The following is a 115057-nucleotide window of genomic DNA, read 5'->3' on the forward strand; positions in this document are numbered from 1 at the left end:
ACAACCCCGGCCGCGGTGCCCCCGGCACGGGCTCGCTCCCGCTGGAGGAGCTGCTCGACCAGCTCCGCAAGGCCGGTTACGACGGGTGGGTCGGCCTGGAGTACAAGCCCGGCGACCGCCCGAGCGCCGAGGCCTTCGACTGGCTGCCCGCCGAGGCCCGCGCGGCCCGCTGATCATCCTGTACTGAGAAAGGCACCCCCGATGAGTCTTCCCAAGATCGCCTGGATCGGCCTCGGCATCATGGGCTCCCCCATGTCCGAGAACCTGATCAAGGCGGGTTACCAGGTCACCGGTTTCACGCTGGAGCAGGAGAAGCTGGACCGGCTGGCCGCCGCCGGCGGTACGGCCGCCGCCTCGATCGCCGAGGCCGTGCGGGACGCCGACGTGGTGATCACCATGGTCCCCGCCTCCCCGCAGGTCGAGGCCATCGCCTACGGCCCGGACGGCATCCTGGAGAACGCGAAGCAGGGCGCCCTGCTGATCGACATGTCCTCGATCACCCCGCAGACCTCCGTCGACCTGGCCGAGGCCGCCCGGGACAAGGGCGTCCGCGTGCTGGACGCCCCGGTGTCCGGCGGCGAGGCCGGTGCCGTCGAGGCCGTACTGTCGATCATGGTCGGCGGTGAGCAGGCCGACTTCGACCAGGCCAAGCCGATCTTCGAGGCGCTCGGCAAGACGATCGTGCTGTGCGGTCCGCACGGCTCCGGTCAGACCGTGAAGGCCGCCAACCAGCTGATCGTCGCCGTGAACATCCAGGCGTGCGCCGAGGCCGTGGTCTTCCTGGAGAAGTCGGGCGTGGACCTGGCGGCCGCGCTGGACGTCCTGGGCGGCGGCCTCGCGGGCTCCACCGTGCTGACGCGCAAGAAGGACAACTTCCTGAACCGCGACTTCAAGCCGGGCTTCCGCATCGACCTGCACCACAAGGACATGGGCATCGTCACCGACGCCGCCCGCAACGTCGGCGCCGCCCTCCCGGTCGGTGCCGTGGTCGCCCAGCTGGTCGCCTCGCTGCGCGCCCAGGGCGACGGCGGCCTGGACCACTCGGCGCTGCTGCGGGCGGTGGAGCGCCTCTCCGGCGCCCAGGTCTGACCGCCCTCCCCCAGACTTCCGGGCCGCGGCGCCGCTGACACCTGTCCTGTCGCGCCCAGGCGGCGCCGCGGCCCGGAATCGCCTTCAACACATCGTTGATTTCTCTTCAACAAACTGTTGACGCCCAGTTGCCCCACTTCTAGGCTCCACGAAGCGGAAACAGGTTTCCGCTGACACCCGCACGGAAGGTCCACGATGTCGCAGCGCGTGCTCACCACAGAGTCCGGCGCCCCGGTCGCCGACAACCAGAATTCCGCCTCCGCCGGCGTCGGCGGCCCGCTCCTGATCCAGGACCAGCACCTCCTGGAGAAGCTCGCGCGCTTCAACCGCGAGCGGATCCCGGAGCGTGTGGTGCACGCCCGTGGCTCCGGCGCGTACGGCCACTTCGAGGTGACGGACGACGTCACCGGCTACACCCACGCCGCCTTCCTCGGCGAGATCGGCAAGCGCACCGAGGTCTTCCTGCGCTTCTCCACGGTCGCCGACTCCCTCGGCGGCGCCGACGCGGTCCGTGACCCCCGCGGCTTCGCGGTGAAGTTCTACACCGAGGAGGGCAACTACGACCTCGTCGGCAACAACACCCCGGTGTTCTTCATCAAGGACCCGATCAAGTTCCCCGACTTCATCCACTCGCAGAAGCGGGACCCGTTCACCGGCAAGCAGGAGCCGGACAACGTCTGGGACTTCTGGGCGCACTCCCCCGAGGCCACGCACCAGATCACCTGGCTGATGGGCGACCGCGGCATCCCGGCGTCGTACCGGCACATGAACGGCTTCGGCTCGCACACCTACCAGTGGACGAACGACCAGGGCGAGGCCTTCTACGTCAAGTACCACTTCAAGACGAACCAGGGCATCCGCTGCCTGTCCACCGAGCAGGCGCAGGAGCTGGCGGGCAAGGACCCCAACTCCCACCAGACGGACCTCCTGCAGGCCATCGAGCGGGGCGTCCACCCGTCCTGGACCCTCTACGTCCAGATCATGCCGGCGGCCGAGGCGGCCGAGTACCGCTTCAACCCGTTCGACCTGACCAAGGTCTGGCCGCACCGGGACTACCCGCTGCAGCGCGTGGGCCGCCTGGTCCTGGACCGCAACCCGGACAACGTGTTCGCCGAGGTCGAGCAGGCCGCGTTCTCCCCGAACAACTTCGTGCCCGGCATCGGCCCGTCCCCGGACAAGATGCTCCAGGGCCGCCTGTTCGCCTACGCCGACGCCCACCGCTACCGCCTCGGCGTCAACCACACCCAGTTGCCGGTCAACGCCCCGAAGGCGACGACCGTGCAGAACTACGGCCGCGACGGATTCATGGCCACCAACGCCCAGGGCCGCCACGCCAAGAACTACGAGCCGAACTCCTACGACGGCCCGGCCGAGACCGGCCGCCCGCTGTCGGCCCCGCTCGCGGTGAACGGCCACACGGGCACCCACGAGGCCCCGCTCCACACCAAGGACGACGACTTCTTCCAGGCCGGCGAGCTGTACCGGCTGATGTCGGAGGAGGAGAAGTCCCGCCTGATCGCGAACATCGCCGGCGGCCTCTCGCAGGTCTCCCGCGACGACGTGATCGAGAAGAACCTGGCCCACTTCCACGCCGCCGACCCCGAGTACGGCAAGCGCGTGGAGGAGGCGGTCCGCGCCCTGCGCGAGGACTGAGCACCAGGAACACGAGCAGCGTACGGGACCTGACGGGAGGTCTTGGTCCCGCACGCGGCCCGCGCAGTACGCCCGGCGGCCCGGATGAGGGGTGGCCGCGGGCGGAGGGCGCGGGCAGGGCGAGGACCGCGGCGGCCTGCGAGCCAGTGCGGTGGTGAAGGACCGGGTCCCCTTCTCGACCAGAGGGAAGGGCTCCCGGCTCCGTCGCAGCCACCGCGGTCCCACCCAGCCCCCTTTCCGGGGCCCGCCCACCCCGTCCGGCGGCGCGAACGACCTGTCGCGCCCGGCCTCGCGCCGTCGGACGGCAACCACACGGTGCCGAGAGCGCCCCCTGCTCCAGGGGGCGCTCTCGTGCGTTCGGCGCGGCACGGGACCGGCCCGGCGTGCGTCCGCACCGCTCGCGCCGCAGGCTGAAGGCATGGCGAATCCGACTCACTTTCCGCACATCGTGGTGCATGCCCCGGCTCTGGACGGTTCCCGGCGGGTGACCGAGGGGGACGTGATGCTGGGGATCGCCTCGCACCTGGACGACGTCGTGGAGATCCTGCGGCTGGCCGACCTGGACCGGATCGAGGTGGAGGAGAGCGACCTGATCGAATGGCAGGGCGGCGGCCCGGACGACTGGCCGGGGCTGTCGGAGCACGAGCTGTGACGGCGGCGCGTACGGCAAGGGCCGTAGGCCAGGTGCGCAACCCTCAAATGAACCTCTGAAGACCGCGGCGGAGGTTCCAACCACCCCCGCGACAGGGCACATTCAGGCACAGGGGCCCGTCGGCACGGGGGCGGCGGGCCCCGCTCGGGGGGGGTGTCCCGTGGGCCGTCCTCGCTCCGTGCCCGCGCGGCGCGGTCGAGGCCGGCCGGCCGGGCACGCTGCGCAGGACCGGGGCGGGCGGCGCAGGCGCCTTCCGGCATCCGCCGTAGTAGCCGGTCTGCACCGGCCCGCCGGAGCGCGGGAGCTGCCCGGCCGCGCGGCGGTGCGGCCGGCCCTGGCCCGGATGCGGGGCGCACTCGCGGCGGACGCACTGCTGTGGTGCCGCCGCCGTGCCGCCCGCCGTCTGCGGCGGAGCTGCGCGAGCGCCGTCCGCTGCCGGAGGCCCGACGGGCTGCCGGAGGCGGAGGTGCTGCTCGCGGTGACGCGGTGGCGCCGTACGGCGAGCGGCCCCCGACTGTGCTCGTGCCGCGGTTCGCCCGCGAGGCCGGGCTGACAGGCCGGGTTCGCCCGGGGCACCGGCCTGCGCCGCGTCGCCGGTGACGAGGAGCCGTACGGCGACCGGGCGACCGGGACGGCGACGACCCGGGGGGCGGCACGCGCGGTGGCCACGACCACGGCGGTCCGGGCACGGCGGTCACGACCACGGGGGCGGCAGCTACGGGAGCGGCGGCGTCGACCGAGCTTCCCGCCGACGCCCCGCCAGGCGTCGGCGGGCGGGTACGGCGAAGGGGCGGCCCGTCTCCCCTGGACGGGCCGCCCCTCGTGTGTGCCGGACGTGTCAGACCTTCAGCGGCTTGATCGACGTCGGCGCGTGGCCGGGCTCGGTGGCCAGGTCCTCGAATTCGCTGATGTCGCTAATGTCCATCGTGCGGCTCATCGAGATGTTGGTGATGCGCTCCAGGATCGCCTCCACGACGACCGGCACCCGGTACTCGGCGGCCAGCTTCTTCGCCTGCTCGAACGCGGCGCCCAGCTGGTCCGGCTCGGTGACCCGGATCGCCTTGCAGCCGAGGCCCTCGGCGACCTTGACGTGGTCCACGCCGTAGACGCCCAGCTCGGGGCTGTTGATGTTCTCGAACTCCAGGTTGACCTGGAAGTTGATGTCCAGACCGATCTGCGCCTGGCGGATGAGTCCCAGGTAGGCGTTGTTCACCAGCACGTGGACGTAGGGGATCCGGTGCTGGGCGGCGACCGCGAGCTCCTCGATCAGGAACTGGAAGTCGTAGTCGCCGGAGAGCGCGACGACCGGGGCGTCCGGGTCGGCCTTGGCGACGCCGATCGCGGCCGGGATGGTCCAGCCGAGCGGGCCGGCCTGACCGCAGTTGATCCAGTGGCGGGGCTTGTAGACGTGCAGCATCTGCGCGCCGGCGATCTGGGAGAGGCCGATCGTGGTGACGTACCGGGTGTCCGGACCGAAGGCCTTGTTCATCTCCTCGTACACGCGCTGCGGCTTCATGGGCACGTTGTCGAAGTGCGTACGGCGCAGCAGGGTCGCCTTGCGCTCCTGCGTCGAGGCGACCCAGCCGGAGCGGTCGGGGAGCTTGCCGGCGGCCTTCAGTTCCTTCGCGACCTCGACGAACAGCTCCAGCGCGGCCTTGGCGTCGGAGACGACCCCGTAGTCCGGCGGGAAGATCTTGCCGATCTGGGTGGGCTCGATGTCGACGTGGACGAACTTGCGCTCGCCCCGGTAGACGTCGAGCTTGTAGCCGGTGTGGCGGTTGGCCCAGCGGTTGCCGATGCCGAGGACGACGTCCGACTCCAGGAAGTTGGCGTTGCCGTACCGGTGCGAGGTCTGGACGCCGACCATGCCGGCGTTCAGCTCGTGGTCGTCGGGGAGCGCGCCCCAGCCCATCAGGGTCGGGACGACCGGGGTCTGGGTCAGCTCAGCGAACTCCACCAGCAGGTCGGAGGCGTCGGCGCCGATGACGCCGCCGCCGGCGACGATGACCGGGCGTTCGGCGGCGAGCAGGAAGGAGAGCGCCTTCTCGATCTGCGCGCGGGTCGCGGCCGGCTTGTAGACCGGGAGCGGCTCGTAGGTCTCCGGGTCGAACTCGATCTCGGTGAGCTGCACGTCGATCGGCAGGTCGATCAGGACCGGGCCGGGCCGGCCGGAGCGCATCAGGTGGAACGCCTGCTGGAACACGCCGGGCACCTGCGCGGCCTCCAGGACGGTGACCGCCATCTTCGTGACCGGCCCGGCGATCGAGGCGATGTCGACGGCCTGGAAGTCCTCCTTGTGGATGACGCTCGTGGGGGCCTGACCGGTGATGCACAGGATCGGGACGGAGTCGCCGATGGCGGAGTACAGGCCGGTGATCATGTCGGTGCCGGCCGGACCGGAGGTGCCGATGCAGACACCGATGTTGCCCGGCTTGGTCCGGGTGTAGCCCTCGGCCATGTGCGAGGCACCCTCGACGTGGCGGGCGAGGGTGTGGTTGACGCCGCCACCCTCCTTGAGTGCCTTGTAGAACGGGTTGATCGCCGCGCCCGGCACACCGAAGGCGTCGGTGACGCCCTCGCGCTTGAGGATCTCAACTGCCGCGCGGGCAGCGGTCATACGAGCCATCGAGTACTCCTGCTTCGGCTGTCGGATGCGTACTCCCGTCGCGCCCCGCGGTGAGCACCAACATCTTCCGCAATCTTTTCCGCAACGTTTTCACATTGCGGAAATTGATTTCTGCTATCTGGAAGCAATGTAAGTGGGAGGGGCAAGGTCGTCAAGAGTGGTCCGGACAGCGGAAAGCGCCGGACAGGAGCGGCCGGAGAGGAGGACCATGGGCGCGACGCCTACGCGACGCCTGGGGGTGGGCCATGCCCGAGAGCGTTCCGGTGCGCTGTCCGGTCTGCCGGCGCACGCACCTCTACACCGCGCCGGCCTATCCGTGCGCGTGCGGAGCGCCGACCGCGCCACGACTGGATCCGGCGGCCGAGCCGGCCGTGGCGCCGCACCGCGCCTGGGACGACGAGTGGCTCACCGTGCCGTGCGCCGCCTGCGGACGCGGCAACCACTGGCCCCGCCCGGAACTGGGCTGCCCGTGCGGCACGGTCCTGCGCGTTCCGGTGGCCGAGGGCCCGGCGGCACCGGAGCCGGGCGCGGCCGACGCCGACGGCACCCGGGAAACCGAGCGGCGGCGGCCGCCCTTCCGGCCCCGCCCCGTCCGCACCGCCCGCGACGCCGTCACGACCGCCGCGCTCTACCTGGGCTGGCTCGGCTACGGGGACGTCCGCCGTGCCGACCAGCGGCCCCCGAACGGCATCGGGCTCGCCGCCCGCGGGCTGCTCGCCCAGGTGGACCCCACCGTGCGGCCGGCCGGGCCGAGGGACGTGGAGTGCCTGTGGCTGACGGCGATGACCGAGTCCGCGCGGTGCGTGTACTTCTCCCTCGCCGGCTACACCGGCGCCGCCCGCACCGGCGCGGACGCGCTCGGCGTCCCGCTGTTCGTGCTCGACCTCGCGGGCGTCCCGCAGCCGGTGAACGGCCCCGCCGAGACCCTGCACACCACGGGCGCCCCGGACCCGGCTTCCAGGGCCCGGGACGGGCACGCCTGACGGGAGCCCGCAACCGGCACGCCCGGCTCCGGGCGCGGAGGCGGCCGCCCCGGCCCGCGCGCCCGGCAGACGAGTCCCGGGCCGGGTACGCCGCCGACAGCGCGCTCGGTCCGGGACCGCCTACTCCCTTCAGCGGATGTTCGGCCGCCGCCGTTTCACACCCCGTACTTCTCCCGCAGTTCCACCTTGCGGACCTTTCCGGACACCGTCATCGGGAAGGAGTCGAGAACGCGGAGCCGGCTGGGGATCTTGTAGTGCGCGAGCCGGCCCGCGCAGAACTCCCGCACCTCCTCCAGGGTCGGCGGGTCCGCCGGGTCGCCCGGGATGACACAGGCCAGGACCTCCTCGCCGTACCGCTCGTGCGGCACCCCGACGACCTGGACGTCCCGGATCCCCGGGTGGGCGTGGAGGAACTCCTCGATCTCGCGCGGGTAGATGTTCTCGCCGCCCCGGATGATCATGTCCTTGATCCGGCCGACGATCTCGACGTACCCGTCCTCGCGCATCACCGCCAGGTCCCCGGTGTGCATCCAGCGGCCCGCGTCGATCGCCTCGGCCGTCCTGTCCGGCTCGTTCCAGTAGCCGAGCATCACGCTGTAGCCGCGGGTGCACAACTCGCCCGCCGTGCCCCGCGGCACGGTGGCCCCGGTGGCCGGGTCGACGACCTTGACCTCCAGGTGGGGCAGGACCCGGCCGACCGTGGCGGTGCGGTGCTCCAGGTCGTCCTCGATCCGTGTCTGCAGGGACACCGGGGACGTCTCCGTCATGCCGTAGCAGATGGAGACCTGCTCCATGTGCATCTCGGCCACCACCCGTTTCATCACCTCCACCGGACACGGCGAGCCCGCCATGATGCCGGTGCGCAGGGAGGACAGGTCGTGGTCGGCGAAGTCCGGGAGGTTCAGCTCCGCGATGAACATGGTCGGGACGCCGTACAGGGACGTGCACCGCTCCCGCTGCACCGCCTCCAGCGTGGCCTTCGGGTCGAAGGAGGGCGCCGGGATGACCACGCAGGCGCCGTGGGAGGTGGCCGCCAGATTGCCCATCACCATGCCGAAGCAGTGGTAGAAGGGCACCGGGACGCAGATCCGGTCCTGCTCGCTGTAACCGAGCAGCTCCCCCACGAAGTACCCGTTGTTCAGGATGTTGTGGTGGGAGAGCGTGGCGCCCTTCGGGAAGCCGGTCGTGCCGGAGGTGTACTGGATGTTGACGGGGTCGTCGCAGGACAGGTCCTCGAACGACACGTCGGGCCGCGCGCGGCGGAGCAGTGCCTCCCAGCCCGGGTCGCCGATGTACACGATCTCGCGCAGCTCGGGGCAGTTGCCGCGCACCTGCTCGGCCATCGCCCGGTAGTCGCTCGTCCTGTGCCTGAGAGAGGCCACCAGCAGGGAGACCCCCGACTGCTTGAGGACGTACTCGACCTCGTGGGTGCGGTAGGCCGGATTGATGTTGACCATGATCGCGCCGATGCGGGCGGTGGCGTACTGGACCAGGACCCACTCCGGGCAGTTGACCGCCCAGATGCCCACCCGGTCGCCCTTGGCGATCCCGCTCACGGCCAGCGCCCGCGCCAGCTCCTCGACGGCGGCGCCGAACTCCGCGTACGTCCAGCGCCGCCCCGACGGTACGTCGACCAGGGCCTCCCGCTCCGGCCAGGCCGCCACCGCCCGGTCCAGGTCGGCGCCGATGGTGTCGCCGAGCAGGACGGTCGGGCTCGTCCCGTGCGTGTACGACAGCGGTGCGGTCACCGGAAGTCCTCCTCGCGGTACTCGTCCTGCGAGCCGGCCGCCGTGGCCTCGCGCAGCTCGATCCGGCGGATCTTGCCGGAGACGGTCTTGGGCAGCGCGCCGAACTCCAGCCGGCGGATGCGCTTGTACGGGGCGAGCACCTCGCGCGAGTGCTCGAAGACGGCCTTCGCGGTGTCGGGGCCGGGCTGCCAGCCCTCGGCGAGGACGACGTACGCCTTGGGCACGGAGAGCCGCAGCTCGTCCGGGGCGGGCACGACGGCCGCCTCGGCCACCGCCTCGTGCTCCAGCAGCGCGCTCTCCAGCTCGAACGGACTCACCTTGTAGTCCGAGGACTTGAACACATCGTCGCTGCGCCCGATGTAGGTGAGGTATCCCTCCTCGTCCCGGGTGGCGATGTCCCCGGTGCGGTAGTAGCCGCCCGCCATGGCCTCCGCGGTGCGGTCGGGGTCCCCGTGGTAGCCGGTCATCAGGCCGACCGGGCGCTCGGCGAGGTCGAGCGCGATCTCGCCCTCGGTGGCGCCGGGCGCGCCGGAGACCGGGTCGAGGAGTTCCACCCGGAAACCGGGGCTGGGGCGGCCCATCGAGCCGGTCTTCAGCGGCTGGCCGGGGCTGTTGGAGACCTGCACGGCGGTCTCGGTCTGCCCGAACCCGTCCCGGACGGTCACCCCCCAGGCCCGCCGGACCTGCTCGATGACCTCCGGGTTGAGCGGCTCGCCGGCGGCCACGATCTCGCGGGGCGGGGTGCGCAGCTGCCCGAGGTCGGCCTGGATGAGCATCCGCCACACGGTCGGCGGCGCGCAGAACGTGGTCACGCCCGCCCGGTCCATCTCGGTCATCAGCCGGGCCGCGTCGAAGCGAGTGTAGTTGAGGACGAAGACGGTCGCCTCCGCGTTCCACGGCGCGAACAGGTTCGACCAGGCGTGCTTGGCCCAGCCGGGCGAGGAGATGTTCAGGTGGACGTCGCCGGGCTTGAGGCCGATCCAGTACATGGTGGCCAGGTGCCCGACCGGGTACGAGGTGTGGGTGTGCTCGACCAGCTTGGGGCGGGCGGTCGTACCGGAGGTGAAGTAGAGCATCAGGGGGTCGTCGGCCAGGGTCGGGCCGTCGGGGAGGAACTCGGCGGGGGCCGTGTACGCGTCCTCGTACGGCTCCCAGCCCTCCTCCGGCAGACCGCCGACCGAGATCCGGGTGTAGGCGCCGGGCACGTCGGCGAACTTCGCCGTGTCCTCGGCGCGCGCGATCACGTGCTTGACCCGGCCGCGCTCCACGCGGTCGCGCAGGTCGGCCGCGCCGAGCAGCACCGTGGCCGGGATGACCACCGCGCGCAGCTTCATCGCGGCCAGCGCGGTCTCCCACAGCTCGGCCTGGTTGCCGAGCATGACGAGGACGCGGTCCTCGGCGGCGACTCCGCGCTCCCGCAGCCACCGGGCGAGACGGTTGGACCGTTCGGCCAGCTCGGCGAAGGACAGCCGGGTCTCGGTGCCGTCCTCCTCGACGATGTGCAGCGCGGTGCGGTCGTTGCCGTCGGCGATCACGTCGAACCAGTCCAGCGCCCAGTTGAAGTGGCCGGGCCGGGGCCAGCGGAAGCCCTCGTAGGCCGTGGCGTAGTCCTCGCGGTGCTCCAGCAGGAAGTCCCGGGCCCTGCGGAACGACTCGGTCGCCGTGGTCATCGCACACTCCTTGCTGACGGTTCACTCCGGCTCTTCCGGACCATTGCCGGGCGGCTCTCTGGCATCGTCTAATCCGTGATGCAGGTCTCACTACCCCCGAACGGGGGTGTGGGCGGCCGAAGGGGCGTGTTCGTGACGGCAGACGCGGTGGGGGCGGTGGAGATCGGGGGCGCGCTGGCCCGGCTGCGGCGGGCGACGGGGCTTCCCGTCGCCTTCGGCGGCCTGGTGGAGTCCGGCCGGCCGCAGATCCGGATCAGCGAGCTGAGCGGCACGACCACGGCCGCGCTGCGCTCGCTCGCGGTGACCTCCGGCAGCGGGCTCGGCGGCAAGGCGGTGGCACTGGCCCGGCCGTGCGCGGTGACCGACTACTCCAGCTCCCGGCAGATCAGCCACGAGTACGACGTGCCGGTGGCCGCCGAGGGCATCCGCGCGGTGCTCGCGGTGCCGGTGGTGGTGCGGCGCCGGGTGCGGGGGGTGCTGTACGGTGCGCTGCGCTCGGCCCAGCCGCTCGGCGACCGCACGCTGGGCGCCGCGGTGGCGGCGGCGCGGGACGTGGAGCAGGCCCTGGTGGTACGGGACGAGGCCGGGGGGCTGCTGGCCGCGGCCCGGCCGGAGCGGACCGGCGCCGAGCAGGGGGGAGCGTGGGAACAGGTGCGCGAAGCGCACGCGGCGCTGCGGGCGCTCGCGCCGCGGATCGCGGACCCGGGGCTGCGGGCCGAACTGCTGGCCGCGTGCGGTCTGCTGACCGCGCCGCCACGAGCCGGGGGCGTGACCCTGGCGCCACGGGAGCTGGACGTGTTGTCCTGGGTGGCGGCGGGGGCCACCAACGCGGCGGTGGCCGAGCGGCTGGGGCTGCGCCCGGAGACGGTGAAGGGTTACCTGCGTTCGGCGATGCGGAAGCTGGGCGCGCACACACGAGGGGAGGCGGTGACCGCGGCCCGCAGGGCGGGGCTGCTGCCGTAGCGCGAAGGCGGTAAGGAAACCTGCCCATTCATCCGGCGTCGCTTTGAATTTCCCTCTGCTTGACCGTTTGTTATTTCCCTCACCACGGCTTCCGTCCGAATTTCAAGGATCGTTGCCTAGAATTTGGCCCGGACACGACACACGAGGGGAGCGGTGACCGTGCGACGGGACTTCCAGGAGCCTGCCAGGTGCCGCCCCGACCTGGTCATCGGCCGCGAGGAGCTGTTCGCCGGCGCTCGCGAGCAACTCGCCTCGGGCGGCAGCGTGCTGCTCCACGGCCCCGCCGGAATAGGGAAATCCACGGTCCTGCGGGCATTGGCCGAGGAATACGGCGCCACCGCGCGCACGGTCCTGCGCTGCTCGGCCACCGAGTCCGAATCCCACCTTCCGTTCCTCGCCCTCGCCGACCTCCTCGGTCTGGTCCTCGACCACGTCTCCCCCCGGCTGCCCGCCGCCCAGCGCACCGCCCTGGAGTCGGCGCTCACCGGGCGCGGCGAGTCCAGCCTGCAGCGCGACGGCCTCGCCCTGCGCCTCGCGGTGCTCTCCGCGCTGCGTGCCCTCGCCGCCGACGGCCCGGTCCTGGTCGTCGCCGACGACCTGCAGTGGCTGGACCCGGCCAGCGCCGAACTCCTCGGCTTCGCCGCCCGCCGCCTGGAGGGCACCCCGGTGCAACTGCTGTGCGCGGTCCGCACCGAGGGGCAGGAGAGCCAGGAGTACGACCGTCAGCTGCGCGCCTGCCCGCCGGGCACCCTCGCGGTCCGGCTGGGCCCGCTCTCCCGCACCCAGGTCGCCCAGCTGCTCGGCCACCGCGGCCACGGCGGCCTGTCCCGCTCCACGCTCCGCGAGATCCACCGCACCAGCGGCGGCAACCCGCTGTTCGCGCTGGAGCTGGGCCGCGCCCTCGCCGACAGCCCCACCCCGCCCCGGCCCGGCGAGCCGCTGCCCGTGCCGACCTCGTTGCGCGCCCTCGTCCTCAGCCGCCTCGACATGCTGTCGGTGGAGGCCCGCCGCACCCTGCTGGTGGCCAGCGCCGGCGCCCGCCCCACCCTCGCGCTGCTGCACGCGGCCGGCCGGGGCAACGCCGAGGCCGAGTGCGCCCAGGCCGCCGAACTCGGGCTGCTGGCCACCGAGCCCGACGCGCCCGCCGTACGGTTCGCGCACCCGCTGATCTCCGCCGCACTGTACGCGGAGGCCCCCGCGCACGAACGGCGGGCCGCGCACGCGGCGCTGTCCACCGCCGCCTCCGACCCGATAGAGCGGGCCCGGCACCTGGCCCTCGCCACCACCGGCACCGACCCGGAGGTCGCCGCCCGGCTCGCCGGGGCCGCCGCCCTCGCCCGGGACCGCGGGGCACCCTCGGTCGCCGCCCAGCTGGGCCTGCTCGCCGCCCGGCACACGCCCGCCGACGGCACCCCGAGTCCGGAGGAGCGCCGGCTGGCGGCCGCCGAGGACGCCATCACCGCCGGCGAGGTCGACCTGGCCCGGGACATCGCCCGGGAGGTGCTGGCCCGGGCGACCGTACCGGCCGACCGGGTGCGGGCCTGGATCGTCGTCATCGACACCGCCGGCCACACCATGGCCGAGGTCGACGCCGTCTTCCCGCAGGCCCTCGCCGACGCCGGCGACGACCCCCGGCTGCTCGCCCTCGTCCACTACCAGCTGGGCTGGCGGGCGCTGATCGTGGAGGGCGACTTCACCGAGGCCCGGGAGGCCGCCGCGCACGCCGCCGAACTGGCCGCGCGGGGCCAGGACCGGCGCACCGAGCTGCTCGCCCTCGCCTTCCAGGCGCAGACCGAGACCCTGATGGGTCATCCGGAGGCGCCCCGCACCATCAAACGGGCTCTGCGGGAACCCCAGGACCCCCGGGTGGCCTGGCATCACAACGGCGCGGGCAGCGCCCGGTTCCGCTGGCTGGTCATGGGCGACCAGCTGGCCGAGGCCCGCACCACCGTCACCGCGCTGCTGAGCGAGGTCCGGCGGCGCGGCTCGGTGGAGAGCGAGGTGCACTTCCTGCGGGGCCTCGCCGAGACCGAACTGCGCGCCGGGCACTGCGGGCGCGCCCTCGACCTGGCCCGCGACAGCCTGCGGCTGGCCCGGGACTCGGGGATAGGCGAGACGGCCTCGGCGATGCTCACCTCCCTCGCCGAGGCCTCCGGCGGCGATGTCGGCCGGGCGCTGGTGCTCGCCCGGGAGGCGGTGGACCACGCCGAGGAGGACGGCGACCAGATGTACCTGTCCCGGGCGCTGGGCGCCCTGGGGTACGCCCAGCTGGTGGCCGGGGACCCGGCGGGCACCGTGCGCTCGCTGCGCCGGGTGCGCAGCCTGGAGCTGGGGCTCGGCATCACCGACCCGGCCCGGGGCCGCTGGCAGGGCGACCTCGCCGAGGCACTCGTCCGCACCGGTGAACCGGCCGAGGCGCAGGACGTCATCGACGTCAGCCGGGACCACGCCCTGCGGCTGGGCCGGGAGAGCGTCCTCGCCGTGCTGGACCGGTCCGAGGCGCTGGTGCGGGCCGCCCACGGCGACCTGGAGGCCGCACTCGCCCAGCTGACGTCCGCTCAGGACCGGCTCGGTAAGCTGGGCTACGGCCTGGAGGAGGCGCGGGCCGCGTTCGCGCTGGCCCGTCTGCGCGGCGGTGTCCCCGCCTCCGCGGCCTACGACGAGGCCGCCCGGATGTTCCGGCGCTGCCGGGCGGTGCCCTGGCTGCGCCAGGTGGAGGAGTCCCGCACCGCACCCGAGCCGTCGCCGGCACCGGCCGCACCCGACGCGCCGGCCGCCCTGGGCGTGCTGGCCGCGATGGAGCGTCAGGTCGCCGCACTCGTCATGGAGGGCGCCACCAATCGGGAGATCGCGGCCCGGCTGTTCATCAGCGTGAAGACGGTGGAGGCGACCCTGACCCGGGTCTACCGCAAGCTGGGGATCCGATCGCGGGTCGACATCGTCCGATTGGCGGCAGGTCGCCGCGCGCCGTGAAGAGCGCTCTTGTTAACTGAACCGGACCGAGGGTTTTCCCTCACCCAACCCCCTAGGGGGTTCCCTCATTGGGAGCCGAGGGTTCCGGGTCCTAGCGTAAAGGGCGTGCCGCTCGCCCGGGCATACGGGGGTCGGTCCCGCGACCCCCATACACACCCACACCCGCGCGACCCCCCACCGGTGCAACCCCCACTGAGGAGACTCATGTTCGGGCTCACACGTGCAAGACAGACCGCCGCGACCCTGGTGGCCACCGCCGCCGCGGCGGCGACCGCGCTGCTCGCCTCCCCCACGGCGAGTGCCGCACCCCAGCCCGTCGTCGGCGGTACGACCACCACGACGACCGCGTACCCGTTCATGATGCAGATCACGGACGCGTCCGGAAACCAGTTCTGCGGCGGCACCCTGGTGTCCGCCAGGAAGGTGGTGACGGCCGCGCACTGCATGGTCGGCGAGACCACCGGCAGCGTCCGGGTGGTGGGCGGCCGGACGTACCTGAACGGCACCAACGGCACGGTGAGCCGGGTCAGCGACATCTGGGTCAACCCGACGTACACGGACGCCACCAACGGCGACGACGTGGCCGTACTGACCCTCTCGACGTCGATGCCGTACACCGCGACGAAGTACGTCACCTCCTCCCAGACGAGCGTGTACGCGGCCGGCACCACGGCCCGCATCCTCGGCTGGGGCACCACCTCGGAGAACGGCAGCTCCTCCAACCAGCTGCGGACCGCGACCGTACCGATCGTGTCCGACTCCAGCTGCCGTTCCTCCTACGGGTCGGACTTCGTCCAGTCCGACATGGTGTGCGCCGGATACTCCTCCGGCGGCGTAGACACCTGCCAGGGCGACAGCGGCGGTCCCCTGCTCATCGGGGGCGTCCTGGCAGGGATCACTTCCTGGGGCGAGGGGTGCGCGGAGGCCGGTTACCCGGGTGTGTACACCCGGCTGACCACCTTCTCGGACCTGGTGACCGCGCAGGTCACCTCGTGACCCGGAGGATTTCCCGAGCATCCCTCGGGTAACCGCCAGGGGGCGGTTGCGAGCCACCACGAGCGGCCCGCAACCGCCCCCTATCCAATGGCCGGTTCCCACGGCCGAGGTCGGGTCACGCCGTCCGGCGGCCGGTCGCGGAGGCGAAGCCCAGCCAGGTGTGCCGGTTGCCGGCCCAGCACCAGCCGACCTTGGGGGCGTTGCGGCGCTCGCGGCCGTCGCGCCCGGTGCCGTTGCTGATCCAGAGCGCCGGGGTACGGGCGTCCAGGCGCCCGTCGGCCTTGCGCAGCCGGGAGCCGATCGTCATGAAGCAGTGGTTGCGCTCCAGGACGGCCGGCTGCTGGAGCACCCAGTGGATGCCCTCGGAGAGCAGCAGCGGGGTGCGGGCCTCGGCGGTGAGGGCGGGCAGCGCCTCGTCCGGGCTCCAGCCGGCCATCCGGTCGCCCCGGTCGACCCCCGTGAGCAGGTAGAGCGGGGCGTCGGGCAGCGCGACCGTGTCCAGCGGGGTGAAGAGGTCGACGTCGGCCATGTCGGTGACCACGAAGCCGGCCTTGTCCTCGCGGCGGAGCAGCGGCGCGAGGGCGGAGGCCGGGACCCGGTCCGGGTGGACGGCGAGCAGGGCCCCTCCGTCCTCGGGCACCCCGGCGCTCCGGGCGAAGGCGCGCAGCTCGGCGGCGGCCAGCCCGGCGAGCCGGTGCACCCCCAGCTCGATCAGCCGCTCGGCCTGGGCGCTCGGGGCCGGGAGGGCCGGGGGGACGGGGAGGGCGGGGAGGACGGTGGCGGGTGCGGGCGTCGTCTCGGGCACGATGCTCCCAGGGTCGCTGACAGGACGGACCCAGGGGGAACGGCACGGCCCCGCCGGAACGTTCCCGTCCGCATACGCCCGCGCCACCGGTGCCCTTCCGCCGTACGGCGCCCCCGCGCCCCGGGTGCGCTCACGACCCCACGACCGCCCCGAACCGGATGTCGTGCGCGGTACCCGGGTGCATCACCGCGAGCATGCGCTCCCCTTCCGCGGTGACCTCCTCCCGCTGCGCCCCGGTCAGCTGTTCGAAGGTCTCGATGACGAGGGTGTCGCCGTCGAGCTTCCACACTCCGGCCAGGAAGCCGTCCACGAGCAGGGTGCGGTAGGCCTGGTTGCCCCGCCAGTGACGGCCGCGGTGGGCGGGCGGTACGACGCGGGTGCGGTCGGCGTGGGAGAGCAGGAGGTTGTCGAACTCGGGCAGGAAGCGGGGCGGCGCGGGGGTGGCCGGGTCGGGGCGCGGGGCGTCGGGAAGGTCGAAGAGCTCGACCCCGTTCGGGTCACGGAAGGTCAGCAGCCCGGGGCGCAGGCGTTCGAAGGCCGGTCCGAGGCGGGTGAGCCCGGACCAGGTCTGCATGTCCCGCACGGAGGCGGGACCGAAGGCGGCGAGGTAGCGCGGGACCACGGCGTCCGGCGCGGGGGCGGGTTCGGCGGGCCGGCCCAGCCAGTGCTCGACGGTGGTGAGGGCGACCTGGCCGCTCTCCTCCCACAGCCCGCGCGGGGTGACCTGGACGAGCGGGAGCCGGCACCGGGCGGCGACGGCGAGGGCCCGCGGGTCGGCGTCCGGCCACACGGCGCCGAGCGCCTCGCGCAGCTGGGCCATGGTCCGCGGCCCGGCCTCCACCAGGTCCCGCGCGACGGCGCCGAGCCGGTCCAGGTCGACACCGGCCAGCCCCGCGCGGAAGTGCCGCAGCTCCCGGTCGCGGGCCGGCTGGACGAACGGCCGCAGCGCGAGGCAGTCGTCGGCGGTGTGGGTGTGGATCGTGGACCGCAGGCTGACGATCCGGGCCACCTCCCGGCCGGCCATGAGCGCGGACAACCGCTGCGGCGCGAACCCGTCCAGCCGCGCGGCGAGGGCGTAGTACGGGGGCCTGGTGTTCTGCGACTGGAGGCCGAGGAGATGACGCACCGCGTCCGGCACCGACCGCGGGGAACGGTCCAGCAGGAGCTGCCGGGCGAGGGTGGCGCGGTTGAGGGCACGTCCGTCCATCACCGGGGCACCGTCCGCACCGCTCCGGCCGCTCCGCTTCCCGCTGCTCTTGGTCATGACGGCACGGTAGCGTCCCTGGAGGACACCGGTCGGCGGAAGGAGCGGGCGTGCGTGAGGCGTTGGTGCTCGGTGGCGGCGGAGTGGGCGGGATCGCCTGGCTCACCGGGGTGTTGGCGGGGCTCGCCGATGCCGGACGGGACGTGACGGGGGCCGGTCTGCTCGTCGGGACCTCCGCGGGGTCCACCGTGGCGGCCCAGTTGGGCAGCGGGCTGGACCTGGAGGAGTTGTACGCGCGGCAGGCGGATCCCGCGGCGCAGACCGCCGAGCTCGCGGCCGGGACGGACCGGGAGAAGTTCGCCGCGGAGCTCGGCGCCGTCACCGGACCGGCCGCCTCGGCCGAGGAGTTGCGGCGCGCGGTCGGGCGGATGGCGCTCGCGGCGCGGACGGTCTCCGAGGCGGAGCGGCGCGCGGTGATCGCGTCGCGGCTGCCGGTCCACACGTGGCCCGAGCGGGCGCTGAAGGTCGTCGCGGTGGACGCGGAGAGCGGTGAACCGCGGGTGTTCGACCGGACCTCGGGCGTCCTTCTGGTGGACGCCGTCGCGGCGAGCTGCGCGGTGCCGGGGGTGTGGCCGCCGGTGACCATCGGCGGGCGCCGGTACATGGACGGCGGGGTGCGGTCCGTCGCCAACGCCGACCTCGCCGCCGGTGCCGAGCGGGTGCTGGTGCTGGTGCCGCTGGGCGTCACCGAGCCGTTCCCCAGCGAGCAGCCGCTGGAGCGCACCGTGGCCGAGCTGCGGGAGCGGGGGGCCGAGGTCGTGGTGGTCGGGCCCGACGAGGCGTCGGCCGCGGCGATCGGCGACAACCCGCTGGACCCCGCCACCCGCGGCCCGGCCGCCGGGGCGGGCCGGGCACAGGGGCGGGGGCTCACGCTGCCCTGGGGGCGGGGCTGACCCGGGCGGTCAGCCCGGCGGGCGGTCGCAGACCGACGGCAGCCAGGTCAGGCCGTCGCTGTTGCTGAGGGTCTCCAGGGAGCGCAGCAGGGTCTCCAGGTGGTCGCGGTGGGCGAGGAACTCGATGGTCGCCTCGGCGAACGCGTCGCGCACCGCGGGCGGCATCGCGTCGGAGGCGTCGAAGCAGTGCGCCTCCTGCCGGTCGCGGAGGGTGCGGGCCAGCGGGAGGCGCCAGTCGGAGTCGGGGTCGCCGGGGCCGGGCTCGACGTCGGTGTGCACCGAGAACCCCGACTCCTTCGCCGCCCAGGCGCGTTGGGCGTCGGCGGAGGCCAGGTAGCGGATCAGTGTCCTGGCCTCCGGGGTGGTGTGCAGCAGGGCGACCAGGTCGCCGGAGACCTCCCAGGCGCGGTTGGCGGCCGTCCCGACGAGCAGCGGGGCGGAGGGCGACCAGCGGCCGTGGGCCAGCTGCCAGGCGTGCCGGCCGCGGATGAAGGAGGCCTGGTGCTCCAGGGTGCAGCCCCGGGGCTCCGTGGTGACCAGCTTCGACACGTCGCCGAACGGGGTCTTCAGCGACCGCCGGACGAGGTCCCGGTCCCCGCCGGCGTCGACCAGGTCGCGCCAGGTGGTCCAGGCGTACTTCACCTGCTTCGACCGCCAGGACAGATCACCACGCGCCCACTGCTCGTAGACCTCCGGGCCGTACCGCTGGAGCAGGATGTCCTCGATCCAGTCGGTGCCGGGCCAGCCGCTGGTGGCGCCGGAGCCCATGCCGACGCACCACTGGGCCGGTTCGTGCGCCGCCTGGCCGCGCTGTTGCTCACCGACGTCGCCCGGATACCAGACGATGCTCTTCAGGTCGGCCTTGAGCGGGAACCAGTACACGTGTCCGTCCGCCAGCGGCTTGGCCCAGGACTTCCCGAAGTCCTCGGTGTCCACGAGGTCTTCGAGGGGCAGGAGGTGCTTCTGCCGCGCGTACTCGGCGAGTTCGCCGGGGCCGGTGAGCACCACCACGTCGGGCGGGGTGCCGGCTTCGACGTCGGCGCCGAGCACCTGGCTCTCGGCGTTGCTGCCCTGGTAGTCGACGTGGATGCGGTACTTCCGCTCGAACGGCTCGATGACCGCCTTCCGGAAGTCCGTCTCGTCGTCGCTGGTCCAGTTGGCCAGCAGGGTGACGGTCGGTTCCCGTCCGAGGACGCGCGTCCCCACCACCACGGCCGCGGCCAGGAGGACCAGGCAGCCCGCCACCACCGTGACCGTGCGGACCAGGCGGCGCGAGGGGCGGGGCCGGATGCCGGGGGCGGCCGTCGCCGGGCCGCCGGGGCGCGCGCTCACCGGGGCCTGAACCGGTAGTCGTCGATGTGCCTCCGCAGGCCCGTCTCGACCAGTGCCATCAGCAGGACGCCTCCGATCAGGATCCACACCGCGGCCGCGGCGCGGAAGCCGGTGTGCGCGAGGTACGAGGCGGTGTGCCGCCCCGCGTCGGGGATGTGCGGCCCGGGCAGCGGGCTGTCGAGCAGGTGCCGGGTGTCCGTCATGCCCGCCTGGGTCCACACGGTGAACAGCACCGCGGTGACGACGCCGGCCGCCGACAGGGCGACCGACGCGAGGAGCTGGCGGTTGTAGCGGCGGCGGAACCGGTGCCGCAGGAAGAGCTGGGTCTCCAGCAGGGCGGCGCCGAGGGCCAGGGTCAGCAGCAGGGTGACGCTCCAGCCGAGCCACAGCAGCGGGCCGAACGAGGTCTGCCGGTGCACGGCGGCGCGCTGCTGCCGTTGCAGGCGCTTCAGCCGGTCCTGTATCCCCGAGCGCTTCTCCGTCAGGATGCTCGTGGCGTAGCTGAGGTACGCCTCGCGCAACACGCTGCCGTCGGGCTGGAGTTGGGACTGCTGGACCTTGACGGCGTAGACGGTGATGAGTCCGGCGACGGTCTGCAGGGCCTGGCGGCCCGACGGTCCGCCCACGTCGTCGTCCGCGGCGGCGGCCGCCAGGCTCTGCGCGGCGACCGAGATCTGCTTCTGGAAGTCGCTGGTCGGGGTCGGCGAGCCGGCGTCCTGCTGGGCCTGGTGGAGCGCGTACAGGGCGGTGTCGAGGGACAGCACGGCCGGGGCGCTGGAGGTGCGCAGCGGGTTCGCGTCGCCGTGCACGCCCTGGTACGACGCGAACAGGGACAGCGTGAGCAGCGCCGACAGCACCAGCAGCAGCCGGTGGCGGACCGCGAGGTCGCGGGCGGTCGTGCTGCCGCCGTCCGGCGGGCGCCGGCGGGTGCCGGGGAGCCTGGCGAGGAGACGGGCGGGCAGGCGGGGCACTCCCGGTACCCGGCGATCGGCCGGGCGCATCCGCGGGTGCGGCACGGAGAAGGCGGACGAGGGGGACGAGGGGGGTGAGGAGGGTGAGGAGGGCACGGCGGGCGTGCCGGCGCCCGGACGGTGCTCCGCTCCGGGGTGCGTCCCCCTGCCGGTGCTCATGAGGGCACCCCCCTCAGCAGCCGGCCGCACTTCCCGCCGCAGTAGACGGATTCGGCGGGGCCGAGCCAGTGGCAGTCCGGGCACTCCACGAGTCCGTCGGGGCGGACGGGGAGGGCGGGGCTGGGCGGGGCGGCGGGGGGCTCGGGGGGCGGGGCGCCGTCCGGCCGCGCGGCGGCGCGGGCCGCGGCCGGGCCCGCCGTCCGCGACGAGGCCTCGTCCGATGCGACCGGGGACGAGGCCGCCGAGGGGTCCGGCGGGGTGGCGAGGGCGCTGGAGAGGATCAGGTGCTGCCAGTCGACGTCCTTCAGGCCGGTCCGGACCCGGCCGGTGCCCGGTGCCGCCTCGATCAGCCGGAGGGCACCGAGCAGTTGGGTGTCGCCGAGGTCGCCGGCCAGCGCGAGGGCCCGGGCCAGTTCCCGGTCCGCGGCGTCCCGGCCGTCGGCCCCGCGCAGCCAGGCCCGGTAGGCGCCGACGACGGCGGCGCTCGCCTGCTGGTACAGCTCGTGCCGGCGCACCCCGGGATGCAGCACGGAGGAGGCGTCGCGCGGGTTGTCGGTCCAGCGCACCAGGACGGGCTTCGGCTCGGGCAGCCGTACCGGCCGGACGAAGTCGGGTACGACGACCTCCACGGCGGCCAGCTGGAGGTCCTCGCCGGTCTCCCGGCCGCTCGGGTCGGCGGTCAGGACGACCTGGTAGTGGCGCACCTCGTCGCCCCAGGCACGGGTGATGTACTCCACGCCGCGCCCGCCGCGGCCGGCCGGGACGGGAGGCAGCTCCTGTTCGCTCGGCACCACCTGCTTCACCTGGCGGATCACCGTGCCGGCCGTGGGGGTGATCCGGATCCGCAGTTCGGGCACCGCCGTGCCCAGCAGTCCCGCCACCACCCCCTCGTAGGCGGCGGTCAGTTCGGACTCGGCACGGACGGCGCGGGCGCGGCCGTGCAGCCGCCGGGTGATGCGCAGCAGCAGTTCGGCGTCCCAGTCGTCGCCGATGCCCCAGGCGTCGCAGACGAACCGGCCCTCGCAGGCGTCGAGGGCGGTGTCCAGGGCCATGGCGGCCCGGTGGTCGTGCTCGTTGCGTCCGTCGGTGAGCAGCAGGACGTGTTTGACCGGGGCGGGGTGATCCTTGAGCAGCCGCCGGGCGAGGTCGAGCCAGGTGCCGATGGCGGTGCCCCCGTCCGCGTCCAGGATGCGTACGGCGCGTTCGGCGGCCTCGCGTTCGGCGGGATCGGCGACGGCGAGCACCTCGCTGCCGGGGCCGGGGTGGACCAGGGTGGCGTGGAACTGGCCGGCGAGCACGGCGAACGCGGTGCCGTCGGGCAGCATCCGGACCGCGGCGGCGGTGGCGTCCTTGGCGGCGTGCAGCTTGGCGGCGGGGTGCAGCATGGAGCGGGAGGTGTCGACGATCAGCACCTCGGCGAGCGCCGGCCCGGTGCCGGACACGGGCGCGCCGGCGTGTGCCGGGCGGTCCCCGCCCCTGACCCCGATCTCCAGGATGGCGTGCATCTCCCGGTCCCGGTGGCGTCCCCCGGGGGCGGGCGCGACGGACAGTTCCTTCTCCTGGCTGACCTCGAGCGTCACCTCGGACTCCTCGGACACGGTCATCGGTGCCTCTCCCCTGGGCGGTCAGGACGTCTGGAAGGTGGTCGGTGCGGGCGGCCGGAGCGTTCCGCGTGGCGGTCCGGGTGTTCCGGGCGGTGGCCAGGGGTTCTAGAAGGTGGTCATCGGCCTCACGGCGTGGGCCAGGTCGAGGAGCCGGCCGTGTTCCCCCGCGGTGCGGGCCTGGGCGGCCAGCTGACGGAAGGACTGTTCCAGCCGGGTGCGCAGGCCGTCCTCGTCCCCGGGGCCGAAGAGGTCCCCGGGCGGGAGGCCGGGTTCCCGGCCCTGGACGGGCCGGCTGTGCAGGGCGTTCTCGCGGACCTCGGCGATCAGCCGGGCCCGGGACTCGCCGCTCGCCGCGCCGCCGTCCAGGCGCAGTCCGGGCAGCCGCCGGGCGGCGTCCCGGAGGCCGGCCGGGGTGGGCGGGCCGCCGTGCAGGAGGCCGGCGCGGACGCGTACGGCGGCGATGCGGGCGGCGTCGTGGTGCCGGGAGGTGGCGGGGACCTCGTCGAGGACGCGCACGGCGGCGTCCCGGTCACCGCCGGCCAGGTGGCCGCGGGCCAGGCCGAACGCGGCCGCGGTGTGCGCGGAGTCCCGTTTCCAGACGGCCTCGTAGTACCGCATGGCCCGGACCGGGCGCCCCGCTCCGGGACGGTCGGCGCGGGCGTGCTCGGCGCAGTAGCCGAGGGCGAGCTTGGGCACGTACTCGCCGGGCAGGGCCGCGTAGACGGCGTCGAAGCGGGCACCGGCCAGGTCCACCTCGCCCTTGCTGAGGTGCAGGACGCCGTGGTGCCAGGCGATGCGCCAGTCGTGGGCGGCGCGTTCGCCGAGCTGGGTCTCGGCCTCGGCGAGCCAGCTCTCCGCCGCCTGCTGTTCCCCCTTCCTGAGGTAGGCCCGGCACAGCCACAGCGCGGTCTCGGGGGTGCCGAGGCGGGATTCGCGGGGCCACTGCCGGGCGACGCGGTCGGGGGCGTCGGGCGGGAAGGTGTCCAGCAGCAGGGCGGCGCCGTCCTCCGGGTCGGGCACCGGGTCGGGCAGGGCGCCGGCCACCTCGGCGGCGAGGGGCGGCGAGACGTCCAGTGCGGCGGGCCGCTCGCCGGGCCGGCCGGTCCAGTGGGCGAGGGCGGGGATGGCGCCGAGCCCGGCGTCGAGGCTGGCACCGGAGGCACGGAACCGGGTGGAGCTCTCCGGCAGTTGTTCGCCGAACTGGAGGGAGCGGAACTCGCGGAGCACTTCCCACAGTTGCCGGGACATCTCGGCCGCGGAGCGGAACCGGGCGCCGGGTGCCCTGTGGGTGGCGCGGTCGACGAGGCGGCGGAAGGAGTCGGGCGCGAGGCCGCGGGCGGGCTCGGTGCCGCGGGCCAGGGCCTGGAGGGTCATGCCGACGGTGTAGAGGTCGCTGTCGACGTGCCAGCCGCGCCGGTCGATCTCCTCCTTGGGCGGGGCGAAGCCGTCCGTGTAGACGTAGGCGGAGGCGCGGTCGCCGATGGCGCGGGCGGCGCCGAGGTCGACGACCTTGATCGCCCGGCCGAAGTGGATGACGTTGGCCGGCTTCATGTCGCAGTGGAGCAGGCCCCGTTCGTGCATGTACTCCAGCGCGCCGAGGATCTTGCAGCCGTAGGTGAGGACGTGGTCGAGCCGGGGGCGGCCGTGGAAGATCCGTTCGGCCTCGTCGTCGTCGAAGAGCTGCTGGAGCGAGCGCCCGCCGATGTAGTCCATGACCAGGTACCCGGTGAGCGAGCCGTCGAGGGCCGGGTGTTCGGCGTAGGTGACGAAGCGGACGATGTCGGGGTGGTGCAGGTGGGTGAGGGAGCGGCGCTCCTCGACGGCGGAGCGGCGGGCGAGGGCGTCGTGCACGTTCATCTGGCCCTTGAGGACGACCCGGTAGCCGTCGGCGCGGGTGTCCTCGGCGAGGTAGACCCAGCCGAGGCCGCCGTGGGCGAGACAGCCGAGCACCTTGTAGTGGCGGTCGACGATGTCGCCCTCCTTGAGCTGCGGACGCAGGTCGTAGCGCGTGCCGCAGCGGGGGCAGCGGCCGGTCGGGAGGCCGGGCTGGCCGCCGTAGCCGACGCCGATGGTCATGGTGCAGCCGTTCGCGTTGCAGCGGCGGCCCCCGGTGGGCGGGCGGGGGTCGTCGACGAGCACCTTGCCGGGTTCGGGGATCTCGGGCAGCACGACCAGTCCGTGCTGGTCGAGTTCGCCGAGCCCGGCGACGGCGTGCACGGCGGCCGGGCCGGCGGCTTCCTCGGCGGTGCCTGCCGTGCCGGTGGCCCCGGCGGTGCCGGACCGGGGCCGGACCGGCGGCGCGGTACGGGGCTCGGCGTGCCGGTGGCCGCAGGTGTCGCAGTAGCCGGTGCCCATGATGCGGCCCGCGCAGCCGGGCCGGACGCACGAGGTCACAGGGCACGCTCCTTGCCGGGCCGGGTCGCGAGAGGTTCTCCGGGCCGCGCGCGCGACGTCATGAGGCGCCCTCCTCTTCGGGTGCGGTGGTGGAGCAGAAACGTACGAAGCGCTCGACGGCGGCCTCGGCGCGCTCGATGTCGCACGGGGTCTGCCGCAGGACCGACATGGCGCGTTCGTAGAGCCGGTAGGCGGCCATGACCCGGTCGCCGTGCGCGGCGGCCCGCTGCCGGCACAGCGGCCACTCCGCGCCGACGCGGCCGAGGAGTTCGTCGCGGCGGCGCAGCCGGACGTCGAGCAGCCCGATCGCCTTCTCCAGGCGCCGGCGGCGGCGGTCGGCGGCCAGCTCGTAGGTGCGCAGCAGGTCCGCGCTCCCGGGGTCGCGTTCCTGCTCGGGGCTGCGGGCGATCCAGGTGCGCAGCATCCGGCTGCGCCGCACCCCGGCCTCGGCCCGGTCGAGCAGCGGCCGGGTGCCGGGCGCGGGCAGCACACGGCTCCGGCTGACGTCGAGGGCCGGCCCCAGCTCGTCGGTGATCCGGGCGAGTTCGCTCTCCAGGCGGGCCCAGCGGTCGCGCAGCGGGCGGTGTACGAGGGTCTCGGCGGCCCGGGTGGCGCGCTCGCCCGGGCGGCGGAACGCCAGCAGCAGCCGGGCGCCGTGCCGGGCGAGCCGGTCCAGCAGGACGAGCAGGGCGTCGGGTTCGGCGGCCTCGTCGACGGCGACCAGGACGGCGGCGAGCGGGACGCGCAGGGAGCCGAGCCGTTCGGGCCGGGGGTCGTCGCGGATGCCGAGGCGTTCGGCGATCCGGTCCATGACCTCCGCGGCCGTCATGCCGCCCACGTCCAGGGCGAGGTCGTGGGCACCGGCCGGCGGCACGGTCTCGGGCGGGTCGTGGCTGACGGCACTGGTGTTGCGGTGGGTGCGCAGTTCGCGGTCGGCCAGGGTGACGGCGCGTTGCAGGGTCCAGGCGCGGTCGCCGCGGGCGGGGACGACGGTGACGAGCACCGGGCAGCCCTCGCCGCGGAACCAGGAGGCGAGTTCGGTGGCGAACCCTACGTCGAGCCGGCCGGCGGCGGCGACGCCGGTGCGCAGCCGCGGGTCGACGGCCTCGGCGCCGTCGGTCCACTCGGCGGCCTGCGGCAGGTGCCGGAGGATGGTCTCGGTGGGGCTCATGTAGCTGAACACGGAGCCCGGCCCGTCGTCCACGCTGAGGACGATGCCGATGACCTGGTCGGTGGTGTGGTCGACGACGCCTCCGCCGCTGAAGCCGGGGGCGGCGAGTTCGCCGGGGGTGAGCGGGCGCAGCTGCACCTGGCTGTCCCGGCCGCGGGCGGCGACCAGGGTGGCGCCGTGCCAGCGCCCTCCGTCGTCGCCGTCCGGGAAGCCGTACATGCTGACGGGGCCGTGCGGGGCCGCGAGCCGGTAGAGCCGGGTGGCGTGTTCGGCGGGCAGCGGAGCGGACAGGCGCAGCAGGGCGAGGTCGCCGCTGCGGTCGCCGAAGGCGTCCTCGCGCTGGGGCACGTGTTCGTCGGGGCGGACGGTGGCGGTCACGGCGTCCAGTCCGGGGACGCCGACCAGGCGGACGGTGTAGTGGTGGCCGGGGCTGACGACATGGCCGGCGGTGAGGACCCGCTCGGGGGCGAGCAGCACGCCCGCGCCGAGGACGCGCCCGTCCGGTGTCTCGATGCGGGCGATCCAGGACGGTGTCCGTAAGCGTGATGCCACGACTCGCTCCCCCGTGCGCGTCATGGTCCCGAGGTTACTCCGCGTACCCGCCCGGTACTACTGGTGTGCACGAGGTCGCCGCGGTGGGCCGGAGACAGGGACTCCAGAGAGAGAAGCAGATTCGAACATGTGAGCTATACACTCGGTGTATAGTCCCGGCATGCCTCTTTCGACCGACACGATCCCGACGCCGACCGACGCGCCCCGCCCCAGCCGCCCGGGCGGGACGACCAGGAAGATGCGCGCAACGGGCCGCGGGTTGCGTGGCTGGGCGCTCGCGTCCGCCGCGGCCTGCCTGGCGCTCACGCTGACCGGCTGCGCCGAGGTCGACACGACGGCACCGAGCACCGCCCGCGCCGAGGCGGCGAAGGGGGCGCACGGGGCGCCGGCCCGGTTCGGCACCGTCGACTGCCGCGAGGCCAAGTGCATCGCGCTCACCTTCGACGCGGGGCCCAGCGAGAACTCGGCGCGGCTGCTCGACATCCTGAAGGAGAAGAAGGTCCCGGCCACCTTCTTCCTGCTCGGCAAGCGGCACATCGAGAAGTACCCGGAGCTCGTGCAGCGGATGGCGGCGGAGGGCCACGAGGTCGCGAGCCACACCTGGGACCACAAGATCCTCACTCGCATATCCGACGCGCAGATACGCGAGGAACTGAAGCGGCCCAACGACGCGATCGAACGGCTCACCGGGCACAAGCCCACGCTGATGCGCCCGCCGCAGGGCCGTACGGACGCCGACGTGCACGAGATCTGCAAGGAGCTGGGGCTGGCGGAGGTGCTGTGGAGCGTCACCGCCAAGGACTACACGACCGACGACTCGGCGCTCATCACCAAGCGCGTCCTCGACCAGTCGTCCCGGGACGGGATCATCCTGCTGCACGACATCTATCCCGGAACCGTGCCCGCCGTGCCCGGCATCATCGACGCGCTGAAGGCGCGCGGCTACGTCTTCGTGACGGTCCCGCAGCTCCTGGCGCCCGGGAAGGCGGAGCCCGGAAAGGTGTACCGGCCGTAGCCACGGCGTCCCCGCCGCCCTTCGACCGGGCGGTGAACGGGTGCCGGACGTGCCTACGATCGTGCCGTGCCCACCTTCTCCCTCGAACGTACGACCCCGCTCCCGGCCGACGTCGCCTGGCACCGGCTCACGGACTGGCCCCGCCACGCCGGCGCGGTACCGCTGACCCGGATCAGCGTGCTCACACCCGCCCCGACCCGCGAGGGCACCCGTTTCGTGGCCCGCACGGGTCTCGGCCCGCTCGTCTTCGACGACGTCATGGAGGTGACGGTCTGGCGTCCCCCGGCCGCCGGCGAGAGCGGCCTGTGCCGGCTGGAGAAACGCGGCCGGGTGGTCCTCGGCTGGGCGGAGATCGAGGTCCGCCCGGGCGCCGGCGGCCGCACCCGCGTCCTGTGGCGCGAGCACCTGCGCGTCCGCCTGCTGCCCGCCGCCTTCGACGGCCCCCTGAAAGCCGCGTCCCTCCGTCTGTTCGGCCGCACCGTGAACCGACTGCTGAGGCAGGGGTGAGCGGTCCCCGGTCACCCGTCCGGTCCCGCGAGCGGGGTCTCAGTCCTTGCGGCCCGTCAGCGCGACCGTGACACCCAGGCCGATCATCGTCAGACCACCCGTGCCGCCGACCGCGGACAGGCGGCGGGGCGAGCGGGCGAACCAGTCGCGGGCGGCGGAGGCGGCGAGGCCCCAGACGCCGTCGGAGACCACCGCGATGGCGTTGAAGACGAGACCGAGCAGCAGCATCTGGGCCGGGACGCTTCCGTACTCGCGGTCCACGAACTGCGGCAGTACGGCGGCGAAGAACACCATCGTCTTGGGGTTGGCCACACCGACCGCGAACCCCTCCCCCAGCGTGCGCAGGCCGCCGCGGGCCGGCCCGGACTCCGCGACCGCGGCCCGCAGCGAGCCGCGCTGCCGCCACGCCTTCACGCCCAGGTACACCAGGTACGCGGCGCCCGCGAGCTTCAGGGCGGTGAAGACGAGGACCGAGCGCTCGACGACCGGGCCGACACCGAGCGCCACGGCGACGACGAGCACGTACGCGCCGAGCGTGTTGCCGACCACGGTGGTCAGCGCGGCCCGGCGGCCGTGGGCCAGGGCGCGCCCGACCACGAACAGCACGCTGGGGCCGGGCACCACGATGAGCAGGAAGGACAGGGCGGCGAAGGCCGCCAGCCGGTCGGGGGACAGCACCATGCCGCCATGCAACACAGGGCCGGCGGGGCCGCGCAACCGCATTCCGGCCGCCGCGGGACCGGCGGAGCGACCGGGCCGGACCGACGAAGCCGGCGGGGCCGCGCAACCGCATTCCGGCCGCCGCGGGACCGGCGGGGCGACCGGGCCGGACCGACGAAGCCGGCACGGTGGACGATGCCGACCAACCGGCACGGCCGACGAGGCCGAGGAGGCCGGCGGACGAGGCGTGTGCCGTGTCCGCGGTCCGGCCGCCGCGGGACCGGCGGGGCCACCGGGCCGGACCGACGAGGCCGGCACGGCGGACGAGGCGTGTGCCGTGTCCGCATTCCGGCCGCCGCGGAACCGGCGGGGCCACCGGGCCGGACCGACGAAGCCGCGGCACGGCGGACGATGCCGACCAACCGGCACGGCCGACGGCGCCGGCGGACGAGGCGTGTGCCGTGTCCGCGGTCCGGTCAGGGCGGGGCGGCGCCGCCGTTCCCTAGGCCGGGTCCCGCCGCGAACCGGTTCCACCGGGCTCCCGGACCCGTCACCACCCGCCGTCCCGGTCCCGAGGCCGCCGCCCCGGCCACGGATCCGCCGTCCCGGCCGCGAGGCACGCGCAGACCACCGACCCGCCCACGCGGGCGCCGCCCCGGCCCCGGGCCCGACGCCCCGACCACCGCAGGCACCGCAGCACCGCAGCACCGGCCGCGAACGCGCCGCCCGGCCACGGGCCCGGCGCCCCGGCCACGGGAGGGCCGTCCCACTCGTGGGAGCGCCGCCCAGGGCACGGGAGGGCCGCCCCACTCGTGGGAGCGCCGCCCCGGCCACGGGCCCGACGCCCCGACCACCGAGGCACCGCATGCACCACACGCACCGCAGCACCGCAGCACCGCAGCACCGCAGCACCGGCCGTGAACGCGCCGCCCGGCCACGGGCCCGATGCCCCGGCCACGGGAGGGGCCGCCCCACTCGTGGGAGCGCCGCCCCGGCCACGCGCGCGGGCCCGGCCACCGGACAGCCGGGCCGGTCGCGAACGCGCCGCCTCCCCGCCCCGCGTTCTCAGGCCACCGACCCGATCCGCCGCGTCGCCGGTGTCGTCGTGTCGTGGTGGATGGGGGTGTGCGCGCCGGTCAGTGAGGTTCCGCTGCCGCCGCGGCGGGCCGCGACGATCTCCGCCGCGATGGACAGGGCCGTCTCCTCCGGGGTGCGGGCGCCGAGGTCGAGGCCGATCGGGGAGCGCAGGCGGGCCAGCTCCAGTTCGGTGACGCCGACCGCGCGGAGCCGCTCGTTGCGGTCCAGGTGGGTGCGGCGGGAGCCCATCGCGCCGACGTAGGCGACCGGTAGCCGCAGCGCCAGCTTCAGCAGCGGTACGTCGAACTTGGCGTCGTGGGTGAGGACGCACAGGACGGTCCGGCCGTCGACCTCGGTGCGCTCCAGGTACTCGTGGGGCCACTCGACGACGATCTCGTCGGCCTCCGGGAAACGGGCCCGGGTGGCGAAGACCGGGCGGGCGTCGCACACGGTCACGCGGTAGCCGAGGAACGCGCCGACGCGGACCAGCGCCGACGCGAAGTCGATCGCGCCGAAGACGATCATCCGGGGTGCGGGGACGGAGGACTCCACCAGGACGGTGAGCGGGGCGCCGCAGCGCGAGCCCTGCTCACCGATCTCCAGCGTGCCGGTGCGGCCCGCGTCCAGGAAGGCGCCGGCCTCGGCCGCGACCGTGCGGTCCAGCTCGGGGTGGGCGCCGAAGCCGCCTTCGTACGAGCCGCCGGGACGGACCAGCAGGGCCCGGCCGCGCAGCTCGGCGGGGCCCTCGGCGATCCGCGCGACCGCCGCCGGCTCCCCGTGGGCGGCGGCGGCCAGCGCGGTCGCGAACACCGGCCGGGCGGGACCGTCCGCCCGGACCGGGGTGACGAGGATGTCGATGACGCCGCCACAGGTCAGGCCGACGGCGAAGGCATCCTCGTCGCTGTAGCCGAAGCGCTCAAGCACGGTCTCGCCGTCCTCCAGCGCCTGCCGGCACAGCTCGTACACGGCACCCTCCACGCACCCGCCGGAGACCGAGCCGATCGCCGTGCCGTCGGCGTCCACCGCGAGGGCGGCGCCGGGCTGGCGCGGAGCGCTGCCGCCGACGGCCACGACGGTGGCGACGGCGAAGTCACGGCCCTGCTCGACCCACCGGTTCAGCTCCTCGGCGATGTCCAGCATCTGTCGGTCTCCTTTGACGGGTTGGAGGGATCGGGGGGCGGGCGGCTAGTGGACGCCCAGCCAGGTCTCGATCGGATGGAGGGCGAAGTAGACCAGGAAGACGACCGTCAGGCCCCACATGAAGGCGCCGATCTCGCGGGCCTTGCCCTGGGCCGCCTTGATGGCGACGTAGGAGATGACGCCCGCGGCGACACCGGTGGTGATGGTGTAGGTGAACGGCATCAGGACGACGGTCAGGAAGACCGGGATGGCGGTCGCGCGGTCGGCCCAGTCCACGTGCCGGGCGTTCATCAGCATCATCGCGCCGATGACGACCAGGGCGGCGGAGGCGACCTCCTGCGGGACGATCGCGGTGACCGGGGTGAAGAACAGGCAGGCCGCGAAGAACAGTCCGGTGACGACGGAGGCGAGGCCGGTGCGGGCGCCTTCGCCGACGCCGGTCGCCGACTCGATGAACACGGTCTGGCCGGAGCCGCCCGCCACGCCGCCGATCGCGCCGCCGGCGCCGTCGATGAACAGCGCCTTGGACAGGCCCGGCATGCGGCCCTTGTCGTCGGCGAGTTCGGCCTCGGTGCCGACGCCGATGATGGTGGCCATCGCGTCGAAGAACCCGGCGAGCACGAGGGTGAAGACGATCATGCCGATCGTCATCGCGCCGACCTTGCCCCAGCCGCCGAACTCGACGTGGCCGAAGAGCGAGAAGTCGGGCATCGAGACCGCGCCGCCGTGCAGCTCGGGTGCGCCGTTGGCCCATTGACCGGTGTCGATGACGCCGAGCCCGTTGAGGACGGCGGCGGCGACGGTTCCGGAGACGATGCCGATGAGGATGGCGCCGGGGACGTTCCGGGCCTGCAGCATGAAGATCAGCAGCAGGGTGCCGGCGAAGAGCAGCACCGGCCAGCCGGCGAGTTCACCGGCCGGGCCGAGACTGAGCGGGGTGGCCTTGCCCTGGTGCACGAAGCCGGACTTGTAGAAGCCGATCAGGGCGATGAACAGGCCGATGCCCATGGTGATCCCGTGCTTGAGCGCGAGCGGGATCGCGTTCATGATCATCTCACGCAGGCCGGTGACGACCAGCAGCATGATGACCACGCCGTACATCACGCACATGCCCATGGCCTGCGGCCAGGTCATGTGGGGGGCGACCTGCGAGGACAGGACGCCGGAGACGGAGAGGCCGGCGGCGAGGGCGAGCGGCACCTTGCCGACGAAACCCATCAGCAGCGTGGTGAAGGCCGCCGCGAACGCGGTCGCGGTGATCAGCGCCTTCTGGCCGAGCGTGTCCCCCGCCGCGTCCTTGCCGGACAGGATGAGGGGGTTGAGCAGGAGGATGTACGCCATCGCCATGAAGGTGGTGATGCCGCCGCGCACCTCACGCGCGACCGTGGATCCTCTTCTGGATATGTGGAAGTACCGGTCGAGCCAGGACCGTCCCGCCGGGACGCGGCTGCCTTCGCCGGCGTCCTCCGCTGCGGTCCTGGGCTCCACTGACTGCTGGGTCATGGTGCCATCTCCCAAGGTTCAAAGGGGCACCCGTACGACTTCCCTGTGGGGTACGGGATTTGGGGAATGGACGACCCGGGGGACGGCCCGAGACGAACGTTTTCTGGTACTTCAAGGACCGCGAGCGGAGCGGAACTCAAAGAGGGGTTCCCCCGGGCGGCGCGTGGAGTGTGTGACGTTCCCTGCGCCGCCCGGGGAGCTGTGGGGGTGCTACGCGGTGCCGGTGAGGTGCTCGGGCCGTACGGGGGTGCGGTTGAGCTCCAGCCCGGTCGCGTTCCGGATCGCCGCGAGGACGGCCGGGGTGGACGACAGGGTCGGCGCCTCGCCGATGCCGCGCAGCCCGTAGGGGGCGTGCTCGTCGGCGAGTTCGAGCACGTCGACCGGGATGGTCGGCGTGTCGAGGATGGTGGGGATCAGGTAGTCCGTGAAGGAGGGGTTCCTGACCTTCGCCGTCTTGGGGTCGACGATGATCTCCTCCATCACGGCGACGCCCAGGCCCTGGGTGGTACCGCCCTGGATCTGGCCGATGACGGACAGCGGGTTGAGCGCCTTGCCGACGTCCTGGGCGCAGGCCAGTTCGACGACCTTCACCAGGCCGAGCTCGGTGTCGACCTCGACCACCGCGCGGTGGGCGGCGAAGGAGTACTGGACGTGTCCGTTGCCCTGGCCGGTGCGCAGGTCGAAGGCCTCGGTCGGCCGGTGCCGCCATTCCTCCTCGACCTCCACGGCCTCGCCCTCCAGGACGTCGGCCAGGTCGGCGAGGACCTCGCCGCCGTCGGTGACGACCTTGCCGCCCTCCAGCAGGAGCTCGGCGGTCGCCCAGGCCGGGTGGTAGGAGCCGAACTTGCGCCGGCCGATCTCCAGGACCTTCTCCCGGACGATCTCGCAGGCGTTCTTCACGGCGCCGCCGGTGACGTAGGTCTGCCGGGAGGCCGAGGTGGAGCCCGCGGAACCGACCTGGGTGTCGGCCGGGTGGATGGTGACCTGGGTGACGCCCAGCTCCGTGCGGGCGATCTGGGCGTGGACGGTGACACCGCCCTGGCCGACCTCCGCCATGGCGGTGTGCACGGTGGCGACGGGCTCGCCGCCCACGACCTCCATGCGCACCTTCGCGGTGGAGTAGTCGTCGAAGCCCTCGGAGAAGCCGACGTTCTTGATGCCGACCGCGTAGCCGACACCGCGTACGACGCCCTCGCCGTGCGTGGTGTTGGACAGACCGCCGGGCAGCTGCCGTACGTCGGCGCCCTCGCTGGACTCCCACTGGCGCTCGGGCGGCAGCGGCATCGCCTTGACGCGGCGCAGCAGGTCGGCGACGGGGGCGGGCGAGTCGACGGGCTGGCCCGTCGGCATGATCGTGCCCTGCTCCATCGCGTTCAGCTGCCGGAACTCCACCGGGTCCATGCCCAGCTTCTTCGCCAGCTTGTCCATCTGTGCCTCGTAGGCGAAGCACGCCTGGACCGCGCCGAAGCCGCGCATGGCGCCGCAGGGCGGGTTGTTGGTGTAGAGGGCGATGGCCTCGATGTCGACGTCGTCGATCACGTACGGGCCGACGCTCAGCGAGGAGGCGTTGCCGACGACCGCCGGGGAGGCGGAGGCGTAGGCGCCGCCGTCCAGGACGATCCGGCACTTCATGTGCGTGAGCTTGCCGTCCTTGGTGGCGCCGTGCTCGTAGTACAGCTTGGCCGGGTGCCGGTGGACGTGTCCGAAGAAGGACTCGAACCGGTTGTAGACGATCTTCACCGGCTTGCCGGTGCGCAGCGCCAGCAGACAGGCGTGGATCTGCATCGACAGGTCCTCGCGGCCGCCGAAGGCGCCGCCGACGCCGGCCAGCGTCATGCGTACCTTCTCCTCGGGCAGTCCGAGGACGGGCGCGATCTGGCGCAGGTCGGAGTGGAGCCACTGGGTGGCGATGTAGAGGTGGACGCCGCCGTCCTCCTCGGGGACGGCGAGGCCGGACTCGGGGCCGAGGAAGGCCTGGTCCTGCATGCCGAAGGTGTACTCGCCCTCGACGATCACGTCGGCCCGCCTGCGCGCCTCTTCCACGTTGCCGCGGATGATCGGCTGGCGGTGCACGATGTTCGGGTGCGGGACGTGTCCGCTGTGGTGGTCGTCGCGGTCCTCGTGGACGAGGATCGCGTCCGGCGCGGTCGCGGAGGCCTCGTCGGTGACGACCGGGAGTTCGCGGTAGTCGACCTTGATCTTGGCGGCGGCGCGGCGGGCCGTCTCCGGGTGGTCGGCGGCGACGATCGCCACGGGCTCGCCGTGGTGGCGCACCTTGCCGTGCGCGAGGACCGGGGTGTCCTGGATCTCCAGGCCGTAGTTCTTCACCTCGGTGGGCAGGTCGTCGTACGTCATGACGGCGTACACGCCCGGCGTGGCGAGGGCCTCGGAGGTGTCGATCGACACGATCTCGGCGTGGGCGACGGTGGAGCGCAGGATCTGCCCCCACAGCATGTCCTCGTGCCACATGTCGGACGAGTACGCGAACTCGCCGGTGACCTTGAGGGTGCCGTCCGGGCGGAGCGTGGACTCTCCGATGCCGCCCTTGGTGCGGTAGCCCTGCGTGATCTTCGTAGGAGCGCCGTTGGCCGGCATGGTCAGACCCCCTCGGACTGGCGGGCGGCCGCCAGGCGGACCGCGTCCATGATCTTCTCGTAGCCCGTGCAGCGGCACAGGTTGCCCGACAGCGCCTCGCGGATGTCGGCGTCGGTCGGGTTCGGGTTGCGCTCCAGCAGCTCGTCGGAGGCGACGAGCAGGCCCGGGGTGCAGAAGCCGCACTGGACGGCGCCGGCGTCGATGAACGCCTGCTGGACGGGGCTCAGTTCGGTGCCCTCGCCGGTCTGCGAGTCGGTGCCCTTGGCCTTCCAGCCCTTGGCCTCGTCCAGGCTCGTGCCACCGCAGGCGCCGGTGGCGCACCCGCCCTCGGCGCGCTGCTTGGCGAAGTCCGCCAGCCCCTCGACGGTCACGACGTCCCGGCCCTCGACCTGGCCGGCCGCGACCAGGCAGGAGCAGACGGGCACGCCGTCCAGGCGCACGGTGCAGGAGCCGCACTCGCCCTGCTCGCAGGCGTTCTTGGAGCCCGGCAGGCCGAGGCGCTCGCGCAGGACGTACAGCAGGGACTCGCCCTCCCAGACGTCGTCGGCCTCCTGCGGGCGTCCGTTGACGGTGAAGTTGACGCGCATCACGCAGCTCCCTCGGTGGTACGGCGGGCGCCGCGGTACGACTCCCAGGTCCAGGTCAGCGTCCGGCGGGCCATGACGCCCACCGCGTGCCGGCGGTAGCCGGCGGTGCCCCGCACGTCGTCGATCGGGTTGCAGGCGGCCGCGCACAGATCCGCGAACTGCTTGGCGACCGACGGGGTGACGATCTTCCCGCTGTCCCAGAAGCCGCCCTCTTCCAGGGCCGCGTTCAGGAACTCCTCGGCGGCCTTGGCCCGTACGGGGGTGGGGGCCGCCGAGCCGATGCCGGTCCGGACGGTACGGGTCTCGGGGTGCAGGGCGAGCCCGAAGGCGCACACGGCGATGACCATGGCGTTGCGGGTGCCGACCTTCGAGTACTGCTGCGGGCCGTCGGCCTTCCTGACGTGCACGGCGCGGATCAGTTCGTCGGGCTGGAGGGCGTTGCGCTTGACGCCCGTGTAGAACGCGTCGATCGGGATGAGGCGGGTGCCGCGGGCCGCCGACTCCACCTCGACCTCGGCGCCGGCCGCGAGGAGGGCGGGGTGGGCGTCACCGGCGGGCGAGGCCGTGCCGAGGTTGCCGCCGACGCCGCCGCGGTTGCGGATCTGCGGGGAGGCGACCGTGTGCGAGGCGAGCGCGAGGCCCGGCAGCTCGGCCCGCAGGTTCTCCATGATCTTGGTGTACGGGACGGAGGCACCCAGCCGTACGGTGTCCTCGCCGACCTCCCACTCGGAGAGGTCGCCGACGCGGTTGAGGTCGAGGAGGTACTCGGGCCGGCGGTGGTCGAAGTTGATCTCGACCATCACATCGGTGCCACCCGCAATCGGCACAGCGGTGGGGTGCTCGGCCTTCGCGGCGAGCGCCTCCTCCCAGCTGGCGGGGCGAAGGAAGTCCATGACCGGCTCTCTTCTTCGTCTCGTGAGTCGTACAGATTGAGCCAATCCGTGTGCGGCGGGCCCGGCTCGTTCATGTGCTGTTAACGCGGAGTGGACTCAGTACACCGCTCTGTGCTCCGGCGGGGTCAGTCACCGAAACCATGAAGGAGTTCGCTGGCCAGGCGGAGCATCTTGTAGATTCGTATGAACGGAGGTCATCGGCAACCTCTCCGTTTTCCTGGGGAAACGCAGGTAACGGCACGACGGGCCCGGTTTCCGGCCGGTGCGGCCCCTCACCGGGCCCCCTGCCGGCCCCTCTCCAAGATCCATCGTAGATTTCGAGACAAAGAACGGCGGCGACGAGATGCGGCTGCGCGCACTGCTGGACACCGACGCGCTGGGCCTGCGGCTGCTCGGCGGCGAGGACGAGCTGGACCGCTCGGTACGCGGGGTCATGACCACCGACCTGCGCGACCCGAGCCGCTACCTGTCCGGTGGCGAGCTGGTGCTGACCGGCCTGGCCTGGCGCCGGGACTCCGCCGACTCCGAGCCGTTCGTCCGCATCCTGGCGCAGGCCGGGGTGGCGGCCCTCGCGGCCGGCGAGGCCGAGCTGGGCGATGTGCCGGAAGACCTGGTGCTGGCCTGCGCCCGGCACCGGCTGCCGCTGTTCGCGGTGCACGAGTCGGTGGCGTTCGCGACGATCACCGAGCACGTCGTCCGGCAGGTCTCCGGGGAGCGCGCCGGCGATCTGGCGGCCGTGGTGGACCGGCACCGGCGGATGATGACCTCCGGCCCCGCGGGCGGCGGCCCGGACGTGGTCCTGGACCTGCTCGGCTCCGACCTGGACCTGCGCGCCTGGGTGCTCTCCCCCACCGGCCGGCTGATCGCCGGTTCCAAGGAGGCGGGGCCGGCGCTGCCCGCGGAGACCTGCGCGAGGCTCGCCGCCGAGCACCTGGCGGCCACCCGCACCGGCCGCCGCGGCCCCCACCGGGTCCAGCTGCACGGCAGCACGTACTCCCTGTTCCCGATCCGCTCCTCCGGCCGCTCCCCGCAGGCCTCCCGCGATGTGCGCGAGACCGTCCTGTCGGACTGGCTGATGGCCGTGGAGGCGGACGCGGGCGACTGGCCCGGGGAGCGCCTGGACCTGCTGCAGGGCGTCACCCAGCTGATCGCCGTCGAGCGGGACCGCCGGGACGCGGCCCGCACGGTCCGGCGCCGGCTGGCCCAGGAGGTGCTGGAGCTGGTGCAGACGGGCGCCGCGCCCGCCGAGATCGCCGCCCGGCTGCGGGTGGCGGCGCCGGTGCTGCTGCCCGGGCTCGGGGCGGCCCCGCACTGGCAGGTCGTGGTGGCCCGCGTGGAGTGGGACGGGGACGAGGTCGACGGCGGTCCGGTCGCCCAGTCCCTGCTGGAGGAGATGCTGGTCGACCCGCAGGCGACCGGCCCCGAGCCCTCCGACCGGATCGCCGTCGCGCACTCCGGCGGCGAGGCGATCGCCCTGGTGCCGCTGCCCGCGGTCGCCGCCGAGCACGACGGCTCGGACACCGGGCTGCTCGCCGACGCCCTGCTGCGGTCGGTCCGGGAGCCGCTGTCGGCGGGTCTGGACGATGACGGCCGGCTCACCCTCGGGGTCAGCGCGGCCGTGCACTCGGCGGAGGGCCTGCGCGGCGCCCTGGAGGAGGCCCGGCACGCCCGCCGGGTCGCCGCCGCCCGCTCCGGCCGGGTCTGCGCGGCCGGCCACCAGGAGCTGGCCAGCCATGTCCTGCTGCTGCCCTTCGTCCCGGACGACGTGCGCCGCGCGTTCACGGCCCGGCTGCTGGACCCCCTGAAGGACTACGACCGCCGGCACCGGGCCGAGCTGATACCGACCCTGGAGGCGTTCCTCGACTCCGACGGCTCCTGGACCCGCTGCGCGACCCGGCTGCACCTGCACGTCAACACGCTGCGCTACCGGGTGGGCCGGATCGAGCAGTTGACGGGACGGGACCTGTCCCGCCTGGAGGACAAGCTGGACTTCTTCCTGGCCCTGCGCATGAGCTGAGGTCAGCGGGGGCGTGCGGCGGCCGAACCCGGTCACGCCCGCGTCCCACGACTTTGTGAATTCTTTCACCCGCCCTCTTGGCCGGGCCCCGCGATTGGTGCTGGAATGCCGCCACCACTCAACAGCTCGATGGCGCGCTCGGGGAGGGCAACGTGGCGTATACCGCCATGTCTGGTAACGGAACCACCGGTGACGATCCGCTCCAGACCGCGGTATGGCGGTTGCGCAGCCGGGCCTGCTGGGCCGACGCGGCGGCCCTGCTGCCCGCCGACCGGCCCGATCCGGCGTTGCAGCGGGCCGCCCTGCTGGCCGAGCGGTGTCTGTACACCGAGCGGGGCTGGGAGGAGGCGGAGGACGCGCTGCGGACGGCGGAGGCGCTGGCGCACAGCGACGAGGAGCGGGGCGCCGCCGCGTGCGAGCGGGGCTATCTGGCGTACGCGGCCACGCTGCTCCAGGTCCGCGACCGGGCCGACGAGGCGCGGGCCGCGCTGGGCCGGGCGGCGGCGCTGATCCCTCCGGGGGCGGCGGGGCGGGCCCTGCTGGACTTCCGGCGCGGGTTGGTGGCCCAGAACCTGGCGGGCGCCCCGCAGGCGGCCCGCGCCGCGTTCCGCCGTGCCCACGCCGGCGCCGCCGCGCACGGCGACGAGCTGCTGCTGTCCTTCACCTGGCGGCACCTGGCGGGCCTTGCCCTCCGGGACGGCGAGCTGACCGAGGCGCGGCACGGCTTCGCCGAATCCCTGCGGATCCGGGAGGAGTTGGGCTATCTGGTCGGCACGGCGCCGGCACTGGCCTCGCTGGCGGACACGGAGGAGGAGCCGGAGGCGTCCCGGCTGCGCGAGGAGGCCCGCCGGCTCTTCCGGTTGCTGGGCGGGGTGCCCACCTGGCTGGCGAGACAGCTGGCACCGCCCGCACCGGGGGCGGCGACGGCGTAGGGGGACGGGCCGCCGCTTTCGTCGCCGAGTCCGGGTGCGGGGGGCACGCGGTTCCCCGCGTGCCTCCGGGGCGCCTTCCGGCGCCGGGGCCGCGGCCGGCCGTCAGTTCGCGCCGGCGAAGTGCTCCCCGACCAGGGCCCGCACCACGTCCGCGTCCCCGGCCGCCAACGCGTCCAGCAGAGCCAGGTGTTCCGCCGCGTCGGCGAGCAGCTCGGCCCGGCCCCGCCGTACCGGCGGCCACTGGGACCGGCGGTGCAGGTCCTCGGCGATGCGGACCAGCTGCTCGTTGCCCGCGAGGGCGAGCAGTGCGCGGTGGAAGGCGCGGTCGGACTCGGCGTACGCCGCCGGGCAGCCGGAGGCGGCGGCGCGGACCGTCTCCTGCGCGAACGGCCGCAGCTCGGACCACCGCTCGGCCGGCACCGTGCGGGCGAGCCGCAGCATCACCGGCACCTCGATGAGCGCGCGCACCTCGGCCAGCTCGGCCAGCTCCCGCGCCCCGCGCTCGACCACCCGGAAGCCCCGGTTGGGCACGACCTCGACGGCGCCCTCCTGGGCCAGCTGCTGCATGGCCTCCCGCACGGGCGTGGCCGAGACGCCGAAGCGCTCGCCCAGCACCGGTGCCGAGTAGACCTCCCCGGGCTTCAGTTCGCCGGTGACGAGCGCCGTGCGCAGCGCGTCGAGGATCTGCCCGCGCACCGAGGAGCGCTGTACCACGGCCCGCGGCCCGGGGACCGGCCGCTCGCCGTGGGTGTGCTCACCGCGTGCCGCGTCCGGCGGCCCGGCGTCCCGCTCCCGGCCGCACTCCGCGCCGCCCGCGGGCCGCTGCCGCTCCGGCGCCCGGGTGGCGACCGGAGTGCCCGGGGGGCCCTGCGCGCCCTGCTTCACGGGTCCTCCTGGCGGCTTGTCGGTACTTGGGGTCATTAACGACGGGTTGTCGCTCGTCCGTCAAGCACCTTAGGCGCACCGGGCGACAGTTCAAATTCCCACGATCGTGGGTAAGGTGAGGCTTACCTGTGTAGTCCAGTCCGTGATCGCGGACGCGTCCGAGGACCGGTGATCCCGTCATGCCCGCTGCGGCCTCGCCGCTCTCCGCCGCGTACGACCGCCTCGGCGCGGCCTTCCCGGGCCTGACCGTGACCGAGCGGGGCCCGGACGAGCCGATGCCCGCGGGCGGGGGCTGGGTGGGCGCCGACGGGCTCGCCGCGGGCGGCGCGGAGCTGGACGCCTTCCTGGCCTGGGACGCCGCCCAGGTGGTGCGCGACCACGGGCGGCCCGCCCGCCCGGACGTCGTCGCGAGCCTGGGCCTGCACCGCTACGCCTGGCCGGCCTGCCTGCTGTTCACGGTCCCGTGGTTCCTGCACCGCCGGGTCCCCCGGCTGCCCGTGACCCACGTCCGTTACGACCGCACGGCCGGCCGGATGGCCGTGCGCCGCCCCGTCTCCCTCGCCTGCCTGCCGGGCGACCCCGCCGCCGCGCTGCCCGGCACCGTCGTCGTACCGGACGAGGAGGCGCTGCGGGCCGAGGTGCGGGCGGCCGTGGCCGAGCACCTGGAGCCGGTGCTCGCCGCGTTCGGGCCGCGGATGCGGCGGCGCGGACGCGCGCTGTGGGGCATGGCGACCGACGAGGTCGTCGAGGGGCTGTGGTACGTGGCCGGGCTGTTCGGCGAGCGGGAGGCGGAGCGGGCCGTGCGGGAACTGGAACTGCTGCTGCCCGGGCCGACCCGCCCCTACGCCGGTGCCGCCGGGTTCCGCACCCTGACCGGGCCGGACGGCACGCCGCTCGCCACCCGGGACCGGGCGAGCTGCTGCATGTTCTACACCGTCCGCCCGGAGGACACCTGCGCCACCTGCCCGCGCACCCGTGACGGCGACCGGATCGCCCGACTCACCGCCACGGCTGCCGCCTGAGTGTCACACTCTCCCCGGGTGCCGCACGAAGTTCCCACGGAACCACCCGTCCGGGTAGTCTTATTCGAACTCAACTCCCGCCGGTCACGCGGCAGTTCGAGCAGAACGCCGTCCCGGGCATCCCCTTGCACCTCTATGGCGGCCTCTTGCCCCGAAACCGCCTGAGGCCCCTCGGGAGTGGGCCACTATGGCGGGCGTTACGCCCTATCCCAATGCAAGGGACCCCTGATGAGACTGACCGACATATCGCTGAACTGGCTGCTTCCGGGCGCCGTACTGCTCCTGGGGATGCTGGCGGCGGTGGCGGTGCTCGCGCGCGGCAAGCGCTCCTCCGGGGAGACCGCGAGCGCGGACGACTCGTGGGAGCGCAGCGAGGAGCGCCGCAGGCGCAAGGAGGCCGTCTACGGCACGGCCTCCTACGTGCTCCTGTTCTGCTGTGCGGCGGTCGCGGCAGCCCTGTCCTTCCACGGCCTCGTCGGCTTCGGCGAACAGAATCTCGGGCTGACCGACGGCTGGCAGTACCTGGTGCCGTTCGGCCTGGACGGCGCGGCGATGTTCTGTTCCGTCCTCGCGGTGCGCGAGGCCAGTCACGGCGACGCCGCCCTCGGCTCGCGGCTGCTGGTCTGGCTGTTCGCGGCCGCCGCGGCCTGGTTCAACTGGGTGCACGCGCCGCGCGGCGCGGGTCACGCCGGCGCTCCGCAGTTCTTCTCCGGCATGTCGCTGTCGGCGGCGGTGCTGTTCGACCGGGCGCTGAAGCAGACCCGCCGGGCCGCGCTGCGCGAGCAGGGCCTGGTGCCGCGTCCGCTGCCGCAGATCCGGATCGTGCGCTGGGTGCGGGCGCCGCGCGAGACCTACAGGGCCTGGTCGCTGATGCTTCTGGAGGGCGTGCGCAGCCTCGACGAGGCGGTCGAGGAGGTCCGCGACGACAGGCGGCAGAAGGAGGAGGCCCGGCAGCGCCGGCGGGACCAGCAGCGTGTGGAGCGCGCCCAGCTCAAGGCGATCAGCCGGGGGCACCGCGGCTTCGTCGGCCGGGGGTCCGGCCGCGAGGTCGAGGTGCAGGTGGAACGTGGCCCGGCGCCGGCGACCGCGGAGCCTGCCATATCCGGCGCGGAGCAGCTGCCCGTCCGCGCCCGTCCCTCCCTTCAGCCGGTCCGCGGCGGGGCTGAACCGGTGACCGTCGACCTCACCGCCGAGGACGACACGATGGCCCTGCCGCGCCTGGACTCCCTGGAGCGCAAGCTCAAGGACCTGGAGCAGCAGTTCGGCTGAGGGTCCGACCCGCGGCGGGACCGCGGCACGGGGACGGGGGCGTGACCGCGCGGGTCACGCCCCCGTCCCGTCGTCGCCCTGCCTCCGTCGCGCCGGTGCCGGCCTCACGCCGCCTCGGCGCCGAGTTCGAACCACACCGCCTTGCCCACCCCGTGCGACCGTACGCCCCAGGCGTCGGCGAGGGACTGCACCAGCATCAGGCCGCGGCCGTGGGTGTCGTCGCCCGTGCCCGGGACGCGCAGCTCGGGCCTGCGGGCCACGAAGTCCCGTACCTCCACGCGCAGTCCGCCGTCCTCCACGACCGCCGTGAGGACGGCGTCGTCGTCGGTGTGGACGAGGGCGTTGGTGACGAGTTCGCTGGTGAGCAGTTCGGCGATCTCCGAGCGGCCCGGTTTGCCCCAGTGCCGCAGCAGTTCGCGCAGCGCCCGGCGGGCCTCCGGCACCGCCCTGAGGTCGGCCCGGCCGAGCCTGCGCCTTAGGCGCCGCGCGTGATCGGTGATGGTGTCGGTCTCTTCCCCCGCTGTCACCGAGAAGGCCCCTACCGTCATGGGACCGCCTCCTCGTGCCTGCCTCTTCATGACCCCCGCCCGCACGCCGCCGGTCCCTGTCCCTCCTGGTCGAACACGTTCACGGGGGATGCTTGCCCAGCGGGCTCCGGGGCAGTCCTGGCGTATGCCCGATCACCGGTGGTTCGGCCATGTCCGTACAAGGTCCCGCCGGGTCGCCCGGCCGCTCCCGGCCCCCGTCCCGGGGTCCACGGACGCCGCTGTACGCCACCGACGTCCCGCGACACCGGTCGGGACACCTCCGGTACCGGCTGCCGTCACATCGTCACGCGACGTGAAACTGGCCGAAATCATTCCTCTACGGCCGGGGTACGTTGCGCAGGTTGGAGCGGGCCATCTGGAGCATCCGGCCCACCCCGCCGTCCAGCACGATCTTGGAGGCGGACAGCGCGAACCCGGTGACCATCTCGGCGCTGATCCTCGGCGGGATGGACAGCGCGTTGGGGTCGGTGACGATGTCCACCAGGGCCGGCCCCTTGTGCCGGAAGGCGTCCCTGAGTGCCCCGGCGAGCTGCTTCGGCTTCTCCACCCGCACCCCGTGGGCGCCGCAGGCCCGGGCGACGGCGGCGAAGTCGGGGTTGGTGTTGGCGGTGCCGTACGAGGGCAGGCCGGCGACGAGCATCTCCAACTCGACCATGCCGAGGGAGGAGTTGTTGAAGAGGACCACCTTGACCGGCAGGTCGTACTGCACCAGCGTGAGGAACTCCCCCATCAGCATGGAGAATCCCCCGTCACCGCTCATGGAGACCACCTGCCGGCGCCGGTCGGTGAACTGCGCGCCGATCGCCATCGGGAGCGCGTTCGCCATCGACCCGTGCGAGAACGAACCGATGATCCTGCGGCGGCCGTTGGGCGAGATGTACCGGGCGGCCCACACGTTGCACATCCCGGTGTCGACGGTGAACACGGCGTCGTCGTCGGCGACCTCGTCCAGTACGGCGGCCACGTACTCGGGGTGGATCGGGATGTGCTTGTCGACCTTCCGGGTGTACGCCTTGACCACGCCCTCCAGCGCGTCCGCGTGTTTCCTCAGCATCCGGTCGAGGAACCGCCGGTTCGTCTTCTCCTTCACCCGCGGGATCAGGCAGCGCAGCGTCTCGCGCACGTCGCCCCACACGGCCAGGTCGAGCCGGGAGCGGCGGCCGAGCACCTCGGGCCGCACGTCGACCTGCGCGATCCGCACGTCGTCGGGCAGGAAGGCGTTGTACGGGAAGTCGGTGCCGAGCAGGAGCAGCAGATCGCACTCGTGGGTGGCCTCGTAGGCGGCGCCGTAGCCGAGCAGCCCGCTCATGCCGACGTCGAACCTGTTGTCGTACTGGATGAACTCCTTGCCGCGCAGGGCGTGTCCCACCGGTGACTTGATCTTCTCCGCGAACTCCATCACCTCGGCGTGCGCGCCGGCCGTGCCCGCGCCGCAGAACAGGGTGACCTTCCCGGCCGCGTCGATCATCTCCACGAGCCGGTCGATCTCGGTGTCACCGGGCCGGACGGTGGGCCGGGAGGTGACGAGCGCGCTCTGCGCGGCCTTCTCCGGGGCCGGTTCGCCGGCGATGTCCCCGGGCAGCGACACCACGCTCACCCCCCTCCGCCCGACCGCGTGCTGGATGGCGGTCTGCAGCAGCCGGGGCATCTGCTTCGGGCTGGAGATCAGCTCGCTGTAGTGACTGCACTCCTGGAACAGCCGGTCCGGGTGGGTCTCCTGGAAGTAGCCGAGGCCGATCTCGCTCGACGGGATGTGGGAGGCGAGCGCGAGCACCGGGGCCATCGAACGGTGGGCGTCGTAGAGGCCGTTGATCAGGTGCAGGTTGCCCGGGCCGCAGGAGCCGGCGCAGGCGGCCAGCCTCCCGGTGACCTGGGCCTCCGCACCGGCCGCGAAGGCGGCGGACTCCTCGTGCCGCACGTGGATCCAGTCGATGGCGGCGTTGCGGCGCACGGCGTCCACGACCGGGTTGAGGCTGTCGCCGACGACACCGTAGAGCCGGCGCACCCCGGCGCGGACGAGGATGTCGACGAACTGCTCGGCTACGTTCTGTCTGGCCATACCCCCCATACAGGCACAGGGACCGGGATCACGCCTCCCACACGGCCGCGACCGTACGGTCGTCGGCGTAGCCCTTCACCCGTACCTGGGCGTCGGCGAGGAAGGCGGCGAGACCCGGCGGAGTGCGGCAGGACCAGCGGCGGGCCAGGTAGGCGCAGAGGGCGGGCTCGCCGCGCAGCGGCTCGGCGAGGCCCGCCGTGCACATCACCAGGACGTCACCCGGGCGGGCTATCGAGGCCCGGAACCGGAACGGCTCGCGCGGTGGCTCCGGGGCCGCTCCGGCGGGCTCGAACGGGCTGGGCGGACTCGGAATGCCGAGGTCCATCGTCAGCCGGTCGCCCTCGGGGGTCCGCTCGGGCGGCGAGCCGAAGCCGACGACGGGGGCGCCGGTGCCGCCGTCGGACGGCACGCTCGGCTCGATGTCCTGCCAGGTGCCGTCCCGCAGCCGGAACAGCCCGCCGTCGCCGACGCCGAAGAACACGCGGGTACGGCAGTCCGGGCCGGCCGGCAGCAGCAGGCAGCGCAGGCTCGCCGTGTACTCCTCCGGGTCCAGGCCCTGGTCGGCGGCGCTCGCGCGGAGCCTGCCGAGGGCGCGGTCGGTGAGCCGGTGCAGGCCGGACTTGAGGTCGCCGCGCCGGGCCGCGTGGAGGTCCTCCACGAGCCGCTGGTGGCTGCGGCCCACGGCCCGTCCGATCCACCGGCACGCCTCGGCCGCCGCCAGGTGCGCGCCGGGCGTGGCCCGCGCGCCGGTCGCCATCGCGACCAGGACCAGCGCCTGCTCCCCCGCTCCGAAGCGCGCGGTGAGCAGCGCGTCCCGGCGTGGCTCGCCCCGGTAGCGGGGCGAGTCCCCGCGCAGGGAGACGGCCCGCAGGGTGCAGGACCCGTACCGGGCGCCGTCCAGCACGGTGTCCGCGACCAGGTCACCGAGCGCGTCCGGGTCGGCGGGCGGCAGCGCGGTGGGTTCGGGGTCGTAGGTGGGAGGGCCGGAGCCGACGTAACCGACGGAGTCGATGGGATCGGCGGAGTCGATGGAATCGTCGATGCGGCCGGGGGCTGCCGGGGGCACCGGGGGTGCCGGGGACGGCGGTGGGTCGGGGGCGGTGCGCTGCGGGGGCACCTCGGCTCTCGCGGGCTCCGGTCCGGGAGGCGCCGGCGGCTCGGGCGGGGCCGGTCGTGCCGGGGCCCGTTCCGCGGCCGGGCCCCGTTCCGGGGTGTCCGGGGGCCGCCCCGCCACCGTGCTCCGCGCCGAGGCGAACCGGTCGTCCAGGGAATCGGGCGCTGCCGTGCCGCCCGTGTCCTCGGTGGAGTCGTCGTACAACTGCCCCCACCAGTCGTCCTCGCGACGGGCGGGTCTTCCCCCCTGCTGGCTCATGCCTCTGATTGTCCACCGCACGGGCCGTGTGAAAACGGGACATCAGGAAAATCCGGGCCCATCGGCCGCGCCGAAGGGCGTGTCGAGTGAGGGGGCGAACTCCCGTACGGGAAAGGGAGGGTGACCGCCGGGTGGCCTCACTCCCCGCGGGGGGCCGTCCGGTGACGTCGCCCGGCTGGGCCGGCACGCCCGGGAGCGGGACCGGGTGGGACGGGAGGCCCGCCGCCGGTCGCGGTCCGCTTGGGCCGCGACCGCGTCTCACGGCCGGGAGCCGTCCGGCGTTGTCGTCGCGGCGATGCGGGCGCGGCGGGGGGCGGGGCGCGGCGCGGTCGGGGGTGCGGACGGGCCGCTCCAGGGGCCGGCGGAGCCGTTCGCGGTCAGGGCGCGGTGGACCGTGTCGGCCACGGCGGCCATGCCGGCGTCGTTGAAGTGCAGATGGTCGCCGGGGTCGTAGGCGGGCAGGATGCGCCCGGGATCGGCCGGGTCTCTCAGCACGGCGTCCGCGTCGGCGACCGCGTCGAAGGCGCCGCCGGTGCGGATGAAGGCGTTCACCCGCTGCCGTACCTCCTCGCCGGCGTCGGTCCAGGCGGGGTAGCCGCGGTACGGGGTGAGGGTGACGCCGACGACCCGGATGCCGCGGGCGTGGGCCCGGGCCACCAGGGTGCGGTAGGCGGCCGCGAAGGCGGCGGGGTCGTCGGCCGCGGGGACGCCCTTGATGTCGTTGATGCCCTCCAGGACGACGAGGAACCGTACCCCGGCGCGGTCGAGGGCGTCGGCGTCCAGGCGGGCGAGGGCGCTGGGTCCGGTGCCGTCGCGCAGCAGCCGGTTGCCGGCGACGCCCGCGTTGAGGACGCCGGTCCGCCGGCCGGACAGCCGCTGGGCGAGCCGGTCGGGCCAGCGGCGGTTGGTGTCGGGGGTGGAGCCGTTGCCGTCGGTGAGCGAGTCCCCGAACGCGACGACGCTGCCCGTGGCGGGCCCCCGGACGTCGACACCGGTGACGTAGTACCAGCGGCTGGTGGTGTCCGTGTACGCGGCGCCGGTCTCGTCGGCGGCCCGGCCGGCGCCGGGCCGGGCCAGGTAGCTGGTTTGGAGGGCGGTGCGGTGGTAGGTGGCGGGCCCGGAGTCCTCCGGCGTGTACACGGTGACGAGCAGGTCGGCCGCGTCCGGGGCGGACAGCGGCACCGGATCGGTGACCGTGTCGGTGCCCGGCGGGACGGTCGTCTCCGGTCCGCCGTGGAAGGTGGCGGTGCGCAGGCTGCCGGGGACGGCGTCGGGGCCGGCGGCGCGGCGCAGGGCGACGGTGACGGCGCCGAGGCGCAGCGGCCGGGTGCCGAGCCGGTTGCTGAGCCGGACGCGGACGGCGGTGCCGCCGGCGCTGAGGTGGACGACGTTGCGGACGGCGGCGCCCGGCAGCGCGGCGGCGGTGCCGGAGGGCGCGGTCTCCCAACTGCCGGTCCAGGGCGGCGGGGACGGCTCGGCGACGGCCGGTGCCGTGAGTCCCGGCAGCAGTGCCGGGAGGAGGACCGCGAGGACCCGAACGAACCTGGCCATGTCTGCCCGCCCTTCCCCGAGGCCGGCCCGGGGACTTCCCCGTGGCCCTCGGAGGCGACCGTGCCACATGGCCGGGCCGTGCCGGCGGAGGACCGGGAGCGGTCCACCCGCTCGGCGCAATGCCGTGAACGGCCGCGCGGCGGCCCGGAGAAGGGGCGGGCGGTCAGCGGACCGGTTCGCCCGCCACGCGCAGGTGCTGGACGGCGTACGACCGCCAGGGCCGCCAGCCGTCGGGGAGGCCGGCGCCGGGCGGGGCGACGTCGGGGTCGCCGAGGGCGCGGACGCGGAGGGTGGCGACGGTGGCCGGGTCCATGCCGGGCAGGGCGAGCAGGGCCTCCTCGGCGTCGTGCCGGTCGGCGCCCGGGTCCAGACGTACGGTGCCGTCGGCGAGGGCGGCGGCGAGCGCGCCCAGCGGGCCGTGGGGCTCGGCCTCGGCGAGGACGGCGGGCTCGGGGAAGAGGTGGGTGAGGCCGCCGTGGGGCGCGTCGAGCAGCTTGCCGTACCTGCGCACCAGTTCCTCCGCGCCGTGATCGCCGGCCAGGGCGCGTACGGCGGGTTCCAGCGGGTCCACGGCGCCGGGCGAGCGCAGCCCGGGCCGGGCGGCGACCAGCGGGGCGAGCCGGGGGTCGGCGCCGAGCCGCTCGTCGACCGCGTACGGGTCGGCGTCCAGGTCGAACAGCCGGCGCAGCCGCTGCACGGCGGTGGTGAGGTCCCGGGGGTCGGTGAGGTGCAGCCGGGCGTCGAGCCAGCCGCCCGGGTGGGTGCCGCTGCCGGTCCGGGGGGCGCGGGTGCGTTCGTGGACGGCGGCGAGGGCGGTGCCGTAGGGCAGGCGCAGGGTGCGCCGGTAGGTGCGGGCGCCCAGGGCTCCGGTCACTTCTTCGACGCCGGGTACGGCCTCGCGCGCGAGCTGGTCGAAGACGGCGGCGGCCTGGTAGGGGCCGCGGTGGGCGAGCCGGAGCGGGATGGCGGTGCCGGGGGCGGCCCGGCGGGCGGAGCGGCCTCCGGGGGCGGCGGCCCGCAGCTCGGTCGGCGTCGCGGCGTACACCTCCTTGATGGTGTCGTTGAACTGCCGCACGCTGGCGAACCCGGAGGCGAACGCGATCTCGGTGACCGGCAGTTCGGTGGTCTGCAGCAGGACGCGGGCGGTGTGGGCCCGCTGGGCCCGGGCGAGCGCGACGGGCCCGGCGCCCAGTTCGGCGGTGAGCTGCCGCTGGACCTGCCGGGCGCTGTAGCCGAGCCGTGTGGCGAGCCCGGCGACGCCCTCGCGGTCCACGACGCCGTCGGCGATCAGCCGCATGGCCCGGCCGACGACGTCCGCGCGGACGTTCCACTCCGCGGAGCCCGGCACGGCGTCCGGCCGGCACCGCCGGCAGGCCCGGAAACCGGAGCCCTGCGCGGCGGCGGCCGTCGCGAAGAAGCGCACGTTGCGCCGTTTCGGCGTGACCGCCGGGCAGCTGGGCCGGCAGTAGATGCCGGTGGTCCGGACGGCGAAGAAGAACACGCCGTCGAACCGCCCGTCCCGGCTCCGCACCGCTTCGTACCTGCTGTCCTCGTCCTTCACAGGTCCCAGTGTGGGGCGGGTGCCGGGGGGCGGGCCAGCGGAAATCGGACACGGAGGTGACGGGCGGCGGCCGGAGGGGCCGGCCGTCCGGCCCGTGACGGCGAGGAGCGGGCGGCCGGAGCGGGCGGCCCCGGCCGCCCGTCCCGGCACGGGGCGCCTACGGCCGGCGTCCCCGCTTCGCCTCCATCATCGCCTTGCCCAGTGCCCCCATCCGCTTCCAGTCCTTCTTGATCTCGGCGCGCACCCGCGCGTCGGTCTTGGCCACGATCCACCGGTTCTCGCGCACCAGCTTCCGGTAGCTCTCCAGCCGCCGCCGTGGAAGCTCCCCGCTCTCCACGGCGGCCCGCACCGCGCATCCCGGTTCCGTCTCGTGCGCGCAGTCGTGGAACCGGCATCCCTCGGCCAGTTCCTCGATCTCGGAGAACACCTGCCCGACACCGGCCTCGGCGTCGAAGAGGCCGACGCCCCGCAGCCCGGGGGTGTCGATGAGGACCCCTCCGGAGGGCAGGGCGAGCAGGTTGCGGGTGGTCGTGGTGTGCCGCCCCTTGCCGTCGACGTCGCGGATCGCCTGCACGTCCATGACGTCGGCGCCGGCGAGCGCGTTGGCGAGGGTGGACTTGCCCGCGCCGGACTGGCCGAGCAGCACGCTCGTACCGGAGCCGACGAGGGCCACGAGCACGTCGAGCCCCTCGCCGTGCAGGGCGCTGACGGTGAGCACGGGCACGCCGGGCGCGCTGGTCTCCACGTCCTGCACGAGGTGGGCGAGGGTGACCGGGTCCGGCACGAGGTCCGCCTTGGTGAGGACGACGACGGGCTGGGCGCCGGACTCCCAGGCGAGGGCCAGGAAGCGTTCGATGCGGCCGAGGTCGAGTTCCAGGGCGAGGGACACGGCGACCACGGCGTGGTCGACGTTGGCGGCGAGGATCTGCCCCTCGGACCGCTTGGAGGAGGTGGAGCGGACGAAGGCGGTGCGGCGCGGCAGGTAGGCGCGGACGTACCGCGGGTCGCCGTCGGGGTCGACGGCGACCCAGTCCCCCGTGCACACGACCTTCATGGGATCGCGGGGCACGACGAACTCGGTGTCGGCGCGGACGGTTCCGCCCGCGGTGACGACGTCGCACTGGCCGCGGTCGACCCGGACGACCCGGCCGGGCAGCAGGCCGTCGGCCGCGTAGGGGGCGAACGCGTCGGCCCATGCCTCGTCCCAGCCGTAGGGAGCGAGTGCGGAGAACACAGCGGAGGTGGAAGTCAAGGGAGACCCTTCACAAGGGTGGCCCCGGTCGGGCGCGTGGGTGCGCCGGCGCGTTCGGTGCGCGCGGTGGGTTCAGCCGGTGGCCACGGAGGTGGACTTGGGGAGTTCCTGGATGCGGGCAGCGCCCGGCACAGTGACAGCCATCGGTCGACACCTCCTCGTCCTCGCTCGCTCCTGCGCACACCGCCTCGGTGTGCCCGGCAACTGTAGCCCGCGGACGGGCCGGTGCGTCAAAGGGTTTTTCCGGCGGGGGCTCAGCCGGCCGTGCAGGGCTCCCCGTTGAGGGCGAAGGCGCGCGGGGTGCGGTTGGTCTCCGCCCAGCTGCCGAGGAAGCCGAAGGACAGGGTGCCGTGCGCGGCGACCGTCTTGTTGTAGTCGGCGGCGGTGGCGGTGACGCGGGAGCCGTTCTGCCGGACGGTGGCGTCCCACATCTGGCCGACCTGCTGGCCGTCGCGGAAGGTCCAGGACAGCTGCCAGCCGCTGAGGGCCCTGTCGGTGGTGACGGAGACGGTGGCCTGGAAGCCGTCGGGCCACTGGCTGTCCAGCTCGTAGGCGACCCGGCAGCCGGCCGGCGGGGTGGCGGCGGGCGCGCCGGCGGGGCCGGAGCGGTGGGTGGCGGAGGAGGTGCCCTGGGGCTCGGGGTCGGGCTTCTTCCGGCGGGGGGTGTCCTGCGGCGCGCTCGGGGACCGGGGGGCGGAGGACGGGCGGGTGGGGCGGGGTGCCGGGCCGGACGGGTCCGGGTCGGCGACCGGCTGCCGGTCGTCCTGGGCGGCGGCGGTGTCGTCGCCGGAGCCGCCGAACGGCATCATCGACACGCCGAGCGCCAGCGCCGACAGCAGGACCGCGGCGGCGACGAGCCCGCCGCGCAGCACCCGGCTGCGGCCCGTTCCCTCGTCGGGGCCGCCGGGGTCGGCGGTGCCCGGGCGGCCCGCACCGAGGCGGACCTCGGTGGCGCGGCAGCGCCGCTCCAGGTAGGCGAGGCCGCCCCAGCCGATCACTCCGCCGGCCAGCGCGGCGGGCAGTCCGCCGCCGTGCAGGCGCAGGCATGCGGCGGCCTCGGCGCACCGCACGCAGGTGGCGAGGTGCCGGGAGAGGTCGCCCGGGGTGTCGGCGACGGCCGAACGGGTGACCGCGTCCAGCAGGCGGGCGTAGCTGCGGCACTGCGCGTCCATCGGGGAGTCGAGGTGGGCGCGGTGGCAGCGGTCCCGGAACAGGGTGCGGACCTGGTCGAGTTCGTCGGCGACGGTGGCCGGTTCCAGGCCGAGCCGGCGGGCCACGGTGGGCAGCGGAAGCGCCTCGACCTCGGCCAGCCAGAGCAGCGCGGCGTCCGCCTCCTGCATGTCCCGCAGTCCGCGCAGGGCCACGGGACGTCCGAGCGGCGGCCCCGAGAAGCGCGCGGCGGCCTCGGAGTTGAGCCAGAGCCGCAGGTCGGGGTCGAGCCGGTGGCCCTGTCCGCCGGCCTCCCAGGCGGCGGCGGTGGTGCGTACGGCGGTGAGGAGCGCCGGGATCGTCGGCAGCCGTGCGGCACGCCGGCCTGCGCCGCGCACGGGGGTGTGCGCGGCGGCGCGGACCTCGCGCATGCCGAGCGTGAACGCCTCGGTCGCCAGTTGCTGGGCCGTCAGGGACCCGGAGGTGCACAGGTCCGCGTACGAGAGCACCGCGTCCCAGCACTCCGAGAACAGCGCGGCCTCGGTGTCGTCCTGGGGGGTCGGCAGGTCGGGCATGGGACTCCTGCATCCAAGCGAGGTCAACTCACCAAAGGGAAAGGGGAGTTGAGGGGAACCTCGCGGCAGCGCACAGAGCCTTTCACGTCCTCGACACAACTGACAAGCGGCCTGTTCACATCCGGCTACCGACCGTGGCGGCCGGTGTGCGCGCCGCCACGGCCCCCGGAACTCCGGCCTCTGGTACGGATGCGGAGGCGGTTCGTCTCACACGGGTACGGACGCGTCGGCGGGCAGGCTGTCCATGAAGGAGCTGACGGAGAACACCGCGCGGCCGGGGCCGGGCGGGCCGTAGCCGGGCGGGGAGGACAGGCCGAAGTCGTCCATGGTCTGCCGGTAGGCCTGCAGCAGCCGGATGTGGTACTCCAGCGGGGCGCCCTGCGGGTTGGCCTTGCCGAGCGGGGTGGTGGGCTCCGGGCACCAGGTGGTGAAGCGGGGCGTGATGCCGTGCGACATGAAGAAGCGCAGGCCCTCGGTGGTGGAGTCGATGGCCTCGTCGACGGTGGTGAAGCCGAACGGCTCGGCCATCTCCACGCCGGCGACGAAGTTCGGGATCACGTTGCGCGCGCCGAACACCTCGGCGGAGTCCAGGATCCGGCGGTGCCACTCGTCCCGGCCGACGTAGCGCTCCTTGCCGGGGCAGTACAGCTCGAACAGCCGGCGGTCCCACACCTCGAAGTTGGGGTGGTAGATCTGTACGCCGTAGTCCTTGAACCGCTGCACGTCCGCCTTGGGCAGGGCCTGCGCGACGACCTTGCCGATCCAGCGGCCCGGGAAGCGTTCCTCGATGGCCTTGGCGTAGTGGCCGTAGAAGTCGGCCTCGTCCCGGCCCGCCACCTTCGACGTGATCGCGCCGCCGGTGAGGGTGTAGGCGGTGGACGCCTTCGCGGTGTCGTAGCGGTCGATGATCTCCAGCGCCTCCAGGACCTCCTCCACGTCCTTGACGCCGGTGTACGGCCGGCCGGCCGCCTTGTGCTGGCGCCAGTTGTGGTTGATGTCGCAGTACTGGCACTCCTCCTTGGCGCCGAAGTACTGGCAGACCCGGAAGACGGTGAGGTAGATCAGGTAGCCCCACTGGATGGTCGGCGCGACCTCCATCACGGACTTCCCGTTGGACAGGGTGTGCCGGTAGTACTCGGGCATCGGCGGCACGCCGACGTCGGCGATGCGCCGGCCGTCGAGGTAGAGCCCGAGCAGTCCCTCCTCGTCGGCGGCGACCCGGTACGGCGAGGCCGGGTTCACCCGTACGGAGACGACCGTGCGCCGCAGGTCGTACGGGCCGCCGGTCAGGATGATCTCCTCCGGGGGCCGGCGCAGCGCGGCCTCGCCCAGTTCGGGCAGGGTGCCGTGGTCGAAGGAGAAGATGAAGTACGACTTCGGCTTGACGTCCCCGGCCGCCTCGTTGGCGGTGTCGCTCAGGGCGGATTCGTCGAAGGCGACACCGCCCCGGAGCAGGTCCTCCTTGAAGACGGCCTCCCGCGGCACCTGCGGGAACCGCTCCATCAGATCCTCGACCAGCGCGGTACGACTGCCCATCCGTCTGTCTCCTCCCGGCTCAGGCGTACGGATCTCACCGTATGCCCCCTTCACCGGCTCCTCCCTGCCGGGTCCCCGCCCGGCGCGCGATGTGTTCCGGTACGGCCGTCCCGGGCGGCAGGGCCGGGTCGGGCACGGGATCTCCCCAGGTCCGGGTCAGCGGGAGCACGCCGGCCCACAGGCCGAGGGCCGCGTCGGGGCCGTCGCCGTCGTCGGGGGCGCCGGTGCGGATCTTGACCGAGGCCTCCTCCAGGGAGAGGGCGAGGAGGGTGGTGGCGGCGAGTTCCCTGCGGTTCGGGCGGCGGGCGTACGACCACTGTCCGGGCGTCGCGTGCTCGGTGAGCCGGCGCAGCCCCTCCAGCTTCTCTTCGGGGTCGGTGACCTTGCGCGCGTCGCCGTGGATCACGGCGCTCCGGTAGTTGACCCCGTGCTCGAACACGGACCGGGCGAGCACGAGCCCGTCGACGTGCGTGACGGTCACGCAGACCGGGAGGCCGCCGGCGAGGCTGCGGCTGGCCACGGACCCGTGGACGTACAGCCGCCGCTCGTCCCGCCCGTACACGGTCGGCACGACCAGCGGCCGGCCGTCGACCACCACGCCCAGGTGGCAGACGAACCCGGCGTCCAGGATCGCGTCGAGGTCGGCCCGCTCCAGGCTGCCCTGCTCCCGCAGCCGGCGGTGACGGGTGCGGTCGGTCTCGGGGAGGCGGGCGGGGAGGGGGTCGGCGGGGGCATCGGTGAGGGGGGTGTGCAGGGGGTCGGAGGACATGGGCGTGAAGCTATCGAGGAAGACAGCGGGCGGCCGTGTTTTTTGCGGATTCCAGGCGTCTGAGGCGTTGTCTCGACGAAATCCGTTGCCGTGTCCCTCCGGCGTCGGCCAGGGCGTGTCGCGGCGGATGAGAGGGTCGGGGGACACGCAACTCTCCTGGAGGGACGCACGGATGACCGAGACGGCCGACACGGGGACCCGGGACGGCGCGGGCGCGCCCACGAACTGGGCGGGCACCGTCACGTACGCGGCGCGGGAGTTCCACCGTCCGCGTACACCGGAGGAGCTGGCGGCGCTGGTGCGGGACAGCATGCGGGTGCGGGTGCTGGGCAGCGGGCACTCCTTCAACCGGATCGCCGATCCGGGCCCGGACGGCGTCCTGATCTCCACCGCCGGGCTGCCCCGGACCATCGACGTGGACACGGCGGCGCGTACGGTCCGGGTGGCGGGCGGGGTCCGCTACGCCGAGCTGGCCGGCGCGGTCCACGCGCACGGGCTCGCCCTGGCCAACATGGCCTCGCTGCCGCACATCTCGGTGGCCGGTTCGGTGGCGACGGGCACGCACGGCTCGGGCGTGCGCAACGGCCCGCTGGCCTCGGCGGTCCGGGAGCTGGAGATGGTCGTCGCGGCCGGCGACCGCGGGACGATAGGCCGGGACGACCCGCGGTTCGACGGCTTCGTGACCTCCCTCGGCGCGCTGGGCGTCGTCACCGCGCTCACGCTCGACCTGGAGCCGGCGTACGAGGTGGAGCAGCGGGTCTACACCGAACTTCCCCTGGAAGGGCTGGACTTCGAGGCCGTGGCGGCCGCCGGGTACAGCGTGAGCCTGTTCACGGACTGGCGGCGGCCCGGCTTCCGGCAGGTGTGGGTGAAGCGGCGCACGGACCGGCCGGCGGTGGACTTCCCGTGGGCGGCGCCGGCACCCGGCCCGCTGCACCCGGTGCCGGGCATGCCCGCGCGCAACTGCACCGGGCAGCTCGGTGTGCCGGGGCCGTGGCACGAACGGTTGCCGCACTTCCGGGCGGAGTTCACGCCGAGCAGCGGGGAGGAGATCCAGTCGGAGTACCTGCTGCCACGGCCGGCGGCCCTCGACGCGCTGCACGCGGTCGACGGCGTCCGGGAGACGGTCGCCGGGGTGCTGCAGACCTGCGAGGTGCGCACGGTCGCCGCCGACACGCAGTGGCTGAGCCCCGCCCACGGACGGGACTCGGTCGCGCTGCACTTCACCTGGATACGGGACGAGGCGGCCGTCCTCCCTGTGGTGCGCCTGCTGGAGGAGGTGCTGGCGCCGTTCGACCCGCGCCCGCACTGGGGAAAGGTCTTCGAGACCCCCGCGGCCGTGCTCCGCGGGCGGTACCCGCGGTTCGACGACTTCGCGTCCCTGGTCCGCCACACGGACCCGTCCGGCACGTTCGCCAACGCCTTCCTGCGGGATCTCCTCGGCCTGCCCGGCGACCGGTAGCCGGCGTACTTCCTCCAGCCCCTTTCCTAACCCCTTGTCGGAAGTCCCTCCCGGCCCATAGCCTGACGCCCGCGCCGGTGCCGAAGCCGCCCCGGCCTGGACGGGTCCGGACGGGAGGGGCAGCCGCGTGAAGCGCACATCGCGTGACATCCGCACCGCGAACCGCTACGAGGTGCTGCGCCAGATCATCGCCGAGTCACCCACCTCCCGGCAGGAGCTGGCGGCGGCCACCGGGCTGAGCCTCGCCACGGTGGCCACGCTCGTCGGCGAGCTGCTGGACCTCCGCATGATCACCGAGGTCGGCTTCGAGGACTCGGCCGGGGGCCGGCCCCGGGGGCTGGTCGCCGTCAACGCGTCGGGGGGCGCGCTGATCGGCGTGGACATCGCCGAGACCTACGTCCACGTCGAGCTGTTCGACCTCGCGCTGAACGTGCTCGCCCGGGCCGACGAGGACATGCGGCCCGGGGAGAGCCGGCCCGAGCAGGTGGTCGGGCACGTCGTCGCCGCGGTCGGCTCGGTGGTCGCCCAGGCAGGCGTCGAGGCGGCCCGGGTGCTCGGCGTCGGTGTGAGCGTGCCGGGCCAGGTGGACCGGGAGACCGGGATCGCCGAGTACGCGCCCAACTGGGACTGGCACGACGTGCCGCTGCTCGACCTGCTCGCCGAACACATCGCCCACCCCCTCCACCTGGACAACCCGCTGCGCGCCTGCACCGTGGCCGAGCTGTGGTTCGGGGCGGCGCGGGGCCGCGGCGACGCCGTGGTGGTCAACCTCGGCACCGGCGTCGGCGCCGGCCTGGCCCTCGGCGGCGGGCTGCACCGGGGCGTGAGCAACAGCGCCGGCGAGTGGGGGCACACCACGCTCGTCCTGGACGGCCGGCTGTGCCACTGCGGCAATCACGGCTGTGTCGAGACGTACGTCGGCGCGCCCGGCATCATGCAGAACCTGCGCGAACTCAGCCCGCGCTCCGCCCTGTTGCACCCGGAGGACCAGACCGCCACCATCGACGCGCTGGCCGCCGCGGTCGCCGAGAACGACCCGGTGGCGCTCAAGGTCGTCCGCGACACCGCCCGCTACCTCGGCGCCGGCATCGCCGACCTGGTCAATCTCCTCAACCCCGAGGTGGTCGTGCTCAGCAGCTGGGTGGCCGCCCGGCTCGGCGAGCCGCTGCTCGACGAGGTCCGTCAGGCGGTCGCCCGGCACGCCCTGCGCCGGCCGCTGGCCGCCACCGAGATCGTCCTCTCCCCGATCCCCACCGACCCGGTGTCCCTCGGCGCGGCCACGTTCGCCCTGGAGGGGGCGCTGCAGTCCGTCGGACAGAGGGCGGTGAAACGCACGCACGCACGGAGCCGTACCGCACCGCCTTCATGACGACGGAAGGGATGCACGTGTCTCACCCCCGCACCTCCCGCACCCCCTTCAGGAGATCCTTCCTGCCGACCGCCTCGGCCGCGCCGGCCGTCACGGGAGCCCTGCTCGCCTCCCCGCCCGCGGGCGCCGCCGGCACCCCGGCCACCGCCGAGGTCTCCCCGCACGCCGCGCAGACCATCGACGACATCGGTGCCTGCGGCACCTGGTCCAGCTGCACCGGCGGCGCCGACGAGGCGTGGACCAGGCGCTAGCGCGACCGCTCCCCCGCGCGAGGGCCGCCGGTCACTCCCCTGACCCGGCGGCCCTCAACTCGCCGTGCCCGCAGGCGCGTTCGCTATCCCGAAACCGCGTACAACAACTCGTACGCACTTCGTCCAACCCCTTGCCGAAGTCTTAGCCGAAGGTTAGCGTCCCGCACCACGTCCCGTTGCGGGCCATCCGGCCCACGCCGGCAGGGCCGCCGGGCGGACGAGCCGCGACCGTCGAACCCGACGCACTCCACAGACAAGGACGTCAGCGATGCCGGCACAGAGCAGCACCTGGGACCGCCGATCGATACTCCGCGCCGCCGCGGGCCTGGCCGCCGCCGGCCCGCTCGCCGCGTGCGGCGGCAACAACGGCCGGGGCGGCGGCTCCGGTTCGGGCAAGCGGCTCGTCCAGTACTTCCACGCCTACGGCGAGCCGGGCACCGAGCAGGCGATCAAGCGCTACGCGAAGGCCTACCCGAAGGCGGACGTGACCACGCAGTGGATCACCGGCTCCAACTTCGAGAGCAAGCTCTTCGCCTCGCTGCTGACCGGCCAGGCACCGGACCTGTTCGAGTTCCACCCGCAGATCCAGCTGGTCAGAAGCGGGCAGGTGGCGGACCTGACCGACATCATCGAGCCGGTCAAGGACGACTTCGACCAGGCCGACATCCGGTCGCACACCGTCGACGGCAGGATCTACGGCGTACGGATGATCGACGACCCGCAGTTCTTCTTCTACCGCAGGTCGATGCTGGAGAAGGCGGGCGTCGAGCCGCCGCGGACGCTGGACGAACTGATCGAGGCCGCCGCCAAGCTGACCACGAGCAAGGTCAAGGGCCTCTTCCTCGGCAACGACCTGCACGCGGTGATCAACCCGCTGATCTGGTCGGCCGGCGCCGACACCCTGAACGAGAAGAACGAGATCGCCTATCACACCGACGGTGTGGTCGCGGGCCTGAAGCAGATGCGGAAGCTGTTCACCAGCGGCCATCTGCTGCTGGACGCCCCGGCCGACTTCTGGGACCCCTCCGCCCTCAACCAGGGCCTGTGCGCGATCCAGTTCTGCGGCATGTGGGCCATGCCGCAGTTCCAGCAGACCCTCGGTGACGACCTCGGCATCATGCCGTTCCCGAAGGCCGGTGACGCGGGCAAGCCGTCCGTCTACAACGGCGGCTGGTCGATGTTCGTCAACGCCAAGGGCCGGCACGTCGACGCGGCCAAGGAGTACGTGAAGTGGCTGTGGATCGAGCAGAGGAAGTACCAGGAGGACTGGGCGACCTCGTACGGCTTCCACATCCCGCCCCGCACCTCCATCGCCCGGTCGGCGGGCACCCTGAAGTCGGGCCTGCCGGCCGAGGGCGTGAAGCTCTTCAACCGGTACGGGCACTTCGACAACATCGGCTGGACCCAGGCGATGATCACCGCCACGGAGGACGTGTTCGCCGACTGCGTCCGCAAGGGCGGTGACCCGGAGGCCGCGCTCGACAAGTGCGACAGGACGGTCGGCGCCGAGCTGAAGAAGCTGTTCGGATAGGCCGCCGGACGGATCACACCATGTCGACCACCACCACGCGCGGGGTCACGGGCCCCGCCCCGGCCAAGGCGACCGGGGCCCGGCGGCGGCGCGGACCGCGCGGCAGCCGCACCCTCGCCTTCTGGCTCTTCTCCGCCCCGTTCCTGATCGGGCTGACCGTCTTCGTCTACGTCCCGATCGGCTGGAGCCTCTACCTCAGCTTCTTCGAGGCCCGTTTCACGGTCACCCCCAGCGATTTCGTCGGGCTGGGCAACTACCGTGAGATCCTGTCCGACCCCGATTTCACGGGCTCGCTCGGCACCTTCACCGTCTTCGCCGCGTTCATCGTGCCCACCACCTGGGCGCTCTCCCTGGGCCTCGCCCTGCTGCTGAACCGGCTGCGGTTCATGCGGGCGTTCTACCGGTCGGTGTTCTTCCTGCCGACCGCGTGCAGCTATGTCGCGGCCTCGCTGATCTGGAAGATGTCCGTCTTCAACGGCGTGCGCTTCGGCCTGGCGAACACGGTCCTCGGCCTGTTCGGCGCGGACGACACCGCCTGGCTCGCCAACCCGGACCCGCCCTGGTACTGGCTGGTGGTCATCACCGCCCGGCTGTGGCTCCAGTCCGGTTTCTACATGATCCTGTTCCTGGCCGCGCTGCAGAACATCCCGCACGAGCTGTACGAGGCCGCCGCCCTCGACGGCGCCAAGCGCGGCTGGCAGACCTTCCGGTACATCACCCTGCCGCAGCTGCGGGCCACCTCCACGGCCGTGGTCCTGCTGCTGCTCGTCGCCGCCTACCAGGCCTTCGACGAGTTCTTCAACCTGCTGTCCAAGACCACCTGGGGGCGCCCGCCGCTGGTCGAGCTGTACTACACCGCCCTCGGCCAGGACCAGAACTACGGCAGGGGCAGCGCGGGCGCCGTCGTCCTGACCGTGCTGATCTGTGTGGTCACCCTGTTCCAGGGGCGGATCATGGGCTTCGGAAGGGGGGAGGGGTCCACGTGACCACGACCGCACCCGACACCGGCAGGCGTACCCGGCGCGGCGGGGTGATGAGCTCCACCGGCCTGTACATCGCCACCAGCGTGGCCGCGCTCCTCTTCCTCGTCCCCTTCTACCTGCTCGTCCGCAACGCCCTGTCCACCGACCCGGAGATCACCGGCGAGAACTGGAAGTTCTTCCCGGCCCACATCCAGTGGGGCAACGTCACCGAGCCGTTCGAGGACCCGACGGTCGACTTCGGCCGGTCGATGTGGAACTCGCTGGTGGTCGGCGTCCTGCACACGGCCGGCACGCTGTTCGTCTGTTCCCTGGCCGGCTACGCCCTCGCCCGCATCCCCTACCGGCACGCCGGCAAGGTGTTCCACGCCGTTCTGGTGACCCTGATGGTCCCGGCCGCCGTCACCTTCGTCCCCAGCTTCGTGCTGGTGTCGTCGCTCGGCTGGGTGGACAGCTACCGGGGACTGGTCGTGCCGGGGCTCTTCAGCGGTTTCACCTGCTTCCTGTTCCGGCAGTACTTCCTCGGGTTCCCGAAGGAGCTGGAGGAGGCGGCGCGCGTGGACGGGCTCGGTTACTGGGGCGCGTACTGGCGTGTCGTGGTGCCGAACTCGCTGAACTTCTTCGCCGCGATCGCCACGATCACCTTCGTCAACGGCTGGAACGCCTTCCTGTGGCCGCTCGTCATCGGCCAGGACCCCAGCGCCTGGACCGTCCAGGTCGCGTTGTCGTCGTACATGACCAACCAGACCGTCAACTACCACCTGATCTTCATGGCGACCGCCATCTCGATCCTGCCCCTGCTGTTCGTGTTCCTCTTCCTCCAGCGCTGGCTGGTGCAGGGGATCGCGCAGACCGGCATCAAGGGCTGAGCTAGGAGACCGATGTCTTTCCGTACGACCACCGCCTACGTCGAGGACGTCTCGCCGGGTTCGGGGGCGCTGCCACCCCGCGCCTGGTACGCCTCCTCGGACGCCAGGTCCCTCTCCCTGAACGGCAGCTGGCGGTTCCGGCTGTCGGACACGGCCGACGCCGAGGACGACTCGTTCGCGGCCGAGGGGTACGACGCCGGTGACTGGGCGGAGGTCACGGTCCCCGGTCACTGGGTGCTTCAGGGCGACGGTTCCTTCGGATCCCCCGTCTACACCAACCACCTCTACCCGTTCCCGGTCGACCCGCCCCGGGTGCCCACCGAGAACCCGACCGGCGACCATCTGCGCGTCTTCGACCTGCCCGCCGACTGGCCGGCCGACGGCGGCGCCACCGTGCGCTTCGACGGCGTGGAGTCCTGCGCCCGGATCTGGCTGAACGGCACCGAGCTGGGCGAGTTCAAGGGCTCGCGGCTGCCGCACGAGTTCACCGTCGGACACCTCCTGAAGCGCGCAGGGAACGTCCTCGCCGTCCGTGTGCACCAGTGGTCGGCGGGCTCCTACCTGGAGGATCAGGACCAGTGGTGGCTGCCGGGCGTCTTCCGGGACGTCACCCTGCTGCACCGCCCGGCGGACGGCGCCCGGGACTTCTTCGTCCACGCCTCCTACGACCACAAGGCCGGCACCGGCACCCTCCGCGTCGACTCCGAGGTGCCGGGCCGGATCACGGTCCCGGACCTCGGCGTCGACGTCGCCACCGGGGAACCGGTGACCGTCCCCGTCGAGCCGTGGACGGCGGAGACACCGAGGCTGTACGCCGGCGTGCTGGCCACCGCCGGCGAGCGGGTGCCGCTGCGCATCGGCTTCCGCACGGTGGCACTCTCGGACGGCCTGATCACGGTGAACGGCCGCCCGGTGCTCTTCCGGGGCGTCAACCGGCACGAGTGGCACCCGGAGCGGGGCCGCGCCCTGGACCTCGCGACCATGCGCGAGGACGTGCTGCTGATGAAACGGCACAACATCAACGCGGTCCGCACCTCCCACTACCCCCCGCACCCCGCCTTCCTCGACCTGTGCGACGAGTACGGCCTGTGGGTGATCGACGAGTGCGACCTGGAGACGCACGGTTTCACCGAGCAGGGCTGGCGGGACAACCCCGTCGACGACGACCGCTGGACCCCGGCCCTGCTCGACCGGGCGGCCCGCATGGTCGAGCGGGACAAGAACCACCCGTCGGTCGTCGTCTGGTCACTGGGCAACGAGGCGGGCACCGGCCGGGGCCTGACCGCGATGGCCGAGTGGATCCACGGCCGCGACCCCTCCCGGCTCGTGCACTACGAGGGCGACCACGACTGCCGGGACACGGACCTGTACTCCCGCATGTACGCCGACCACGCCGAGGTCGAGCGGATCGGCCGCGGCCTGGACGGCGGACCCCGCAGGCGCCGCGCCCTCGCCTTCATCCTCTGCGAGTACGCCCACGCCATGGGCAACGGACCCGGCGGCCTAGCCGACTACCAGCGGCTGTTCGAGGCCCACGACCGGCTCCAGGGCGGCTTCGTCTGGGAGTGGATCGACCACGGCATCGCCCATCCGGAGCTGGGCTACGCCTACGGCGGCGACTTCGGCGAGGAACTGCACGACGGCAACTTCGTCTGCGACGGCCTGCTCTTCCCGGACCGGCGGCCCTCCCCCGGTCTGGCCGAGTACCGGAAGGTGATCGAACCGGTCGCGATCACCGGTGACGGCACGGCCGGCACGGTACGGATCACCAACAGGTACGACTTCGCGGACCTGTCGGGGCTGGCGTTCTCCTGGTCCTACGAGGTCGAGGGCGAGACGGTGGACCGCGGCACCCTGTCGGTGCCCGCGTCGGCACCCGGCGAGTCCGCCGAGGTGAGGCTGCCCGCCGTACCGGCAGGGGCGCCGGCCGGGGAGGCCCGCTGGACGGTCCGGGCGGTGCTCGCGTCCGGTACGGCCTGGGCACCGGAGGGCCACGTCGTCGCCTGGGGCCAGCTGCCGGTGTCGCGGCGCCGGGTGCCCCAGGTCGCCGCGTCCGCGCGCCCGGCCCACGGGGACGGGGAGATCACCCTCGGCCCGGGCGTGTTCGACGCCCGCACCGGGGCGCCGCGGGCGATCGGCGGGGTGCCGGTCACGGGTCTGCGGCTGGACGTGTGGCGGGCCACGACCGACAACGACGACGGCGCCGCCTGGCAGAGCGACCTGCGCTACGGGGTGCTGTGGCGCACGCTCGGCCTGCACCGGATGCGGCACCGCCTGGACGCGGTCGAGGCGGGCGAGGACGCGCTGACGGTCCGCACCCGGGTGGCGCCGGCCGCCCGGGAGCTGGGGCTGTCGACGGTGTACCGCTGGACGTCGGACGGGGACCGGCTCCGGCTGACCGTGTCCACCACCCCGGACGGCGCCTGGACGGTCCCGCTGCCCCGGCTCGGCATCCGCTTCGGCCTGGCCTCGGCCGACGCCGTGCGCTGGTACGGCGGCGGCCCCGGCGAGGCCTATCCCGACACCCGGTCGGCGTCCCGGATCGCCCGTTGGGAGTCGACCGTGGACGGCCTGCAGACCCCGTACGTCCGCCCGCAGGAGAACGGCGCCCGGGCCGACGTCCGGTGGGCGGAACTGGGCGGCCTGCGCGTCGAGGGCGACCCGGCGTTCTTCCTCACCGCCCGCCGCTGGACCACCGAGCACCTGGACGCCGCGGCCCACCGCACCGACCTGGTGCCCGGTGACACGGTGTGGGTCAACCTGGACCACGCCCACCACGGCATCGGCTCGCAGTCCTGCGGCCCGGCCCCGCTGCCCCGGTACCGCCTACGGGCCGAACCGGCGGAGTTCTCGTTCGTCTTCTCCGCCTGCGGCACCGGCTGAACCGGCGGTCCCGGGGCGTCCTATCGCGGCCGGCCCTCCTCAAGGCCGGCCGCGGTCGCGGACACCCCGGTGCTCATCGTGGTGACGAGGGTGGAGGAGATGTGGGCCAGGGTGGGGTCGGCGGCGATGAAGAGAGTCTCGACTCCGGCCAGCTCGTGGTTCATGCGGGCCATCGGCATCTCGTAGTCCAGGTCGCGGACGCCGCGGACGCCGCGGACGACGACGTCGATCCCGGCTCGGCGGCAGTAGTCGGCCAACAGGCCGCCGGTGTGGGAGTCGACCGTGACGTTGCTCAAGCCGGCCGCCGCCGCGCGGAGCCGGTCCAGGCGTTCCGCGACGGGGAAGCGGCCGGTCTTGTTCGGATTGGCCATCACGCAGACGACGACCTCGCCGAACAGGCGGGCAGCGCGCCGGAGTACGTCCTGGTGCCCCTGGGTGACCGGGTCGAAGGATCCTGGGAAGAGGGCTCGCATGACCGGAGAGTAACAAGCGGCCGCTCCCGGTGGTGAGGCTCCGGAGCGGCCGGACCACCGGGATCACGGAGCGGCGAGCACCGTGCGGCACTCCAGCCAGGCCTCGGCACTCAGCAGGTCCTGGAGCCGGGTGAAGAGGGCGAGCAGTCGGGGGCCCCAGGTGAGGCGGAAGGCCGGATCGACGACGGCGAGGTCGAGTTCGTTGGCCGCCGTCAGTTCGGTGAAGTCCCGGCGCGACCGGGGCGCCGGAACGTGGGAGCGGCCGGTGAACCTGTCGTGGAAGGCGGCATCGGGCTGGTGGAGAGCCGGGTACGTCGCCTTGCGGTCGCATGAGGCGTACAGGTACACGATGGCCTCGGCCTCGGCGCCGATCACCGCTGCGAGGTCGTCGCGACGGTCCGGTGACAGCAGTGCCGAGGGAAAGCCGTCCGTGCCGTAGAACGCGTGACACAGACCGGCGAGCCGGAGGGCCGGACGGGCCTGCCACGTCTCCAGGCGCGCCTCCACGCGCTGGAGGTGGGCGAGGAGCGTGCCGCCGGGGTGGGGGATGCTCTCGGCACCGAACTCACGCAGCAGGGTGACAGCCCGGTCGGCCGGGGCGGGGAGCGCAGGCGCCATGTCCGTGTCCTTTCGGCAGCGGGCCGGCCGGCGCCCGTACAGCGCGCTCGCCGGCCCGGTCCCGTACGAAGGCACCGGACGGGTTGCCGCCCGGGTCCTGCGACGAGCTTCCGGCGGTGCCGATGGTCCCGTCAATCCCGGGGACGGCTCCCCGCCGGAGGGGCCCGGGGTCCGGCACGCGCGCCGAGCCCGGCGTCCCCTGTTTCCGCAGTCGTCTTCCCAACCCCCTGCACAACGCCCGGATTTGACGTGAGCATGGTCGTATGCGACCCATGGGACGACTCTTCGGCACGCTCGCCGCCGGCCTGCTGGCCGCGTCCGGGCTCACCGCCTCGACCGGTACCGCACAGGCCGCCGAATCCGGCGGGTTCAGTGTCCTGACGTACAACGTGGCCGGACTCCCGGAGGGCCTCAGCTCCAGCCATCCGGCCGCCAACACCCCGCTGATCTCACCGAGGCTGGCGGGGTACGACATCGTCAACGTCCAGGAGGACTTCAACTACCACGCGGCGCTCTACGCCGGCGACCACCACCCCTACCGCACGGCGACCAGCGGCGGCGCGGGCGTCGGCGACGGCCTCAACACCCTCTCCGACCGCCCGTTCGAGGACGTCGAGCGGGTGAGGTGGAACGACTGCACCGGCACCAACTGCCTGACGCCGAAGGGCTTCACCCTGGCCCGGGTACGGCTCGCCGAGGGCGTCTACGTCGACCTCTACAACCTGCACCCCAACGCCGACGACACCGCCGACGCCCTGGCCGCGCGCCGCGCCAACATCGCGCAGCTGTCGGCCTTCGTCCGGGCCAACTCGGCGGGCAACGCGGTGATCGTGATGGGGGACACCAACACCCGGTACACCCGCTCCGGCGACACCATCCGCACCCTCCTCACCGACAACGGCCTGACCGACGCCTGGGTACGGCTGGTCAAGGACGGTACGGCCCCGGCCCAGGGCGCCGACCCGCTGCTGTGCCCGGCGTCCGCGCCGCCCGACGACTGCGAGGTGGTCGACAAGATCCTGTACCGCGGCAGCGCCCTGGTCTCCCTGACCGCGACCCGCTACCACGACGCGTGGGCGTCGTTCCTCGACGCGGCCGGCGGCAACCTCTCCGACCACTTCCCGCACACCGTCGACTTCTCCTACACGCCGAACCCGCGGCTGCGGGCGAGCGACTTCTTCGGCGGCCCGCACGGCACGGCCTTCAACGACGCCGACGACCTCCCGGCGGCCCCGTCCCCGCGCACCCTCACCCTGCGCGGCGGCGCCCGCCTGGACGCCGTGTCCCTCACCCACGACGGCGGTACGGTCCTCGCCCACGGCGGCACCGGCGGCACGGCCGCCTCCCTCACCCTGGCCGCCGGTGAACACCTCACCTCGGTGAAGCTCACCGAGGGCCGGAAGGACGGTCGTACCCGCCTCTTCTCCGCCGCCTTCGCCACCGACCGGGGCCGCACCCTCTCGGCGGGCACCCCGACCGCCGACACCACCACCTTCACGGCCCCCGGCGGCTGGCAGATCGTGGGCTTCACCGGCCGCTCGGGCGAGGAGGTCGACAAGCTGGGGGTGCTGTACGCGCCGATCGGCTGACACCCGGTTCCTAGATGCTCTAGGCTGAAACCTAGTCATCCAAGGGAGGTGGGCGTATGGCCCGGGCAGGACTCAGTGCCGAGCGGGTGGTGGCGGGGGCCGCGGAGCTGGCGGACGAGGCCGGGTTCGAGAACCTCAGCGTCTCCGCGCTGGCCCGGCGCTTCGGCGTGAAGGACGCGAGTCTCTACTCGCACGTCCGCAATCTGCAGGACCTGCGCACCCGGCTCGCGCTGTACGCGGGTGGTGAACTGATCGACCGGATCGCGGCGGCCGTGGCCGGCCGGGCGGGCAAGGAGGCGCTGACGGCGTTCGCCGGCGCCTACCGGGACTACGCCCTGGAGCACCCCGGCCGGTACGCGGCCACCCAGATCCGCGTCGACCAGGCCCTGATCGCCGACTCCCCCGCCCTGCGCCGCACCGCGCAGATCACCTACGGCATGCTGCGCGCCTACGGGCTCCGGGAACCGGACCTGACGGACGCCGTCCGCCTGCTGCGCAGCACCTTCCACGGCTACTGCGTGCTGGAGGGCGCGGGCGGCTTCGGCGCGGACCGGGACGTACGGGCCTCCTGGGACAAGGCGGTCGACGCCCTGCACCTCGCCCTCACCCACTGGCCGCGCGAGAACGGGGAGCGGACCGATGACTGACGCGCCGCACTACGACGTCACGGGCCGCGGTCCCGTGCTGCTGCTCGTACCGGGCGGTGCCGGGCATCCGATGGGCCTCGGACCGTTCACCGAGCGGCTGGCCACGCGTTTCACCGTGGTGACGTACGACCCGCTGGGCCTCGCGCACGGCAGGCTCGGCGCGCCGGTCGCCGAGCAGCGGGTCGCGGACTGGAGCGAGGGTGCGCGGCGGGTGCTGGAGGAGGTGCTGCCGGCTGGCGCGCCGGCGTCCGTGTTCGGGACCAGTTCCGGGGGCATCGCGGTCCTGGACCTGCTCCTGAGGTATCCCGGACGGCTGGCGCACGTGGTCGCGCACGAGCCGCCGTGCGTGACCGTCCTGCCGGACGGGGCGGCGCGGCGGGCCGAGCTGGTCGACCGGCTCCGCCGGCCCGGACGGCCGCCCGCCGAGGGCGAGTCGGCGACTCCGGCGGGTGTCTTCCTGGACCGGGTGCTGCGCCCGTTCACCGCCTACGTGCCCGCCGCCGCCCCGCCCCCGGGCCGGCTCACCCTCGCCGCCGGAACCGGTTCGCGCGGGCAGCTCCTGCACCGCACGGCCGAGTTCCTCGCCGGACGGCTGGAGTGTGCGTTCACCGAGTTCCCGGGCGGTCACCTGGGCACACTGGAGCACCCCGTGGAGTTCGCCGACGCCCTCACCGAGGCGCTGCGCTCCAGTGCGCGGACGTCGGCGTAGGACGGGGTGGTACCGCCGGGGGCCCGCCCGGCCGCGATGTCGGCCACGGCGTCGAGGGCCGCGCCGAGCGCCCGCCGGTACAGCAGCGAGCCGAGGCTGATCCGGCGCACGCCGAGGTCGGCGAGGCGGGCGACCGTGGGACCGGCGGGCGAGTACAGGACGTTGAGCGGGACGGCGGTGTGCCGGACCAGGGCGGCGATGCGCCCGGGATCGTTCACGCCCGGGACGAAGACCCCGTCGGCGCCGGCCTCCTGGTAGGCGTCGAGCCGGCGCAGGGTGTCCCTCTCGTCGCCGTCACCCGACCAGTACGTGTCCGTGCGGGCGTTGACGAAGAGACCGGGTACGGCCGCCTTCACGGCGGCGATCTTCGCCGCGTGCCGGCCGGCCGGACCCAGGCCGTCCTCCAGGTTGACTCCGACCGCGCCCGCGGCCCACAGCTCCCGGGCGAGGGAGGCGACGTCGTCCGGGTCGTCGCCGAACCCGTCCTCGGCGTCGACGGAGAGGAGCCACGGCCCGGAGCCGAGGGTCAGGGCGAGCCGGACGGTCTGCTCGCGGGTCGCCGCCTCCCCGTCGGGCAGGCCGACGGCCGCCGCGGCCGCCAGGCTCGTCGTGGCGATCGCCGGGAACCCGCGGGCGGCGAGGGCGGCGGCCGAGGCGTGGTCCCAGGCGTTGGGCAGCAGCAGCGGCTCACCCGGACGGTGGTGGAGGCCGGCGAAGGAGGGGGCCGGAGCGGGCTCTGCGGTCATACGGCCACGCTAGACCCCGGACGGTTCGGTCCCCGCCGAACCGTCCGGCGTCCCTCGTTCCCCGTCCCTCCCCCGGTCAGTGCGGCGCCACCGACCACTCCTCGGCCGTCGCGCCGTCCGGCGCCGTGAACCGGAAGGCGGCGCTCTCGCCGGCGGACCAGCTCACCCGCACCTCGTGGCCCGGCCTGCCCTCGCCGTCCTCCCGCACCGCCACGGACACCAGTGCCGCGAGCGGCAGCGGGTCCGGCTCCCCGGTGAGCCGGGCGAGCGCGACGAAGAGCGTGGCCCCGCCGTCCCCCGTCACCCCGGTCAGCTCCGCCGACAGGCCGCTCACCGGGACGAGTTCGCTCCGCAGGCCGGGCGCGTCCGGCCAGCCCGTCACCCGCACCCGGGTGCCGGGTGCCGCGCCCGCCACCAGGTGGGCCCGCACCTCCACGGCACCCCGGACCACCACCAGACTGGTGACGGTGACCCCGCCGCCGGTGGTGTGCCGGGAGGCGATCCACCCCTCGCCCGTGCCGAGCGGCTCGATGCCCGTACGGCTCGGATCGCCGCCGACGATCACGCTGTTGTCGTACGACGGCACGGGCGCGGTGGCGGTCGAGTAGGCGAGCCGGGTGTAGTAGGGGTCGTAGCGGACGTCCTCGCTGCCGTGGTTGTGCAGCCGGACCAGTCTGTCCGAACGGGTCGATTGGAGCAGCCAGTTGGGGACGGGCACGGGGTGTGCCGCGTCGGCGCGGTCGGCCGGTCCGGGTTGCTCCGGCGCCGTCCAGACCTCGTGCTCGGGTGGCAGCAGCAGGCCGAGGAAACCCTTGCTCGCCCAGTACGGCGAGGCGGGGCCCGAGTAGTTCTGCACCAGGGACTCGTCCGGGCCGAGCCAGCCGAGCGGAAGCAGGCCCCGCTCGTCGACCGCGCCGCCGTCCAGGAAGTACCGCAGCGCGCCGGAGGCCAGGCGCCGGGTCTCGCCCGGCGGCAGGGGTGTGTGTCCGGTGAGGGCGCCGAGCCAGAGCGGGGCCGTCGTCGCGAACCGGTAGGTCAGCGAACGGCCCTGGTGCATCGGGGCCCCGTCGGCGCCGAAGAGGCGGGCGTAGTCGGCGAGGTGGCGGGAGAGCCGCCGGCCGTACCGGTCCAGCAGGTCGCCGTCGCCGGCCAGCCAGGCGTGGAGGACCGTGTACAGGTGCAGGGCCCAGCCGTTGTAGTAGTCGAACTTCCGGCCGTCGCCGTCGGTGTACCAGCCGTCGCCGAGGTACCAGTCCTCGATCCGCTCCAGTCCCCGGGCGACCGCCTTCCGCGCCGCCTCCTCCCGGTGGCCGGTCTCCAGGAGGAAGCCGCCGACGGTGACCGGGAACAACTCCCAGTTGCACGGCCAGGGTTCCGCGGTGAGCGCGTCCGCCAGCCAGGCCGCGGTCCGCTCGCGCACCGCGTCGTCCAGGCGGTCCCAGAGCAGCGGCCGGGTGAGCCGCAGGGCGAGCGCGACGGAGGCGGACTCGACCAGCGGCTGGCCACGGTCCGTGACGCGCGGCCAGACCCCGCCGGGTCCGGTCGCGAGGCCCTCGGCGTACCGGCCGAGCGCGGTCTCGTCACGGCGGAACGCGGCCAGCAGCAGCGTGCGGGCGTAGCCTTCGAGCCCGTCGGAGAGCCGTCCGGAGCGGCTCACCCGGGTGCCGGGCAGGTGGTAGAGGGCGCGGTCGGGGGTGGCGTACGGCTCGACGGCGGCGAGGAGGGCGTCGGCGGCGGCTTCCCAGTGGGCGCGGGTGTAGCCGGTGCGGGGGCTGGTCGCGCGGTCGTCGGCGGGCAGTCGGATCACGGCGGTGGCCTTCCTTGCTGACGGGACCTGGGACGCCCCGGTTCCGGTCGGGGCGCCCCAGGGCTTCATCCCACCCGCACGGCGCCCTCGGGCGCCAGATGCCGGGCGGGGAGTCCGTCGCGGACGAGGCCCGCGTGGACGCTGGCCAACCAGCGGTGGACGCGCGGCCCTGAGGTGGGTTGACGGTGACGTACGAGCCGGGGGGACACCGCCGCCGTGGGCGTGCACCGGGTTGCCCGACGCGCCGGTGAACCGGGGGCCGTTGACGATCGTCCGCGGTGCCGCCCGGGCCGGTCCGGCCGTCGCCAGGGCGGCGGCGAGAGCGCAGCACAGGCGCGCAGGATCGCGTGCGCGCGTCTCATCTCACGCACCCTCCGTCACGGTGTCGGCCACGGGGACACCGAAGTCCGGGGTGCCGTCCGGCTTCCAGCCGAGCTTCTGGATCCGGGTGTGCCGGTTGGGGTCGTTCAGCGGGTCGCCGGTGATCTCCTCGTACTGGCGGGCGTGGTAGACGAGGACGTCGGTGCGGCCGTCCTCGGCGACGGTGAAGCAGTTGTGGCCGGGGCCGTACTGCCGCGTGGTGTCGTTGCTGGTGAAGACCGGAACGGGCGACTTGTTCCAGCTCCGCGCGTCGAGCAGGTCGCTGCGGGCGTCGGCGGTCAGCAGGCCCACGCAGTAGTGCCGGTCGGTGGCGGCGGCCGAGTAGGTGAGGAACACCCGGCCGTTGCGCCGGAGGACGTACGGGCCCTCGTTGACCTTGTAACCGACGCACTCCCAGTCGTACTCGGGCGTCGACAGCCGGACCTGGGGGCCGGTCAGCGTCCACGGGTTGGCCATCTTCGAGATCCACAGCGCGGTGTTGTTGTCCATGCCGGGCTCGTGCTGGGCCCACACCAGGTAGCGGGTGCCACGGTGTTCGAAGGTGGTGGCGTCCAGGGAGAAGGTCTCCCACGCGGTCTTGATCTGGCCCCGCTCCACCCAAGTGCCTCGGAAAGGGTCGGCGTGGGAGTTCTCCAGCACCCAGATGCGGATGGCCCACACGTCCTCGGCGGGGGCCGAGGCGAAGTAGATGTACCACTTGCCGCCGATCCGGTGCAGCTCCGGCGCCCAGATGTGCGCGCCCATCGGACCGGTCGCGTGCGCCCGCCAGATCACCGGCTCGGCGGCCGTGGACAGGCCGTTCAGGGTGCGGGCGCGGCGCAGGACGATGCGGTCGTACTCGGGGACGGTCGCCGTGAAGTAGTAGTGGCCGTCCGTGTGCCGGGTGATGTGCGGGTCGGCGCGCTGGTGGACGAGGGGGTTGAGGTAGGGGGCCGCCTTGCCGGACGCGGACGTGACCGCGCGTGCGCGGGGCGCGGTGGTGACCGCCAGGGCACCGGCGGCAGCGGCGCCCTTCAGCAGCAGGCGACGGGCGGGGGCCGGGGGAAGGTGGGGGTCGCGGCTCATGCGGACCGCCTCTCGATGACGAAGTGTGAGATCGGTATGTCGAACACCATCTGTCATTCCGAACGCCGAAAAGGTAAGGGCGAGCCGCGAGAGGGTCAATGGGCCGGGAGGGAGGAAGAGGAAGAGGAAGAGGAAGGGGCAGAGGAAGGGGGAGAGGAAGGCGAAGGCGAGGAGGAGCGCGGCGACGGCGGGGACGCGGGACGGGCCGGGCGGGCGGGCCCGGGTGCGGGAACCCGGGGCGGGCCGGGACGGCCGGGCCACGGAGAACGGGGAGGCGGCGAGGCGGTCATCGCTGCGCGGGCGTCCCCCTGCCGGTCGTGCTGGTCGGCCCGTTCACGAACCGGACGCACCGGCCGGCCCGCTCCCGCTGCTCCGCCCCTGGTTTGCGCAGGTCAGGAGAACCATGGCGGCTGCTCACCCACTGGACACCGGGGCCCGTCGCCGCCGCGCTTCGACTAGCGTCGTGACATGACCAGCGACACCTCCCCCCGCCTCGCCGACGCCCTCGCCGCCGGGACCGTCGTGCTCGACGGCGGCATGTCCAACCAGCTGGAGGCGACCGGGCACGACCTGAGCGACGAGCTGTGGTCGGCGCGGCTGCTCGCCGAACGGCCCGAAGCGGTCACCGAGGCCCACCTCGCCTACTACCTCGCCGGCGCGAGCGTGGCGATCACCTCCAGCTACCAGGCCACCTTCGAGGGCTTCGGCAAGCGCGGCATCGGCCGGGACGAGGCCGCGCGACTGCTCGGACTGAGCGTGGGACTGGCCAGGGACGCGGCCCGGCGGGCCCACGCGGCGGGTGTCTCGCGCCCCCTGTGGGTGGCCGCCTCGGTCGGGCCGTACGGGGCGATGCTCGCGGACGGCTCCGAGTACCGGGGCCGCTACGGGCTGGGCGTGGCCGAACTGGAGCGGTTCCACCGGCCCCGGATGGAGGCGCTGGCCGCCGCCGCGCCGGACGTGCTGGCCCTGGAGACCGTCCCGGACGCCGACGAGGCCGCCGCGCTGCTGCGGGCGGCGCGCGGGCTCGGGGTGCCGGCCTGGCTGTCGTACACCGTCGACGGCCTGCGGACGAGGGCCGGGCAGCCCCTGGAGGAGGCGTTCGGTCTCGCCGCCGACGCGGACGAGGTGATCGCGGTCGGCGTCAACTGCTGCGCGCCGGAGGACGTGCGGGGCGCGGTGGAGATCGCGGCACGCGTCACCGGCAAGCCCGTCGTGGTGTACCCCAACAGCGGGGAGGCCTGGGACGCCGACGCCCGGGCCTGGCGCGGGCGGGGCACGTTCGGCACCGAGCAGGTCGAGGCGTGGCGGCAGGCGGGGGCACGGTTGATCGGGGGCTGCTGCCGGGTGGGACCCGAGGCGATCGGCTCGATCGCGGGGGCGCTGGGTTCGGCCTGAACGGCATGCGGCGCCGGCGGGGACACTGGGCCCGGCCTCAACGGCATGCGGCGCCGGCGGGGACACTGGGCCCGGCCTCAACGGCATGCGGCGCCGGCGGGGACACTGGGCCCGGCCTGTGCGGCTTGTGGCGCCGGCGGGACGCGTGGCGGGGGCCGGGTGCCGATCGTGTCGGGCGGGGTGGTGTGTCCGCAGGCCGTGCCGCGAAAACGGGGGCGCGGGCACCAGGCCCCCCCGTGCCGGCGGTGCGCGAAGGCGCGGGCACCGGGCCGGGCGTGCCGACGGTACGCGAACCCGCGGACACCGGGGCCGGGCGTGCCGGCAGTACGCGAACGCGCGGACACCAGGCCCAACGTGCCGACGGTACGCGAACGCGCGGACACCGGGGCCGGCCGTGCCGGCAGTACGCGAACGCGCGGACACCGGGCCGGGCATGCCGGCAGTACGCGAACGCGCGGACACCGAGCCAGGCGTGCCGACGGTACGCGAACGCGCGGACACCGGGCCTGGGCGTGCCGACGGTACGCGAACGCGCGGACACCGGGCCCAGACGTGCCGACGGTACGCGAACGCGCGGACACCGGGCCGGGCATGCCGACGGTGCGCGAACCGGTCCCCCGCGAGGAGCCGGCCGGCTGTGCGCGCCCGGCCGGCCGGGCCGTCGGTGGTGCACCGGTGTGCGGGCGGCTAGCGGCGCAGCGTGGTGCCCACCGAGCGGCGCAGCCGGCGCATGGCGGCGGCGAGTTCGGCGCCGGGGGCCCGGGGCACGGAGGACCGCGGTGGTTCCGGGAGCGCGGGCGCGGCCGACCACAGGGCGACCTCCGCGTCCCGGGGGCCGTACACGGTGTGCGGGACGCCGTCGCCGAAGACCCGTACCGGGTGGGTGGCGTCCCACGCCGCCCAGCCGGGGTCCCCGGTCGTCGCGAACCGCACCCAGGCGGCGTGCATCGCGTCGCACAGCTCCCGCGGGGCGCCCTCGCCGGCCAGCCGCTTCGACTCGGGCGCGTCCCCGGTGTCGAAGACGAACCCCAGTTCCAGGGCGTGGCAGGCGCCCAGGCCGGGGAGGCGGGACGGCCAGGCGAACTCGTACAGGTAGGACGTGCCGGGGCGGGCGTCGGCGAGCCGGTGCAGCGGCACCCGCAGCACGTGGTCGGTGACCATCTGGCCGACGATCTCGGCGGTCCCGGCGTCGGGGTGCAGCGCACGGTAGCCGCGCGGGATCTCGTGGCCGGCGCGGCAGCGGGCCATGGCGGCGGCCAGGGCGACCGCGCCGAGCCGGTCGACGCGCTCCAGCAGCCCGCCCGGCACCAGCCACAGCCGGTACTCGTCCCGCGTCCAGCCCATGAGCAGTTCCACGTCCCGGGCGGCGGCGCCCTCGGTCAGCGCCTTCAGCGGGTCGCGGGGCACGAGGTCGCCGTCGACGACGACGCCGAACGCGGGCCCGCCCAGCACCGGGCTGCTGAGCCGGCCGGCCTCGGCCTGGGCGCGCAGCAGCAGTTCGCGGTCGACGGCGGCGAACGCCTCGGCGGTGGCGGGGACGCGGAGCCGGGTGGCCATCCGGCGCACCATCCGCCGTACCTTCTCGCGGTCGACGGCCTCGGGCGGGCCGCTCTGCAGCACCGCCCGCCGGACCAGGCCCCGCGTCCGGGGCGCGGCGAGCAGGGCGCCGGCGCTGATGGCACCGGCCGACTGGCCGCACAGGGTGATCCGGCCGGGGTCGCCGCCGAACGCCTCGATCGTCTCGTGCACCCAGCACAGGGCGGCGAGCTGGTCGCGCAGGCCGGGGTTCGGGGGCGCGTCCGGGAACAGTCCGTACCCCTCCACTCCCAGCCGGTAGTTGACCGAGACGCAGACGACGCCGTCGCGTGCGAAGGCGCTGCCGTCGTACACCGGTACGGCCGAGGAGCCCCTGGTCAGCGCGCCGCCGTGCAGCCAGACCAGCACCGGCAGCCGCGCGCCGGGCCCCGGCTCGGGGGTCCAGACGTTGAGGTTGAGGCAGTCGTCGCCGGGGATCACCGGATCGGACAGGTAGGGGGCGAAGGCCTCGGAGTACGGCGGTTTCGGCGCGGTCGGCCCGAACGCGCCGGCGTCCCGCACCCCGTCCCACGGCTCGGGCGGCCGGGGCGGGCGGAACCGGCGGGGTCCGAAGGGCGGGGCGGCGTACGGGATGCCGCGGAAGACCGCGACACCCCGCTCGTACCGGCCGCGTACGGCTCCGTGCGGCGTTCCGACCACAGGGCCCGTCTGGTCTGCCGTCATCGCCCACCCGCCCTTCGCCGCGCGTGCAGTGTTCCTTCAGAGCACCACACCGGCCGGAGGTATTCCGCTGCGGGGGCCCCGCCCGTGGGCCATTCGGCGTACGTCCGGGTGCCGGAGCCCGGCCGGCCGCACCCGCCGGAGGTGGCGCGGTGGCACACGAGTTCGACGGCGGCCGGGAACCGCCACCCGGCATCCGCCGATTGACCCGCCGTTCCCGGCGGATCTACGGTGGAACGCGCTTTCTGAAACTCCGCCTTCCGCAGCCGTTTCCACGCCGTTCGTCAGGGGAGCCATGCCCAGCCCTCAGCCGCCGCGGGCCGTGTTCGCGATGGACCCGGTACACCTCCCGCTGCTCTTCCCCCCGCCGCTCATGGACCGGCTGGGGCGGACGGCCCGCATCGACCCGGCGCTCGTCGTACGGGACTTCGCCGATCCGGCGGTGGCCGGCACCCTGGCCGCGGCCGAGGTCCTGATCACCGGCTGGGGCTGCCCGCCCCTGGACGGCGGCGTCCTGGCCGCCGCCCCCGGGCTGCGGGCCGTCCTGCACGCCGCGGGCTCGGTCCGCTCCCTGGTCGGCGAGGCCCTGTGGAAACACGGCGTCACCGTGTCCAGCGCGGTCACCGGCAACGCCCTGCCGGTGGCGGAGTACACGCTCGCGATGATCCTGCTCGCCGGCAAGGACGCCTTCGGCCACCGCGAGCGCTACCGCCGCACCCACGCCCGGCCGGGTCCCGCCGAGACCGCGGCCACCGGCAACCTCGGCCGCCGCGTCGGGGTCGTCGGCGCCTCGCGGGTGGGCCGCCGGCTCCTGGAGCTGCTCCGGCCGTTCGACCTCACGGTGCTGCTGTACGACCCCTATGTGAGCCCCGCCGAGGCCGCCGCCCTGGGAGCGGAACCGCTGCCGCTGGAAGAGCTGCTGCTGCGCAGCGACATCGTCACCCTGCACGCCCCCGACACCCCCGAGACCCACCACATGCTCGACCGCGCCCGGCTCGCCCTCGTCCGGGACGGGGGCGTGCTGATCAACACCGGGCGCGGTGCCCTGGTCGACCACGAGGCGCTGACCGAGGAGCTGGTCTCGGGACGCCTGTCCGCGGTGCTCGACGTCACCGATCCCGAGCCGCTGCCCGCCGGTTCCCCGCTGTACCGGCTGCCCAACGTCTTCCTCACCCCGCACATCGCGGGCTCGCTCGGCAACGAGCTCGAGCGGCTGGGTGTGATCGTGGTGGAGGAGCTGGAGCGGCTGGCCGAGGGGCTGCCACCGCGGCACGAGGTGCGGCACGCGGATCTGGCCCGGGTCGCCTGACACCGGCGGACGGCCGCCGACGACCCCGTCCGTCCGGAGCAGCCAGGGGACACGGTTCCCGGTCCGCGTGAGCGGAGCCGGGGACGGTGGGACCCGGCAGCGGTGACACGGGCCGGCGCGCCCCGGAACCGGCGGGATCCGGGCACCGCGACCCGCGGCCGGTCGGTCCCGGACAGCCGGCGGCGACGGCGCTCCGCCCGCCGGTGCGGACGATGCACGGCGAGCGCCCCGAGGGCACCCGGGCGGAGCTGTCGACCCGGCCGGGCAGCGCGCCGGCACCGCGCGGCCCCCGACACGTCGCCCGGGCCGCGCCTCCGTGCCGGCCGGGCGACCGGGCGGCCGACCGCGTGACGCCGGCCGCCGGTTCCGGCACCCGGCGGTGACCCCGCCCCCACGGAGATCGTTGGCCGGGCATGAACCACACCACGCGTATCGCCGCGGCCCTGGCCGCGGCCGCAGTCGCCCTGGTCACGGCCTACGGCTCGGCCCACGCCGCGGGCCGCGTCCTCGCTCCCGGCCCGCACCGCGCCACCGTGGCCTCGCCCGCCGACGAGCACGACCCGAAGGAGGACGTCGAGCTGGACGAGAACGGCCGCCCCGACCTCACCGAGGACTGAGTCTGGGGAGGTGCGCGACCGCACGCGAGCGGCCGGGCACCTCCCGCACGGGGGGCCCGGCCGCTCGGCTGTTCCCTGTCGTTCAGTCCTCCTCGCCCCGGTCGGCGCCGACGAGGGCCTCCACCACGTCCACGGCGCTGCCGTCGTGGTCGCTGCCCGCGGTGCCGCTGCCGTTCTGCACGTTGCCCGTGCGGTCGACCTCCAGGATCGAGTCCGTCTCCGAGTTGTCGGTTCCGGTCCGCGAGTTGTCGATCACGGTGATCAGGCTTCCCCCCGAGGCGACGGCGGGTACGGCACCGGCTCCGAGGAGCGTGGCGGCGACCGCCGTGACCACGCCCATCCGGGGTGACGCACGGGTCACACGCCCACGCCCTCGGGGCTGAGCCGGTCGCGGGCGATGTTGCGCTCCAGCAGGGTGGTGGCCGCCTTCACGCCGACCCCGCTCGCGGGATCCACCTGGGGCAGCCGGCCGTCGGCGGCCTTCAGGTCCGACAGCGCGGAGTCCATCGCCTCGTGCGCGGCGAACAGGCACGGGGTGCTGTAGATGGCGACGTCCACGCCGAGGTCGGAGAGCTCGCCGAGGGACAGGCGCGGCGACTTGCCGCCGGCGATCTGATTGAACAGCAGCGGCTTGTCCCCGACGACCTCGCGGATCCGCTTGATCCACTCGACGCTGCGCACTCCGTCGACCAGGACCACGTCGGCGTCGGTGGCCGCCAGCTGTTCGGCGCGGTGCAGGATGTCGTGCTCGTCGGTGGCGTCCGTACGGGCGACGACGACCAGGTCCTTGCGGGTCTCCAGGACCTTGTGCAGCTTCTCCAGATACTCGTCCAGGGGCAGCACCTGCTTGCCGTCGGCGTGGCCGCAGCGGCGGGGCCGCTTCTGGTCCTCCAGGATCACCCCGGAGGCACCGATGCGTTCGAGTCCCTCGACGACATGGCAGGCGACCTCCGGGTCGACGTACCCGTCGTCGATGTCGACCAGCAGGTGGTGGTGCGGGAACGCGCCCCGCAGCCGCTGGACGAAGGCCACCATGTCGGGCCAGGCGATGAATCCGATGTCCGGCAGTCCGTAGTACGAGGCCGCGAACCCGAAACCCGAGACGAACATCCCGTCGTAGTGCTTGGCCGCGATCGACGCGGAGTACATGTCGTACACGCCGATCAGCGGTGTGGTCCCGGGCCCGGCGATGCGCTCGCGCAGCTTGTTCCCGTAAGTCAAGGTCCGGCTCCTCCTGTGGGTGGGTGACGCGGGCGGAAGGGGTGGCCGCCGCGTCCGGCGCCCTTTGCCAAGACAAGAGCATCTCTAGGTAGTCACGTGACCATCCGTCTACGCCAGCTTTACTCACTCCAATGGCGGAACCGGTTCACCGCAGAAACGTCACTCGGCGAGCCGCCCCGCCCGGACGAGTCCGCCGTTCAGGCGGCCCGGGGGAGTCCGGGTCGCGGCAGGCCTCGGCGCGGTGACCCAGGGCGGTGCGGAGCACGCGCCCGCCGGCGGGTGATGCGAGCGCCGGGCGCTTCGCCGTAGTACGGCCATTCGTACGTAGTACGGCCATCCGTACCCGGTGCAGGCCGCCGCGTGCACGCCGGCGAAGCCGCGGCCCGAGCCGACGTACCGCTCCAGCCGCGCGCGCCCGTCCGGCGGACGCGGGGGGCGACCGGTGGCCGGACCGGTCAGCCTCCCTCGCCCACGTGGTTGTCGGGCGCTCCGTCCCCGTACGACGGAAGGTCACCGCGCCGCACCGGGACCGTGGCCGTGGGGGCCGGCGGCAGCAGGGCGGCGAGTTCCGCCGGCGTGGGACGGTGGACCGCGTCCGCGGCCCTGCGGAGCACACCGGACCCGAGCTTCTCACCGTAGATCCGCACCACTCGGCCCTTCGCCGGCGCCAGGCAGGCGTAGCCCGCGGGGCAGTCGGCGGCGCTGCCCCGCTCGACGTAGAGATGGAGCACGGCACCGCTCTTCGCCCAGTACGCGGCGGAGAAACCGTCGTCCCCGTTCACCCCGACCGACTGCTGCGCGAGCGTGAAGCCCGGTACGTCCGTGACGTAGACCAGTTCCGGTGCGATGCCCAACGCCCGCAGCCGGGAGTCCGCTTCGGGCTGCGGAAGGGTGGCCGGCGGGGACTGCCGGGCGGTGGCCGGCGCCGGGCCCCGGGTGCCACCGGTGTCCGTCTTCTCGGTGCCGCACGCCGTGAGCAGTGCGGGGAGGAGGAGCAGCGGCAGGGCGCGTGCGGCACGGATCATGTGCCCATGGTGCCGCACGGCCGTTCCCCGCGGGCCCCGGTCCCCCGGCCTCCTCGGCGACGAACGCCGTTCCGGCACCCGGCGGTCCGCGCCCGGGGGTTGGGGGCGCGATCACCTGGTGAGACCGTGCGGCGGGAGCCACCTGGAGGTCCAAGGGCCCGGTCCGACCGGCACTCGCCCCCCGGCACTCGCCCCCCGGCACTCGCCCCCCGGCACTCGCCCCCCGGCACTCGACCGGTGGCTCCCGGACGGACCGGTCGCCTCCGGTCGAGTGCCGGACCCGTCCGCCGTCCGGGAGTGCCCGGCTGCCGGACACGGTTCCGCGGCCACCGGCCGCGTACCGCCTCGCCGACGAAGGATCAGGGGGCGGCGGGGAGTTCGTCGACGGCCCGGTCGGCGGGTACGCCCGACACGGCGACCGTGACCGCCGGCCGACCGCGCAGTCCGAAGGCGCCGATCAGCGCGGCGAGCAGGGCCGCGGCGAGCGGGACCCACAGGGCCGCCCGGTAGCCGTCGAGCAGCGCGGCCGGTGACGACGACGCGGTGGCCGACACGTTGACGGCGGTGGCCGTGGAGAGGCCGATCGCGGCGCCGAACTGGAAAGAGGTGTAGAGCAGTCCGCCGGCCAGGCCCTGCTCCTCCTCCTCGACGCCCTCGGTGGCGACGATGGTGAGAGGGCCGTAGGCGAGGGAGAAGGCGATGCCGAGGGTGAGCAGCCCGGGAAGCATCGCCAGGTACGTCCAGTCGGCCCCGAGCGGCAGGAACAGGGCGTACGACAGCGAGGCCAGAAGCAGTCCGGCGAAGATCACCCGTGGGTTGCCGAAGCGGTTCACCAGCCTGGGGGTGAGGACCGGGGAGAGGATCGCGTCGACACCGATGACGATCATCGCGAAGCTGGTCTGCACTGTGGACCAGTCCCGCAGCTCCTGGAGGTAGAGGACGACCAGGAACTGGAAGCCGAAGAAGCCCGCGGCGAAGAGCAGTCCGACGAGGTTGGCGCGGACCAGGGCGCCGCTGCGGAAGATGCCGAGCCGGACGAGCGGGGATGGTGAGCGGCGCTCCAGGGCGATGAACGCGGCGAGGAGGACGAGGCCGGCGCCCAGCGTGCCGAGGGTCCACAGGACGCTCGTGTGGCCGGCGCGCTCCACGCCGAGGACGAGCAGGATCACGGCCGCGGTGATGGTGAGGCCGCCGGCCAGGTCGACGCTCCGGCCGGTGCGGTCGGGACGCGGCGCCCCGGGCACGAGGACGAGCGCCGCGAGGAGGATCAGCGCGGCGAGCACGACCGGTGCGAAGAACACCCAGCGCCAGCCGACCGAGGTGAGCAGCCCGCCGACGACCAGGCCGACCGAGAACCCGCCGGCCGCCGTGCCGGAGTAGAGGAGCAGGGCCTTGTTGCGCTGCGGGCCCTCCTCGAAGCCGGTGGTGATGAGGGACAGGCCCGCCGGGGCCATGAAGGCGGCGGCGACTCCGGTGACGAACCGGGCGACGATCAGCATCCAGCCCTCCGTGGCGAATCCGCCCAGCCCGGAGAAGAGCAGGAAGACCGAGAGCCAGAGGACGAACATCCGGCGGCGCCCGAAGAGGTCGGCGGCGCGTCCGCCCACCAGCATGAAGCCGCCGTATCCGAGGACGTACGCGCTCATGACCCACTGCAGGGAGCCGGTGGACAGACCGAGGTCGGCCCGGATGGACGGCAGGGCCACATTGAGCATGGCCACATCGATGCCCTCCAGGAAGATCGCGCCGCACAGGACGAGCAGGACACCCCAGCCCCGTGCGCTCAGAGCGGACGCCGTTTTCCGTGAAGTCATGTCGGTTCCTCGCAGATCCGGGGACGTTGTCGGCTCGACCACCTTGGGCCGGGCACGGAGCAGGAACAACGGCGAAGATCGCAACGTTCGTTCAGTCAGGCTTACCGATCCGAGGGACCCGGGGACGTCGATGGAACGCGATGAACTGGAGTGCTTCCTCCTGCTCGCCGAGGAGCTGCACTTCGGGCGGACGGCCGAGCGCATGAGGTTGTCCCGGGCCCGGGTGAGCCAGCTCGTCCAGCGCCTCGAACGCCGGGTCGGCGCCCCGCTGTTCGTCCGGACCAGCCGCCGCGTCGCCCTCTCCTCGCTCGGCCGGCAGTTGCGCGCCGACCTGGAACCGCACCACCGCGCGATCGAGGCAGCCCTGGAGCGGGCCGCCGCCACCGCGCGCGGCGTCGACACCGTGCTGCACGTCGGCTTCTCGAACCCGCTGGCCGGCGAGATCGTGATGAGGACGACCGAGATGCTGCGCGCCGGCCACCCCCGGCTCGCCGTGGAATTCTGCGAGGTGCCGCTCGCCGATCCGTACGGTCAGCTGCGCAAGGGCGAGTTCGACCTCCAGATCGCCGAACTCCCCGTACGGCAGCCGGATCTCGTCGAGGGTCCGGCGCTGCTCGCGGAGGCACGCGTCCTCGCGGTCGGTGCGGCGCATCCGCTCGCCGCCCGGGAAACGGTGTCCCTCGAGGACCTGGCCGGTGTACCGCTGCTCACGATCACCGGCGACGTTCCCGACCACTGGCTCGAACACCACGCCCCCACCCGCACACCGAGCGGCCGGCCCATCGCCCGCGGCCCCGGCATGACCCACATGCAGGAGGCGTTGATGCTGGTCGCCGCCGGCAGGGGCGCGATGCTCGCACCCGCGCACACGGCCCTGTACCACGCCCGCCCCGGTGTCGCCTACGTTCCCCTCTCGGACGCGGAGCCAGCCCGCTACGGGCTGGTGTGGCGGGCCGGACACGCCACCGGCGCCCTCCAGGCCTTCGCCGGGGCCGCCCGCGAAGCCGCCCGGACCGTGACGCGGCAGCCTCCGCGAGCCGGGGTGCCGGCGGCCGCGCCCACGGCGTACGGCCACCCGGACCCGGCCGCACCGGTACCGCACCCCCGCGTTTGAACGTGTTCAATTCCATGCCTAGGATCAGCCCCCTCGCTGTCGCACGAAGGAGGGGGCATGCGCGACGAGCAGCGGTCCGCCGTGGGCGGGCTCCGGCACGGGTCGGCCCAACTGGTCCGGTTCGGCGTGCTCCAGGTCCGCGCCTGCGCCTTCGCCGGAGCGCTGCTGGCCGGGATCGGCGCCTCCCGCCTGCTGCCCCCGCTGCCCGTGGCGCGGTACGACCTGGTCCTGGTCTACGGCGTGCTGCTCACCCTCGTCGCCCGCCGGGTCGGCTGGGAGACCCGGCGGGACACCGTCGTGATCGCCGTCTGTCATGTGCTGGGCCTCCTGTTCGAGCTGGTCAAGGTGCGCCTGGGTTCGTGGAGCTACCCGGAGCACGCCCTCACGAAGATCGCCGGGGTGCCGCTGTACGGCGGTTTCATGTACGCCGCGGTCGCCGGTTACGTCTGCCGGGCCCGGCGGCTGATGCGACTGAGCTACACCCGCTACCGCGCCGCCGCCACGACCCTGGTGGCCGCCGCCGTCTACCTCAACTTCTTCACCCACCACTGGATGCCGGACCTGCGCTGGCCGCTCGCGGCGGCGATGACCGCCGCGACCGCCGGGACCTGGGTGGGTTTCAGCGTGGGCGCCCGCCGCTACCGCATGCCGCTCGCCGTCTCCTTCGTCCTGATCGGTTTCTTCCTGTGGATCGCCGAGAACGCCGCGACCTACGCGGGCGCCTGGAGCTACCCGCAGCAGCTCGGCGGCTGGCAGCCGGTGCCCCTGACCAAGTTCGGCGCCTGGTCCCTGCTGATCAGCGTCACCTTCGTGCTCGCCGAGCGTCTCGGGGCCGCCCGGCCCGGATCCGCCGCGCCGGACGCCCCGGATCCGGGCGGCGGCCGCCGCGGGTCTTCCCGGTGTCCGGTTCCTTCAGGACCGGCTGACCGGCCGCCGCCCACGGTGACCGCACGACCGTACGAGGCGCCGTGACCGGTCTGGTGGGCCGGCGGCACCCCGCTCGGCGACGGAGCGCGCCTGACCGGCACCGGGTCCGGGGATGCGCAGCGGACGAGGAGCGGTGGGAGGATGCCCCGGCGAGGGACAGCAGAGCGCCGCGAACCGCTCCGGGCGGCTTGGCTGCCCTGGGTCCGGGCCGCCTGGGCGGCCGCGGGGACTTCGTCGCACCGGCCGTCCCCCGCGCCGTGCCCCGTTCCGCATGTGTGCCGCCGGTTCCGTCGGTCCCGTCGGTTCTCCCGGTCCTGCCGGTTCCGTGGGTTCCACCATGTCCGCTGCCTCCTGCCGGTCCCGGAGCCGTAACGCCTGTGCCATCACGCTAGGCGCGGGACCGTGTCCGGCGGATCGGCGCAGGGGTGGAGTGCGGGGTGGACATCCCGGGGACAAGCGCAGCCGCCTTCTCCACCGTGGGGTCGACACCCGAAGCGCCCAAGGGTGGAGACGGAGATCGCCGGGAGGAGCCGGACATCGCCGCCAGGAACCGGAGACCGCCGCGATCAGGAAGCGCCGGCGCTGCCACCATGGCCGCCGTGGTCACCGTATCCGCCGTACCCACCGTGGCCGCCACGGTCATCGTGTCCGTCATACCCACCGTGACCACCGTCGTCACCGTGTCCGCCACGGCCGCCGTGCCCCCCGCCGCCCTTGTGGGCGTGGTGCGAGTTCTTCGCATGGGTGCGCAGGCGGGCCGTCACGTCCTCCGGGGGGAGGAAGCGAGACCAGCGCTCGGGGAACTCGGAGGGCATGTCCGGGTCGTCGGGGTCGTCGGGGTCGTCCTCGCGGGCCGCCGCGGCGCGGGCGACGTACTCGGCGACCTGCGCGTGCCGCACCCGCTCGTTGGCCTCGCGTGCCGCGGCCGTGGCCGCGGCGGGCCAGACCCGGTCGATGGCCGCGTTCACCGCCGCGCCGACGAGCACCGCGAAGGCGGACACACCGATCCACAGCAGCACGGCGACGGCGGCGGCGAGGGAGCCGTAGATGGTGGCGCCCTCGATGGAGTGCGTGAGGTAGATGCGCAGCAGGAAGCTGCCCAGCACCCACATGGCGAGGGCGACCAGGGCGCCCGGCACGTCCTCGATCCACGGGGAGCGGACCGGCACCGACACGTGGTACAGCGTCGTCAGGAAGACGATGGACAGGACGATCACGACCGGCCAGTACAGCACCTGGACGACCGTCTCCGACCAGGGCACGATCCGGACGACCGCGTCCGGCCCCGCCACCATCAGCGGCAGCGCCACCGAGCCGATCAGCAGGGCCACGATGAACAGCAGGAACGCCATGATCCGGGTCTTGACGATGCCCCGGACGCCGTCCAGGCCGTACATGACGGTGATGGTGTCGATGAAGACGTTCACGGCGCGCGAGCCCGACCACAGGGCGAACAGGAAGCCGATGGAGATGACGTCGGGCCGGCCGCCCTTCATCACGTCGTCCAGGATCGGCTCGGCGATCTCCTTGACGCCCTTGTCGGAGAGCACCGTGCGGGATGCCTCCAGCAGGTTGGTCTCCAGGCTGTGGATGGTGTCGGCGCCGGTCCAGTCGTCGACGTAGCCGAGCAGGCCGATCAGGCTCAGCAGCAGCGGAGGCACGGACAGCAGCGTGAAGAACGCCGCCTCGGCCGCCAGGCCCAGGATGCGGTACTCCATGCAGGAGTTGACGGTGTCCTTGAGCAACAGCCAGGCGGTCCTGCGCTTGGATACGTTCCGGTAGAGGGCTCTGGCCCGGTGGAGCCGACCGGCCGGCTGCTCGGGGATGTCACTTGCTGGCTGCACGTCCTAACGGTATCCGCCGCACGGGGCCGCACTCACCTTCCGGGCCCGGTCGACGGTTCTCCGCCCCGGACCGGCCGCGCTGTGCCACTCTGGGGCCGTCACTGCGTCATCGCCGCCGTCCCGGGTAGGTTCGCAGTCATGGCAGGCACCTCCACCCACACCGTGACGAACCAGCCGCCCCCTCTGGTCGGCTACGACGTCTTCACCGCCGACCGGGCCCTCGTGGAGGCCGTCGACCGGTACACCGGCCCGGACGTCCTGGACGAGGTGCGCGGCGAGCTGTCGGCGCTCGGCCGGGCCGCCGGCTCGGCACAGCTGCAGGAGTGGGCGGCACAGGCGAACGACTGCCCGCCCCGGCTGCGCAGTCACGACCGGTACGGCCACCGGATCGACGAGGTCGAGTTCCACCCCGCCTGGCACCGGCTGCTCGGCAAGGGCGTCTCGGCCGGCCTGACCGGCGCCTGGACCCGGCCGTCCGGGCACGTGCGCCGGGCGGCCGGGTTCCTGGTCTGGACGCAGGTCGAGGCGGGCACCTGCTGTCCGCTGTCGATGACGCACGCGGCCGTGCCCGCGCTGCGCGCCGACCCGGAGCTGGCCGCCGAGTGGGAGCCCCGGCTGGCGTCCACGGTGTACGACCGGGAGCTGCGGCCCGCCGGCCGGAAGCCCGGCGCGCTGTTCGGGATGGGCATGACCGAGAAGCAGGGCGGCAGCGACGTCCGCGCGAACACCACCCGGGCACGGCCCCTCGCGGAACCCGGGACGTACGCGCTGACCGGGCACAAGTGGTTCTGCTCGGCGCCCATGTCGGACGCCTTCCTGGTGCTCGCGCAGGCGCCGGACGGGCTCACCTGCTTCCTGGTCCCGCGGGTCCTGCCCGACGGCGGCCGGAACACCTTCCTGGTCCAGCGGCTGAAGGACAAGCTGGGCAACCGCTCGAACGCCTCCGCCGAGGTGGAGTTCGACGGCACCTGGGCGCGCCGGGTCGGCGAGGAGGGGCGCGGGGTGCACACGATCATCGGGATGGTCGCCGCGACCCGGCTGGACTGCGCGCTCGGCTCGGCGGGCCTGATGCGGCAGGCGGTGGCGCAGGCCGTGCACCACTGCACGTACCGGGAGGCGTTCGGCGGGAAGCTGGTCGACAAGCCGCTGATGCGCAACGTCCTCGCCGACCTCGCGCTGGAGTCCGAGGCGGCGACCGCGCTCGCGCTGCGGCTGGCCGCCGCCTACGACGACGGGGGCGAGCAGGAGCGCGCGTTCCTGCGGCTCGCGGTGCCCGCCGCGAAGTACTGGATCACCAAGCGCTGCGCCCCGGTGGCCGTGGAGGCCGCCGAGTGCCTGGGCGGCAACGGGTACGTGGAGGACTCCGGCATGCCCCGGCTGGTGCGGGAGTCGCCGCTGAACTCCATCTGGGAGGGCGCCGGGAACGTACAGGCGCTGGACGTGCTGCGGGCCCTGCAGCGGGAACCGGGTGCGCTGGACGCCTGTCTCACCGAGATCGGCCGGGCCCACGGCGCCGACCACCGGCTGGACCGTGCGGTGAAGGACCTGTTCACCGAACTCGCCGACCTTGACGGCATCGAGGGCCGGGCCCGGCGGCTGGTGGAGCGGCTGGCCCTCGCCCTCCAGGGCTCCCTCCTGGTACGGCACGCGCCCCCGGAGGTCGCCGACGCCTTCTGCGCCTCCCGCCTGGGCGGCGATCACGGAGCGTCGTTCGGCACGCTGCCGGCGGGGCTGGACCTGGAATCGGTGGTGGACCGGGCAAGGCCGGCCTGACCGCCCCCGGTCGCCCGCACGCCCCGGGCCGCACGCCCGGGCCACGCACCCGAGGGTTCCCCGGAGGGAGGGGGTGATGCTGCGCCGACACGGCACCACCCCCCACCGCCTGGGTCAAGTCTCGGCCACCTCGCGGCGGTCCACCAGGGTTGCAGGGGGTTGCAACTTATGGGGGCACGTGCGCGGAGTCTGTGCCTCCGCCATGCCCGGAGCGGCAGTATGAGGGGCACAGTCGGACCGGATTCCGCCACCCGGACGGCTTGACACGTGTGTTCGACGGCCTTTCCGGGAGGACCGCAGTGGGGAACCCGCCGATGAACGTGGCGCGCCTGGCCGCCGTGGACGCGGCACAGGCGGCGCGGGTGCTGATCGAGGTGCGCGAGGCCGCGCTCTCCGGACGACGTGCGCGGATCGCGCCCCGGCCGGTGATCGAGCAGTCGTGGGAGCGGGCGCTGCGCAGCGGCGTCGACCCCGAACACGACGTCCGGTCACGGCTGTTGCCGTCCGAGGAGGTGCGGCGCCGGCGGGAGGAGTCGCCGCTGCGGCACGTCCTGCCGGTGCTGCGGGAGGGTCTGCTTTCGGTCGCGGACGTCGCCCAGCACATCATGGTCGTGGCGGACGCCGACGGGCGCGTGCTGTGGCGGGAGGGGGCGGCCGCGGTGCTGCGCAAGGCCGACGGGCTCGGTTTCGAACTCGGCGCGGACTGGCGGGAAGACGTCGTCGGTACCAACGGGGTGGGCACCCCGGCGGTGGTGCGGCGGCCGGTCCAGGTGTTCGCCGGCGAGCACTTCGTACGGTCGCAGACCGCCTGGACGTGTACGGGGGCGCCGATCACCGATCCGCGGGACGGCCGGCTGCTCGGCGTGGTGGATCTCAGCGGTCCGCTGGAGACGATGCACCCGGCCACCCTGGCCTGGGTGGACTCGGTGGCCAAGCTGGCCGAGGCCCGGTTGCGCGAGCGGCACCTGGCCTCGCTGGAGCGGCTGCGGGCGGTGGCGGCGCCGGTGCTGGCCCGGCTCGCCGGGCGGGCGGTGGTGGTGGACCGGGACGGCTGGTCGGCGGCCGTGACCGGAATGCCGTACGTACGCAGGGTGACGCTGCCGAAGCCGCTGACACCGGGCCGCCGGTGGCTGCCCTCGCTCGGGTCGTGCACGGTGGAGCCGCTGGCCGGGGGCTGGTTGCTGCGGGCGGAGGACGAGCCGCGGGCCGGCGCCGTCCGCCGGGTCGTGCTGGACCTCGCCCGGCCGGGGCGCTGCACGGTGACGGTCGAGGAGTCGGAGGTCTCCTGGTCGCGGGAACTGAGTCCGCGCCACGCGGAGTTGCTGTTCCTGCTCGCCGAGCACCGCACCGGGCGCGGGGCGGCGGAGCTGGCCGAGGACCTGTTCGGCGACCCGTCCCGGACCGTCACCGTACGGGCGGAGATGTCCAGGATCCGGCGGTATCTGGGGGAACTCCTCCAGCACCGGCCGTATCGTTTCAGCGAGGATACGGAAGTCGCGGTTGTCCTCCCGGACGATCCGCGTGACCTGCTCACGCAGTCGACGGCACCGGCGGTGGCCCTGAAACGGAATGCGGGGGGCGGCGGTCGGCCCGGATAGCCGCCCGACGGACCGGCGTCCACCCCGCCCGCACGTCTTCCGCCCATCTGCGGGGTCTTGGCCCTGCCCGGCCCGTTCCTGCCGTAGCATCCGGTACGGGCCCCCCACCTGCTCCTCGCGTCAACGTACGGATCACGAGGCGCAGTTGGCCCGCCGTCTGGAGGAGAGATGAAGCATCGCGGCAGACACCGCAGGCGCAGGCGGGGCGCGGCACTGCGCGCCGTCCTGACCGGTACCGCGTTGGCGCTCACCGCCACCGCCACGCTGATCAGCGTCTCCCAGGCCGAGGTCACCGAGAGCCCGGGCGCGCTGAAGCCGCTGACCTCCCGGGCCGACACCGGTCCGCTCCGGCTCCAGGAGGACCTGGTCCCGGCCCGCGCGCTGGACCGGCTCACCGCCGCGATGGGCCGCCCGGTCGGTGTGGACGCCGTCCTGCGGAGCGCCGACCGCGGACTGCGCGAGGCCGCCGACTGCTCCTCCGGCGACCGCGCCTCCCTGCCCGTCGCCCCGGCCCCCGCCCGCGCCTACTGCTGGGACCCGGCCGACGCCGCCGGTGACACCTGGCGGCCGGCCTCGGTGACCACCTCCGGGGCCGCCGACCACGACGGCGTCTGGGGCACCCACCGCGTCGTCCTCGCCGGCTGGACCCACAGCACCACCGCCGGCCGTCCCGCCGAGCGCGGCCTCACCCGGGTCGCCTTCGTCGACGCCGACGACCCCGCACACCCCGCCTACCGCTGGGTGCTGCTGGTGGTACCGGTCGACGGCGGCCGGGACTACCGGGGCCTGGCCTCCGGCGTCTCGGGCATGGTCTGGTACGGGAACAAGCTGCTCGTCTCCACCACGGCGGGCGGCGCCGACGCGCTGTACGTCTACGACCTCGACCGCATCCAGCGCACCACGGTCGACGGGCCCGCGATCGGCCGGGTGCCCGGCGGCTGGTCCGCGGACGGCTACGGCTACGTGCTGCCCGCCGTCGGCTCGTACCGCTATACGGACGGCCGCTGCACCCCCTCCGGCCCGCCCTGCCCCGGGGCGCTCGCCCTCGACCGCGGCACGGCACCCGACAGCCTGGTCGCCGCGGAGCGGACCGAGCCCGGCGCCGACCGGCACGCCCGGCTGTGGCGGTACGCGTTCAGCACCGATCCGGCGCGCCCCGGGCTGCTCGCCACCGACGCCCGGGGCCGGGCGGACGCGGTGGAGGCGTTCCGGACCCGGACGGGCGGCATCCGGGGCGTGCTGTCGTACCGGCCGGCCGGGGCGGACCGGGCGTCCTGGTATGTGGGACGGCTGCCCGCTTCGCGGGACGGGCACGGCGGACTGTGGCGGCAGGACACCGAGGGCGCCCGGCCGGCGCGCTGCGGCGCCGACGCCTCCGACCGCTGCTGGGCGCGGGAGGCGGGCTCCCTCTCCTACTGGCCGGCGACCGGCGAGGTGTGGTCGCTGTCCGACCGGATGCTCTTCGCGGTGCCGCTGGCCGGTCTCGACCGCTCCCTGGACTGACCACGCGGGCCGGGGTTCCGTCGCGGGGGGGTCGGCTAGGGCCGGGGCCGCCGGGAGCCGATCGACAGACCGGGCCGCGGGATGGTTCCCTGGCCGCATGAGCAGCGTCCCCGTCACCACCTGGTCCCTGGAGCAGACCTCTCCGGCCGACCTCCTGCCCGCCGCCGCGCCCGACGGCGAGGTCCGGATCGTCCGCGCCGAGGTGCCCTCCCCCGAGTTCAGCCGGTTCCTGTACGCCTCGGTCGGCGGCGACATCCACTGGACCGACCGGCTGGGCTGGACGTACGCGCGGTGGCAGGAGTACCTGGAGCGGCCCGGCGTGGAGACCTGGGTGGCCTACGACCGCGGGACCCCGGCCGGCTACGTCGAGCTGGAGCCGCAGGACGAGGGCGCGGTCGAGATCGTCTACTTCGGGCTGATCCCCGCCTTCCGCGGCCGGCGCATCGGCGGCCATCTGCTGGCGCAGGGCACGGCCCGCGCCTGGGACCTGGCCGAGCGGTGGCCGGGACGGACGCCGACCAAGCGGGTGTGGCTGCACACGTGCAGCAAGGACGGCGAGTTCGCGATGGACAACTACCAGCGGCGCGGCTTCAAGCTCTTCGACACCAAGGTGGAGCCGGAGCCGGACGCGGCCACGCCGGGACCGTGGCCCGGGGCATACTCCGCCTGACCCGCCGGGACAAGCCTTCCGGCGGCACATGTGAGCGACGACACCCTTGTCCCACCCTTCGGGACAAGGGTGTCCGCATGATGGACGAAGCTGGACTGTGTCCAGATCGCCGTGACACGCTGCCGTCATGCCTGGAACTGGAATTGCCTTGGTGAGTCGGCGGCACGTCGACCTCGGCCGCATGTCCAGCGCCATCTGTCCGGCGAGCTGACGCCCCAGCACCGCCGCGAACACCCGCATTCCACTCTCCTTGCGCAAGGACGCGCACGCCTGCCCGCGTGCGCGCGTCCGCGCAGGTCAGACCTGACTCCCCCGGTCCGAAGGACGTACAACCATGGCCGCCACCCCACAGAACCCCGCCGCCTCCGCGCCCCGCCGCAAGGTGAGCCGTCACCGCGGTGAGGGCCAGTGGGCCGCCGGCCACTTCACGCCCCTCAACGGCAACGAGCAGGTCAAGAAGGACGACGACGGTCTCAATGTGCGGACACGCATTGAGACGATCTACTCCAAGCGGGGCTTCGACTCGATCGACCCGAGCGACCTGCGCGGCCGGATGCGCTGGTGGGGGCTGTACACCCAGCGCAAGCCCGGGATCGACGGCGGCAAGACCGCGATCCTGGAGCCGGAGGAGCTGGACGACAGCTACTTCATGCTGCGCGTCCGCATCGACGGCGGGGCCCTGACGACGCGGCAGCTGCGGGTGATCGGTGAGATCTCGCAGGAGTTCGCGCGCGGCACGGCGGACATCACCGACCGGCAGAACGTCCAGTACCACTGGATCCGGATCGAGGACGTGCCCGAGATCTGGGACCGGCTGGAGGGTGTCGGCCTGTCCACGGTCACCGCCTGCGGTGACACCCCGCGTGTGATGATCGGCTCCCCGGTGGCGGGCATCGCCGAGGACGAGATCATCGACGCCACACCGGCGCTGGAGGAGATGAAGCGCCGGGTCCTGAACAACAAGGCGTACTCCAACCTCCCCCGGAAGTTCAAGACGGCCATCTCGGGTTCGCCGCTGCTGGACGTCGTGCACGAGATCAACGACGTCGCGTTCGTCGGCGTACGCCACCCCGAGCACGGGCCGGGTTTCGACGTGTGGGTGGGCGGCGGTCTGTCCACCAACCCCAAGCTGGGTGTACGGCTCGGCGCGTGGGTGTCGATCGACGAGGTCCCGGACGTCTACGAGGGGGTCATCTCCATCTTCCGTGACTACGGCTACCGCCGGCTGCGCAACCGCGCCCGGCTGAAGTTCCTCGTCGCGGACTGGGGCGCGGAGAAGTTCCGGCAGGTGCTGGAGGACGAGTACCTGGGACGCAAGCTGACCGACGGGCCCGCCCCCGAGCAGCCGGTGCAGCAGTGGCGCGACCACATCGGTGTGCACCGGCAGAAGGACGGCCGGTTCTACGTCGGTTTCGCGCCGCGCGTCGGCCGGGTCGACGGGGCGACGCTGACGAAGGTCGCCGACCTCGCCGAGGCGCACGGCTCGGGCCGGGTCCGCACCACCGTCGAGCAGAAGATGATCGTCCTCGACGTCGAGCAGGACCAGGTCGACTCGCTGGTGGAGGGCCTGGAGGCGCTGGACCTCACCGCCCGGCCGTCGTCCTTCCGGCGCGGCACGATGGCCTGCACCGGCATCGAGTTCTGCAAGCTCGCCATCGTGGAGACCAAGCAGCGCGGGTCGCAGCTGATCGACGAACTGGAGCGGCGCCTGCCGGACTTCGACGAGCCGATCACCATCAACCTCAACGGCTGCCCGAACGCCTGCGCCCGCATCCAGGTCGCGGACATCGGCCTCAAGGGTCAGCTGGTCCTCGACGACCGGGGCGAGCAGGTCGAGGGCTACCAGGTGCACCTCGGCGGCGCGCTCGGCCTGGAGGCGGGTTTCGGCCGCAAGGTGCGCGGTCTGAAGGTGACGTCGGAGGAACTGCCCGACTACATCGAGCGCGTGCTGAAGCGGTTCCAGGAGGAGCGCGAGGACGGCGAGCGGTTCGCGGCCTGGGCCTCGCGAGCCTCCGAGGAGGCCCTGTCATGAGCGAGCGCGCCGCACCCTTCTACTGCCCCTACTGCGGCGACGAGGACCTGCGTCCGAACGACGAGGGCCACGGCGCCTGGGAATGCGGGGCGTGCAACCGCGCATTCCGGCTGAAGTTCCTCGGGCTGCTGGCCCGGGGTCTTCAGCGAGCCGACGACGGAGGGGACGACCGGATATGACGACCACTCAGGAAGAGCGAACGGCCGAGGAGTTGAAGGCCCTCGCCGAGCAGGCGGGCCGTGATCTGGAGGACGCGTCCGCGCTGGAGATCCTCCAGTGGGCGGTGGACACCTTCGGCGCGAAGTTCTGCGTCACCTCCTCCATGGAGGACGCCGTGGTCGCCCATCTCGCCTCGCGCGTGCTGAAGGGCGTCGACGTCGTGTTCCTCGACACCGGCTACCACTTCCCGGAGACGATCGGCACCCGGGACGCCGTGGAGGCCGTGATGGACGTCAACGTCATCACCCTCACCCCGCGGCAGACGGTCGCCGAGCAGGACGCGGAGTACGGCCCGAAGCTGCACGACCGCGACCCCGACCTGTGCTGCGCGCTGCGCAAGGTGCGGCCCCTGGAAGAGGGCCTGAAGGGCTATCAGGCGTGGGCGACGGGCCTGCGCCGCGACGAGTCCCCGACCCGGGCGAACACCCCGGTCGTCGGCTGGGACGAGAAGCGGCAGAAGGTCAAGATCTCGCCGATCGCCCGCTGGACCCAGGACGACGTGGACGCGTACGTCACCGAACACGGCGTGCTCACCAATCCGTTGCTGATGGACGGCTACGCCTCCGTCGGCTGCGCCCCCTGCACCCGCCGGGTCCTGGAGGGCGAGGACGCGCGGGCCGGCCGCTGGGCCGGCCGCGCCAAGACCGAGTGCGGGCTGCACGGATGACGGCGCGCACAGCGACGCACACGTCGTCCACAGCCCCCGCCGCCACCGTCGCGGCGGACACGACCACTGCGATTCAGGAGAACCACGTGACGACCGGAGCCACCGTCTGGCTCACGGGTCTGCCGAGCGCCGGCAAGACCACCATCGCCCACGAGCTGGCGGGCCGGCTGCGCGGCGAGGGCCACCGGGTCGAGGTGCTCGACGGCGACGAGATCCGCGAGTTCATCTCGGCGGGCCTCGGCTTCTCCCGGGAGGACCGGCACACCAACGTCCAGCGCATCGGCTTCGTCGCCGAGCTGCTCGCCCGCAACGGCGTCAAGGCGCTGGTGCCGGTGATCGCACCGTACGCGGACAGCCGGGACGCCGTCCGCAAGCGGCACGAGGAGAACGGGACGCCGTACCTGGAGGTCCATGTGGCGACCCCGGTCGAGGTGTGCAGCGTGCGGGACGTGAAGGGCCTGTACGCCAAGCAGGCCGCGGGCGAGCTGTCCGGGCTCACCGGCGTGGACGACCCGTACGAGGAGCCGGAGACGCCGGACCTGCGGATCGAGTCGCAGCACCAGACGGTGCAGGAGTCCGCCGCGTCGGTGTACGCGCTGCTGAGCGAGAGGGGACTGGCATGACCACGGTCGCCAAGGTGGAAGAGGGCACGGACAGCCCGTACGCCCTGTCGCACCTGGACGCTCTGGAGTCCGAGGCGGTGCACATCTTCCGTGAGGTGGCGGGCGAGTTCGAGAACCCGGTGATCCTGTTCTCCGGCGGCAAGGACTCCATCGTCATGCTGCACCTCGCGCTGAAGGCGTTCGCGCCCGCGCCGGTGCCGTTCTCCCTGCTGCATGTGGACACGGGACACAACTTCCCGGAAGTCCTCGAGTACCGGGACCGTGTGGTGGCCGCCCATGGGCTGCGCCTCCATGTGGCCTCCGTCCAGGACTACATCGACCGCGGTGTGCTCAGGGAGCGCCCCGACGGCACCCGCAACCCGCTGCAGACGCTCCCCCTCACCGAGAAGATCCAGTCGGAGAAGTTCGACGCGGTCTTCGGCGGCGGACGGCGGGACGAGGAGAAGGCCCGCGCCAAGGAGCGCGTGTTCTCGCTGCGCGACGAGTTCTCCCAGTGGGACCCGCGCCGCCAGCGCCCCGAGCTGTGGAACCTGTACAACGGCCGGCACGCCCCCGGCGAGCACGTCCGGGTCTTCCCGCTCAGCAACTGGACCGAGCTGGACGTCTGGCAGTACATCGCCCGCGAGGGCATCGAGCTGCCGCAGATCTACTTCGCGCACGAGCGCGAGGTGTTCCAGCGGGACGGCATGTGGCTGACCGCGGGCGAGTGGGGCGGCCCGAAGGACGGCGAGACCGTCGAGAAGCGGCAGGTGCGCTACCGCACCGTCGGTGACATGTCCTGCACCGGCGCCGTCGACTCCGACGCGACCACGCTCGACGACGTCATCGCCGAGATCGCCGCGTCCCGGCTGACCGAGCGGGGCGCGACCCGCGCCGACGACAAGCTCTCCGAGGCCGCGATGGAAGACCGCAAGCGCGAGGGGTACTTCTAAGCATGAGCACGACCACGACCGAGGCGCTCTCGGCCACCACGCTGCTGCGGTTCGCCACCGCCGGCTCCGTCGACGACGGCAAGTCCACCCTCGTCGGACGGCTGCTGCACGACTCCAAGTCGGTCCTCACCGACCAGCTGGAGGCCGTGGAGCGGGCCTCCGCGAGCCGCGGCCAGGAGGGCCCGGACCTCGCGCTGCTCACCGACGGCCTGCGCGCCGAGCGGGAGCAGGGCATCACCATCGACGTGGCCTACCGCTACTTCGCCACGCCCCGCCGCCGGTTCATCCTCGCCGACACCCCCGGCCATGTGCAGTACACCCGCAACATGGTCACCGGCGCGTCGACGGCCGAGCTGACCGTGATCCTGGTCGACGCCCGCAACGGCGTGGTCGAGCAGACCCGCCGGCACGCGGCCATCGCCGCCCTGCTCCGCGTCCCGCACGTCGTCCTCGCCGTCAACAAGATGGACCTCGTCGGGTACGGGGAGAAGGTCTTCGCCGCCATCGCCGAGGAGTTCACGGCGTACGCGACCGAGCTGGGCGTCCCGGAGGTCACCGCGATCCCGATCTCCGCGCTGGCCGGCGACAACGTGGTGGAGCCGTCCGCGAACATGGACTGGTACGGCGGCCCGACCGTGCTGGAGCACCTGGAGACCGTTCCGGTCAGCCACGACCTGGCGCACTGCCACGCGCGGCTGCCCGTGCAGTACGTGATCCGGCCGCAGACCGCCGAGCACCCCGACTACCGCGGCTACGCCGGCCAGATCGCGGCCGGTACCTTCCGGGTGGGCGAACCGGTCACCGTCCTGCCGTCCGGCCGCACCTCGACGATCTCCGGCATCGACCTGCTCGGCCGGCCGGTCGACGTCGCCTGGACCACGCAGTCGGTGACGGTGCTGCTCGCGGACGACATCGACGTCTCGCGAGGGGACCTGATCGTGCCGACGAAGGACGCGCCGGCCACCACCCAGGACGTGGAGGCGACCGTCTGCCATGTCGCCGACGCCCCGCTGACCGTCGGCCACCGGGTGCTCCTCAAGCACGGCACGCGCACGGTCAAGGCGATCGTGCGGGACATCCCGTCCCGGCTGACGCTCGACGACCTGTCCCTGCACCCGCACCCCGGACAGCTCGCCGCCAACGACATCGGCCGGGTGAAGATCCGTACCGCCGAGCCTCTGCCGGTCGACTCCTACGCCGACTCGCGCCGCACGGGCTCGTTCATCCTGATCGACCCGAACGACGGCACCACGCTCACCGCGGGCATGGTCGGCGAGTCGTTCGCGTCCCCGGAGCCGGTCAAGGACGAGACCGACGACGACGGTTGGGACTTCTGAGCATGAGATCCCCTGACGTCTACTCGACGTTCGCGAAGGAGGGCGGCCGTGTCGGCAGCGGCGCCCTGGGCAGCGGGCAGGGCGGGGTCGCGCGATGTGTGAGCTGACGTACGCGCACCGCTCGCGCGCCCACTCCCCCCACCCGACGTCCCGGATGCGACGAAGACCCTTTGCCGACCTCCCGGCCACGACCTGAGAGACCGTGACCGCCGGGCCAACGAGAGGAAAGCCTCCCGTGCCTGCCATCCGCTCCACCTTCCTGCGCCGCGGCGCAGCCGCGCTCGTCGCACTCCCCCTGTTGACCCTCGCAGCCTGCGGCTACGGGTCCGAGTCCCAGGACGACACATCCGCCAAGGTCGCCGCCGGCGCCGAGAAGACCGACGGGCTGGGCTCCGTCAAGATCGGGTACTTCGGCAACCTCACCCACGGGACCGCGCTGGTCGGCGTGCAGAAGGGCTTCTTCCAGAAGGAGCTGGGCGCGACCGAGGTCAAGCCCGCCGTCTTCAACGCCGGGCCGTCCGAGATCGAGGCCCTCAACTCCGGTTCCATCGACATCGGCTGGATCGGCCCGTCCCCGGCGATCAACGGCTACACCAAGTCGAACGGCAAGAGCCTGAAGATCATCGGTGGTTCGGCCTCCGGCGGTGTGAAGCTGGTGGTGAACCCGGAGAAGATCAAGTCCCTGAAGGACGTCAAGGGCAAGAAGATCGCCACCCCGCAGCTGGGCAACACGCAGGACGTGGCGTTCCTCAACTGGGCCGCCGACCAGGGCTGGAAGGTCGACGCGCAGAGCGGCAAGGGTGACGTCACCGTCGTCCGCACCGACAACAAGATCACCCCGGACGCCTACCGGTCCGGCTCGGTCGACGGGGCCTGGGTGCCGGAGCCGACCGCGTCGAAGCTGGTCGCCGAGGGCGGCAAGGTGCTGCTGGACGAGTCGTCCCTGTGGCCGGACAAGAAGTTCGTCATCACCAACATCATCGTGCGGCAGGGCTTCCTCAAGGATCACCCGAAGGCGGTCGAGGCCGTTCTGAAGGCGGCCGTCGAGACCAACAAGTGGATCAACGCCCACCCGGACGAGGCGAAGGCCGCCGCGAACAAGCAGCTCGAGGCCGACTCCGGCAAGGCGCTGTCGGCGAACGTGCTGGACCCGGCGTGGAAGTCCATCCGGTTCACCGACGACCCGCTGGCCGCGACCCTCGACACCGAGGCCCGGCACGCGGTCAAGGCCGGCCTGCTGGACAAGCCGAACCTCAAGGGGATCTACGACCTCACGATCCTCAACAAGGTCCTCAAGGCCGAGGGTGCGAGCCCGGTCGACGACGCCGGCCTCGGCTCCAGCTGACGCCGGTCCCCGATGAGTCCCCAGGAGGTGACGACCATGGCCACGACCTTCGCCAAGGCCGACGAGACCGTCGACTTCGCGGCACGCCTCGAACACGTCTCGAAGTCCTTCAGCGGACCGGGCGGGCAGCAGCTCGTCCTGGACGACATCAGCATCGATGTGGCGCCGGGCGAGTTCGTCACCCTCCTGGGGGCCTCGGGCTGCGGCAAGTCCACGCTGCTGAACCTGGTGGCCGGACTGGACCGGCCGACCGCCGGGTCCATCACCACGGACGGGCGGCCCGCCCTGATGTTCCAGGAGCACGCGCTGTTCCCGTGGCTGACCGCGGGCAAGAACATCGAACTCGCCCTGAAACTGCGGGGCGTGCCCAAGCCGCTGCGCCGCGACAAGGCCGAGGAACTGCTCGAACTGGTCCGGCTGAAGGGCGCGTACGGCAAGCGGGTGCACGAGCTGTCCGGCGGTATGCGCCAGCGCGTGGCGATGGCCCGCGCGCTCGCGCAGGAGAGCAACCTGCTGCTGATGGACGAGCCGTTCGCCGCGCTCGACGCCATCACCCGGGACGTGCTGCACGACGAGCTGACCCGCATCTGGGCGGAGACCGGTGTGTCCGTGCTGTTCGTGACGCACAACGTGCGCGAGGCCGTGCGGCTCGCACAGCGCGTGGTGCTGCTGTCCTCCCGTCCGGGGCGGATCGCCCGCGAGTGGGAGGTCGACATCCCGCAGCCGCGCCGTATCGAGGACGCGCCGGTGGCCGAACTGTCCCTTGAGATCACCGATGTACTGCGTGGGGAGATCCGCCGTCATGGCCAGCACTGAGACGACGCCGGTCCAGGACGCCGGGAGCGTCGAGGCGGGCCTGGACGCGCTGGAGACCACGGCCACCGGCCGTCCGACCCTCCGGCAGACCCTCGTCAACAAGATCCTGCCGCCGGTCATCGCCATCGCGGTGGTGCTCGTGGCCTGGTACGTCCTCTACCCGGTCGTGGACGATCCGACGAAGCTGCCGTCGCCGGGCGCCGTGGCCGGCGCCTTCCAGGACGCGTGGCTCAAGGGCGACCTGGTCGGCTACATCTGGACCAGCGTCTCGCGCGGTCTGCTGGGCTTCGTCTTCGCGCTGCTCATCGGCACCCCGCTGGGTCTGGTGGTGGCCCGGGTGAAGTTCGTGCGCGCGGCCATCGGGCCGATCCTGTCCGGCCTGCAGTCGCTGCCGTCGGTGGCGTGGGTGCCGCCGGCCGTGATCTGGCTCGGGCTGAACAACTCCATGATGTACGCGGTGATCCTGCTCGGTGCCGTCCCGTCCATCGCCAACGGGCTGGTGTCCGGGGTCGACCAGGTGCCGCCGCTGTTCCTGCGGGCGGGCCGCACGCTGGGCGCGACGGGCGTGAGGGGTGTCTGGCACATCACGCTGCCGGCGGCGCTGCCCGGCTATGTGGCGGGTCTCAAGCAGGGCTGGGCCTTCTCCTGGCGTTCGCTGATGGCCGCCGAGATCATCGCGAGCTTCCCCGACCTCGGTGTGGGTCTCGGCCAGCTGCTGGAGAACGCCCGTACGGCCAGCGACATGGCCATGGTGTTCGAGGCGATCCTGCTCATCCTGTTCGTCGGCATCGCGATCGACCTGCTGATCTTCAGCCCGCTGGAGCGGTGGGTGCTGCGCAGCCGCGGCCTGCTGGTGAAGGGCTGACCATGCGCGACAGGCCCGTTCTCCTCGTCATCGCCCACGGCAGCCGCGACCCGCGGCACGCGGCGACCGTGCACGCCCTCGTGGAGCGGGTGCGGTCGCTGCGGCCGGGCCTGCGCGTGGAGACCGGGTTCCTGGACTTCAACGTCCCGTCCGTGCACGGGGTGCTGGAGTCGCTGGCGGCGGAGGGGGTGCGGGAGGTCGTCGCCCTGCCGCTGCTGCTGACCCGCGCCTTCCACGCCAAGGCCGACATCCCGGCCGTGCTGCGGGACGCGCCGGCGCGGCTGCGGATCCGGCAGGCGGAGGTCCTCGGACCGTCCCCGCTGCTGCTGACCGCGCTGGAACGGCGCCTGTACGAGGCGGGTCTGACGCCCGCCGACAAGTCCTCGACCGGGGTCGTGCTGGCCTCGGCGGGGTCCTCCGACCCGGAGGCGATCGCAGTGATCGCCGACATCGCGCGGGAGTGGTGGCACACCGGTTGGTGCGCCGTGCGGCCTGCGTTCGCCTCCGCGTCCCTTCCCCGCACCGAGGACGCGGTGGCCGAGCTGCGCGCCCTCGGCTGCGACCGGGTCGCCGTCGCGCCGTACGTCCTGGCCCCCGGTTTCCTGCCGGACCGCATCGCGCGGGGCGCGGCCGGAGCGGACGTCCTGGCCGACGTGCTGGGTGCCGCGCCGGAGGTGGCCCGGGTGCTGCTGGAACGGTACGACGCGGCCAGGCGGCCGGCTCTGGCGGCGCTCGGCGCGTGAGCGCCGTGCGAACCCGGCGCGTGAGCGCCGTGCGAACTCGGCGGCGTCGACGGCTGTGCGGCCTCCGCCGCGGGTGCGTGGTGGCCTGTCGCACGCCTGCGCGCCCCGTCGGGGGCCGCGGGGCCGGCCGGGGACTCGGTCTCGGTGGCGGGGTCCGCGTGGTGGTGCGGGCGGTGGTCCGCGTGAGCCGGAGCCCCGTGGCGGCGGGGCTCCGGCGGCTCACAGGCCGAGGGCGGTGAACATCTGCCGCGTGAAGGCGAGGCTGCCGGTGCCGGCCGAGGCCGCGATGGCGATCGTCTCCAGCGCGGAGCGGATCCGGCCCCGGTTCGGGGGCAGGCCGTCGTCGACGGACTCCTGGAACTGCGCCTGGATGATCTCGCCCTGGGGCACCAGTTCCGGGTACTCCGCGCGGAGCGTCTCGATGAGCCGCTCGGTGAGGTTCATCATGGCGGGCAGGTCGGGGTGGGCGTGGTCGGTCCGGATCTGCCCCTGGTCGCCGAAGTCGGCCGGGCCGTTGACGTTGCCGTAGTGGTAGGTGCTCATGTCCTGTTCCTCGCTTACGCTCCGGCGGCTCGGTTCCGGGCCGGAGGAGCCGTCGGGTGGAGGGGGTCACGGCTCCGGCGCGGGCCGGCCGGGTCCCCCGGGGCCTTGCCGGCCGCCCGGGAGGGCCGTCCCGTGCGTGCCGAAGTCGCTGGGGCCGCTGACGTTACCGATGCCGTGGGTCCGTGTGCCGGTGCCCCGTACGGCCTCGCGCGGGCCCGGTGTGCCGGGTGGCGTGGCCCGGGGTTCCCGCCGCCGGGGCGTCGGCGGGTCCGGTGGCGTCGAGGGGCTGCCGGGGGACTTCCCCGGTCTTGTGGCCGCTGCCGGCGAACGAACGGACGGGGGCGGGCGGCGGCGCCGGCGCACGGCAGGGCGCCCACGCGTTCCACGTCGTGCGGCACGGCCTCGGCCACGGCTTCCGCCGGGGGTGCCGTCCGTTCGGGTCTCCCGGTGGGGAGACACGCGGCGGGTACCGTGTCGCGGCCCGGGGTCCCGGTGTGGCGGACCGGGGTCCACGCGACCGTGCGGGCGCCGAGAGGGCCGAAAATCGCCACCCGTCCGAGTGACGGGTGCGCGTTGACCAGTCCCCGGAGCGCGACGAGGAGCGCGACGGGTACGGCCGTCAGGAGGCAGGCGAGCCGACGGTCGAGGGCGGCGCGCCGGAGGGTGGCCGCGCGGGCGGGCCGGGCGAGGGCGACGACGTCCATGCCGAGGCCCGGCCCCGGCGCGTCCGGCCGGTCCGCGGCGGGCACCCGGCCGGCGCACCGGGCGAAGCCGCCGTCGAGGCGCACCGGTGCGCTCGGGCGCCGGGTCGCCCCGTCCTTGCCGTACCGCGGCAACGACGGCCGTGGTCTGCCGGTCACACTCATCCGTCCGTCCCCTTCAGGCGTTCCTCGCGCCTCACCCTAGGGACGGCGCCGCGGCCGTGTCGCGGGGTTCGGTGAGGAGCGGTACCGGGAGGCGGGAGTGTGGTAACGGCCGCCGCGGTCCGGCGCTCCCCTGTGACGTCGGACCGCGGCGGCTCTTCGTTCTGCGCCGGTCGGGGCTGCCGTGTCACACGTGCGCTGCGGTCGGTCCGCCGGAGGGGCGTTTATCGGCCAACTCCGCTGCGGGCCGGCCGGGGTGGGGCGCCCGCGTGTGACGTGCCCGGGGTGGCGACGGCGGACGCGTCCGGCTCAACTGCCGTGCCGTACCGCCTCGTCGGCCAGCCGCGTCAGTTCCGGGACCGGCAGGGAACCCGCCGCCCGGTGTTCGCGGGCGAACCGGTTCGCCAGCCGTTGCAGGAGCTCGTTCAGCGGGGTGGGGACCCCGTGCAGCCGGCCGAGCAGGACGATCTCGCCGTTGAGGTGGTCCGCCTCGATGGTTCCGGTGCCCCGGACGAGGGACTGCCAGGAGGAGCCGCCGCCGCGCGGGGTCCCGTCCAGCGGGACCAGGGTGACCTTGTCGCCGCGGGCCGCGCGCTGTTCCTCCGTGCCGGCGTAGGGGATGCCGGCGGCGGCGAGCACCGCCTCGCCCTCGGCCCGCACGCGGGCCAGCAGGGACTCTGCGGCCTCGCTCGCCACGGGTCCGCTGACCGCTTCGAGGGCGTTGCCGAGGTTGCCGAGCAGCTTGGCGTACTGCCAGCGGGCCACGTCGGGCACGACGGGCGCCTCGAAGTGCGCGTCGGCGAGGTCGGCGGCGATCCGACGGGCGGTGTCGTCGGTGCCGTGCGGGATGCGGCCGAGGTGCAGGACGCCGGTGAGCGGGGCGCCGGCGGCGGAGACGACGCCGGGTTCCACGAAGGTGGACGGCAGCCAGACGCAGACGCCGTACACGTGCCGGAAGCGGCGCAGCGCCAGCCGGCCGCTCTCGACACCGTTCTGCAGGCAGACGAGGGGCAGCCGTTCGGCCGCCGTACCACCGCCGGCCACGGGCACGTCGGCCCAGCTGTCCAGGGCGGCCACGGTGTCCTGGGTCTTCACGGCGAGGAAGAGGACGTCGTCGGCGCGCAGTTCACCGAGCGGGGCCGGCCCGTCGACGGCGGGCAGACGGTACGTCGCCTCGCCCTGGGGGACGCGCAGTCGCAGTCCGTTCTCCTGCAGGGCGGCCAGGTGCCGGCCGCGGGCGACGAGCACGACCTCACGTCCGGCCTGGGCCAGCCGGCCACCGACGGTACCGCCGACCGCCCCGGCCCCGATGACGATGTAGCGCATGCAGCAGAGCCTCGCACACACGGCCGGACGCGTGGCGCCCGGGCACCCGGTGGTGGGGTGCGGGCGTCGTGCCCCGTGGGGGCGGGCACGACGTCCGCGCCGGGCGTACGCCGGGCTGCGCGAAACTCTGGCCGATCAACGGGGGGTGGTTCAACTCCCCCACGCGGCTGTGACTTGTTCAACAGGCCTTCGCCCTCTCGAAGGGGGGCCCTGTCGGCGGATCGGGCACCGGGTCCCTGAGGGGCACCCCCGAGATCCGGCGATAGGTGTAAGGGGCCACTGTCCTCCCCAGCGGTGACCCGGGCCCCTGACGGTTCACCGGACAGTACGACGAGATGGCTTTATTCCGCCCCTACCGTCGAACCGGAGCAAGCACGGAGGTGGCGGCAGGGGGCCGTCACCGCACACGAGGGGGGCAGGCCCGTCATGGGGAACACAGAGGTGCGGGTGCGGGGGCTGGCCGCCCGCGCCGGCGGCTGGAGCGCCCGGCACCGCTGGGCGGCCGTCGGCATATGGGTACTGTTCGTCGTCCTGGCGATGGGACTCGGCTCGGCGGCGGGCCGGGTCGACGTGAGCGAGAGCGACCAGCTCAAGGGCGAGACACACACCGCCGCGAAGATCATCGATGACGCCGGGATCAAGGAGCCGGCCGGGGAGACCGTCCTGCTCCAGGCGAAGGACAGTGCCGTCACGGCCGACAGCGCCCCGTTCCGCGCCGCCGTCGCCGACGTCGTGAAGGCCGTCGAGGGCACCGGTCAGGTCACCAACGTCACCTCGCCGTACGACACGCACACCGTCTCCCGCGACGGCCGCACCGCCCTGGTCCGGTTCGACCTGCGCGGTGACGCGGAGACGGCCGCCGACCGGATCCAGCCGGTGCTGGACGCCGTCACCGGAGTGCAGAAGGAGCACGGCAGCCTGCGGATCGAGGAGATCGGCGGCGCCAGCATGCAGAAGCAGTACAAGGACGCCTTCGGGAACGACTTCCAGCAGGCCGAGTACTCGGCGGTGCCGGTCGCCCTCGGCATCCTGCTGATCGCGTTCGGCGCGCTGGTGGCGGCGCTGCTGCCGGTGGCCCTCGCGATCACCGCCATCATGGCGACGATGGGCCTGATGGGCCTGGTCAGCCACCTCCAGCCGATGAGCGACACCGCCAACTCCGTGATGCTGCTGGTGGGTATGGCCGTCGGCGTCGACTACTGCCTGTTCTACCTGCGCCGCGAGCGGGAGGAACGGGAGGCCGGCCGGGACGCGGGCACCGCGCTGCGGATCGCCGCCGCCACCAGCGGGCGGGCGGTCATCGTCTCCGGTGTCACGGTGTGCGTGGCGATGGCGGGCATGCTGTTCACCGGGCTCGCCGAGTTCGAGGCGATGGGCCTGGCCTCGCTGATGGTCGTGGCGGTCGCCATGGTCGGCTCGGTGACCGTGCTGCCGGCGCTGCTGTCGCTGCTCGGCGAGCGCGTCGAGAAGGGCCGCATCCCGTTCCTGGGCCGGCGCAGGCGCCGGGGGAACGGAGAGAGCCGGTTCTGGACGGCCGTCCTGCGGGGCGTGCTGGCCAAGCCGCTGGTCTCGGTCCTCGTCGCGGCCGGCGCGCTGCTGGCGGTCGCCGCGCCCGCGCTCGGCATGAAGACGCAGCAGCTCACCCTGGACCAGGAGTTCGGCGACTCGCTGCCGATGGTGCAGACGTACAACCGCCTCAACGACGCCTTCCCGGGCGGCAGCGAACCGGCCCAGGTCGTCGTGAAGGCCAAGGACGTCAACTCCCCCGAGGTACGGGAGGCGCTGGCCGACTTCAGGAAGCAGGCGGTCGCCTCGGGCGCCTCGCGCGGCCCGGTCGACATCAAGCTGTACGACGCGCAGAACGTCGCCCTCGTCTCCGTACCGCTGGTCGGCGGCTCCGACATGGACCGGGCGACGCGGAGTCTGGAGAAGCTGCGCGACGAGGTGCGGCCCGCCACGCTGGGCAAGGTCGACGGCGTACAGGCACCGGTCACCGGTCAGGTCGCGGGCAACCACGACTTCAACGACCAGCTGATGGGCTCCGTCGTCCCGGTCTTCGTGTTCGTGGTCGTCTTCGCCTTCCTGCTGATGCTGCTGTCGTTCCGTTCGCTGACCGTCGCGATCACGTCGATCGTGCTCAACCTGCTGTCGGTGGCCGCCGCCTACGGCATCCTCGTCGCCGTGTTCCAGCACGGCTGGGGTGCCTCGCTGGTGGGTGCGCAGGGGGTGGGCGCCATCGTCACCTGGCTGCCGCTGTTCCTCTTCGTGATCCTGTTCGGGCTGTCGATGGACTACCACGTGTTCGTGGTCTCCCGGATCCGCGAGGCCCGGATGCGCGGCCGTACGACGAAGGACGCGATCCGGCACGGCGTGGTCACCACGGCCGGGGTCGTCACCAGCGCCGCGGTCATCATGGTCGCCGTCTTCGCGATCTTCGGCACGCTGTCCATGCAGTCCATGAAGCAGATGGGCGTGGGCCTGGCCGCGGCGGTGCTGATCGACGCCACGGTCATCCGCGGGGTACTGCTGCCGGCGGTGATGGCGCTGCTCGGTGAGCGCAACTGGTACCTGCCGAAGTGGCTGCACCGGCTGCCGGACCTCACCCACGACGAGGCGCCGGAGCCGGCCGCCCCGCCGGTGCCGGACCGGGGCGAGCGACTGACTGTCTGATTCCGCCCGTCGGCGCGGGGCCCGCCGGTTCCCGTGGGAACCTGCGGGCCCCGCGCGGCTTCTCTCCGTCAGGACGGACGCGACCGTACGGGGAGGACCACATGGACGAACTGGGCAGGCTGGACGCACTGGACGGGTCGTACGGACCGAACGGGCTGAGCAGGCGGGGTCTGCTGAAGGGCGCGCCGGCCGTGCCGGCGGCCGTACTGCCCGCCGCGGCCCCCGCGCACGCGGCGGCGCCCCCGGCGTTCGACGTGCTCATCGGGGACGTGAACTCCGGGAAGATCCTCCTCTTCGACCGCAACAGGCCGTTCACCGACGCCCGCGTCAAGTGGCAGCTGAACCCGGTGGGTTCGGGCCATCCGATGGAGCACCGGTTCCGCGACACGAGCGGTGACGGCGAGATCCTGCTCGCCGCGACCGGCACCCCGGACAGCGGGACGGCGAGCATCTACCGGCGCCGGGACAGGAAGCTGCTGTGGTCCGCGGACGTCCGCAACCACCCGCACGCCATCGAGCGGGCCCGCGGCACCGGTGTGGTCGTGGTGGCCGGGCGCAGCAAGGGCCCGGGGGGCGGCGAGGCCAAGGGCGGCAGCCTGCACGTCTTCCGGCCCACCGGCGGCCACAGCGGCTCCCTGGTCCGCGCGGGCTCGCCGGTCCCCTTCCACCAGGCCCACGGCCTGCTGTGGGACCCGCAGCTGGAGCGGATGTGGGCGGCGGGCGGCTCGGTGCTGACGGCGTACCGGATCGTGACGACGGCGAACTCGGCGAAGCTGGTGGAGGACACCGCCCGCCGTCTCACCGGCTTCCATCACCCGCACGACCTCCAGCCGGACCACCGGCAGCCCGGCCGGCTCCTGGTCACCGACACCAACGGTGTCCACGCGGTCGACAAGTCGACCATGCGGCCGGCCACCCTGCACACGCGCAAGCTGGTCAAGTCGTACGTCCACCACGCCTCCGACGAGCAGATGTGGACGGGCGCGGTGCCCGGCGGCAACGCCTTCGGGACGCGATACGTCCACTTCGACGTGAGCGGGGTGGCCCGGGCCCGGCAGGGCGCGGTGATCTACAAGGCCCGGCTGGACACGACCGCCTACCTCTGACGCCCGCCTAGCTCCTGTCACGGCCCGGCAGTTCGGCCTCGACGAGGTCGGCCGCCCGCCGGGTGCCGCCCTCCCGGGCCATCTGCTCCCGCACCTCCTCGAGCCGGCGGGCGACCTCCGGGTCGTCCACCAGGGCGAGGGCGGCCTCGCGGAGGCGCTCGGCGGTGGCCTCCTCCGTGGGCAGGTGCCGGGCGACCCCGAGGCCCTGGAGCATGTCGGCGTTGCCGAACTGGTCGGCCGCCTGCGGTACGGCGATCATCGGCGTGGCGGTGGCCAGCCCCTCCTGGCTGCCGCCGGCGCCCGCGTGTGTGACGAACAGGTCGGCCTGCCGCAGGATCGCCAGCTGCGGCACCCAGCCGTGCACCTCCACATGGTCCGGTACCTCGCCCACCTCGGCGCGGGTCACATGCCGGCCGACCTGCAGGACGACGTGCCAGCCGGGCAGGTCCGCGAAGGCGCGCACGCACTCGCGGTAGAACTCGGGCCGCTTGGTGAAGGCCGAGCCGAGCGACACCAGCACGACCTTCTCCGCGTCCGCGGGGCGCTGCCAGTCGCCCTGGTCGGCGCGGTCGCCCTGGCAGGCGCCGACGAAGGTGTGGACGCGCTCGTCGACCCGGTCGGCGTGCGGCTGGAGGGCCTTCGGAATGAGCACGAGGGACCGGTCCGGGCGGCCGACGAAGGAGTCCGGGTCCCGGGTGATGCCGTTCTCGGCCAGCCAGGCCTCGAACCGGGCGTAGTAGGCACGTCCGCGCTCGGTCTGCCGCGGCTCCTTCCACATCGGCTCGGCGACCTCCTCCTCGTACCCCTCCCAGGCGACGAGGTTCGGGGAGAGGGAGATCGCCGGGACGCCCCAGCGGTGGGCGAGGACGCGGGCCGGGTAGGAGGTGATGTCGTGCAGCACGAGGTCGGGGGTGTCGCCGGCGTAGGCCTCGACGAGCTGCGGCAGCGCCTGCACGGCGTCGGCCAGGAACGGTTCCACGTGGTCGAGCAGGGTGGTCCCCCAGGCCTCGGGGTCGGCGTCGGGGCCGGGCAGCGTGGACGTGTAGGGCACGGGCTCGGCACCGGTGGCGGCCACCTTGTCGGCGAAGGCCGGCGGGATGGCGTAGGTGACCCGGTGGCCCCGGGCGACGAGTTCGCGGATCACTTCGATGCTGGGGTTCACATGGCCGTGGAGGGCAGCGGAGAACATGGCGATATGGGCGGGTGCGGTGACTGTGGTCATGCCGTCGAGACTAGGTGAGACGATACGTCTCGTCTAACGCATTGCGGAGGGCGGCCCTCAGCGCTGGTACCGGGCCAGCACGAGACCGCCGTCCCTTTCGAGGCGGTCGCGCAGTGCGGCGAGGCCGATGGCGCCGCTGTAGTACTCCTGGTACGCCGGGGTGGCCACCTTGTCCTTCCACTCCGGGTAGCCGCGCACGGACTGGGCGGGCGCCGGGCGCAGCCGGGCGGCGAGGGCGGTGCCGGTGGCCCAGCCGTACCTCGCGGTGTGCAGGGCCGGGTCCTTCAGGGCCTGGGTGCCGGTGGGCAGCATCCAGTCGCCGAGGGCGAGGCGCACCATGTTCTTCGGCCGCAGCAGGAAGTCGATGAACGCGGCGGCTTCCTTCTTGTGCGGGCAGTCGGCGGACACGGACAGGGTCTGCGGGCTGACGCCCTGGGCGAGCCCGTCGGCACCCGCCGGGGGCGGCAGCACCGTCCAGTGGAAGTCCTTGGGTGCCTGCTGCGCGATCTGCTGGCGGTAGGAGAAGCCCAGCGGGACCATCGCGTACCGGCCGCCGAAGAAGCCGGGCAGGGTGTCCGAGCCGCCGCTGCCGAGCGTCGAGGCGGGCGCGCTGCGGTCGACGGCGACCTGGTCGTGGATGGTCCGCGGCACGACCGCGTCCCCGGCCCCGAACCGCACGGTCACCTTGCCGTCCGCACCCCGGTGGAAGAGCCGGCCGCCCGCCGACAGGGACAGGTTGAGCGTGGCGGAGACGGGCTCCTTCAGCGGCCAGGCCACGCCGTACCTCCCGGGCCCGCTGAGGCGCTTGGCGACCTGCCGGAACTCCGCCCAGCTCCAGGGGTGGCCGGGCGTGGGGACGCGCACCTTCGCCGCGCGCAGCCGGTCGGCGTCGGCGATCAGGACCCGGGGCTCCTGGAGGAAGGGCACGCCGTAGACGCCGCCCCCGAAGGTGGCCGTCTCCCAGCTGCTCGGCGGTATGCCGGACCTGAGCCGGGCGGGCAGCAGGTGTCCGAGATCGGCGAGGTAGCCGCCGTAGGCGAAGTCGGCGAGGTCGTCGGAGGCGTCGTGGATGACGTCCGGGGCCTCGCCGCCCTCGAAGGAGGTGAGCAGCTGGTCGTGGACGCCGTCCCAGCTTCCCTGGACGTACGCGACCCTGACGTCCGGGTGGGCGGCGTTCCACTCCGCCACCAGCTCCTTGTTGGCGGCGACGGACTCCTGCTGCCAGGCCAGGGACTGGAAGCGCAGGGTGATCGGGCCGCCGCCGGCACGGCCGCCCGGGGAGCAGCCGGCGAGCAGCAGCAGGAGTACGGCGAGGGTCGTGGCGATCGCGGTCCGCATCAGCTCTTCACCGCCCCGGCGAGCAGTCCGCCCGTGATCCGCCGCTGGAGGAGCCCGAAGAGGGCCACGGAGGGCAGGGTGGCGAGGAACGCGGCGGCGGCCAGCGGACCGAGGTCGGCGACCCCCTCCGCACCGATGAAGTGGGTGAGCACGACCGGGAGGGTCTGTCTCCCGGGACTCTTGAGCAGCACCAGCGCGAAGAAGAACTCGTTCCAGGCGGTGACGAACGCGAACAGCGCCGTCGCCGCGATGCCGGGACCCAGCAGCGGCGCCGTCACGGACACCAGGGTCCTCAGGCGCCCGGCCCCGTCGACGGCCGCCGCCTCCTCCAGCTCGGCGGGCACCGCCCGGACGTGACCGACGAGCATCCACAGCGCGAACGGCAGCGCCCACACCACGTACACCAGCGTCAGCCCGAGCAGGGAGTCGATCAGCCGCAGGTGCTTCAGCACCAGGAACAGCGGGATGATCACGAGCACGAAGGGGAACGCCTGGCTGACCACGACCCAGCCCGTGGCGGCGCGGGCCGCCCGGGTGCGGTGCCTGGCCATGACGTAGGCCATCGGGGTCGCGACGAGTACGGCGACGACGGCGGTGCCGAGCGCCACCAGCAGGGAGTTGAGGGCGGCGTGCGCCAGCGGCTGCTCCGCGAAGGCCTGCCGGACGTTGGCCAGGGTCGGCTCGCGCGGGATCCAGGCCGGGTGCAGACTGCCCAGCTCGCGCGGGGACTTGAGCGCGGTGGACAGCAGCCACAGGAAGGGGAAGGCCAGGAACAGCAAGTAGCCGAGGAGGGCGGCGTACTGGCCGGCGCGGGCGGCGCGACGGGTCCGCCTCCTCGGCGCGGGCGGCCGGCCGGGCGCGGACCGCTTCCCCGGCGCGGGCCGTCCGGACCGCGGGGGCCTCGTGTCCGTCATGCCTCGTCACCGCCCCGCAGCCGCCCCGCCAGGAACACCGCGAGCAGGACCGAGACGACCGCGACGAGCACACAGCCCATCGCCGCCGCGTAACCGAACTGGCCATAGCGGAAGGCTTCTTCGTAGGCGAAGAGCATCGGCAGCCGGGTCTTCCCGCCGGGTCCGCCGCTCGTGAGCACGTACACCAGGGCGAAGGAGTTGAGGTTCCAGATGAGCTGGAGGGCGGTGATGGCGAGGGCCACCGGTCTGAGGGCGGGCCAGGTGACGGTGCGGAAGCGGCGCCAGGCACCCGCGCCGTCGACCGCCGCCGCCTCGTGGAGTTCGCGCGGGACGTTCTGCAGTCCGGCGAGCAGGGCGACCGTGGTCTGCGGCAGGCCCGCCCAGACGCCGACGACGATGACCGCCGGCAGCGCGGTGGCCAGTCCGCTCAGCCAGTCCCGGCCGGCGCCGAGGCCGAGGTCGCGCAGGGTCTCGTTGAGGACGCCCGCGTCCGGGTTGTAGACGAGCCGCCACATGATGCCGACGACGACCTCCGGCATCGCCCAGGGCACGATCGCGAGGGCGCGGGCCAGGCCGCGCAGGCGTAGGTCCTGGTTCAGCAGCAGGGCGAGGCCCAGCGCCAGCAGGAACTGGGGGACGGTCACGCCGGCCGCCCAGACCAGTCCGATCCGGAACGACTCCCAGAAGAGGGTGTCGTGCAGCAGGTCACGGAAATTGAGGGCGCCGATCCACCGGGTGGGCGCCGTGCGGCCGGACTGGGCGTCGGTGAAGGCCAGCAGGATGCCGTAGAGCAGCGGGCCGACGCTGAAGACGAGGATCGGGACGAGGGCGGGCAGGACCAGGAACCAGGTGCCGTGACCGGTGATCCGGCGCCCGGCAGGCCGTCGCACCCGCGTCGGCGGTGTCCGCGCTTCGGTCACTGATGTCACGGAACCAGCCCCTTTGCCGGCCACGGTTGGCGTGTTCATGGTCGTAAAGGCCCGGTATCGCGTCAAGGGAGCGCGCACGGGAGCCGGGCCCGCGCACGACGGCCCACCAGGACGGATGCGAGACTGGCCGAGGACCGGACACGCGGGGAACGGGAAGACGGCACGGAGGCAGGACGATGGACGAGGCACGTGCGCGGGACGTACTGGCCGCGGCGGGAGTGCTGCCGGATCCGGCCGCCCGGGACGCACGGCTCCTGGCCCTCGGCGAGAACGCGGTGTTCGCGGCCGGCGATCTGGTGGTGAAGGTGGGCCGGGACGCCGAGCTGCTGCCGCGGGCCGAGCGCGAGCTGGCCGTCGCCGGATGGCTGGCCGAGGCCGGCGTGCCGGCGGTGCGGGCGGCCGAGCCGAAGCCGTTGCTGGTGGACGGCCGCCCGGTGACCGTGTGGCACCGGCTGCCGGACGCCGTACGGCCCGCCGAGCCGCGGGACCTGGCCGGTCTGCTGCGCGTCGTGCACGCACTTCCCTCTCCTCCCTTCGGGTTGCCGCCCCGTGAGCTGCTGGGCGGGGTGGAGCGCTGGCTGCGGCTCGCGGGTGACTCGATCGCCCCTGAGGACGCCGCGTACCTGCGCGCGCGCCGCGACGGCTTCGCGGCTCAGGCGGCGGCGCTGACGCCGCGTCTGACGCCGGGGCCCGTCCACGGCGACGCGCTGCCCCGCAATGTGCACATCGGACCGGACGGGCCGGTCCTGGTCGACCTGGAGACCTTCTCCGCCGACCTGCGCGAGCACGACCTGGTCGTCATGGCGCTCTCCCGCGACCGCTACGGGCTGCCCGCCGAGGCCTACGACGCCTTCACCGAGGCGTACGGCTGGGACGTGCGCGAGTGGGAGGGCTGTGCGGTGCTGCGGGGGGCCCGCGAGACGGCGAGCTGCGCGTGGGTGGCCCAGCACGCGCCGTCCAACCCGAAGGCGCTGGCCGAGTTCCGGCGCAGGGTGGCGTCGCTGCGGGACGGCGACGAGTCGGTGCGGTGGTATCCGTTCTGACGGCGGGCGCCCCGCCGGCCGCACGCTACGCGGGCTGGCTCTCGGTCAGCTCCCGGAGCGGCCACACCCCGTCCACGACCGCGTTCGCCTCCCCCTTGCGCCGCAGGAACGCCTGGAAGTCCGCCGCCCATTGCGCGTACCACTCGATCTGCCGCTGGTGCAGCTCGGCCGGGCCCAGGGACGCGATCTTCGGATGGCGCTCGGCTATCGCGGAGGCGAGCCGCGCCGCGGCGAGGGCGTCGGCGGTGGCGTTGTGGGCCGTGCCGAGGACTATCCCGTACTCGGCGCAGACCGCCTCCAGGTTCCGCTTACCGCGGCGGTAGCGGTCGGCCCAGCGGTCGATGGTGTACGGGTCGATGACCGGGGCGGGAGCGGCACCGCCCAGCCGGTCGGTCAGGGACGGCAGGCCGTACCTGCGCAGTTCCGCGGAGAGCAGGGTGAGGTCGAAGGCCGCGTTGTAGGCCACGACCGGGACCCCCGTCTTCCAGTACGAGACCAGGACGTCCGCGATGGCGTCGGCCACCTGGTCGGCGGGGCGGCCCTCGGCCGTCGCGCGCTCGTTGCTGATGCCGTGGACGGCGACCGCGTCGGCCGGGATCTCCACGCCCGGATCGGCCAGCCACTCCCGGCGCCCCATGGGCTCGCCGGCCCTGACCTCGATCACGGCACCCGTGACGATGCGCGCCTCGCGTGGATCGGTCCCGGTCGTCTCCAGGTCGAAGCCGATCAGCAGCTCCCGGTGCCAGCCCATGGGCGGCCCCCCTTCTTGGTGGTGCTTTCCCCCAGTGGCCTCCACCATCGCACGCGGCACTGACAATCCGAGGCCGGCCTTCCGCTTCCCGGCCCGAGCAGGCCCGGATCCCTGGCCCGAACAGGCCCGGAGCCCCGGCCCGAACAGGCCCGGAGCCACCCCGGGACAGGCACGGATTCCCAACCCGCCCGGGACGACCCCGTGCTTCACCCCCGGCAGGCTCGCAGCCGACCTCGACCAGGCACCCCGCTGGCGGCCCGAACGGGACCGAGACCGGCCCCCGCCTCCCGCCGGCCGTTCAGGACACCGGCCGCGAGTCCGCCCAGGCCAGTTCGAATTCCTCGCGGTATGTCGGGAAGAGGCCGGATTCGCCCACCTCGTTCGACTTGACCAGCCGGCTGCCGTTGCGCAGCACCAGCACCGGCGACTCCATCCCCCGCGCCCCCCGCAGATAGGACTGCACCACGGCGATGCCGTCCGCGCCGTCGCCGTCCACCAGGTAGGCGGTGAAGCGGGGCGTCTCGTCGTACACCTGGATCTGGAAGGCGTCCGGGTCGCGCAGCCGGGACCGCACCCGGCGCATGTGGAGGATGTTCATCTCCACCGAGCGGCTCAGTTCGCCCCGTTTCATCCCGAGTTCCCGCTCGCGGCGCTTGACCGAGCTGGAGGCCGGGTTGAGGAAGAGCAGCCGGACCCGGCACCCGGACTCGGCGAGCCGGACCAGGCGGCGCCCGGAGAAGTTCTGCACCAGGAGGTTGAGGCCGATGCCGATGGCGTCGAGGCGGCGGGCACCGCCGAAGATGTCCTCGGCCGGGAACTGGCGCATCAGCCGCACCCGGTCGGCGTGGACCGCGACGACGTCGGCGTACCGGTCGCCGACCAGGTCCTCGACCGCGTCGACCGGCAGCCGGCGCGCGGAGGGGACGTCACCGCCCGCGCCGAGCATCTCCAGCAGCCGGGCGGAGGCCCGCTCGGCCTGGCCGAGGACCGCCTCGGACAGGGCGCGGTTGCGGGAGACGACGTTCCGGGTCACCTCCAGCTCGTCCAGGGCGAGTTCGAGGTCCCGGCGTTCGTCGAAGTACGGCTCGAAGCACGGCCAGTGCTGCACCACCAGCTCGCGCAGCTGGGGCAGGGTGAGGAAGCTGAGCACGTTGTCGTCGGCCGGGTCGAGCAGGTAGCCCTTGCGGCGGCTGACCTCGCGCACGGCGACCGCCCGCTGCACCCACTCCTGCCCGGCCGGTCCGGCCGCGGCCACCACCCACTCGTCGCCGTGGACGGGTTCGTACACGGGCCGCAGCACAGCGGCCACGACCGCGCGCAGCCGCTGTTCCACGAGGTTCAGCCAGATGTAGGCC

The 115057-nt window shown here is 73.7% G+C and carries 93 protein-coding genes (2 of these 93 running past the window's edge); 48 read left to right on the forward strand and 45 right to left on the reverse strand.

What is annotated here, in order from left to right; translation table 11 throughout:
• From ACZ4VF_RS05490 to ACZ4VF_RS05505, 4 genes are all read left to right on the forward strand, one after another.
• Positions 1 to 173: the 3' portion of a TIM barrel protein gene (locus ACZ4VF_RS05490; RefSeq protein WP_467923313.1), read on the forward strand. The gene continues 667 nt to the left of window position 1, outside the view; 173 of the gene's 840 nt are visible here — the last part of the coding sequence; its start codon lies beyond the left edge, outside the window; the stop codon is at positions 171 to 173.
• A gap of 28 nt (positions 174 to 201) precedes the next feature.
• On the forward strand, positions 202 to 1089 hold the full coding sequence (locus ACZ4VF_RS05495; RefSeq protein WP_467923314.1) for a 2-hydroxy-3-oxopropionate reductase: 888 nt from the start codon (positions 202 to 204) through the stop codon (positions 1087 to 1089).
• A gap of 195 nt (positions 1090 to 1284) precedes the next feature.
• Positions 1285 to 2742 (forward strand): catalase, encoded by a 1458-nt coding sequence (locus ACZ4VF_RS05500; protein ID WP_467923315.1) that lies wholly within the window; start codon positions 1285 to 1287, stop codon positions 2740 to 2742.
• Between the two features lie 418 nt (positions 2743 to 3160).
• Positions 3161 to 3394, forward strand: coding sequence for a hypothetical protein (locus ACZ4VF_RS05505; RefSeq protein ID WP_388315974.1), 234 nt, complete (start codon positions 3161 to 3163; stop codon positions 3392 to 3394).
• 838 nt (positions 3395 to 4232) lie between these two features.
• Here ACZ4VF_RS05505 and gcl read toward each other — a convergent pair.
• Complete coding sequence (gene gcl, locus ACZ4VF_RS05510) at positions 4233 to 6020, reverse strand: glyoxylate carboligase (RefSeq protein ID WP_467923316.1); 1788 nt, start codon at positions 6018 to 6020, stop codon at positions 4233 to 4235.
• 245 nt (positions 6021 to 6265) lie between these two features.
• Between gcl and ACZ4VF_RS05515 the strand changes: the two genes are divergently transcribed.
• Positions 6266 to 7003 carry a hypothetical protein gene (locus tag ACZ4VF_RS05515; protein ID WP_467923317.1) on the forward strand — a complete coding sequence of 246 codons (738 nt, stop codon included), beginning with the start codon at positions 6266 to 6268 and terminating at the stop codon, positions 7001 to 7003.
• 155 nt (positions 7004 to 7158) lie between these two features.
• Here the strand turns inward: ACZ4VF_RS05515 and ACZ4VF_RS05520 are convergent, their stop codons facing one another.
• Positions 7159 to 8751, reverse strand: a complete 1593-nt coding sequence (locus ACZ4VF_RS05520) for an AMP-binding protein (protein WP_467923318.1) — start codon at positions 8749 to 8751, stop codon at positions 7159 to 7161.
• Complete coding sequence (locus ACZ4VF_RS05525) at positions 8748 to 10421, reverse strand: AMP-binding protein (RefSeq protein ID WP_467923319.1); 1674 nt, start codon at positions 10419 to 10421, stop codon at positions 8748 to 8750. The genes ACZ4VF_RS05520 and ACZ4VF_RS05525 overlap by 4 nt, the downstream gene beginning before the upstream one ends.
• A 132-nt stretch (positions 10422 to 10553) precedes the next feature.
• Here ACZ4VF_RS05525 and ACZ4VF_RS05530 point away from each other — a divergent pair, with 132 nt between their 5' ends.
• The 3 genes from ACZ4VF_RS05530 to ACZ4VF_RS05540 all read left to right on the forward strand — a co-directional run bounded on the left by ACZ4VF_RS05530 (position 10554) and on the right by ACZ4VF_RS05540 (position 15353).
• Positions 10554 to 11384, forward strand: coding sequence for a helix-turn-helix transcriptional regulator (locus tag ACZ4VF_RS05530; protein ID WP_467923320.1), 831 nt, complete (start codon positions 10554 to 10556; stop codon positions 11382 to 11384).
• Positions 11385 to 11537: 153 nt separating this feature from the next.
• Entirely contained in the window at positions 11538 to 14357 is a 2820-nt protein-coding gene (locus ACZ4VF_RS05535; protein ID WP_467923321.1) for an ATP-binding protein, read from the forward strand.
• A gap of 204 nt (positions 14358 to 14561) precedes the next feature.
• Complete coding sequence (locus tag ACZ4VF_RS05540) at positions 14562 to 15353, forward strand: S1 family peptidase (protein ID WP_467923322.1); 792 nt, start codon at positions 14562 to 14564, stop codon at positions 15351 to 15353.
• A gap of 115 nt (positions 15354 to 15468) precedes the next feature.
• On the opposite strand, the gene ACZ4VF_RS05545 is transcribed toward ACZ4VF_RS05540, so the two are convergent.
• Both ACZ4VF_RS05545 and ACZ4VF_RS05550 read right to left on the reverse strand, forming a co-directional pair.
• On the reverse strand, positions 15469 to 16158 hold the full coding sequence (locus ACZ4VF_RS05545) for a DUF5701 family protein (protein WP_467923323.1): 690 nt from the start codon (positions 16156 to 16158) through the stop codon (positions 15469 to 15471).
• A gap of 130 nt (positions 16159 to 16288) precedes the next feature.
• Positions 16289 to 17422, reverse strand: coding sequence for a winged helix DNA-binding domain-containing protein (locus tag ACZ4VF_RS05550; RefSeq protein WP_467923324.1), 1134 nt, complete (start codon positions 17420 to 17422; stop codon positions 16289 to 16291).
• 50 nt (positions 17423 to 17472) lie between these two features.
• Between ACZ4VF_RS05550 and ACZ4VF_RS05555 the strand changes: the two genes are divergently transcribed.
• Positions 17473 to 18315 (forward strand): patatin-like phospholipase family protein, encoded by an 843-nt coding sequence (locus ACZ4VF_RS05555; protein WP_467923325.1) that lies wholly within the window; start codon positions 17473 to 17475, stop codon positions 18313 to 18315.
• 9 nt (positions 18316 to 18324) lie between these two features.
• Here ACZ4VF_RS05555 and ACZ4VF_RS05560 read toward each other — a convergent pair whose 3' ends face one another.
• The 5 genes from ACZ4VF_RS05560 to ACZ4VF_RS05580 form a co-directional block, all read right to left on the reverse strand.
• A complete protein-coding gene (locus ACZ4VF_RS05560) occupies positions 18325 to 19647 on the reverse strand; it encodes an ABC transporter substrate-binding protein (protein ID WP_467923326.1) in 1323 nt (440 codons plus the stop codon).
• Entirely contained in the window at positions 19644 to 20618 is a 975-nt protein-coding gene (locus ACZ4VF_RS05565) for a hypothetical protein (protein ID WP_467923327.1), read from the reverse strand. Before ACZ4VF_RS05565 ends, ACZ4VF_RS05560 begins: the two co-directional genes overlap by 4 nt.
• A 155-nt stretch (positions 20619 to 20773) precedes the next feature.
• The gene (locus tag ACZ4VF_RS05570; protein ID WP_467923328.1) at positions 20774 to 22381 is read right to left on the reverse strand and encodes a VWA domain-containing protein; all 1608 of its coding nucleotides are present in this window, start codon (positions 22379 to 22381) and stop codon (positions 20774 to 20776) included.
• Between the two features lie 105 nt (positions 22382 to 22486).
• Positions 22487 to 24775 carry a serine/threonine-protein kinase gene (locus ACZ4VF_RS05575; RefSeq protein ID WP_467923329.1) on the reverse strand — a complete coding sequence of 763 codons (2289 nt, stop codon included), beginning with the start codon at positions 24773 to 24775 and terminating at the stop codon, positions 22487 to 22489.
• Between the two features lie 58 nt (positions 24776 to 24833).
• Positions 24834 to 26498, reverse strand: a complete 1665-nt coding sequence (locus tag ACZ4VF_RS05580; protein ID WP_467923330.1) for a trypsin-like serine peptidase — start codon at positions 26496 to 26498, stop codon at positions 24834 to 24836.
• Between the two features lie 238 nt (positions 26499 to 26736).
• On the opposite strand from ACZ4VF_RS05580, the gene ACZ4VF_RS05585 reads away from it, so the two are divergent.
• The gene (locus tag ACZ4VF_RS05585; protein WP_467923783.1) at positions 26737 to 27513 is read left to right on the forward strand and encodes a polysaccharide deacetylase family protein; all 777 of its coding nucleotides are present in this window, start codon (positions 26737 to 26739) and stop codon (positions 27511 to 27513) included.
• A 66-nt stretch (positions 27514 to 27579) separates the two neighbouring features.
• Positions 27580 to 28020 (forward strand): SRPBCC family protein, encoded by a 441-nt coding sequence (locus tag ACZ4VF_RS05590; protein WP_467923331.1) that lies wholly within the window; start codon positions 27580 to 27582, stop codon positions 28018 to 28020.
• A gap of 39 nt (positions 28021 to 28059) precedes the next feature.
• Here the strand turns inward: ACZ4VF_RS05590 and ACZ4VF_RS05595 are convergent, their stop codons facing one another.
• The 6 genes from ACZ4VF_RS05595 to ACZ4VF_RS05620 all read right to left on the reverse strand — a co-directional run bounded on the left by ACZ4VF_RS05595 (position 28060) and on the right by ACZ4VF_RS05620 (position 36475).
• On the reverse strand, positions 28060 to 28698 hold the full coding sequence (locus ACZ4VF_RS05595) for a LysE family translocator (protein ID WP_467923784.1): 639 nt from the start codon (positions 28696 to 28698) through the stop codon (positions 28060 to 28062).
• Between the two features lie 1047 nt (positions 28699 to 29745).
• Positions 29746 to 30897 carry an XdhC family protein gene (locus ACZ4VF_RS05600; RefSeq protein WP_467923332.1) on the reverse strand — a complete coding sequence of 384 codons (1152 nt, stop codon included), beginning with the start codon at positions 30895 to 30897 and terminating at the stop codon, positions 29746 to 29748.
• A 45-nt stretch (positions 30898 to 30942) separates the two neighbouring features.
• Positions 30943 to 32400, reverse strand: coding sequence for an NCS2 family permease (locus ACZ4VF_RS05605; protein ID WP_467923333.1), 1458 nt, complete (start codon positions 32398 to 32400; stop codon positions 30943 to 30945).
• A 210-nt stretch (positions 32401 to 32610) separates the two neighbouring features.
• Entirely contained in the window at positions 32611 to 34995 is a 2385-nt protein-coding gene (locus ACZ4VF_RS05610) for a xanthine dehydrogenase family protein molybdopterin-binding subunit (protein ID WP_467923334.1), read from the reverse strand.
• Positions 34996 to 34997: 2 nt separating this feature from the next.
• Positions 34998 to 35582, reverse strand: coding sequence for a (2Fe-2S)-binding protein (locus tag ACZ4VF_RS05615; protein WP_467923335.1), 585 nt, complete (start codon positions 35580 to 35582; stop codon positions 34998 to 35000).
• On the reverse strand, positions 35582 to 36475 hold the full coding sequence (locus ACZ4VF_RS05620) for an FAD binding domain-containing protein (protein WP_467923336.1): 894 nt from the start codon (positions 36473 to 36475) through the stop codon (positions 35582 to 35584). Before ACZ4VF_RS05620 ends, ACZ4VF_RS05615 begins: the two co-directional genes overlap by 1 nt.
• Positions 36476 to 36818: 343 nt before the next feature.
• On the opposite strand from ACZ4VF_RS05620, the gene ACZ4VF_RS05625 reads away from it, so the two are divergent.
• A complete protein-coding gene (locus tag ACZ4VF_RS05625) occupies positions 36819 to 38492 on the forward strand; it encodes a PucR family transcriptional regulator (protein WP_467923337.1) in 1674 nt (557 codons plus the stop codon).
• A gap of 167 nt (positions 38493 to 38659) precedes the next feature.
• Positions 38660 to 39424: a hypothetical protein gene (locus ACZ4VF_RS05630; protein WP_467923338.1), complete on the forward strand. Its 765-nt coding sequence runs from the start codon at positions 38660 to 38662 to the stop codon at positions 39422 to 39424.
• Positions 39425 to 39526: 102 nt separating this feature from the next.
• Here the strand turns inward: ACZ4VF_RS05630 and ACZ4VF_RS05635 are convergent, their stop codons facing one another.
• The gene (locus tag ACZ4VF_RS05635; protein ID WP_467923339.1) at positions 39527 to 40309 is read right to left on the reverse strand and encodes a GntR family transcriptional regulator; all 783 of its coding nucleotides are present in this window, start codon (positions 40307 to 40309) and stop codon (positions 39527 to 39529) included.
• Positions 40310 to 40488: 179 nt separating this feature from the next.
• Between ACZ4VF_RS05635 and ACZ4VF_RS05640 the strand changes: the two genes are divergently transcribed.
• On the forward strand, positions 40489 to 41331 hold the full coding sequence (locus ACZ4VF_RS05640; RefSeq protein WP_467923340.1) for a (2Fe-2S)-binding protein: 843 nt from the start codon (positions 40489 to 40491) through the stop codon (positions 41329 to 41331).
• Positions 41332 to 41559: 228 nt separating this feature from the next.
• A complete protein-coding gene (locus ACZ4VF_RS05645; protein WP_467923341.1) occupies positions 41560 to 42600 on the forward strand; it encodes a DUF2637 domain-containing protein in 1041 nt (346 codons plus the stop codon).
• A 104-nt stretch (positions 42601 to 42704) separates the two neighbouring features.
• On the opposite strand, the gene ACZ4VF_RS05650 is transcribed toward ACZ4VF_RS05645, so the two are convergent.
• The 9 genes from ACZ4VF_RS05650 to ACZ4VF_RS05690 all read right to left on the reverse strand — a co-directional run bounded on the left by ACZ4VF_RS05650 (position 42705) and on the right by ACZ4VF_RS05690 (position 54972).
• Positions 42705 to 43148, reverse strand: coding sequence for an ATP-binding protein (locus ACZ4VF_RS05650; RefSeq protein ID WP_467923342.1), 444 nt, complete (start codon positions 43146 to 43148; stop codon positions 42705 to 42707).
• Positions 43149 to 43464: 316 nt separating this feature from the next.
• The gene (locus ACZ4VF_RS05655) at positions 43465 to 45207 is read right to left on the reverse strand and encodes a pyruvate dehydrogenase (protein ID WP_467923343.1); all 1743 of its coding nucleotides are present in this window, start codon (positions 45205 to 45207) and stop codon (positions 43465 to 43467) included.
• A gap of 28 nt (positions 45208 to 45235) precedes the next feature.
• A complete protein-coding gene (locus ACZ4VF_RS05660) occupies positions 45236 to 46579 on the reverse strand; it encodes a protein phosphatase 2C domain-containing protein (RefSeq protein ID WP_467923344.1) in 1344 nt (447 codons plus the stop codon).
• Positions 46580 to 46837: 258 nt separating this feature from the next.
• Positions 46838 to 48130: an SGNH/GDSL hydrolase family protein gene (locus ACZ4VF_RS05665; protein ID WP_467923345.1), complete on the reverse strand. Its 1293-nt coding sequence runs from the start codon at positions 48128 to 48130 to the stop codon at positions 46838 to 46840.
• Between the two features lie 163 nt (positions 48131 to 48293).
• On the reverse strand, positions 48294 to 49691 hold the full coding sequence (locus ACZ4VF_RS05670; protein WP_467923346.1) for a DNA-3-methyladenine glycosylase 2 family protein: 1398 nt from the start codon (positions 49689 to 49691) through the stop codon (positions 48294 to 48296).
• Positions 49692 to 49848: 157 nt separating this feature from the next.
• The gene (rsgA, locus tag ACZ4VF_RS05675; RefSeq protein WP_467923347.1) at positions 49849 to 50943 is read right to left on the reverse strand and encodes a ribosome small subunit-dependent GTPase A; all 1095 of its coding nucleotides are present in this window, start codon (positions 50941 to 50943) and stop codon (positions 49849 to 49851) included.
• Between the two features lie 254 nt (positions 50944 to 51197).
• Complete coding sequence (locus tag ACZ4VF_RS05680; protein WP_467923348.1) at positions 51198 to 52667, reverse strand: cellulose binding domain-containing protein; 1470 nt, start codon at positions 52665 to 52667, stop codon at positions 51198 to 51200.
• Positions 52668 to 52874: 207 nt separating this feature from the next.
• Entirely contained in the window at positions 52875 to 54203 is a 1329-nt protein-coding gene (locus ACZ4VF_RS05685; protein WP_467923349.1) for a radical SAM protein, read from the reverse strand.
• Between the two features lie 34 nt (positions 54204 to 54237).
• Positions 54238 to 54972, reverse strand: coding sequence for a pyridoxamine 5'-phosphate oxidase family protein (locus tag ACZ4VF_RS05690; protein ID WP_467923350.1), 735 nt, complete (start codon positions 54970 to 54972; stop codon positions 54238 to 54240).
• Positions 54973 to 55144: 172 nt separating this feature from the next.
• Between ACZ4VF_RS05690 and ACZ4VF_RS05695 the strand changes: the two genes are divergently transcribed.
• The 7 genes from ACZ4VF_RS05695 to ACZ4VF_RS05725 all read left to right on the forward strand — a co-directional run bounded on the left by ACZ4VF_RS05695 (position 55145) and on the right by ACZ4VF_RS05725 (position 64317).
• Positions 55145 to 56434 carry an FAD-binding protein gene (locus tag ACZ4VF_RS05695; protein WP_467923351.1) on the forward strand — a complete coding sequence of 430 codons (1290 nt, stop codon included), beginning with the start codon at positions 55145 to 55147 and terminating at the stop codon, positions 56432 to 56434.
• A gap of 127 nt (positions 56435 to 56561) precedes the next feature.
• Positions 56562 to 57803 carry an ROK family transcriptional regulator gene (locus ACZ4VF_RS05700; RefSeq protein WP_467923352.1) on the forward strand — a complete coding sequence of 414 codons (1242 nt, stop codon included), beginning with the start codon at positions 56562 to 56564 and terminating at the stop codon, positions 57801 to 57803.
• A gap of 17 nt (positions 57804 to 57820) precedes the next feature.
• On the forward strand, positions 57821 to 58054 hold the full coding sequence (locus ACZ4VF_RS05705) for a hypothetical protein (RefSeq protein ID WP_467923353.1): 234 nt from the start codon (positions 57821 to 57823) through the stop codon (positions 58052 to 58054).
• A 268-nt stretch (positions 58055 to 58322) separates the two neighbouring features.
• On the forward strand, positions 58323 to 59585 hold the full coding sequence (locus ACZ4VF_RS05710) for an ABC transporter substrate-binding protein (RefSeq protein ID WP_467923354.1): 1263 nt from the start codon (positions 58323 to 58325) through the stop codon (positions 59583 to 59585).
• A gap of 20 nt (positions 59586 to 59605) precedes the next feature.
• Positions 59606 to 60571, forward strand: a complete 966-nt coding sequence (locus ACZ4VF_RS05715; RefSeq protein ID WP_467923355.1) for a carbohydrate ABC transporter permease — start codon at positions 59606 to 59608, stop codon at positions 60569 to 60571.
• Positions 60568 to 61434: a carbohydrate ABC transporter permease gene (locus ACZ4VF_RS05720; protein ID WP_467923356.1), complete on the forward strand. Its 867-nt coding sequence runs from the start codon at positions 60568 to 60570 to the stop codon at positions 61432 to 61434. Before ACZ4VF_RS05715 ends, ACZ4VF_RS05720 begins: the two co-directional genes overlap by 4 nt.
• A gap of 12 nt (positions 61435 to 61446) precedes the next feature.
• Entirely contained in the window at positions 61447 to 64317 is a 2871-nt protein-coding gene (locus ACZ4VF_RS05725; RefSeq protein WP_467923357.1) for a glycoside hydrolase family 2 TIM barrel-domain containing protein, read from the forward strand.
• 20 nt (positions 64318 to 64337) lie between these two features.
• Here the strand turns inward: ACZ4VF_RS05725 and coaD are convergent, their stop codons facing one another.
• Together coaD and ACZ4VF_RS05735 are read right to left on the reverse strand one after the other, a co-directional pair.
• The gene (gene coaD, locus ACZ4VF_RS05730; protein WP_467923358.1) at positions 64338 to 64790 is read right to left on the reverse strand and encodes a pantetheine-phosphate adenylyltransferase; all 453 of its coding nucleotides are present in this window, start codon (positions 64788 to 64790) and stop codon (positions 64338 to 64340) included.
• Positions 64791 to 64853: 63 nt separating this feature from the next.
• Positions 64854 to 65408, reverse strand: a complete 555-nt coding sequence (locus ACZ4VF_RS05735) for a DUF6817 domain-containing protein (protein ID WP_467923359.1) — start codon at positions 65406 to 65408, stop codon at positions 64854 to 64856.
• A gap of 272 nt (positions 65409 to 65680) precedes the next feature.
• On the opposite strand from ACZ4VF_RS05735, the gene ACZ4VF_RS05740 reads away from it, so the two are divergent.
• Genes ACZ4VF_RS05740 through ACZ4VF_RS05750 form a run of 3 tightly spaced genes read left to right on the forward strand, consistent with a single transcriptional unit; the run spans position 65681 to position 68353 of the window.
• Positions 65681 to 66997 (forward strand): jacalin-like lectin, encoded by a 1317-nt coding sequence (locus ACZ4VF_RS05740; protein ID WP_467923360.1) that lies wholly within the window; start codon positions 65681 to 65683, stop codon positions 66995 to 66997.
• A 56-nt stretch (positions 66998 to 67053) separates the two neighbouring features.
• Positions 67054 to 67644: a TetR/AcrR family transcriptional regulator gene (locus ACZ4VF_RS05745; RefSeq protein WP_467923361.1), complete on the forward strand. Its 591-nt coding sequence runs from the start codon at positions 67054 to 67056 to the stop codon at positions 67642 to 67644.
• Complete coding sequence (locus ACZ4VF_RS05750) at positions 67637 to 68353, forward strand: alpha/beta fold hydrolase (protein ID WP_467923362.1); 717 nt, start codon at positions 67637 to 67639, stop codon at positions 68351 to 68353. The genes ACZ4VF_RS05745 and ACZ4VF_RS05750 overlap by 8 nt, the downstream gene beginning before the upstream one ends.
• Here ACZ4VF_RS05750 and ACZ4VF_RS05755 read toward each other — a convergent pair.
• The 3 genes from ACZ4VF_RS05755 to ACZ4VF_RS05765 all read right to left on the reverse strand — a co-directional run bounded on the left by ACZ4VF_RS05755 (position 68269) and on the right by ACZ4VF_RS05765 (position 72352).
• Positions 68269 to 69099 (reverse strand): isocitrate lyase/PEP mutase family protein, encoded by an 831-nt coding sequence (locus ACZ4VF_RS05755; RefSeq protein WP_467923363.1) that lies wholly within the window; start codon positions 69097 to 69099, stop codon positions 68269 to 68271. The genes ACZ4VF_RS05750 and ACZ4VF_RS05755 overlap by 85 nt on opposite strands.
• Before the next feature lie 76 nt (positions 69100 to 69175).
• On the reverse strand, positions 69176 to 70903 hold the full coding sequence (locus tag ACZ4VF_RS05760) for a DUF2264 domain-containing protein (protein ID WP_467923785.1): 1728 nt from the start codon (positions 70901 to 70903) through the stop codon (positions 69176 to 69178).
• Between the two features lie 366 nt (positions 70904 to 71269).
• On the reverse strand, positions 71270 to 72352 hold the full coding sequence (locus ACZ4VF_RS05765) for a glycoside hydrolase family 43 protein (RefSeq protein ID WP_467923364.1): 1083 nt from the start codon (positions 72350 to 72352) through the stop codon (positions 71270 to 71272).
• Positions 72353 to 72820: 468 nt separating this feature from the next.
• Here ACZ4VF_RS05765 and mmuM point away from each other — a divergent pair, with 468 nt between their 5' ends.
• Positions 72821 to 73747 (forward strand): homocysteine S-methyltransferase, encoded by a 927-nt coding sequence (gene mmuM / locus ACZ4VF_RS05770; RefSeq protein WP_467923365.1) that lies wholly within the window; start codon positions 72821 to 72823, stop codon positions 73745 to 73747.
• Positions 73748 to 74434: 687 nt separating this feature from the next.
• On the opposite strand, the gene ACZ4VF_RS05775 is transcribed toward mmuM, so the two are convergent.
• On the reverse strand, positions 74435 to 76006 hold the full coding sequence (locus tag ACZ4VF_RS05775) for a carboxylesterase/lipase family protein (protein WP_467923366.1): 1572 nt from the start codon (positions 76004 to 76006) through the stop codon (positions 74435 to 74437).
• Between the two features lie 292 nt (positions 76007 to 76298).
• Here ACZ4VF_RS05775 and ACZ4VF_RS05780 point away from each other — a divergent pair, with 292 nt between their 5' ends.
• Both ACZ4VF_RS05780 and ACZ4VF_RS05785 read left to right on the forward strand, forming a co-directional pair.
• Positions 76299 to 77312, forward strand: a complete 1014-nt coding sequence (locus ACZ4VF_RS05780) for a hydroxyacid dehydrogenase (protein ID WP_467923367.1) — start codon at positions 76299 to 76301, stop codon at positions 77310 to 77312.
• A gap of 413 nt (positions 77313 to 77725) precedes the next feature.
• Positions 77726 to 77929 carry a hypothetical protein gene (locus ACZ4VF_RS05785; RefSeq protein ID WP_467923368.1) on the forward strand — a complete coding sequence of 68 codons (204 nt, stop codon included), beginning with the start codon at positions 77726 to 77728 and terminating at the stop codon, positions 77927 to 77929.
• An 82-nt stretch (positions 77930 to 78011) separates the two neighbouring features.
• On the opposite strand, the gene ACZ4VF_RS05790 is transcribed toward ACZ4VF_RS05785, so the two are convergent.
• From ACZ4VF_RS05790 to ACZ4VF_RS05805, 4 genes are all read right to left on the reverse strand, one after another.
• Positions 78012 to 78290 (reverse strand): hypothetical protein, encoded by a 279-nt coding sequence (locus ACZ4VF_RS05790; RefSeq protein WP_467923369.1) that lies wholly within the window; start codon positions 78288 to 78290, stop codon positions 78012 to 78014.
• Complete coding sequence (locus ACZ4VF_RS05795; RefSeq protein WP_467923370.1) at positions 78287 to 79150, reverse strand: isocitrate lyase/PEP mutase family protein; 864 nt, start codon at positions 79148 to 79150, stop codon at positions 78287 to 78289. The genes ACZ4VF_RS05790 and ACZ4VF_RS05795 overlap by 4 nt, the downstream gene beginning before the upstream one ends.
• Before the next feature lie 455 nt (positions 79151 to 79605).
• Complete coding sequence (locus ACZ4VF_RS05800; RefSeq protein WP_467923371.1) at positions 79606 to 80175, reverse strand: membrane lipoprotein; 570 nt, start codon at positions 80173 to 80175, stop codon at positions 79606 to 79608.
• Between the two features lie 359 nt (positions 80176 to 80534).
• The gene (locus ACZ4VF_RS05805; RefSeq protein ID WP_467923372.1) at positions 80535 to 81989 is read right to left on the reverse strand and encodes an MFS transporter; all 1455 of its coding nucleotides are present in this window, start codon (positions 81987 to 81989) and stop codon (positions 80535 to 80537) included.
• Between the two features lie 130 nt (positions 81990 to 82119).
• On the opposite strand from ACZ4VF_RS05805, the gene ACZ4VF_RS05810 reads away from it, so the two are divergent.
• Both ACZ4VF_RS05810 and ACZ4VF_RS05815 read left to right on the forward strand, forming a co-directional pair.
• A complete protein-coding gene (locus ACZ4VF_RS05810) occupies positions 82120 to 83103 on the forward strand; it encodes a LysR family transcriptional regulator (protein ID WP_467923373.1) in 984 nt (327 codons plus the stop codon).
• A 57-nt stretch (positions 83104 to 83160) separates the two neighbouring features.
• Positions 83161 to 84075 (forward strand): DUF817 domain-containing protein, encoded by a 915-nt coding sequence (locus ACZ4VF_RS05815; RefSeq protein ID WP_467923374.1) that lies wholly within the window; start codon positions 83161 to 83163, stop codon positions 84073 to 84075.
• 521 nt (positions 84076 to 84596) lie between these two features.
• Here the strand turns inward: ACZ4VF_RS05815 and ACZ4VF_RS05820 are convergent.
• Positions 84597 to 85874 (reverse strand): YihY/virulence factor BrkB family protein, encoded by a 1278-nt coding sequence (locus tag ACZ4VF_RS05820; RefSeq protein ID WP_467923375.1) that lies wholly within the window; start codon positions 85872 to 85874, stop codon positions 84597 to 84599.
• A gap of 138 nt (positions 85875 to 86012) precedes the next feature.
• Between ACZ4VF_RS05820 and ACZ4VF_RS05825 the strand changes: the two genes are divergently transcribed.
• The 15 genes from ACZ4VF_RS05825 to ACZ4VF_RS05895 all read left to right on the forward strand — a co-directional run bounded on the left by ACZ4VF_RS05825 (position 86013) and on the right by ACZ4VF_RS05895 (position 100997).
• The gene (locus ACZ4VF_RS05825) at positions 86013 to 87647 is read left to right on the forward strand and encodes an acyl-CoA dehydrogenase family protein (RefSeq protein WP_467923376.1); all 1635 of its coding nucleotides are present in this window, start codon (positions 86013 to 86015) and stop codon (positions 87645 to 87647) included.
• A 314-nt stretch (positions 87648 to 87961) separates the two neighbouring features.
• The gene (locus ACZ4VF_RS05830) at positions 87962 to 89245 is read left to right on the forward strand and encodes a GAF domain-containing protein (protein ID WP_467923377.1); all 1284 of its coding nucleotides are present in this window, start codon (positions 87962 to 87964) and stop codon (positions 89243 to 89245) included.
• A gap of 168 nt (positions 89246 to 89413) precedes the next feature.
• Positions 89414 to 90748: a hypothetical protein gene (locus ACZ4VF_RS05835; protein ID WP_467923378.1), complete on the forward strand. Its 1335-nt coding sequence runs from the start codon at positions 89414 to 89416 to the stop codon at positions 90746 to 90748.
• 97 nt (positions 90749 to 90845) lie between these two features.
• Positions 90846 to 91418, forward strand: coding sequence for a GNAT family N-acetyltransferase (locus tag ACZ4VF_RS05840; protein WP_467923379.1), 573 nt, complete (start codon positions 90846 to 90848; stop codon positions 91416 to 91418).
• A 127-nt stretch (positions 91419 to 91545) separates the two neighbouring features.
• Positions 91546 to 91629: a putative leader peptide gene (locus ACZ4VF_RS05845; protein ID WP_310739661.1), complete on the forward strand. Its 84-nt coding sequence runs from the start codon at positions 91546 to 91548 to the stop codon at positions 91627 to 91629.
• A 123-nt stretch (positions 91630 to 91752) separates the two neighbouring features.
• A complete protein-coding gene (locus ACZ4VF_RS05850) occupies positions 91753 to 93450 on the forward strand; it encodes a nitrite/sulfite reductase (RefSeq protein WP_467923380.1) in 1698 nt (565 codons plus the stop codon).
• Positions 93447 to 93629, forward strand: coding sequence for a hypothetical protein (locus ACZ4VF_RS05855; RefSeq protein WP_467923381.1), 183 nt, complete (start codon positions 93447 to 93449; stop codon positions 93627 to 93629). The genes ACZ4VF_RS05850 and ACZ4VF_RS05855 overlap by 4 nt, the downstream gene beginning before the upstream one ends.
• Positions 93626 to 94336: a phosphoadenylyl-sulfate reductase gene (locus tag ACZ4VF_RS05860; RefSeq protein WP_467923382.1), complete on the forward strand. Its 711-nt coding sequence runs from the start codon at positions 93626 to 93628 to the stop codon at positions 94334 to 94336. The genes ACZ4VF_RS05855 and ACZ4VF_RS05860 overlap by 4 nt, the downstream gene beginning before the upstream one ends.
• Positions 94337 to 94422: 86 nt before the next feature.
• Positions 94423 to 94959 (forward strand): adenylyl-sulfate kinase, encoded by a 537-nt coding sequence (gene cysC / locus ACZ4VF_RS05865; RefSeq protein ID WP_467923383.1) that lies wholly within the window; start codon positions 94423 to 94425, stop codon positions 94957 to 94959.
• Positions 94956 to 95891, forward strand: a complete 936-nt coding sequence (gene cysD / locus ACZ4VF_RS05870; protein ID WP_467923384.1) for a sulfate adenylyltransferase subunit CysD — start codon at positions 94956 to 94958, stop codon at positions 95889 to 95891. Before cysC ends, cysD begins: the two co-directional genes overlap by 4 nt.
• 2 nt (positions 95892 to 95893) lie before the next feature.
• Entirely contained in the window at positions 95894 to 97228 is a 1335-nt protein-coding gene (locus ACZ4VF_RS05875; RefSeq protein WP_467923385.1) for a sulfate adenylyltransferase subunit 1, read from the forward strand.
• A 235-nt stretch (positions 97229 to 97463) separates the two neighbouring features.
• Entirely contained in the window at positions 97464 to 98573 is a 1110-nt protein-coding gene (locus ACZ4VF_RS05880; RefSeq protein ID WP_467923386.1) for an aliphatic sulfonate ABC transporter substrate-binding protein, read from the forward strand.
• A 12-nt stretch (positions 98574 to 98585) separates the two neighbouring features.
• Positions 98586 to 99389 carry an ABC transporter ATP-binding protein gene (locus ACZ4VF_RS05885; protein WP_467923387.1) on the forward strand — a complete coding sequence of 268 codons (804 nt, stop codon included), beginning with the start codon at positions 98586 to 98588 and terminating at the stop codon, positions 99387 to 99389.
• Positions 99376 to 100254 (forward strand): ABC transporter permease, encoded by an 879-nt coding sequence (locus ACZ4VF_RS05890; RefSeq protein ID WP_467923388.1) that lies wholly within the window; start codon positions 99376 to 99378, stop codon positions 100252 to 100254. Before ACZ4VF_RS05885 ends, ACZ4VF_RS05890 begins: the two co-directional genes overlap by 14 nt.
• Positions 100255 to 100256: 2 nt before the next feature.
• Positions 100257 to 100997, forward strand: coding sequence for a sirohydrochlorin chelatase (locus ACZ4VF_RS05895; RefSeq protein ID WP_467923389.1), 741 nt, complete (start codon positions 100257 to 100259; stop codon positions 100995 to 100997).
• A gap of 219 nt (positions 100998 to 101216) precedes the next feature.
• Here the strand turns inward: ACZ4VF_RS05895 and ACZ4VF_RS05900 are convergent, their stop codons facing one another.
• Both ACZ4VF_RS05900 and ACZ4VF_RS05905 read right to left on the reverse strand, forming a co-directional pair.
• On the reverse strand, positions 101217 to 101540 hold the full coding sequence (locus ACZ4VF_RS05900; protein ID WP_467923390.1) for a hypothetical protein: 324 nt from the start codon (positions 101538 to 101540) through the stop codon (positions 101217 to 101219).
• Positions 101541 to 102712: 1172 nt separating this feature from the next.
• A complete protein-coding gene (locus tag ACZ4VF_RS05905; RefSeq protein ID WP_467923391.1) occupies positions 102713 to 103729 on the reverse strand; it encodes a ketopantoate reductase family protein in 1017 nt (338 codons plus the stop codon).
• Between the two features lie 426 nt (positions 103730 to 104155).
• Here ACZ4VF_RS05905 and ACZ4VF_RS05910 point away from each other — a divergent pair, with 426 nt between their 5' ends.
• Together ACZ4VF_RS05910 and ACZ4VF_RS05915 are read left to right on the forward strand one after the other, a co-directional pair.
• Entirely contained in the window at positions 104156 to 106399 is a 2244-nt protein-coding gene (locus ACZ4VF_RS05910) for an MMPL family transporter (protein WP_467923392.1), read from the forward strand.
• A gap of 101 nt (positions 106400 to 106500) precedes the next feature.
• Positions 106501 to 107505: a hypothetical protein gene (locus ACZ4VF_RS05915; protein ID WP_467923393.1), complete on the forward strand. Its 1005-nt coding sequence runs from the start codon at positions 106501 to 106503 to the stop codon at positions 107503 to 107505.
• 7 nt (positions 107506 to 107512) lie between these two features.
• On the opposite strand, the gene mgt is transcribed toward ACZ4VF_RS05915, so the two are convergent.
• From mgt to ACZ4VF_RS05935, 4 genes are read right to left on the reverse strand one after another with little or no spacing between them, the layout of a single operon-like run.
• Positions 107513 to 108727: a macrolide-inactivating glycosyltransferase gene (gene mgt, locus ACZ4VF_RS05920; protein WP_467923394.1), complete on the reverse strand. Its 1215-nt coding sequence runs from the start codon at positions 108725 to 108727 to the stop codon at positions 107513 to 107515.
• A gap of 57 nt (positions 108728 to 108784) precedes the next feature.
• The gene (locus ACZ4VF_RS05925; protein ID WP_467923395.1) at positions 108785 to 110065 is read right to left on the reverse strand and encodes an ABC transporter substrate-binding protein; all 1281 of its coding nucleotides are present in this window, start codon (positions 110063 to 110065) and stop codon (positions 108785 to 108787) included.
• On the reverse strand, positions 110065 to 110979 hold the full coding sequence (locus ACZ4VF_RS05930; protein WP_467923396.1) for a carbohydrate ABC transporter permease: 915 nt from the start codon (positions 110977 to 110979) through the stop codon (positions 110065 to 110067). Before ACZ4VF_RS05930 ends, ACZ4VF_RS05925 begins: the two co-directional genes overlap by 1 nt.
• A complete protein-coding gene (locus ACZ4VF_RS05935) occupies positions 110976 to 111908 on the reverse strand; it encodes a carbohydrate ABC transporter permease (RefSeq protein ID WP_467923397.1) in 933 nt (310 codons plus the stop codon). Before ACZ4VF_RS05935 ends, ACZ4VF_RS05930 begins: the two co-directional genes overlap by 4 nt.
• 176 nt (positions 111909 to 112084) lie before the next feature.
• On the opposite strand from ACZ4VF_RS05935, the gene ACZ4VF_RS05940 reads away from it, so the two are divergent.
• Complete coding sequence (locus ACZ4VF_RS05940) at positions 112085 to 112951, forward strand: phosphotransferase enzyme family protein (RefSeq protein WP_467923398.1); 867 nt, start codon at positions 112085 to 112087, stop codon at positions 112949 to 112951.
• Positions 112952 to 112976: 25 nt separating this feature from the next.
• Here ACZ4VF_RS05940 and ACZ4VF_RS05945 read toward each other — a convergent pair whose 3' ends face one another.
• Together ACZ4VF_RS05945 and ACZ4VF_RS05950 are read right to left on the reverse strand one after the other, a co-directional pair.
• Positions 112977 to 113702, reverse strand: a complete 726-nt coding sequence (locus tag ACZ4VF_RS05945) for an exonuclease domain-containing protein (protein WP_467923399.1) — start codon at positions 113700 to 113702, stop codon at positions 112977 to 112979.
• Between the two features lie 298 nt (positions 113703 to 114000).
• A protein-coding gene (locus tag ACZ4VF_RS05950; protein ID WP_467923400.1) for an SAV2148 family HEPN domain-containing protein crosses the window boundary here: on the reverse strand, positions 114001 to 115057 show its 3' portion. It continues 182 nt past the right edge of the window; 1057 of the gene's 1239 nt are visible here — the last part of the coding sequence; its start codon lies off the right edge, out of view; its stop codon occupies positions 114001 to 114003.

It is taken from the genome of Streptomyces sp. NPDC029151 (assembly GCF_055564315.1).

Excerpts from the sequence above, each read along its gene's own strand:
- ACZ4VF_RS05890 (WP_467923388.1), top strand. The coding sequence starts at position 99,376 with ATGGCCAGCACTGAGACGACGCCGGTCCAGGACGCCGGGAGCGTCGAG.
- ACZ4VF_RS05665 (WP_467923345.1), bottom strand. The coding sequence starts at position 48,130 with ATGGCCAGGTTCGTTCGGGTCCTCGCGGTCCTCCTCCCGGCACTGCTG.
- ACZ4VF_RS05800 (WP_467923371.1), bottom strand. The coding sequence starts at position 80,175 with ATGATCCGTGCCGCACGCGCCCTGCCGCTGCTCCTCCTCCCCGCACTG.
- ACZ4VF_RS05915 (WP_467923393.1), top strand. The coding sequence starts at position 106,501 with ATGGACGAACTGGGCAGGCTGGACGCACTGGACGGGTCGTACGGACCG.
- ACZ4VF_RS05500 (WP_467923315.1), top strand. The coding sequence starts at position 1,285 with ATGTCGCAGCGCGTGCTCACCACAGAGTCCGGCGCCCCGGTCGCCGAC.
- coaD (WP_467923358.1), bottom strand. The coding sequence starts at position 64,790 with ATGCGAGCCCTCTTCCCAGGATCCTTCGACCCGGTCACCCAGGGGCAC.
- ACZ4VF_RS05905 (WP_467923391.1), bottom strand. The coding sequence starts at position 103,729 with ATGCGCTACATCGTCATCGGGGCCGGGGCGGTCGGCGGTACCGTCGGT.
- ACZ4VF_RS05860 (WP_467923382.1), top strand. The coding sequence starts at position 93,626 with ATGACGACCACTCAGGAAGAGCGAACGGCCGAGGAGTTGAAGGCCCTC.
- ACZ4VF_RS05525 (WP_467923319.1), bottom strand. The coding sequence starts at position 10,421 with ATGACCACGGCGACCGAGTCGTTCCGCAGGGCCCGGGACTTCCTGCTG.
- ACZ4VF_RS05930 (WP_467923396.1), bottom strand. The coding sequence starts at position 110,979 with ATGACGGACACGAGGCCCCCGCGGTCCGGACGGCCCGCGCCGGGGAAG.
- ACZ4VF_RS05925 (WP_467923395.1), bottom strand. The coding sequence starts at position 110,065 with ATGCGGACCGCGATCGCCACGACCCTCGCCGTACTCCTGCTGCTGCTC.
- ACZ4VF_RS05495 (WP_467923314.1), top strand. The coding sequence starts at position 202 with ATGAGTCTTCCCAAGATCGCCTGGATCGGCCTCGGCATCATGGGCTCC.
- ACZ4VF_RS05620 (WP_467923336.1), bottom strand. The coding sequence starts at position 36,475 with ATGGACTTCCTTCGCCCCGCCAGCTGGGAGGAGGCGCTCGCCGCGAAG.
- ACZ4VF_RS05745 (WP_467923361.1), top strand. The coding sequence starts at position 67,054 with ATGGCCCGGGCAGGACTCAGTGCCGAGCGGGTGGTGGCGGGGGCCGCG.
- ACZ4VF_RS05680 (WP_467923348.1), bottom strand. The coding sequence starts at position 52,667 with ATGCCCGACCTGCCGACCCCCCAGGACGACACCGAGGCCGCGCTGTTC.
- ACZ4VF_RS05690 (WP_467923350.1), bottom strand. The coding sequence starts at position 54,972 with ATGTCCTCCGACCCCCTGCACACCCCCCTCACCGATGCCCCCGCCGAC.
- ACZ4VF_RS05740 (WP_467923360.1), top strand. The coding sequence starts at position 65,681 with ATGGGACGACTCTTCGGCACGCTCGCCGCCGGCCTGCTGGCCGCGTCC.
- ACZ4VF_RS05810 (WP_467923373.1), top strand. The coding sequence starts at position 82,120 with ATGGAACGCGATGAACTGGAGTGCTTCCTCCTGCTCGCCGAGGAGCTG.
- ACZ4VF_RS05900 (WP_467923390.1), bottom strand. The coding sequence starts at position 101,540 with ATGAGCACCTACCACTACGGCAACGTCAACGGCCCGGCCGACTTCGGC.
- ACZ4VF_RS05695 (WP_467923351.1), top strand. The coding sequence starts at position 55,145 with ATGACCGAGACGGCCGACACGGGGACCCGGGACGGCGCGGGCGCGCCC.
- mmuM (WP_467923365.1), top strand. The coding sequence starts at position 72,821 with ATGACCAGCGACACCTCCCCCCGCCTCGCCGACGCCCTCGCCGCCGGG.
- ACZ4VF_RS05610 (WP_467923334.1), bottom strand. The coding sequence starts at position 34,995 with ATGCCGGCCAACGGCGCTCCTACGAAGATCACGCAGGGCTACCGCACC.
- ACZ4VF_RS05605 (WP_467923333.1), bottom strand. The coding sequence starts at position 32,400 with ATGACCCAGCAGTCAGTGGAGCCCAGGACCGCAGCGGAGGACGCCGGC.
- ACZ4VF_RS05850 (WP_467923380.1), top strand. The coding sequence starts at position 91,753 with ATGGCCGCCACCCCACAGAACCCCGCCGCCTCCGCGCCCCGCCGCAAG.
- ACZ4VF_RS05780 (WP_467923367.1), top strand. The coding sequence starts at position 76,299 with ATGCCCAGCCCTCAGCCGCCGCGGGCCGTGTTCGCGATGGACCCGGTA.
- ACZ4VF_RS05570 (WP_467923328.1), bottom strand. The coding sequence starts at position 22,381 with ATGACCGTGTCCGAGGAGTCCGAGGTGACGCTCGAGGTCAGCCAGGAG.
- ACZ4VF_RS05645 (WP_467923341.1), top strand. The coding sequence starts at position 41,560 with ATGAGACTGACCGACATATCGCTGAACTGGCTGCTTCCGGGCGCCGTA.
- ACZ4VF_RS05735 (WP_467923359.1), bottom strand. The coding sequence starts at position 65,408 with ATGGCGCCTGCGCTCCCCGCCCCGGCCGACCGGGCTGTCACCCTGCTG.
- ACZ4VF_RS05910 (WP_467923392.1), top strand. The coding sequence starts at position 104,156 with ATGGGGAACACAGAGGTGCGGGTGCGGGGGCTGGCCGCCCGCGCCGGC.
- mgt (WP_467923394.1), bottom strand. The coding sequence starts at position 108,727 with ATGACCACAGTCACCGCACCCGCCCATATCGCCATGTTCTCCGCTGCC.
- ACZ4VF_RS05685 (WP_467923349.1), bottom strand. The coding sequence starts at position 54,203 with ATGGGCAGTCGTACCGCGCTGGTCGAGGATCTGATGGAGCGGTTCCCG.
- ACZ4VF_RS05640 (WP_467923340.1), top strand. The coding sequence starts at position 40,489 with ATGCCCGCTGCGGCCTCGCCGCTCTCCGCCGCGTACGACCGCCTCGGC.
- ACZ4VF_RS05805 (WP_467923372.1), bottom strand. The coding sequence starts at position 81,989 with ATGACTTCACGGAAAACGGCGTCCGCTCTGAGCGCACGGGGCTGGGGT.
- ACZ4VF_RS05830 (WP_467923377.1), top strand. The coding sequence starts at position 87,962 with ATGAACGTGGCGCGCCTGGCCGCCGTGGACGCGGCACAGGCGGCGCGG.
- ACZ4VF_RS05825 (WP_467923376.1), top strand. The coding sequence starts at position 86,013 with ATGGCAGGCACCTCCACCCACACCGTGACGAACCAGCCGCCCCCTCTG.
- ACZ4VF_RS05655 (WP_467923343.1), bottom strand. The coding sequence starts at position 45,207 with ATGGCCAGACAGAACGTAGCCGAGCAGTTCGTCGACATCCTCGTCCGC.
- ACZ4VF_RS05885 (WP_467923387.1), top strand. The coding sequence starts at position 98,586 with ATGAGTCCCCAGGAGGTGACGACCATGGCCACGACCTTCGCCAAGGCC.
- ACZ4VF_RS05630 (WP_467923338.1), top strand. The coding sequence starts at position 38,660 with ATGTCTGGTAACGGAACCACCGGTGACGATCCGCTCCAGACCGCGGTA.
- ACZ4VF_RS05750 (WP_467923362.1), top strand. The coding sequence starts at position 67,637 with ATGACTGACGCGCCGCACTACGACGTCACGGGCCGCGGTCCCGTGCTG.
- ACZ4VF_RS05875 (WP_467923385.1), top strand. The coding sequence starts at position 95,894 with ATGAGCACGACCACGACCGAGGCGCTCTCGGCCACCACGCTGCTGCGG.
- ACZ4VF_RS05855 (WP_467923381.1), top strand. The coding sequence starts at position 93,447 with ATGAGCGAGCGCGCCGCACCCTTCTACTGCCCCTACTGCGGCGACGAG.
- ACZ4VF_RS05895 (WP_467923389.1), top strand. The coding sequence starts at position 100,257 with ATGCGCGACAGGCCCGTTCTCCTCGTCATCGCCCACGGCAGCCGCGAC.
- ACZ4VF_RS05940 (WP_467923398.1), top strand. The coding sequence starts at position 112,085 with ATGGACGAGGCACGTGCGCGGGACGTACTGGCCGCGGCGGGAGTGCTG.
- ACZ4VF_RS05550 (WP_467923324.1), bottom strand. The coding sequence starts at position 17,422 with ATGACCAAGAGCAGCGGGAAGCGGAGCGGCCGGAGCGGTGCGGACGGT.
- ACZ4VF_RS05540 (WP_467923322.1), top strand. The coding sequence starts at position 14,562 with ATGTTCGGGCTCACACGTGCAAGACAGACCGCCGCGACCCTGGTGGCC.
- ACZ4VF_RS05650 (WP_467923342.1), bottom strand. The coding sequence starts at position 43,148 with ATGACGGTAGGGGCCTTCTCGGTGACAGCGGGGGAAGAGACCGACACC.
- ACZ4VF_RS05505 (WP_388315974.1), top strand. The coding sequence starts at position 3,161 with ATGGCGAATCCGACTCACTTTCCGCACATCGTGGTGCATGCCCCGGCT.
- ACZ4VF_RS05615 (WP_467923335.1), bottom strand. The coding sequence starts at position 35,582 with ATGCGCGTCAACTTCACCGTCAACGGACGCCCGCAGGAGGCCGACGAC.
- ACZ4VF_RS05725 (WP_467923357.1), top strand. The coding sequence starts at position 61,447 with ATGTCTTTCCGTACGACCACCGCCTACGTCGAGGACGTCTCGCCGGGT.
- ACZ4VF_RS05585 (WP_467923783.1), top strand. The coding sequence starts at position 26,737 with ATGCGCGCAACGGGCCGCGGGTTGCGTGGCTGGGCGCTCGCGTCCGCC.
- ACZ4VF_RS05775 (WP_467923366.1), bottom strand. The coding sequence starts at position 76,006 with ATGACGGCAGACCAGACGGGCCCTGTGGTCGGAACGCCGCACGGAGCC.
- ACZ4VF_RS05840 (WP_467923379.1), top strand. The coding sequence starts at position 90,846 with ATGAGCAGCGTCCCCGTCACCACCTGGTCCCTGGAGCAGACCTCTCCG.
- ACZ4VF_RS05765 (WP_467923364.1), bottom strand. The coding sequence starts at position 72,352 with ATGAGCCGCGACCCCCACCTTCCCCCGGCCCCCGCCCGTCGCCTGCTG.
- ACZ4VF_RS05815 (WP_467923374.1), top strand. The coding sequence starts at position 83,161 with ATGCGCGACGAGCAGCGGTCCGCCGTGGGCGGGCTCCGGCACGGGTCG.
- gcl (WP_467923316.1), bottom strand. The coding sequence starts at position 6,020 with ATGGCTCGTATGACCGCTGCCCGCGCGGCAGTTGAGATCCTCAAGCGC.
- ACZ4VF_RS05600 (WP_467923332.1), bottom strand. The coding sequence starts at position 30,897 with ATGCTGGACATCGCCGAGGAGCTGAACCGGTGGGTCGAGCAGGGCCGT.
- ACZ4VF_RS05660 (WP_467923344.1), bottom strand. The coding sequence starts at position 46,579 with ATGAGCCAGCAGGGGGGAAGACCCGCCCGTCGCGAGGACGACTGGTGG.
- ACZ4VF_RS05755 (WP_467923363.1), bottom strand. The coding sequence starts at position 69,099 with ATGACCGCAGAGCCCGCTCCGGCCCCCTCCTTCGCCGGCCTCCACCAC.
- ACZ4VF_RS05515 (WP_467923317.1), top strand. The coding sequence starts at position 6,266 with ATGCCCGAGAGCGTTCCGGTGCGCTGTCCGGTCTGCCGGCGCACGCAC.
- ACZ4VF_RS05835 (WP_467923378.1), top strand. The coding sequence starts at position 89,414 with ATGAAGCATCGCGGCAGACACCGCAGGCGCAGGCGGGGCGCGGCACTG.
- cysD (WP_467923384.1), top strand. The coding sequence starts at position 94,956 with ATGACCACGGTCGCCAAGGTGGAAGAGGGCACGGACAGCCCGTACGCC.
- ACZ4VF_RS05710 (WP_467923354.1), top strand. The coding sequence starts at position 58,323 with ATGCCGGCACAGAGCAGCACCTGGGACCGCCGATCGATACTCCGCGCC.
- ACZ4VF_RS05785 (WP_467923368.1), top strand. The coding sequence starts at position 77,726 with ATGAACCACACCACGCGTATCGCCGCGGCCCTGGCCGCGGCCGCAGTC.
- ACZ4VF_RS05715 (WP_467923355.1), top strand. The coding sequence starts at position 59,606 with ATGTCGACCACCACCACGCGCGGGGTCACGGGCCCCGCCCCGGCCAAG.
- ACZ4VF_RS05845 (WP_310739661.1), top strand. The coding sequence starts at position 91,546 with ATGCCTGGAACTGGAATTGCCTTGGTGAGTCGGCGGCACGTCGACCTC.
- ACZ4VF_RS05945 (WP_467923399.1), bottom strand. The coding sequence starts at position 113,702 with ATGGGCTGGCACCGGGAGCTGCTGATCGGCTTCGACCTGGAGACGACC.
- ACZ4VF_RS05625 (WP_467923337.1), top strand. The coding sequence starts at position 36,819 with ATGCGGCTGCGCGCACTGCTGGACACCGACGCGCTGGGCCTGCGGCTG.